This is a genomic window from Sphingobacterium sp. SGG-5, assembly GCF_011043525.1.
Taxonomy (GTDB): Bacteria; Bacteroidota; Bacteroidia; order Sphingobacteriales; family Sphingobacteriaceae; genus Sphingobacterium.
The window spans coordinates 288,357-375,537 of the sequence record NZ_JAAKGO010000006.1 but is presented as its reverse complement, the minus strand read 5'-3'; the positions used below and the strand labels follow the sequence as shown (position 1 = coordinate 375,537).

Sequence of the window (87,181 nt, the reverse complement as noted above, 5' to 3'; positions counted from 1 at the left end):
GCAACGAGGCTTTCCAGTCCTGATACGTACTACCGACCATTCCCATTACTGGACTTGTACAGTGGAGATAAAAACAAGAAAAGCCGGTCAACTAACCAGCTTTTCATTTAGTAGCGGGGACCAGACTCGAACTGATGACCTTCGGGTTATGAGCCCGACGAGCTACCACTGCTCCACCCCGCAATATTTCTTTATAAAAAATGCTGTGCCTTGCGCTCAGCAATTGTTGTTATCCGTTTGATTGGAGTACAAAGATAGCACTTTTCCTCATACCAACCAAATTAAAAAACAAAAAGAACAAATATTATTAGTTCCTTTGTAAAACAAACACATATCAAGAGATGGCGCATAAAGCAGGATTTGTTAGTATTATTGGAAAGCCAAATGTAGGTAAGTCTACCTTAATGAACGCTTTAGTGGGTGAAAAGATGTCGATCATCACCCCCAAAGCACAGACCACACGTCACCGCATTCTGGGTATTGTCAATGATGAAGACCATCAAATTATTTTTTCGGATACCCCCGGTATTATAAAAGCAAAGTATTCCCTGCAGGAATCCATGATGAATTTTGTACAAGGATCCCTGATTGATGCCGATGCCGTTCTCTTCATGACCGACATACACGAGAAGTATGATGAGAACGACGTACTGGAGCAATTGCGCAAGACATCCGCTCCCGTAGCCGTACTCATCAATAAGATCGACAAATCTTCCGAAGAAGAGGTCAAAGAAAAAATCCAATTTTGGCAGGAGAAACTGAATCCCGACAGCATCTTTGCCGTATCGGCCTTGCTGGGACATAATGTAATGCCTTTATTGGATTACATCAAAGAAAAACTCCCGGTTCACCCCCCTTATTACGAAAAAGACGAACTCACTGACAAATCTCTGCGTTTTTTTGTATCTGAGATTATCCGGGAAAAGATCTTCAAGCTCTACGATAAAGAAGTCCCCTACAGTACCGAAGTGGTAGTTACCTCCTATAAAGAAGAACCCCGTATCACACGTATCGCTGCGGAGATCTACGTCGAGCGCGACTCCCAAAAGAACATCATCATCGGCAAGGGCGGCGCTATGCTCAAAAAAGTAGGCACATACGCCCGGCAGGACATTGAAGAGTTTATTGGCCGGAAAGTATTTTTAGAAATGTTTGTTAAAGTCATCCCCGATTGGCGGACCAAGAAGAACCTCTTAAAGCGGTTCGGATACGAAAATTAATGCTCCCTTACATTTAGGGAGCGCTGAAATATTCCCGAAGCGCCTGCACCTGCTTTATATTTAAGACCTGCATCAACTCCTCGTCCGAAGTCTCCCGAATGCGTTTGACCGATTTAAATTGTTTCAGCAGCTTCTGAACAGTGACCTGCCCTATTCCAGGTATATTATCAAGTTGAGAGACAAAAGTCTTGCGGCTCCGCTGATTGCGATGGAAGGTGATACCAAATCGATGGGCTTCATCCCGCAGATGCTGAATGATCTTCAATGTCTCCGATTTCTTATCCAGATACAAGGGATACTGATCCCCCGGGTAGTACAACTCCTCCAGACGTTTGGCAATACCGATCACCGTGACCTGTTTATCAATACCCAACAACTTTAAACTCTTCAAAGCCGCCCCCAACTGACCTTTTCCACCATCGATAACGATCAGTTGTGGCAGAGACTGTCCCTCATCCAACAACCTTCGATAGCGGCGGAATACAGCCTCTTCCATCGTTGCAAAGTCATTGGGCCCTTCTACCGTCTTCACGTTAAAATGCCGATAATCCTTTTTAGAAGGTCTGGCATCTTTAAACACGACGACGGCCGAGACCGGAAAGTTGCCCTGGATATTGGAGTTATCAAAACATTCGATATGCCGAGGAAGGACATTCATACGCAGATCTTTCTGCATCTGCCGAAGTATACGCTCCGTTTTTATCTCCGGATTCAGCTTTTCATACTGTAACAGTCGTTCTTTCTTAAAGTAAGCTACATTTTTCAGCGACAATTCCAGCAGCTTCCGCTTATCTCCAGCTTTGGGAATAGTAAACTTAGCATCGGCCGACAGACCCTCTACCGTAAGCTTGAACGGAACAATAATCTCCCGCGATATACTTTTATAACGGTTTCGGATTTCCGGAATAGCAATCGCCAGCAGCTCCGCGTCCGACTCGTCCAGACGTTTCTTCATTTCCAGCGTTTGCGTCTGAATAACGACACCATTCATCACCTTCAAAAAGTTGACGAAGGCATAGCTCTCATCGGAAGCAATACTGAACACATCCACATTGGAAATGGATGAACTCACAACCGTCGACTTGCTTTGGTAGTTCGCCAGTTTTTCCAATTTTGCCTTGAGCACATAGGCCTCTTCAAACTTTAGATTTGTCACCGCATCTTCCAGTTGCATTTTGAGCCTGTTGGTCACGACGCCGATCTTTCCATTCAGGATATCGCGGATATCTTTGAGATTTTGCTCGTAGTCTTCTTCCGACTGTAGCCCTTCGCAGGGCCCCTTACAATTACCGAGCTGATACTCCAGGCACACCTTGAATTTACCTTTCGCAATATTCTCCGGGGATAAATTGAGGTTGCACGTACGAAGCGGAAATAGTTCCCGTATCGTATCGAGCACGATGTGCATCATGCCTACGGACGCATAAGGCCCAAAATAGGTCGAACCATCTTTTATATACTTTCTCGTCCAGAAGACCCGTGGAAAACGTTCGTTTTTAATAACAATCCAAGGATAGGTTTTATCATCCTTAAGCATCACATTATAGCGAGGCTTATGCTTTTTTATCAGGTTGTTTTCCAACAACCAGGCATCGATCTCCGTATCTACAATGGTAAAAGCGATACGGTTGATCTTCCGCACCAGCACCTTGGTTTTTGCATTGAGCTGCCTGTCGTTCACAAAATACGACCCGACACGGTTTTTCAAATCTTTCGCTTTCCCCACATAAATCAGCACACCATCTTTATCAAAATATTGATAAACACCCGGCTTATGCGGTATCCGCTTTAACTCTTCTTTATAATCAAAACCACTCATCTACAACAACATGAACAGCAAACTTAAAAACCCAGCCTGTCGTCATCCAATTCTACTTCCGGTGAGTAACCATCATACTTGGAGTATTCCGAACAGTCCAATGTTTTTGTCAAGCCCCCCGGCGGCAGAGGAAAATCCCCCTTGGAGTAATTCAGGGACGAATCGCTATATACTTTCTTCATAAAGAACCCAAAAACTGGTAGTGCTGCTGCCGCACCCTGACCATATTGCATATTGCTAAAACTTATACCCCGGTCTTCTGCCCCGGTCCACACACCAGCCACAAGCTCCGGCGTGATACCGATAAACCAGGCATCGGAGTTGTCGTTCGTCGTACCCGTTTTCCCGCCTATCGGATTCGTCAGCCCACCGAACTCCTTACGGCGCAATCGGCTACCCGTACCGCCATCCACAACGCCCTTCAACATATCTACCATAATATAAGCCGATTCACTGTTTAGTGCTTTGACCACCTTCGGTGTCCGCTCATAGATCGGCGTACCATTTTTATCTTCAATACGCAAGATCATTATGGGTTCTGTCCATGTTCCATGATTGACAAATGCTGAATATGCCCCCACCATATCGAAGACGGAAGCTTCATAAGCTCCCAAGGCGATAGACGGATAACTTGGCACATTCGATGTGATACCCATTTTTTTCGTCAGCGCAGCGACATTCGCCGCGCCTACCTCATTAATAACATAGGCCGTAGCGTAGTTTTGCGAATATTTCAATGCATTCTTCAAGGTAATCGGATCACCACCCCACACCGAACCCCGCGGCGTCCAGTCTCCGTACGTTTGCTGATGGTTAGGCAAGGAGTAGCAGGGTGAATAACCGTTGTCTATTGCGACAGCATATGTGAACGGTTTCGCCGTAGAGCCCACCTGCCTAATTCCCATGCGTACCTGATCGTATTTATAATGCTCAAAGCTCACACCACCGACCCAGGCTTTGATATGTCCCGTAAGCGGTTCCATAGCCATCATCGAATTACGAAGCATCAGCTTATTATATTTGATCGAGTCCATTGGTGTCATTACGGTATCCACATTTCCTTCCCAGGTAAATACTGTCATCGGAACCTTCGTATTGAATGCCTTTTTGATGTCTTCTTCCGGTGCGCCATCACTTTTCATCACCCGGTATCTGTCCGACCGCTTCATACCCGATTGGAGCAGTTTCGCATTATCACCCGCAAAAGCATTTTTACGACGCCATTGCTTATCAAACTCCCGCTGTAGTTTTTTCATCCATTCTTTTTGCGCCTCTTCAGCGTATTGCTGCATCTTATAATTAATCGGCGTATATATTTTCAAGCCATCCCGATCCAGATCATACGGTGTACCATCTGCTTTCGTTATGGAGAGCCGCTGAAGCTCCTTCTTGATTTCATCTTTCAACACCGATCTGAAGTAAGGCGCTAATCCTTCCCCATAACTCACCACATTGAGCTTCAATCCTAACGGTTTTGCAGCTGCTTCCTCATATTCCGCTTCGGTAATAAACTTTTCTTTCAGCATATTGCGAAGCACCAAATTCCTACGGCTTAGCGCCCGCTCCGGGAATTTTATAGGTGAATAATAATAGGTTCCTTTCAACATGCCCACCAAAACAGCCGCCTGATCTGCCGTCAGCTTGTCGGGCGTCGTATTAAAGAAAGTCCGTGCGCCCGATTTGATGCCAAATGTATTTTTATACCCGAAATCGACGGTATTGAAATACATCATGATAATCTCCTCTTTGGTATAATTCCGTTCCAACCGCACCGCCGTAATCCATTCCTGAAACTTCTGCATAATCCGCTTCAACGTGTTCTTTTCACGTCTTTCGGAAAATAGATTCAATGCCAACTGCTGTGTAATGGTACTTCCTCCCTGTTTGTTACCTAATAACGTATAGAAGACAACCGTCATGGTTCGGGAATAATCAATACCAGAATGGCTATAAAACCGTTTATCTTCGGTAGAAACCAGCGCCTTAACTAAATAAGGCGATAACTCGCTATATCGAACGTTCGACCTGTTCTCGACATAATACGTACCTAACACCTTATTATCTTCCGTGATAATCTCGGAAGCCAGATTATTGTTCGGGTTTTCCAAATCATTGAAAGTCGGTAAACTTCCAAAAAGCCCCATACGAACACTGAACAAAAATAAAAACACAAATAGGACTAATCCCACCAGAATTTTCCAAAAATTCCGGGTGTATCGTTTGATATCCTCCTGCGTTAATTTACTGTCTTTCGGTTCTCTCCTCATATACGCTACGTGTATGTATAACTAATTATTGTTCAATATATTGCTGATAGTAATCCGTAATCGCTACGCCATCTACCAACGAAGGTATAAACTCTTTTGTAATGATAAAAGTATTATAAATCTCCGATGGAACTTTCATAATTTCTTCCATCATCGGCAAAATCCGTGCCTCATAGGACTTCACTTCGTCGAAATGTTGAAATGGGCCTACAAATACCAACTGATTTTCACTATTTACCACTTTCAATTGATGGTTAATTCCCGCCTTTTGATAGCGTGTCCGGTTGAACTGACCTATTCCATAGCGACTAGGTGCCAGATTCACGGTAGGATTCTTCACATTAACGACAAAATAATACACAGCCGTATCCGGAAACAGCACTTTGTCTCTGTAGTTGCTTGCTTGTGGCTCAATGGTAGCCGCTGCAATCGTATTCCGACCGGCCGTCACATTCCCAGTAGCCGTATTTTGTTGTCCAATGCCGATATTTGTCGTTGTTTCCAGCTGTTCGAATGCTGCGATTTTCTCCACCTTGTCCGGTGCTTTCGTCACCGCAGCCTTTTCTTTCTCCTCGTTCTTCTTTTCCACAGGTTTTTCGGTCACCAAAGCCACACCCGTCCTGTAATCGCCCTGTATGGTCAACAGCGGCCACGGCGTCATGTGCGGTTCATCCACAAAAGCTACTCTACTCTTATCTTTATCCTGAAGCGCATTGACCCGATTGACAAACAATTCCGGATTTTGCCCAATAAAAGCTATATTTTCCTTCGCCAAAGGTGTAACCAGACTATCGGCAGGAAACTTTTGGACAATTGCCGAAAGCGCCTCCGTAAAATCATCCACCCGGCCGACCCGACCTATCGCCAAGGCTTTCAAATATTCGACCTGCGCCACCAGCGCTGAATTATCAAACCGTCCCTGAAGCTCCCGGTCGGCTTCCGCGATTACTGCGGTGTAATCTCCGCTGGCGTAAAGATCAAACAATCTTTCAAACAAGCGATCGAGGATATTTTTATCCCGGCGGTACTTGTCCATATAAGCCGGATCCATTGCGACCTTGGCATGCAGGGAGTTCGGATACAAAGCTATTAAGCGATCTTTATAAAATGCGGCTTTATTCCGGTCGATTTCCTCGTACATACGAAACAGCGAATAATAAATAGCAGGCCCTTCCGCGGTATTTGGATACCGCCGGAGAAATTCCTCATAAACCTTAATGGCTTCCACATTGTCGTGTGTATTGTCCCGGTAGATATTACCGATAGCTATCAAATTATCATGGATATTTTGATGCAGGCTATCACGGGCAGATGCTGTCTCTGGCACCGCTTGAAGATATCTTTCTACCGTAGCGTTGATAAAAGCATCTTCATCAAGCGCCGCCGGCTCTTTCGATTCCGTCGTAGGCTGCACGGTCGGTGCCGCACCGGTATTCAAGGCTACGGCATTGTCTGCTTCATACCGCCAGTTGTCCTTCAATTGCCGATTACCCCAACGCCGTTTGAAGGCCGTCTGTCCCAAAAGCCGCTCATCCGGGTTATTAAAATAAAATGTTTTATCCGAAGCCGGACCCGACGTCATTTCCTGCTGATCCAGCATATTGAACGATGTGGCATTCCCTGTACTATAAGACGAGGCCGATCTCCCTTTCTTTTTCGTCACTTGCTGCTGCCGGGCCAACTGTGCTTTTTTTGCCACCAATTCCCGTTGCGCATAGACACGTACGACACTATCCCGCTCCGCTTCTGTCAATGCTGACATAACCAACAATGTATCTTTCTGAATGACGTCGTGAAACAATCGCGTAATTTCACCCATATAGCTCAACTTACGACGCACCGTATTCACATCGGTGTAATCCGCCGGCAGGACCGTTGCCACCGAATCATAGTACAGCTGCGCGGCATAGTATTGCTTCTGATCAAAGTAATAGTCACCCAGTTTCAAGTACGTTTCGGTCGCCTGATAATTATTTCTGTTCGGTTCAGCCAACGAACGTTTATAGAAAGCTACGGCCTCCTCGGGCTTTTGATGTTGCAGGTACATCTCCCCGATCTGAAACAAAATCTGGTCCTGATAGCCATCGTTCTTCCCTTCCCGGAGCATGCGTAACAACGGTTTCACCTGATCTTCTACCCGATCATATCGGGCTCCCCGGAGCAACGACGCCTGAAGCTGCGCTTCAAACGCCATATCATGCGGAACATTCCCCCGTGATATCTTCGAAAAATAAGTCAGCGCCTTTTGGCCGTTCCCGTTGTCCTTGTACAACTGCGCCAGCAGAAACATCCATCGCCTGCTGTCCAAACGTTTTGCATTTGATTCCAGCGCATATTCCAGATACGGAATAGCTTTTTTATCCTCTCCCTGGCGAACCAGGTAGTTGGCCATCGCTGCGTTGACAAACGTACGCGTTGCCTTGTCATCATCCAGCGTCGCAAAAGCCGAATCAAGCATGATCTTAGCTTCTTCCGTTTTTCCGATCTGCAATAAAGCCCGGGATTTCCAGGCATAGGCCAAAGGTAAGTATTCCCTTTGCTCCGCCGCCGACCGCAACAGGTGATTAAAAAATTCAATGGAGGTATGATACGAACCTTTCAGATAATTCGCCTTCGCTACGATAAAATAAGCTTCATTGACATACTTACTTTCCTGCTTTTTATGAATGATCTTGTATGCTTTTGTAATCAGCGAATCCATAAGGGGATTTTCATTTCCTCCCACAGGCTCATCAAAGACGCTCTGTCTGATCTGATAGTTTTTATTGGCACTGTGAAAGACCTTGTCCCATTCGTCTTCCAACATCAGGTTGGCATTGTACAAGATATTGTATTTGCTCGTAAAATTCTGCATGAAGCTGTACTCCACCTCGGTTTCCACACCATCGCTTTCAGACGTAGTACCACGGTTTTTCAGGCCCTTACAGCCTTGAAAAAGACAAAAAAGGAGCACTACACAAACATATAACAGACGAACCGGAGTGGACAACATACCAACTGTATCAAAGTTGCAAACTTACTTATTTTAACGGAAATTTATTAATAATTACCGCATTTCAGTAGGTTAAAAAACTTTTATACCTTTACGGCTTTCTAATTATATGGCGAATAAAACGAATGCATCGGGATTGTTGTTTATTTTCATCACAGTCGTCATCGATGCGATAGGTTTGGGAATTATCATCCCCGTGATGCCAAAACTGATTACAGAGCTTATCCATGGGGATATCAGTCAGGCTTCCCAATATGGCGGGTGGTTGGTTTTCGCTTATGCCATTACACAGTTTTATTTTGCTTCGGTCTTAGGCAACCTCAGCGATCGATATGGACGCCGTCCGGTCTTGTTACTTTCCGTTTTTGGTTTTTCGATCAACTACTTACTTATGGGATTTGCGCCAACGATCTTATGGCTGTTTGCCGGCAGGCTCATCGCCGGTATTACAGGAGCCAGTTACACCGTCGCTGCCGCTTATATTGCTGACATCAGTACACCACAGAGCAAAGCACAAAACTTTGGCTTATTAGGAGCAGCCTTTGGACTGGGTTTTATCATTGGGCCCGTCATCGGAGGCGTCTTAGGACACTACGGCTCCCGCATTCCCTTCTTTGCCGCAGCCGGTTTATGCGGACTCAATTTTTTGTATGGCTATTTTGTCGTACCCGAATCGTTGGACAAAGCCCTTCGAAGACCATTCCGCTGGAAGGCGGCGAACCCTATCGGCACGTTTTTGCATCTAAAGTCTTATCCCGCTACCACACCGTTGATTGTGTGTATTTTTCTCATCAACATTGCAGCACATGCCGTACAAAGCGTATGGTCGTATTATACCATGGAAAAATTCCTCTGGACCGAACGTCTGGTGGGCTTCTCCTTGGGATTTGTCGGTACACTTTTAATGATTGTTCAAGCAGGACTTATGCGTATTCTGATTCCAAAGATCGGGTTAGTCCGGGCCATCATTATTGGAATTTCCTTAATGACAGTATCCTTCCCTTTATTTGGTTTGGCAACCGAATCCTGGATGATGTATGCGATTAGCATTCCTTATGTACTCGCCGGTATTGCAGGTCCTTCTATTCAAAGCTATATTTCCAATCTCATCCCACAAAACGAGCAGGGTCAGATTCAAGGCGGAATTACTTCCGTCATCAGCCTCACCGCCATTATCGGCCCGCTCCTTATGACCAATCTGTTCTCCCATTTTTCCAGGAGAGACAGCGCGATCTATTTTCCGGGAGCACCTTTTCTATTAGCCGGACTCTTAGCATTCGCCGCACTGATCATTGCCATCCGTTTTTTCAGATCCCGATCCGACACCAGCCAATAAAGCAGACTACTTCTTTTCTAATAGGCAAACAGCATAAGCCACGACCCCTTCCTCTCGTCCGATAAACCCCATGGTCTCATTTGTTGTGGCTTTAATCGAGATATCCTCAACGTCCAAACCCGCCGCCAGCGCTAACTTTTCTTTCATCTGGGGGATATAAGGTTTGATCTTTGGTGCTTCCAGACACAGCATGGAATCAATATTTCCCAACGTCCATCCGCGTGCAGCAATCAGCCGCACGCATTCCTCCAACAACAGTAAACTGCTGATTCCCTTCCATTTTGGGTCTGTATTCGGAAAATGATAGCCAATATCTTCTAAATTCGCTGCCCCTAAAATAGCATCACAAACAGCATGTACCAACACATCAGCATCCGAATGCCCAAACGCACCGGAATGATGCTCCAGCTCGACGCCACCAACCACAAAGGGATGTCCTTCTTTCATCTGGTGAACATCGAAGCCAAAACCTACTTTAATCTTCATAGCACGCTAAAATAGACATATTTAACCGATTTAACATTTTTTAAGTTTTATTCTTCAGGATTTGGAGGATTATTCCGTTCTTAGTTGACAATTTGTATCAAAATATTTTTAACTTTGGTGGTTACAACAATTATTGTATGAATTATTCCAGATTAACATTTTTCTTCTTGTTAACAGTTTTTGGACTGACAACTCTTTTCACCTCGTGTAAAAGCTCGAGGAGTAATGCATCAGACAAAACCGGTGTGAAGTATAATGATCCATATAATGGTGGTCTTCAAATCAACCGTAAAATACAAGAGGCTCCCGGGCCCGGACTAGTAGCGATAGAAGGCGGGACTTTCGTTATGGGCGGTAGTTTGAATGAAGATCTGGGTTATACACATGACAATCTTAAGCGCAGGGTAACCATTGCTTCTTTTTATATCGATGAAACAGAAGTGTCAAACGCTGATTGGTTGGAATATCTTACTTGGATTTCAAATAATTTCCCCCAGGATGCACGCCTCTATTACGAGGCATTGCCAGATTCTCTGGTCTGGAGGAATCCGTTATCATACAATGAACCTTATGTCAACCTCTACTTACGGCACCCTTCTTTTCAGGATTATCCCGTTGTTGGGGTTACTTGGGAGCAGGCCAATGCATATTGTCTCTGGCGAACAGATCGTGTGAACGAACATATCCTGCGTCAACGTGGTATTCTCGCAGACTACAAATCCGTCTATGAACAGGGAAGTGAGACACGTACAGGTCAAGCGTTCAATACTGACATCTATCTCGATGGCCAGTTTCAAGGCGAGGGCATTGATGGAAAGAAAATGCCTAAAGACAATCGTATCGGAGCTGAAAAAGATGCAAAGCGTATCGTGCGGATGGAAGACGGCATCTTAAAACAACCTTACCGCCTACCCACAGAGGCGGAATGGGAATATGCCGCACTCGGCCTTATCGGCAACACGTATGATGGTAATATTGAGACTGCCCGTACATACCCTTGGAATGGTCTAGGTGTTCGCGACGCGAGCCGGGGCAACCAAGGCCGCATGTTGGCCAATTTCAAAATTACAAGTGGAAACAATATGGGTGTAGCAGGTGATTTGAATGATGGTGGTGATATCACTGTGCCTGTAAAAAGCTATCTGCCGAACGATTTTGGATTGTACAATATGGCAGGCAACGTCAACGAATGGGTTGCTGATGTATATCGTGAGTTATCTTATGAAGATTTTGAAGATTTCAACCCTTTTAGAGGTCATGTCTTTACCAATAAACTTCATGAAAGGGGAAAATTGAGTCTAGCGAAAGACAAATATGGGCGTCCTATACAGGTGCCGGCAAAAGCGCCTCGGAAGCAAAGCTGGGAAGAACTTCAGGCGTCTACCGTAGCCGATCCGAATGCGACAACATACGATTATGACGTTCGCGGATTCAAAGATGAAGCCCAAGGCGAACTGTATGGAAAAGCCACGTTAGTCAATGACAAATCCCGGGTGTATAAAGGTGGGTCGTGGAACGATCGGGCGTACTGGTTAAATCCGGCTACGCGTCGCTTTATGCAACAAGATGAGTCGAATGCTATGACCGGCTTCCGCTGTGCCATGACGATGGTCGGAAACAACACCTTTGTAAATCGATAAGGAAAAAAGCGCCTCTCATCTTTACAGGGTATTGATATATTCGTGTATTTATGATTGGCGACGTGAGAAATATACTATACTTTCTTGTCTTTTTTTCTCCTTGCACCTTTGCGCAAGGCATATTTCGATTGCCAGACGATAAGCCCCACTCCTTCAAATTTGAACTTGTCAATAATGCCGTTTTGGTACCCGTTACCATTAACGGTATGGCATTTACCTTTTTATTGGATACCGGTGTGAAAGAAACTATTTTATTTGCGCATACGGAAGATTCTGTGTATCTGCATAACCCGAATAAAATAACATTTCATGGCATTGGAAGTGAAGATAATATTGAAGGAATCCTATCGATGGGCAATTTGATGACCGTTGGAAAAATAGCCGTAGATACCCTGCATTGGATTTATGTCGTCCAGGCTGACGATCTGGATATATCCAGCGACATAGGCGTAGCTATCAATGGCATATTGGGATCCAGGTTTTTCAACAGCTTCCCGATGCGAATCAATTACCAAAAATCAAAAATAACACTTTATCCACCCTCCTATAACTATAATAAAACGCTCAAGGGATACCATAAAACCAAGATCAGTATTGAAAACGACCGGCCGTATATCCAAGCAAAAATCCAGGTTGATGAGGATTGGAAGGATATGAAAATGTTGATCGACATGGGAAACACCGATCCGTTGACGTTATTTCCATCCATGCTTCCACATTTCACGATTAAACGTCCTTTCGTTGAGGAATACCTAGGCAGAGGTATAAATGGAGCTATTCATGGCAAAAGAAATAGAATACGGAAAGTAGGTATTGGAACTTTTGAATTGGCCTATCCCATCGTTTCATATCCCGATTCAAATGCAGTTTTTAAAAACAAGCTGGTAAAAGACAGAGCAGGATCCATAGATAATCAAACATTACAACGCTTTCATCTCCTGATCGACTATGCCAGAGAAGAGATCTACTGGAAGAAGAATAAGATGTTCCACAGGCCTTTTCTGGTTAATATGGCAGGCATAGATATAAAACACGACGGAATGATCTGGACAAAAATATGGGCACCGATTACCGGTCATAAAAAAGAACTAAACTTTCAATACAATTTTGTACTGAAGCCGCGATATAAAATTGCGGGACTCCGTAAGCATTCACCGGCAGCACAAGCAGGCGTGCAGACAGGCGATATACTCCTGAAAATAAATGGCATACAGACCAAACACCTCTCTTTGTCCAAAATTATGAACAAATTGCAATCCCATCCCGGAGATGAAATAAGATTAACGCTGCAGCGAGGAACAGACACAAAGAATATCCGCTTCCATTTGGAAGACCCTATTCCTTATTAGAAATAGTTAAGCCCCATTTTTCAATGGGGCTTACTGCATTATGATGAATAAAACTTTTGCTGACCCTACGCTTCCGGCGCATCCGATGCCGTAGGTGCAGGCGCTTGGTCCCGTTGAGGCCTATCTTCTTTTGGAGGACGAGGCAACAACACCTTACGGGAAAGCTTCATCTTACCTTGCTTATCGACATCCAACAACTTCACCGTCACCGTATCTCCTTCCTTAAATACACCATCCATGGTCTCCAAACGCTTCCAGTCGATCTCCGAGATATGCAATAGACCATCTTTGCCCGGCATAATTTCTATAAATGCACCAAATGGCATGATAGACTTCACTTTCCCCTCATAGATTTCGCCGATTTCAGGTTTAGCAGCGATCGCTTTGATACGGGATACCGCAGCATCTATCGAAGCCTTATTGTCCGCAAATACCTGCACGATACCCTTGTTGTCTACTTCTTCAATGGAAATCGTAGCACCTGTTTCACGTTGCATCTCCTGAATGATTTTTCCACCTGGCCCAATGACAGCTCCAATGAAATCTTTATCAATCGTCAGTTGGATAATACGTGGTGCATGCGGTTTATAGTCTTCACGTGGCGCCGACAAGGTTTTGTTCATTTCGCCTAAAATGTGAAGACGCGCTTCTTTGGCTTGATCCAAAGCTTGTGTTAACACTTCCCATTTCAGACCATTGATCTTCAAATCCATCTGACATCCGACGATACCATTCGCCGTTCCTGTCACCTTAAAGTCCATATCACCCAAGTGGTCTTCATCACCGAGAATATCCGAAAGAATCGCATACTTACCTGTTTTTTCATCGGTAATCAATCCCATCGCGATACCTGATACCGGTGATTTCAACTTCACTCCCGCATCCATCAATGCCAATGCTCCCGCACATACCGTAGCCATAGAAGACGAGCCATTCGATTCAAGAATATCCGATACCACACGAATAGTATACGGGTTTTCTTCAGCTCCTGGCAAAACTTGCTTCAACGAGCGCATAGCCAGATTTCCGTGTCCTACTTCCCGACGGCCGGGACCTCTATTCGGTCTTACCTCTCCCGTAGAGAAGCCTGGAAAATTATAATGTAAGATAAACTTGTTGTACCCATGGATAAAGGCACCATCGATCATCTGTTCATCATCTTTTGCACCTAATGTTACCGATGTTAACGATTGCGTTTCACCCCGTGTAAATACTGCTGATCCGTGTGCTGCAGGCAAATAATCGACTTCAGACCAAATCGGGCGCACTGTACGCACATCACGGCCATCCAAACGTATACCTTCATTTAAAACCAGATTACGAACAGCCTCATACTGTACATCGTGATAATATTTCTTCAATAAGAAAGCGGTATCTTCTTCGATCTCTTCACCCAATGTTGCAAAAAAGGCCTCACCAATCTCGGCAAATTTCTCGCTCCGCTCATGTTTCGCCGAACCCGATTTTGCCACAGCATATACTTTATCGTACGTTGCACTAAACACCTGCTCTCTTAAAGCCAGATCCGAAGGCTCGTGATTAAATTCACGTTTAACTTCCGCTCCGACTAATCGTGCCAGCTCGACCTGTGCTGCAACTTGCTTTTTGATCGCTTCATGCGCAAAAGCAATAGCTTCTACCATTTCAGCTTCTGATATTTCTTTTGCCTCTCCCTCTACCATGACGATATCTTGAGCAGAACCTGCCACGATAAATTCCAAAGACGCATTTTCCAATACAGGAAGTGTCGGGTTAACCACCAACTGACCATCTACTTTCGCTACGCGGACTTCCGATATCGGTCCATTGAAAGGGATGTCCGACACCGCTAAAGCCGCTGACGCCGCCAATCCAGCAAGCGCATCCGGCATAATATCTTTATCTGCCGATATTAATGACACCATAACCTGTGTATCGGCATGATATGTCTCGGGGAAGAGTGGACGTAATGCCCTATCGATCAACCTCGATATAAGGACTTCGTAATCCGACAGTCTGGCCTCACGACGTAAAAATCCGCCCGGTATACGGCCAGCAGCTGCATATTTTTCTTGATAATCTACAGACAATGGAAGAAAATCCACGCCTGCTTTTGGTTCTTTTGATGAAACGACTGTTGCCAGCAACATCGTTGCACCCTGTTTCAATACCACCGAACCATCAGCTTGCTTCGCCAATTTGCCGGTAGACAATTCGATAGGAGCCATACCGCCCCCCATTTCAATTGTAACTTTTTGTTCGTTATAACTCATTGTGTTCTACTTGTGATACATGGGCCTCTTTCAAAAAATTCATGTATCGATTTTATTTGACTTTTTTAGTTGCACAAAATTAGATAAAAAGCTTCGTATTCACCAATCGAATATTAAATGAGTTTATACATACGAAAAAAGCCACCCACTTTTATGTAGATGGCTTTTGTTTTTTAATCGCTAAAGATTACTTGATAATATCACGTAGACCTAATGCCTTGATAATAGCACGGTATCTTTCGATATCTTTTTTGTACAGATAAGCTAACAATGAACGACGCTTACCTACCAATTTTTGTAGTGCAAACTGCGTATTGAAATCTTTTCTGTTTTTTTTCAAATGCTCTGTCAAGTGAGCAATACGCTTTGTGAATAAAGCTACCTGGCCTTCTGCAGAACCTGTGTTGGAAGCTGATCCTGCAAATTCATTGAAGATACCAGCTTTGTATTCTTTACTTAAATACATTCTTGAATAATATTAAAGTGTTATAAAAATTATTAATTGCCCGCAAAGATAGAAATTAAAAAGTGAAAATTAAAAATAAAAAGAGACTAGTGTTACTCCAACTCAAACCTTCACATAGATTCCTTTCTTGTCCAAGATATACCCGACAGCCCACATCAACAGCATATAACAAAACGCATACGCAAGAGAGCCGAGCTCGGGTGGCCCAGGTATCATCGCACAAATATGCTTGTAAAACCAGGCAAATGCTGTTGTATATAACTGCATGCCATCTTCACTAAAACCAGCTGGAATCCGGAACAAGCCTACAAAACGTATCAAAAGTGCACTAAGCACATATATAAACAACGGGTTTTTGCCGAACACATCAAAAAACTTCGTCACCCGATTTCTCACCCCCTGTACTTCGATATACCAGATCATCGTCGCAATCACCAAAACACCCAGCCCGGCCGTATACAGCACATACGAACTCGTCCATATTTTTTTATTAATCGGAAACCCAAAGGACCAAACATAGCCCAATACAATCAAAAGAAACCCGGTCACAAAAAGTCCTGATAGTAATTTGAAATGCGGTTCTTTCGACGGGGGAACTTTCGTCCACAACCAGTCCACCTGCCCCTGATTTCGGATAAACAATCCTGTCAAGTAGCCAAAGACCACCTGAACAACAGCAGGTAGCGTACTTGCTAAGCCCTCCGGGTCAAAAGGCACGCCTTCCCCCTTATACATATGCGCCACGCCTAGTACCTGCTTGTCGATCGCCGTCCCAAACCAGCCTTCCAGACTATAGGGGTCTTCTCCGCCCAAGAAAGCACACAAACCCCAATACAGGAATAATATACCTATTGAAATACCTATAATTGCCTTCGGCTTAAAATAGAAAGCCAAGATTGATGCAAAAAAATAGGCCAGAGCAATACGTTGTAAGACCCCTAAAATCCGTATTCCCTGATCCGGATTATCCGGGTTGACCCACGGTTTAAAAAGCAGTTCTTCCCCCTGCCATTGTACAAACGGCCACCACATAATAAAAAGCCCGATTAAAAAGATGATGACCGTTCTTTTGATCACTTTCTTCCAAAATATAGCCGGGCCGCCCGCCTGAAGGCGCGGCATCACAAATGCCATTGCATTGCCTACGGCAAACAAAAAGAACGGGAATACCAGATCCGTTGGCGTCCAGCCATGCCAATCCGCATGCCGCAATGGTGCAAAAATATGTTTCCATGTCCCCGGATTATTGACCATAATCATCAAGGCTACCGTAGCTCCCCGAAACACATCCAATGCATGATAACGTTGCGTCTTCATCACTTCACCTCTTATATTGCTTTCGTCTTATCCCACAACCAATTTCTTTCCTCTTCGTTCAATCTCGGCGACAACTGATCATAGACCCATTGGTTATATCCGTTCAGCCAATCAATATGTGTCTGATCCAACAAATCCTTTTCCACCAAGTCCGTCGCTATGTAACATATGGTCAACGTCTCAAATGCCATGAAATCACCAAAAACGGAGCTCCCCTGTTTTCGGGACAACACCAGGTTTTCGATACGTATGCCATGTTTACCCTCCCGATAAAGACCCGGCTCTATCGAGGTAATCATCCCTTCTTCGATCGCGATATCGATATTGGAAGCATTAAAGACATGCGGCCCTTCATGCACATTCAGAAAGAAGCCTACCCCATGCCCCGTGCCATGTCCATAATTACGCAAGGTAGCCCATAACGGCCGACGGGTAATCGCATCAATCTGATATCCCCTTGTACCTTTTGGATAAATGGCCTGGCTTCCTTCAATGGTCCCTTTCAATACCAGTGTATAATCCTCCTTTTGCTCCTGCGTGATCTGCCCTAAAGAAATTACGCGCGTGATATCCGTCGTCCCCGTCCGGTATTGCCCCCCCGAATCGACCAATAGCAGTCCTTCCGGTCGGAGGCTATAATTGCTTTCCGGCGTCGCCGAATAATGGGGCAATGCACCATGATCCAAATAACCTGCAATCGTCGTAAAGCTCACGTCCACAAATCCCGGTTGTTCTTCCCGGAATCCCCGCAACTTCGCTGCAATGGACAACTCCGACATCTCCCCTGTACTCAGGTTATCTTCCAGCCATTTGAAGAATTTCGTCATCGCCAGCCCGTCATTAACCATCGTCTCCCGGATATGCGCAATCTCCACCTCATTTTTTATCGCCTTCAAGGAAGTAGAAGGGTTGATGTCTTCCACGATGCTCACCGTATTTGGGATATGATCATACACCGCAAAGCAGGTACGCTTCGGATCAATCAGAATAGAGCCGATGGCCAGATCCATGACAAAATCAAAAGCCTCTTCATAACCTTTTAGCTGCACACCAGCTGCCTGCAAGGTCTGCACCGCGGCCTGATCCAACTTCGACAAGTCAATAAATAAAACAGCCTCTTCTTTGGATACATAAGCGAAACTCAATACCACCGGGTTACAAGGCACATCCTGTCCACGGATATTCAATAGCCAGGCGACATCATCCAAAGTCGATATAAAATGCCCATCGACGCGGTTTTTCTTCAATGCCGCCCGTACCGCTGCTATCTTCGACGCGGTAGACTGCCCGGTAATCGCCTCCTCGAGTAAAAATGCTTTTACTTTCGGTAGCTCCGGGCGGTTTGTCCATATCTGTCCCAATACATCGACGTGCCCATCCACTTCGATACCCAAAGGGTCCAGTGTATCTTTTACAGTCTGCGCGACTGACAGTGAAGCGATATGACCATCAAAGGCCACCTTACTTCCAATATCCAGTTTTTCGCCCAGCCAGTTCGCGTATTCCGCTGCCCCTTGGACTTTCAACGGCACCAACTCAAAACCGGTGGCCGCCAACTGTGCCTTTGCCTGCACGAAGTACCTCGAATCCGTCCACAGCCCTGCAAAGTCCTGCGTGATGACCAAGGTACCTGCCGAGCCGGTAAAACCTGACGCCCAGGCGATACATTTATACCGTTCCGGTAAATATTCACTGATATGTGGATCTGATGAAGGAATGATATACGCGTCGATCGACTGCAACTGCATCGCTTTCCTTATCGCTGATAATCGCTCTCTATGTGACATAATCCATTAATTGAAAAACAATGCAAGTTAGTGAAATATTGGGCTATACAATTTTTTTTCGACAAAAAGGTTCGCATTTTCGCCAATATTCAAGGGGTGTAAAAAGCACGTTTACACATTCAGTGGTATGGTGTCGAACATAAAAGCTACATGATCTGTCGTAAAAGATAGATGTTTACCCAACACATAGCCCATCGAACAAACAAAATCATCAGAAAAATCATTAACTTTAGTCGATTTCTATAAATCCACTGACAATGAAGAAATACATTACTCTTTCTCTTCTTCTATTATCCGCTCAAATCTCTTTAAAAGCGCAAGACATCGCTACCCGGCTCAACGAAGCGTTCCTCACATTGACCAACCAACCTACGCTTCGACACGGCACAGCCGCTTTCCACGTCATCGACGGCCAGTCGGGCGCTGTCGTCTATGCCAAAAACAGCCATCTCGGGTTACCACCGGCTTCTACGTTAAAAACGATAACCTCGATCACCGCGCTGGATCTCCTCGGCCCCGACTATACCTATAAAACTACACTGTATTACACGGGCGACATCGATAGCCTGGGTATTTTACATGGCGATATCGTCGTTCAGGGATCCGGTGATCCAACTTTAGGCAGCAGCAGATTTGAAGGCTGTGATGAAAAAAGCCTATTGGAACAGTGGGCAACAGCTATTCAAACAGCAGGTATCACACAGGTAACAGGGCGGGTGATCGGTGATGATCGTCTCTACGATGGACACGAGGTACCGGGGGGATGGCCTTGGAACGACATAGGAAATTATTACGGTGCGGGTATCTCGGGCCTCAACTGGCGAGAGAATAAAGTAGGCGTTATCTTCCGAACGGGCAGCGTAAACAGTCCGGCACAGATTGCACAAACTTCTACCGATATTGCCTATCTGCAATTGATTAATACGGTCAAAGTAGGCCATACGGGAAGTGGGGACAAGGTATTTGCCTATACGGCTCCTTATCTGGACAAAATATATCTCAAAGGGACATTCGCACAGGGGCTAAAAAAAACAGTCGAAATAGCCCTTCCCGACCCAGCCTTCGATCTGGCATATCACCTTCGGGATTTTCTGACACAGACGGGCATTCCGGTTGTGGATACGGTGACGACAGGCCAGCGCTTGGTAGAAGCAGGTGCGGTCTTCCCGACAAAAAGTAAAGAACTCCATATCCACATATCGCCCAAATTGAGCGATATCATCTATCCCTTCAACCACAAGAGCATCAATCTCTACGGGGAAGCTTTATTGAAAAGTATCGCGCAGATGACAGGACAAAAAACCAACACGGCGGATGGCGTGGAGTACCTTAAAAAATATTGGACGCAGCGATTGGGCCTTGCGGAAGCGGAGATCAATGTGATCGACGGTTCGGGGCTATCGCCTCAAAACTTTGTGACAGCGGAAGCGATGGCCAAGATTATGCAGTATGCACGGTCAAGGCCTTGGTATACATCCTTTCAGCGCAGTCTCCCGACGATCAACCAAATGACCATGAAAAGTGGTACAATCCGGGGCACATTGGGGTATACGGGATACCAGACATCCAAGTCGGGCAAACAATACACTTTTGCCCTGCTCCTCTATAATTATTCCGGGAGCGCGACGGCCATGCGCCAGAAAATGTTTACCGTATTGAATAATCTGAAATAATTAACTTGCCTCTTTATGCAACGCGATTATAATTGCATATAAAAGCAAGTTTATCTAAGTTTGTACCCTTACTTGAAGTCTCAAAATAGCTTAAAATAAAAATGAGTAGTATCAACAGAAAAAAGGACGCTTTGGATTATCACGCGAAAGGGCGCCCGGGAAAAATCGCAGTTGTACCCACAAAACCTTATAATTCACAACGTGATCTCACGTTGGCCTATTCGCCAGGGGTTGCAGAACCCTGTCTGGCTATTGCTGAAAATATTGAAGATGCTTATAAATATACGGCTAAGGGCAACCTTGTCGCGGTCATCAGTAACGGTACGGCTGTACTGGGATTAGGTGATATCGGTGCACAGGCAGGAAAGCCGGTGATGGAGGGTAAAGGGCTGTTGTTTAAGATTTTTGCAGATATCGACGTTTTTGACATCGAGCTGGACACCAAAAATGTCGACGAGTTTATTACGATCGTCAAAGCCATGGAGCCGACGTTTGGTGGAATTAACCTGGAGGATATCAAAGCCCCTGAATGTTTTGAAATTGAGCGCCGTCTTAAGGAAGAGCTGAATATTCCGGTCATGCACGACGACCAGCATGGTACAGCGATTATTTCGGGTGCGGCATTGATCAATGCTTGTGCATTGCAAGACAAGGACATCGCCGATATCCGGATCGTGGTCAATGGCGCCGGCGCTGCAGCTATTTCGTGCACAGCGATGTATGTCTCGGTAGGGGCGAAAAAAGAAAATATCGTCATGCTGGACAGCAAGGGCGTCATCCGTAAAGACCGGGAGGAATTGCCGCCAACGAAAGCGGAATGGGCAACAGAGCTTGATCTGCATACCTTAGCGGATGCGGTCAACGGAGCTGATGTGTTTATTGGACTGTCAACAGCAGATGTCCTAACACCGGAAATGCTGAAAACCATGGCGGATAAGGCGATTGTGCTGGCAATGGCGAACCCGAATCCGGAAATTGATTACGACCTGGCGATGGCGACGCGTCCGGATATCATTATGGGTACAGGCCGCTCGGATTTCCCGAACCAGGTCAACAATGTACTGGGATTCCCTTATATCTTCCGTGGCGCATTGGATGTACGTGCCACAGCGATCAACGAAGAAATGAAAATTGCTGCGGTACATGCGATAGCGGAACTGGCAAAACAAACGGTACCGGAAGAAGTAAACCAAGCCTACAACACCAACAACTTGCGCTTTGGTCCGGAGTACGTGATTCCCAAACCTACCGACCCGCGTCTGATCACCGAGGTGTCTATGGCGGTGGCGAAAGCGGCTATCGAATCGGGCGTGGCCCGTAAAAAGATCGAAGACTGGGAAGGGTATCAAGAGGAGCTACAGAAAAGACTGGGCAAGGACGACCGCATCATCCGTCACCTGACAGCAGTCGCCAAAAATAACCCGAAGCGGGTGGTCTTTGCAGAAGCAGACAATTACAAGACATTGCGGGCGGCACAGATTGTCAAAGAGGAGGGTATCGCGGTTCCTATTCTTTTGGGTAATAAGGAAAAGATTGGGGAGCTGATGAACGAATACGCTTTTGAACTGGACAACGTGACGATCATCGATCCGTTGGAGGAACGAAAGACTGCACGCTTTGAGCAATATGTGGAACATCTCTTTCAAAAACGACAACGTCGAGGGGTATCCCGGCACGATGCCGTGAAGCTGATGACAAATCGCAATTATTTTGCCGCGAGCATGGTGGAGTTTGGAGATGCAGATACGTTGATCTCGGGCCTGACAAGAAACTATACGTCTGCAATAAGACCGGCATTACAGGTCATCGGTGCGAAGGAAGGAACCCGGCTGGCTGGTATGTACATGATGCTGAGCTCCAAAGGGCCTCTTTTCTTGGCTGACACGACGGTAAATACGGATCCGACAGCGGAAGAACTTGTCGATATTGCGGTATCGATCGAGAAGGCGGTCAAACGTTTTAATATCAAACCACGTATTGCGATGTTGTCGTATTCGAACTTTGGTTCAAACGATGGAATCACGTCTATTAAGGTACGGGAGGCGGTGAAAGTATTGCACCGCGAGTATCCGGAAATCGTCGTCGACGGAGAAGTGCAAGCAAACTTTGCGTTAAATAAGGAGCTTTTGGACAGCAACTTTCCGTTTAGCACGTTAAAAGGAGAGGCTGCAAATACCTTGATTTTTCCGAACCTTGAATCGGGTAACATTGCCTATAAACTGTTGCAGGAGGTCGGCAATGCGGAGGCTGTAGGACCTATTTTGATCGGTATGAACAAACCGGTACATGTGCTGCAGCTGGATAGCTCGGTCCGGGAGATCGTGAATATGGTCACCATCGCGGTGGTTGATGCGCAATCGCATGAAACAACGCTGTAAATCTGCTGCTTATGTATGATTATTTCTTCGGAAAATTAGTATCCAAAACCCCCACCCACGTCATATTGGAAGTAGGGGGTATTGGATACCATATCCATATTTCCTTGACCACATTCGCACAGATCAAAGAGATAGAGACCTGTAAACTTTACATATCTTTTCAGGTACGGGAAGATTCGCATACCTTATACGGTTTCTCCACCGAAGGGGAACGTCAGCTGTTTAATCACCTGATTTCTGTATCGGGTATCGGTCCGAACACGGGACGTATGATGCTCTCGTCGAGCTCTCCGGAAGAACTGCAATCGGCTATTATTAATGGGCAGGTGGCGCTGATACAGAAGATTAAGGGTATTGGGCCGAAGACCGCACAGCGGGTTATTCTGGAGTTGCAGGATAAATTGAAAAAGCAAGGAAGTGATTCACTCTTGGCTATACCGGACACCAAACAAACCGTCCCGGAAGAAGCATCGTCAGCGTTGATTATGCTTGGTTTCTCCAAAAATCAGGTGGAGAAGGTCCTATCGGGTATTGTACAGGCAGACAGCACGCTTACAGTCGAAGGGATGATTAAAGCTGCACTAAAAAAATTGTAGCCAACACGCTACTTCCACTTTTGTTTTATTACGGAAAATGACGGATATTTGTCACAAAATCAGCTGGGGAATAATTTTTTGAGCAATCGTTAGTCTAAATATTTTTGAAGAATCTTGGCCCAATATATCTGTGCTTTCTGTTTATCTGCTTTGCGAAATCAGATGCTTTTGGCCAATATCTTCCTAGCGCTCCTACTGCAAAAAAGGATTCGCTGACGCTTCCGTACCATTTTAACGACCAGCCTTTCCTCCAGCTTCCGAAATCATACGATCCTTTTACCCTCCCCTATCCGACAAATATACAACGTGAAATTATTTTTGATCCGGGTACGAATCAATATATCATCCGTGACAAATTAGGTTCTCAACTATACAGACCTCCGGTATACTTGTCGCTCGACGACTATAAAGATTTTGAGTTCAAAAGGCGGCAGAAGAACTATTGGGAGGAGCTGGCGGAAAAAGAATTGGCGGAAGAGCGGCGGCGGCGGCTTTTTCCTTTGATAGAAATTAACAGTCCGACCTTTGAAAAGATTTTTGGCGGAAACACCATCGATATCATCCCCCGCGGATCTGCGGATATTACCCTCATGGGACAATATAACACGAATGCAAATCCGCTGTTCGACGAGCGGCAACGAAAACAATGGGGATTTGATTTTGATCAAAATGTCAACCTCAACATGTTGGGTAAGATCGGAGAAAATGTCAGACTGAACGCCAACTTCAATTCCCAGGCGCAATTCGGGTTTGAAAATCAAATCCGGTTTGACTACGTCGCTAAAGACGATGATATCCTGCGTCGACTGGAGATCGGGAATGTGAATATGGCGTTGAATTCGACATTAATACAAGGGTCGGAATCACTTTTCGGCATCAAAGCACAACTTCAATTTGGCAAGCTGATGTTTACGGGGCTGCTATCACAGCAGCGATCGGATCAAAAGCAGATCACGATTACCAATGGATCCCGGGAAAGTGAGTTCAGCATTGAGCTGGACAATTACGAAGCCAATCAACACTTTTTTCTGGGCCAATATTTCAGGGATACGTACAATCAGGCGCTGGCGATGGCACCGGTCATCAACAGCTCGGTCAACATCACCCAGATCGAGGTGTGGATGAGTAACCGCTCCAATTCGTATGAGGATGCCCGCGATGTGCTGGCACTGATGGATCTGGGTGAATATCAGCCCTATTATAGTACCATCAATAGTGGTTCGTCGCGATTGCCGTCAACAGGTATTCCCGGCGAAATCGGGCCTGCGCTTTCCAACGACTTACTCACACAGCTGGGCGAGCAGGGACGGGAGTCTAATGGTGTGTTTGTGCAGAATTTCTTCTCCGGGGGAAGTGCCAGCCCCAATGACCATTATGCAAAACTGACCTACGCCCGCAAGCTGGTGGAAGGTCGGGACTATGTTGTCAACAGGCGATTGGGTTACATCTCGCTGGTCTATCCGCTTTATCAGGATCAGGTACTGTCAGTGGCCTATAGGTATATTGCTAACGGAAGGGAATATCAGGTGGGGGAATTTAGCACCGATATTCCGGTGACACCATCGGATCCGAAGATGCTGTACACCAAACTTTTAAAAAACGAGACACTCAAGACCAACCTGCCGATATGGGATCTGATGATGAAAAACATCTATTCCTTAAATGCATCCAATATTTCAGACAATAATTTCTTTCTTCAGCTTTACCGCACGGAAGACGAGACGGGAACAGAGCGCCCGATGCTGTATGAAGGAAGTCGTACAGCGGACAAAAGCTGGCTGGAGCTCACCGGACTGGATCGGATTAACCAAAATCAGGCGATAGGGTCCGACGGACTTTTTGATTTTCTTCCGGATATTACGATCGAAACCCAGCGTGGAAAATTGATTTTCCCGGTTGTCGAACCTTTCGGCGAAGATCTGGCGGGTCAATTTGCCAGTGGGGAAACGGCGCTAATCGAGAAATACACTTTTCCGGAGTTGTACACTCATACGCAGGCGGATGCCCAGCAAAAATTCCCCAATAAAAACCGATATCGGCTTCAGGGGCGATATAGTTCCAGCTCAGGAACAGAATTTCAGCTGGGTATTATCAACCCGCGCCCAAACTCCATCAAAGTCATGGCGGGAGGTATGGTGCTGCAGGAAGGAACAGACTATAGTATTGATTATACCATTGGCAACCTCCGTATCTTAAATCCGGCACTCGTGATGTCGGGGCAGCCCATTACGATATCTATCGAAGATGAAACACTCTTCGGCCTACAACAGAAGTCATTGATCGGAGGTCGATTCGACTATATGGCCAATAAAAACCTGTTTGTCGGTGCCACGGTCATGAAGCTGACCGAAAAGCCGCTATCGGAAAAGGTAAGTATCGGGCAGGAACCGATCTCGAATACGATGTTAGGTGCGGATATTACCTACAATGCACCGTCGCGTTGGCTGACCCGCATGGTGGATAAGCTCCCCTTCCTCAGTACAAAAGAAGAGTCCAACATCAGCTTCTACGGTGAATTTGCCCAGCTGATTCCAGGACACCCCAGAGGGTTAAATACAGCCAATAGCAATACGGGCACGACCTACATCGACAATTTTGAATACAGCGTCTCTTACATTGATATTAAAGGTTATCAAAACTGGCAAATTTCGGGTACACCCCGGCTGTTCTCTGAGTCGCAGCTGAGTGACGATCTGCGTTACGGTTACAATCGGGCACATCTTGCTTTCTACAATATTGACCCGGTATTCTACCAGAATACGGACCTCAACCCCCGCGTGGATATGAAGTTCCTGCTGGACCATCGGACACGCAAAGTGACCGAAAAGGAAATATTTCCCTTCCGGGAAATAAAGACAGGTGGGGATGCATTCTTACCGACACTCGATCTGGCTTATTACCCCATGCTTCGCGGCCCCTACAACTATACCACAGATGTCAATGCAGACGGTACGCTGGTCAACCCCAAAGACCGCTGGGGCGGTATCGTACGTAAAATCGATCAGACGGATTTCGAGGCACAGAATATTGAATTCCTGGAAATGTGGATGATGGATCCTACACTGACGAACCCCAACAAGGAAGGGGGCGATATCTATATCAATATCGGTAATATTTCGGAAGACATCCTGAAAGATGGACGTAAGTCGTTGGAAAATGGCTTATCGCCGACAGGGGATAAATCTAATGTCGATCAAACGGCCTGGGGATACGTCATCAAAAACCAACCGGTGGTGCAGGCTTTCGAAAATAGTGACGCTAGCCGCCTCTATCAGGATGTCGGGCTGGATGGGCTGACGAACGAAGAAGAACGCTCTTTTCACACTACTTTTCTGGCACAAATGCAGGGTATTTTAAACCCAGGTGCCTATGGGAAATTGAGTACAGATCCTTCTTCGGATGATTATGTATACTTCCGCGGTAATCATTTCGACCGTAACGTCGGTATATTGGAACGTTACCAACATTATAACGGAACCCAGGGAAATACACGGACAAGCAACCAATCGCGGGAGGATTTCGGTGTCGAAAATTCGGCAAATACACTGAGCCCCGATGGAGAGGACATCAACCGGGACAATTCGATGAATGAGGTGGATGAATATTACGAATATAAGTTGTCTATCCGGCCGGAGGATATGGTTGTCGGGCAGAATTTTATCGTTGATGAGGTGAATACACGGGCGAATGTCAATGGTACGTATCTGGACACGAAGTGGTATAAAATCCGTATCCCACTGAGTGCGTATGACAACCGGGAAGGAAATATACAAGATTTTAAGTCCATCCGCTTTGTCCGCATGTTTATGACCAATTTTGCAGATACGTCGGTTGTCCGTTTCGGACGGCTGCAATTCGTTCGTGGAGACTGGCGCCGGTACAATAGCGAGCAAGTGGCCGACAAGGTGATAGCAGACCCTGATCTGGGTGTGGTGGTGCCGGATGATGGATCGACCTTTAATGTGGCCAATGTGAGCATCGAGGAGAATGGAAAGCGAGACCCTATCCCCTATGTCGTCCCTCCGGGCATCAACAGGCAGATCGATATCGCCAACAACAATATGAATGTACAGCTCAACGAGCAAGCCATGAGTATTGATGTGCAAAAACTAAAGGACGGTTATGGACGGGCAGCATTTAAGACAGCTGCACACGATTTCCGACCGTATGGAAGATTAGAGATGTTCATCCATGCGGAAGGGGAATACCTCAACAACGGGGATGTACGGGCGTTTATCCGTGTGGGTACGGACGACAAGAATAATTATTACGAATACGATATGCCTTTGCGGATCACGCCATACGGCACGTCCTCCCCGGATCTGATCTGGCCGGAGGAAAACCGTATGAATATTCGCATACAGCTGTTCCAGGATGCGAAGTTGGCCCGTGAAAATGCGACCTTATCGGGACAGCCTTGGCCGTTGAACATCCCTTTTGAATATATGGATGGTGACAACCGCATCACGATTGTAGGTACGCCGGATATATCGAAGGTGCGGTATTATATGATCGGTGTGCGAAATCCGCTGCAGGGATCTTCGACAAGCAACAGTACGGACAACGGATCGGATATCAGTGGTGAATTCTGGTTTAACGAACTGCGGCTGACGGACTTTGATGATAAGGGAGGATGGGCGGCAACAGCCCGGCTGGATATGAAGCTGGCGGACTTTGCGAATGTAGCGATCTCGGGCACGAAGTCGACCATAGGTTTCGGCGCACTGTCGCAACGTATAGGGGAACGAGAACGGGCGGACAACATGTTCTTTGATATTACGACCAATGCGGAACTGGGTAAATTTTTTCATCCCCGTCATGGCATTGTGATACCGTTTTACTTCAACTATTCCAATAAAACAGCGACGCCTGAATATAATCCTTACGCACCGGATATTCGTTTGGACGATGCACTGGAGCATATGTCACAGCGCCAACGGGATTCTTTACTGCGGATGGCGCAGGATTACACCACCCGGCGGTCGTTCAGCTTCAACAATGTGCGCAAGATCAAAATGGATAATGAAAGCCCATTGAGACCGTGGAACATCGAAAACTTTAGTCTTTCGTATGCGTTTAATGAATATTATCATCGGGATTTTAACACGGCAACGTCACTGCAAAAAAACTACCGCGGTTTGTTGGATTATACGTTCAGCAATCCATCGAGCAGGTTTTTTGAGCCTTTCAAGAAGATCAAATCCAAGCATCTGGACATTATCAAGGATTTCAACTTCAACCTGATGCCTTCGTTGCTGAATTTCCGCATGGAGGTAAACCGGGTATACAACGAAAATACATTCCGCGACAACTCTACGAATAATGTACTGCCCACGTACTACAACAAGAATTTCAATATGAGCCGTATTTATGGTATCAGTTGGGATCTGACAAAGTCATTACGGTTGGATTTTAATGCAACGAATTATTCGATTATCGATGAGCCGGAGGGTCGGCTGGACGGTATAAAGCGGGATACGCTCTGGAGCAACTTCTGGAAAATGGGACGTACGACGGACTATAGCCACATGATGAATATCACGTACAACCTGCCGATCAAGAAAATCCCGTATCTGGAATGGGTGGATGTCACCGCGCGATATGGCACGCAGTTCAATTGGCAAAGTGAACCTTTACTGTCGTTACAGGACGATAATATTGACTTGGGGAATAGCATTCTCAATAACCGTACTATTCAGATCAATCCGACGCTCAATTTTACTGCCCTCTATAACAAGTTCCGGTTCTTGCGACAGAACTCGGGCCGGGGAGCAAAAGGCACGACAGGTTTTCTGGTGGGTCTGTTGACTTCCGTGCGCCAAATAAATGCGGCCTACACACGATTGGAAGGGACCTTTTTACCGGGATATTCGCCAAAGAGCAATATATTGGGCTACGATTTTAACGCGAATGCACCGGGTTGGGGTTTTCTCTTCGGGAGTCAGGAAGATATATTGATGAAAGCCGCCAACAACGGTTGGCTATCGGGCGATCCGATGCAGACGAATATGTATACGAAGACGTATGCGGAGAACTTATCGGCAACCGCAAATCTGGAACCTATTAAGGGGCTGCGTATTAACCTTTCGTCTACGCGGGTGGACAATTACAACTATTCTTCTACGATGGAATTCAATCCGGTAACCAAGAAGTTGGAAAGTACGACGCCCTACACTACGGGTAACTATACCATCTCACAGATCGCCATCCGTACGTCCTTTAAGAACAGCGACGAACTGTTCCGCAAGTTTGAGGAAAACAGTATGCTGGTGTCTCAGGAATTGGGGCTGCAGACGGGACAGGGTGCGACATCAGCTTATGCGGATGGGTTTGGCAAAGCCCAACAGGATGTGGTGGTAAATGCGTTCTTAGCGACTTATCTGGGGCAGGATATTACGGAGACCAAACTCAACAACCAACCCCGCATACCGTTGCCGAACTGGCGTATAACTTTTAATGGGTTGAGTGCACTACTCGGTCTGGAAGATATCATATCTTCCATTGACCTGAACCATTCGTACCAGTCGCAATATGTTGTCGGCGGATATACGTCGGTATTGCGTTATCAGGAGATGGACGGTATACCGACAGAGAAAGATGTCAATGAAAACTTCCTACCCAAAAACCAATACAGTCAGATTACATTGGTCGATCGCTTTGTACCGTTGATCGGGGTGGATGTGCGGCTACCGAATAATATGTCGTTTAATTCGGAATACCGGAAAACACGGGATATGAACCTGAGCCTTCAAAACAGTCAGATGGCGATGATGGCGGAGGAGTCGATTGTTTTTGGGTTAGGGTACCGCAAGGCAAATGTACGCCTCCCATTTGGGTTGTTTGAAGATCGCAAATGGACCAATGATGTCAACTTTAAAGTGGATTTCTCACTTAACGACCGGAAAACGGTGGTATATCGATCCGATATCAATCAGGCGGAGGTTTCCGGCGGGAACAAAAATATCTCGTTCAGCCCCTCATTGGATTATACCATTAACCAGTATTACAATTTGCGGTTGTTTTATAATTCGAATGCGGTTCGGCCATACACATCGCAGAACTATGCGACTTCCTACACGTATTTTGGGTTCAATCTCCGGATTATGTTTCAGTAACTAAGCCGCCAAACTTTTATCATCTTGTCATCGCCGGCTGTAGCCAATAGACCTAATTGATGATGATAGGCTTGGCTATTGATGGAAAGGAAATGGGAATCGATGCCTTTGTCCCGGGAAACATTCTTTTGCAATTTAAGATCCTGATTCCAGATTTTGATGGTCTTATCACGGCTTACAGTCGAAAAGTAGGAGCTGTTATCCAAATTTAAAATACCATAGACGGTGAACATATGCGGCGTAATACCGGCTTGTACTTCTAAACTTGGATAGGAAAGCTTGTACATCTTGGCATCCCGCGCTCCACTAAACAAGCTTCCGTGCATAAAGCACAGACTGGTGATTGCTTTCTCATGTATCTGTTTCGTAGCCACTGGATGATAGTCCTCCGTATTGCTGATATGCACAAAACCATTCTTATCGCCGAATGCCAAGTATTGTGCATCCTCATCCATAGCGATGACCCGCACCGTCGTATCTGAAATTTTGAAGGTGTACAACAATTCAAAATTCCCCAAGCTCCATATATAAGCCCTGCCTTCCTCCCCTACAGCAATAAGTTCTTGCTTCGCGGGCAATGATTTGACGGAAAAGACAGCACCGGAATCTACTTTCAACTTCGCCTGCAAGGTTTGTTGGACAGTATCTACGATATAGATTTCACCAGAGCGCATACCCACAGCAAGGAGGTTCGTATCCGGAATAACATGAAGTGCGTAAACCGAACTCGGTACGGCACACAGTATCCTTCGAAACTTCAGCGTATTCCAATCCCATTCCACAACGCCCTTATCATTACCGGCAGAATACAGAATCCGGTTTGCCTCGTCACTCGCTAATATGTAAATAGGATTTTGATGTCCTGTTAACGTATCTTGTAATACGATATCCATGATTTCCCCCTTCGTTTGTTAAGGGACTGTGCCTGACAGTCCGGTTAATAAAACTATTGGTGGCGGCTTTCGAGATTTTTGGCTATGCGTTCTAAAGGAACCCCTTTCTCTTTTAAAAGCACCAATAGGTGAAAAAATAAGTCAGACGTCTCGTCTATAAATTCTTGTTCGGACTGTGCTAAAGCTGCGATAACGGTCTCCACAGCCTCTTCGCCTACCTTTTGCGCAATTTTATTCAGTCCTCTATTTCGCAATCTGTTGACATAAGATTCTTCTGTAGGATGAGTATACCGATTGCCGATAATGCGCTCCAATTGCAGCAAAAAGTTTTGATTAAAATCGGTGCGGAAACAACTTCTGGATCCGGTGTGGCAGGTAGGGCCTTCCGGTTGTACTTGTATAAGTAGTGTATCCTGGTCACAATCAATATGATAGCGCACGACATGCAGAAAATTACCGCTCTCTTCACCTTTGGTCCACAACCTATCCTTGCTGCGCGAAAAGAAGGTCACCTTTTTTTCTGCCTGAGTTTTCTGCCAAGCCTCCTCGTTCATATAACCCAACATCAACACTTCCAATGTCTGGGCGTCTTGAATGATTACGGGAACTAAGCCGTCTCCTTTTGCAAAATCTATCATTATTTCAATATTTTATTATATTACCGTACGACAATGCCCTCGGCCTTCAATGTTTCTTTTAATTCCGGTATCAAGATTTCTCCATAATGGAATACTGACGCTGCCAATGCCGCATCAACATTACTTTGTTGAAAGACGTCCACAAAATGCTGTGAATTGCCGGCGCCTCCAGAGGCTATTAACGGAATATGAAGCTGCTCATTAATCTTCTTCAACAAAGCATTATCAAAACCATTCTTGGTGCCGTCATGATCCATAGATGTCAACAGGATTTCGCCTGCTCCTCGGTCTTCAGCTTCTCTAATCCAATGTTCGGTTTCGATCTCCGTCTTGTCCCGTCCGCCTCTCAAGTGTACATAATTCCTTCCGTCAATAAGACGCGTATCCACGGCGACGACGACAAATTGTGTCCCGAAGGCCCGCGCGAGGTCATCAATAAGCTGTGGATTGCGTACTGCTGCCGAATTGATGGATATTTTATCCGCACCACTGTTTAGCAAAATATCGGCGTCCGCCAATTCGTTAATTCCTCCGCCGATCGTGAACGGAATATTGACCTGCCGCGCGACAGCTTTAACCAGCTCTATGGTCGTTTTGCGCTTTTCATGCGTGGCTGTGATATCCAGGAAAACGAGTTCATCTGCCCCTTGCTCGGAATACTGCCACGCCAGTTCTACCGGATCTCCGGCGTCCCGTAAATCAACAAAATTGACCCCCTTGACGGTCCGTCCATCTTTAACATCTAAACAAGGAATAATACGCTTTGCCAACATGTTATAAGCTTAAGCTAAAATTTAATCAAAGACTTGAGATTCCAATCTTTGATTTCTTCGATCGTGATTTTATTCTCATAAATAGCTTTGCCGACTACACAAGACTCCATTCGGCCTAAATCATTCAATGCTTCGATATCCTGCATAGAGCTAATACCTCCCGAACCGATCAATTTGATAATCGGTGAATGATCGAGTAACTTTTGATAGAGCTCAACGCCGGCACCGCCCAACTTGCCATCTTTACTGATATCTGTACATAGAAAGCGATAGAATCCTAAAGAGAGACATTTGTCGATATATTCGATCAGTTTGATCGGTGAGCTTTCTAACCAACCTGAATATTTAATAACCTCATCCAATACATCGATGGCAATGACAATATGGTCCGCATATTTAACCCGACCTTCGTTGAGCTGACTCAATTCTTCCAAAAAAGTAGGATTGGTGATCGCTTGCGTACCTACGATCACGCGATATATACCTGCATCAATCAACTCTTTCACTTTCTCAATACTACGGACACCTCCTCCATACTGGACTTTCATTTCGGTACGACGTACGATATCGAAAAGATAAGATTGATTCGAAAAATCACCTTTGGCACCATTCAAATCGATAACATGAACCAACTCAGTACCATTGGCATGGTATTTTTCAATCTGTTCCTCCAATGAAATAGGGTAAGTCGTCACATCGTCGTAAGAACCTTCCCGAAGACGGACAACCTTTTGGTCTAAAACATCAATTGCTGGAATAATATACATGATACGTGTTTAAAATGTCAAAGTTAAAAAATTAAAATTATCTATAGCTTAAAGTACTATGCTCGAAAAATTCAATAATAATTGTTCTCCATACTTCCCGGACTTTTCGGGGTGAAATTGTACACCGAAAAAATTATCCTTTTGTAAGGACGCTGAAAAAGTAAGACCGTACGTACACTGTGCCAAGGTGTAGGCAGTGTCGAACTCTATAAAATAAGAATGGACGAAGTAAAAGTAAGCATTATCGGCAATATCGCGGAATAAGGGGTGGCTGTTTTCGACATGTATGCTATTCCAACCCATATGCGGCACCTTATTGTCTATACGTTTATCGAAATGTAACGTTTTTAAGGGAACAATGGACAATAGGTCTGCTTCTCCCTCCTCCGAAAAAGCAGTCAGTAGTTGCATACCTACACATATTCCCAATACAGGTTTATCCAGTGCTAATATGGTTTCCACCAAACCGGTGTCCCGGAGTTTGTGCATGGCCGCACCCGCATGGCCTACTCCCGGTATAATAATACGATCATACCGATCAAACTCTTCCTTCCGGTTGATCATGCCGTATTGCACGTGAATACGGTCTAATGCTGCCGTTAGGGAAAATATGTTTCCTGCTCCGTAATTGACTATTCCTATCATTGTTTTTAGTATTGCGTAGTACGTATTGCGTATTGAGATCACTCATCTCATATCGCACATCGCAATATCTGCCTACCGCAGGCAGGCGCATATCGTACTTCTTATAACACTCCCTTCGTACTGGGCAATTGCATATTATCTGCATCTCTTCGCACCGCCTTCTTAATCGATTTTGCAAATGCCTTAAAAATGGCTTCGATTTTATGGTGTTCGTTATCGCCCTCTGCTTTGATATTCAGATTTGATTTAGAGCCATCAGAAAAGGATTTAAAGAAATGAAAAAACATCTCAGTCGGCATATCGCCGATTTTTTCCCGAAGGAATTCAGCTTGCCAAACAATCCAGTTACGACCGCCGAAATCAAGTGCTACCTGTGCCAGACAATCGTCCATCGGTAACGTGTAAGCATACCTTTCTATACCACGTTTATCGCCAAGTACCTTTAAAAATAATTCACCCAACGCGATTCCCGTATCTTCAATAGTATGGTGTTCGTCGATATGAAGGTCTCCCTTTACTTTAACCGTTAGGTCAACGGCACCATGTCGCGCAATCTGATCTAACATATGATCAAAGAATGGCAATCCTGTATCGATATCTGCCTTGCCCGAACCATCCAGATTGATCTTAATATAGATATCCGTTTCATTCGTTTTACGATGATGTTCACCCGTCCGTGTGCCCAACTTCAAGAATTCATAGATGGCCTTCCAGTCTGCAGTTTCCAATGCAACTGATTCCTCCGCAATCTCCACATTCTCGTGTTTCCCGAGATCATCGTTATTGCGAAGCCATATCGCCCGTGCACCAAGGTTTTGTGCTAATTTTACGTCATTCACACGATCACCGATAACAAAAGACTCCTTGAGATTGTAAACTTTCTCATCAAAATATTCGGTCAACAGTCCTACGCCCGGTTTGCGGGTAACGGCATTCTCATGTGGAAAGGTCCGGTCGATATGCTCTTTAACAAAAGTCACACCTTCCCCTTTAAAGGTGTCTACGATAAAATGATGAACAGGCCAAAAGTTGGCTTCGGGATGGGAATCTGTACCTAACCCATCTTGGTTAGACACCAAGACCAGCTCAAAATCCAGCTCCCGAGCAATTTTGGGTAGATACTGTAACGCGCCGGGGTAAAACTTAAGCTTTGCAAATGAATCGATCTGCTCATCTTCAGGCTCGAGAATAAGCGTACCATCACGGTCAATAAATAAAAGTCTTTTCAGCATATCTGTCCTAAACAATAGATTATTTATAAAATTGCCGCACTGCAGCTAATAGTGTTTTATTCTCCGCAGGAGTTCCCACGGTAATCCGCAGACTTCCCTCGCAAAGCTCTATTTTTGAGCGATCCCGTACGATAATTCCTTCGTTCGTTAGAAAAATGTATAATCCACGTGGATCTTCCAATTTAACGAGTATAAAATTAGCATCTGATGGCGTGATATGGGCCACTTGCGCAAGGGTTGACAGCTCCTTATGCAACCTTTCGCGTTCATTTACAGTTTCCTTGATCCAGGTATTGACCGCATCAACATTGTTCAGCGCCTCCAACACCAGGTCCTGCGTGGCCTGATTGATATTATAAGGCGGTTTAATTTTGTTGAGTACGGCTATAATATCGGTACTCGCAAAGGCCATTCCTAAGCGTAGCGCCGCAAGTCCCCAAGCCTTGGATAAAGTCTGTAAAACGACCAGATTGGGAAATTCGGCTAATTCGTACGTAAAAGATTTATATTTCGAAAAATTGATATAGGCCTCATCGATGACGACAATGCCATCAAAATTTGCAAGGATGGTCTCTATATCTTGTCGCCGAATGCTATTCCCGGTCGGGTTATTCGGTGAGCAGATAAATAGTAATTTTGTATGCCCATCAATAGCTCCGGCTATTGCATCCAGATCCAATTGATAATCGGGGGTAAGGTTTACTTTCCGGACTTCGACGTCATTGATATTGGCCGACACTTCATACATTCCATATGTCGGTGGCACCAAAATGACGTTATCTACGCCGGGGTTGCAAAAAGCACGAAACAGGATATCGATCGCTTCATCGCTACCATTCCCCAAGAAGATATTTTCTGCCGGAACGCCTTTTATCTCCGAAAGCTTAACCTTTACTTTCTTTTGCAACGGATCAGGATATCTGTTGTATGCATGATCTAACGGGGAACCAAAGGCGTTTTCATTCGCATCCAGAAATACCGAGCCTTCTCCTTTGAATTCGTCTCTGGCCGAGGAGTAAGGAACCAAGCCGCGGATATTAGCTCGTAATAAACTGTTTAGATCAAAAGATGTGTTCATGAACAAAAAATTTCGAGGTGTAAAGATGCGGAAAAATCTACAAATTCACTAAACAATAAACCATTTTCCCTCGATCGAGAGCTCAGTGGCAGGAAAAACCGGAACGGCTTCATCCCAAAGTGGCAATAAATCTTTATAACGTGCGGAGTAATGTCCCAGTAATAATCTTTTGGCGCCTACCTGCTGTGCCACCTGCGCAGCCTCATATGCTGTCGAGTGAAGGGTTTCCTGTGCCCGTCCAAGCATATCATGGGCAAAAGTGGACTCATGATAGAGCAGATCGACACCCTGAATATGATCGGTATACGTTGCAAAAGCCCTTGTATCTGAACAATAGGCATAGCTTCTTGATGCTGGAGCAGGTGTTGTGAAATCCTCGGCCCGATAGACAGTTCCATCAACATCGGTACAATCCATCCCCCGCTTTAATAAAGGCAAAAAGACCGTGGGAACATTCCATTGTTCGATCTTCTCCCGAATAAGTGGGGCCCGGCGGGGGCCTTCATCAAATCTGAACCCGGTAGTCGGTACCCGATGCTGTAAGGGAAAAGAAGTTACTTTCAACATTGGGGTTTCGAAAATAACCTCGGCTTGCTCGGGATTCGTCGCATGAAAAATAAGATCATACCTTAACGTCGTGTCGGAATGCTTGAACTGCAGGGCAAGGATATCCCACAAAGCGGCGGGACCATATAGATGTAACTCGTTTTTTCGCCCGTGCAGATTCATGGACGACAGCAAGCCAGCCAACCCCAAATAATGATCACCATGCAAATGGCTGATGAAAATAACGGAAATTTTGTTGGACTTGACGCCATAGCGGAAGAGTTGCATTTGCGTCCCTTCACCACAATCAATCAAAAAAAACTGCTCGTTGAAATTGACCAGCTGCGAGGTGGGGTGTCGATCATACATCGGTGTCGCCGAACTGTTTCCCAATACCAGTACCTCGAATTTCATGGACTAAGCGTTTTTCTTGAGCAGCTCGCGTTGAATTTCATTCCCAAAGATGATGTCCTCCGCTTCGGACAGCGACGCTGCGATAATAAAATGAGATTCCAATTTGGCGACTTTCAACATATGTAAAACCTGCTCCTGCAAGCCGGTTAGAATAAAGAGGCCTCCCACAGTTTTACAAAGCCTATGGGCCAATAAGCCCACTCGAGTCCCGTCCGCATCAATCTCATTGACATGCAAAAGATCCAATACGATATTGCGCTGTCCGGAAGTATTGCGTAGCATAAATTCACCTTTTAAAAAGGCTGCTTCTTCTGCGTTGATGCTGTCACAAAGGGGCTCAATGACAACATAACGTTCGTGTTTTTCAATAGTATACCGCATGATTAAATATTTTTATCTGTCTAACAGCGTCGTTAACGCCTGATTTACATTTTTGGCTATCCGTTCGGTCGTCGACCCTTCTTGAGGAAACACAAATTTTTCGCCCGTGATATGCTCAAACAATTCGATATAACGCTCGGAAATCGACTGTACAATGTTATCCGTCATTTCAGGAATTTGCTGTCCGGCTTTACCTTGAAAACCATTCTCTATAAGCCATTGCCTCACAAATTCTTTAGATAGTTGCTTTTGTGGCTCGCCGCGCTGTTGCCGCTCCTCATAGCCATCTACATAGAAGTAACGGGATGAATCTGGGGTATGTATTTCGTCCATCAGATAGATCTGCTCATCCCGCTTGCCAAACTCGTACTTGGTGTCTACAAGGATCAGGCCCTGCTGCTGGGCGATGGCTGTCCCTCGCTGAAAAAGTGCGTGTGCGTAGTTTTCTAATTGTTCGTAATCGGCTTGCCCAACAATTCCGCGGGCGATAATGTCTTCCTTGGAAATATCCTCGTCATGTCCAATGTCGGCTTTGGTCGAGGGGGTAATGATGGGCTGTGGTAGCTTGCCGTTCTCTTTCAGCCCTTCAGGGAGGGTGACGCCGCATAGTTCTCTCTTCCCTTCTTTATACGTACGCCACGCATGTCCGGACAAATATCCGCGGATGACCATTTCTACTTTAAACGGTTCACACCGCATTCCGATGGTCACGTTGGGGTCAGGTACAGAAACAACCCAATTGGGTAAAATATCTGCCGTCGCTTTCAAAAATTTTGATGCAATCTGGTTGAGGACTTGCCCTTTATAGGGAATAGGCCTCGGTAATACTACATCAAAAGCGGATAAGCGATCAGATGCAATCATAACCAAATATTCGTCGGCTATCGTATATACATCCCGCACTTTCCCTCGATAAAAAGCCGTTTGCCTTTCAAATTTAAAATTTGTTTCCTTTATTGTGTTCATGGTCTTTTTACGGCACACACCGCTTTTTGTATTAGTTATTTAAATCTCCGTAAGCCTCCAAAATACGTTTCACCAATTTATGGCGAACCACATCACTTCCTGTGAGATAAATAATATCAATCCCTTTTATTCCCTCGAGAATTTTTACAGCCGTAGCCAGGCCAGACTGCGTTTTTCGGGGCAAATCAATTTGCGTCAAGTCTCCGGTCACGATAAACTTCGCCGTAGGCCCCATGCGGGTCAGAAACATCTTCAGTTGCATATCCGTCGCATTTTGGGCCTCATCTAAAATCACAAAACAATTGTCCAAGGTTCGCCCCCGCATAAACGCTAATGGTGCAACCTCGATCGTTCTATTCTCCAGATAACCCTTTAATTTCTCGGCAGGAATCATATCATCCAAAGCATCATATAAAGGGCGCAGATAGGGGTCTACTTTCTCTTTTAAGTCCCCCGGCAGAAAACCTAAGTTTTCACCCGCTTCTACAGCAGGGCGGGTCAAGATGATTCGTTTGATTTCCTTGTTGCGCAAGGCGCGCACTGCGAGCGCTACAGCCGTATAGGTTTTTCCCGTACCCGCTGGGCCGATAGCGAATAATATATCATTTTTTAATATACTATTGACCATCTTCAGCTGGTTAGGGGTCCGCGCACGCACAATTATTCCATTCGGTCCATATACAATCGGCTCGCCTTTTTGAATGGGATGTGTATCCGCCGAATCCGGCTTCATATCGGGAATAGCACCGTTCGGTTTGATATGGCGCAAGAACTCTTCGAGTTCTAAGCCGGATAACTCATTAAATTTGGAAACATGACTTAAAACCGTAGAAAAAAAAGTTTCAAATAATTGCTGTTCCTTCTCCTCGCCCAAGACCTTCAACTCATTCCCACGAGCCACTAAACGTAATTTGGGGAAACTGTCTTTAATGGTTTCAAAATTTTCATTCTGGGCTCCCCATAGTGACACTAAATTTGCACTATCTAAATTGATAACTAACTCACTCAAATTATTTGTATTTAATGATGATATCCTTCATATAAAGATACAGATGTTTTTCGATTTATCGGTTCGTTTTTTTCTTTGTACCGTAAATTCCACCAAATTTACAAAGTAGCGAATAATCTCATTTAAGTTTTCTAAAAAAAATCACTAATTTATCCGGACATCATATGTATCATCAGTAGTTTTGCTACTTTTGTATTTTGCAAAAAAAATCAATAAGTTTATGGAGGTTCGTGTCCGTGAAAAAGGTAACGGACGAGTACTATGGGAGTAATTACATTAACAACAGACCTGGGCTATCGCGACTTTTACCAAGCCGCACTCAAAGGGAGCATCATCTCGATTCTTCCGAAGGTTCGGTTGGTAGATATTACTCATGAAATCCCTTCTTTCGACATTCAGGACGCCGCATTTGTGCTGCAAAATGCGTATCACTATTTCCCAACAGGAACAGTGCATCTTATCGGCATCGATACGGTTTTCCAGAAAGATTGCCGCTATATCGCTATGCACTATAATCATCACTATTTTGTCGGGGCGGATAACGGAATTTTTAGTATTATTTTAGGTGAGGATAAAGCGGACCAGCTTATCGAAATTGAACTTACACAAGACCTTCGATTTTTACATTTTCCACTGGCGGATGTCCTTGCGAAAGCGGCCTGCCATATCGCGAAGGGCGAAGACATCACTTTACTCGGCCCGCCGATCGACGCTCCGTTGCAGAAGGTAACTTTACAACCTATTATCGAAAATAATATCATTAAAGGACATGTATCCTATATCGATTCTTTTGGTAATGTCATCAGCAACATCAGTAAGGAGTTGTTCAATGGGATTCAAAAGGGTCGGGAATTTGTTTTACATTTTAAGCGGAATGAGACCATCAACAAAATGAGCTGGCATTACAGTGAAGTACCCGAAGGTGAAAAACTTTGTCTCTTTGGTATCAGCAACTACCTCGAAGTCGCTATTAACAAAGGAAATGCCAGCACTTTGCTTGGACTTCATCCAGATGAAACAATCATTGTTGAGTTCCTGGAGAGATAACACTAATTTATAGGACAATGCGAAAATTTACTGCATTCATCTTTTATCTTCTACTAATCGTGACCTCGGCGACGGCCAACATGAGCGCAGAAGCCGATAGCCTACTCTTCGAAAACCAGCGGAAGCGGGTGAACTTTCTATTGGAAGAACGGAGCAGAAAGTTTGGAGAATATGACCATTCACTGGAACAGAAAACCGGCATCTTCGGTCTTTTTAAGACCAAGACGGATATGCAGAAGTCTATTAATATACTGAAGGAGATTGTCATTAACGACAATAAGATTTTTCTGGAGACCCGAAAGCTATTGGACCTTAAGGACACTGAGCGCGAGCATTTTCAAAAGATGGCAACGGAATTTGACAGTCAGGTTACGGCTTATATGAGAACCATATCGAAGTTGCAAGAAGAAAATGAAAAGTTACGTCTCCACATCAAAGATCTCGAAAAGGGAGAACACCAAAATGGCGTTGTTTTTTATCTTCTCGGACTGCTCTTCATAGGTCTGCTATTTGTCATTTATCTGCTCTATCGCAGATTACACGCTTCAAAAAATTGACTTTTCTTTGATAAGAAGCCGTTTTTATATTGATACCTTTGTGGTCATCGTTTTAAAAGATTATCAATTGTAGTACACAATGGCGAGACCAAGATTGAACAGTGGCGATTCGCATGCCGAGGATCTACCAAAACCGAAGGTAAATAAAGCATCGATCCAAAAAGCCTCTCAAATTTTTTCTTATCTTAGACCTTATCGGTTTCGATTCGGGATAGGTATGGTATTCTTAATCCTATCCAGCCTAACCATGTTGACATTGCCGGCTTTATTAGGCGCCATGATTGACGCGGCCCAAGGAAAACAAACCTACACCTGGCTACCTAATAGTCTTTTGTTTATCGGGAGCCTTTCACTGAGCATTTTGTTTGTACTATCTGTTATATCTTTTTTTCGTATCCGGATTTTTGTCGAGATAGCAGAGAAAACACTCTCAAATATCCGTAAGGACTCCTACCTCAAACTAATCACCCTGCCTATCGATTTTTTCTCCAATAGACGAGTCGGTGAACTGAACAGCCGTCTCTCAGCAGATCTTTCCCAGATACAGGATACGATGACCACGACATTTGCGGAGATCATCCGGCAATCCATCAGCCTGTTTTTCAGCGTTGCATTACTTATTTTTGTCTCGCCCAAGCTAGCCTTGATGAACCTGTCTATATTGCCAATCATCGTTGTCGCAGCCTTATTTTTTGGCCGATTCATCCGAAAGCTGTCCAAGCAAACACAGGATCAATTGGCCGATTCGAATAGTATAGTGCAAGAGACCTTGCTGGGGATCAGCAATGTCAAGGCTTTCGTGAATGAATATTTTGAAGCACAACGCTATGGCCAAAAGCTGAATACAGCTGTCAAGTTTGCCGTCCGCGGAGCTACATTCCGAGGTATGTTTGCCTCTTTCATCATCTTTTGCATTTTTGGAGCTGTCATCATCGTGATATGGTACGGTGCCACATTGGTGTCTGCCGGTGAAATCTCCGTAGGAGACTTAACAACTTATATTCTTTATTCCATGTTTGTGGCAGGATCTATGGGCAGTTTTCCCGAACTATATGCAGGCATTCAACGTGCATTAGGTGCCAGCGAACGGGTGATCGAGATATTGAATGAGAGATCGGAAGACATTCAGGTCAGTGAGGATGACAAGACGATCACAAAACGAATAAACGGTAAACTGACATTTGAACATGTCGCTTTTTCTTACCCTAGCCGGAGTGATATCCAAACCTTGCAAGATATCTCTTTTACGGCCGAGGCCGGACAGAAAGTCGCTATCGTAGGTCCCAGCGGAGCTGGTAAGTCGACTATTGCCTCACTCATTTTACAATTTTACAAACCTGATGGCGGCATCATCTACTATGACGACGAACCTTCGTCTTCTTATAGTTTGACCAACATTCGAAACCAGGTTGCTATAGTCCCGCAGGATGTATTGTTATTCGGGGGTACGATCCGGGATAATATTAACTACGGTAAACTTGAAGCGGATGCGGAAAGTGTCATTGAAGCCGCACGAAGGGCCAATGCGCATGATTTTATTATGAGCTTTCCGGATGGATATGACACGATCGTAGGTGAACGAGGTGTTAAACTTTCTGGTGGACAGCGACAGCGTATTGCCATCGCACGAGCGCTCCTCAAAGATCCGGCAATATTGATATTAGACGAAGCTACCTCGTCGTTGGACTCTGAATCAGAACGCTTGGTACAGGAGGCGCTTCAAGAGCTTATGAAAGGACGGACTTCGATTATCATCGCGCACCGGCTTTCTACAATAAGTACTGCAGATAACATTTTAGTCATTGAGGACGGTATCGTGTCGGACAGCGGCACCCATATCGACTTATTGACAAAAGGCAGTGGCTTATATCATCATCTCTATACACTTCAATCTACGCAGCAAATCGAAGGTTAAAATTTAGTTAATTTACATTATATTAGAACTTTTTGGAACGGCAGTTGTTTAGATAAGTAGAAGAGAAAATAGAAAAATTTTATATTATGAAAAATAGAAATGGATTAGTTGCCTTCGCCCTGTTAGGGATGGCAGCAGGTGCAGCAGCGTACTACTTATTATCGACAGAAGATGGCAAGAAACAGCTGGATAAAGCGAATTCAAGCATCAAGAGTCTGACAAAATCGCTGAAAGAAATGTCCAAAAAAGAAGCTCAAAAGGCAGAACGTTTCGCTAAATCAGCGAAGGAGGACCTGGAAGCATTAAAATCCCGGGCCAAGGATGCTGGTAAATCGGCTGTGAATAAGGCGGCAAACAGAACAACCGAATGGGCGCATAAGGCAGCGGATACCGCGAACAAAATTGCCTCTAAAACAGAAGAAATCGCTTCTAAAACAAAATCCGAGATTTCAAATTCTTAATATTTTTAAAATCTCCCTGCATTTGAGCCTGTGAAGGTTTATCTTTGCGTACCCATGAATCTATTACAACAAGTAAAATCATTGGTCGCTAAAGACCTGTCACTGGAATGGCGTTCAAAATATGCTATCAATAGCATATTGTTATATGTAGTATCTACAGTATTTGTTTGCTACCAAGCCTTCAAATCTGTAGATATTTTTGTTTGGAATGCACTATTTTGGATTATTTTACTTTTTGCTTCTATTAACGCCATTAGCCGGTCATTCACACAGGAAAGTCCTTTTAGACAGTTGTATTATTACAGTCTGGCAAGTCCAAAATCCATTATCCTATCCAAAATCATATATAACACGCTTTTAATGGTCTTCCTCTCCGCCATAGCGTATCTGACCTATTCGATTATCTTCAAAAATCCGGTAGGCGACGCGCTATTTTATTTCCTTGCTGTACTTTTAGGTAGCGTGAGTTTTGCTACAGTGTTCACGATGATATCGGGCATTAGTTCCAAAACCAATAACAACAGCACAATTATGGCCATCTTATCGTTTCCGGTTGTCATCCCGTTGTTGATCGTCCTAATTAAACTCTCGCACAACAGTCTTATTGGTGCAGACAGAAGTGGAAGTTACAGCGATATCCTCGTATTGCTGGCAATAAATGTAATAACTGTTACTGTTTCTTTATTGTTATTTCCTTACCTTTGGAGGGATTAAAACTATAATCTCCATGAGAAAAAATTGGTGGAAACTATTGGGTGCAACCTTCATTTGTATCTCTATAATTGCTGGCTTTATCGGCCCGGTTCCTAAGCTTCCGATCTTGCACGAGACCATCCGGAATGTATATTTTCATGTCCCCATGTGGTTCGCCATGATAACGTTATATGCCATTTCCGTGTTTTATAGTGTCAAGTATTTAAACCAAGGAAATCCCAAATTCGATATTATAGCCGTGGAAGCAGTCAATACGGGTATCTTATTTTGCTTCTTAGGTCTTCTTACGGGTATGCAATGGGCAAATATCACTTGGGGAGAGCCGTGGCCCAATGATCCAAAATTAAATGGATCAGCAATTGCGACATTGATGTATCTCGCGTATTTGGTTTTACGAAATGCGCTTGAGGAAGAACAAAAAAGAGCAAAGATATCAGCGGTATATAATATTTTTGCCTTTCCGATCATGATTGTGTTACTCTACATATTACCTAAACTGACAGATTCATTGCATCCGGGAAGTGGGGGGAACTCCACCTTCAGCGATCTGGATATGGACAATTATATGAGACCTGTATTCTATACTGCAGTTGCGGGGTGGATATTGATAGGTATATGGATATGTACGTTGCGTTATCGTGTCCGGTTAATCGAAAACACACGAAATCGAGATGTAAATAATCATTAACACACAGGGGGATGATTATTTACTCGAGCTCTCATCAGCCATTTAAACTTAGCGAAGCGATCTCATTGATGCCTTTTTAAAGACAAACAATGGATCAATAAACAAATAAATAGATGAAATTATTTAAGTTAAACATGAACAAGACATTGTTAATTATCGCCCTTACCTGGTTGACCAACTTCGCTGCTTTCGCACAATCTGGCGATGTGGAAATGGCTACAGGCTTGCGCAGTTCGGGTAAAATATGGGTGGTTGTACTGGTCGTACTGACGCTCTTTATCGGTCTCTTCATATATATGTTCACACTGGATAGAAAGATAAAAAAACTTGAAAAGGATAAATGATTATTACGCAAAACAGACAGTTTTCACCTGTTAATATCTTTTGGGTAATTATTGTCGGAGCGATCTTATGTACCGGTGCTTTTTTTCATTTGCCGGAAGCCCTCACACCGGTCGTTCTTGAGCCAGCGGTTACCAATCTCATCGGGTTGGAAATTGGAAAGGGATTCTCTCCTCAAGCGAATGTTTTCGTCACGCTGGTATTAACGCTTGCGCAAGCTTTTTTGCTCAACAGCGTCGTGAATCATTTCAATTTCATGGGAAAGCCAAATTTTCTTACGGCCTTATTATTTATGACGCTGGTAAGTTTATTTCTACCTTTTTTGATACTCTCCCCGACGTTGATCTGTAATTTCATTACCATATGGATGGTAAGCAAACTTTTCAATATTTATAAGCAGCCCGACGTAAAAGGGTTGATGTTTGATCTCGGGATGATTATTGCCTTAGGCAGCCTAATCTATTTTCCTTTCATTGTCATGCTTCTCCTTCTATGGATAGCATTAATTTTATTCCGACCATTTATCTGGCGCGAATGGATCACCCCTATCTTAGGGTTTGCAGTAGTTTACTTTTTACTTGGAGTCATTTATTATTGGATCGATCGTTTCGACGAATTTATAACTATCTTTTCGCCATTTGCCAATTCCTTTCCAACAGCCCTGCAAGTCGATATACATGACTATTTTGTGGGCATACCTATTGGTATTGCCATGATTTTCTTCTTGTTCATTCTGCAAGATAAATACTTCAGAAGCATAGTACATATACGTAAATCTTTCCAACTCCTATTCTTTATGTTAGTACTGATCGTCGGATCCTTTTATCTGAACGAAAAAATTACGATCAACCACTTCTTATTGTGCGCCCCTCCCCTCTCGATTTATCTCGCGTTCTATTTTAGTCATGCAAAAACCAAATGGCTCTATGAAAGTCTCTACATGATTATATTCTTTACTATCCTCTACTTTCAATTTGCGTAAACAACTAAAATCCAGTAGTTTAACCTTTTTTAACAAAATCAACTCATGGAATCGGCAAAAATTAGATAGTTTTGTATCGAAAAAAAATAAAAAAATCAATACAAAAGGTAATAAATTTTGAAATTAAATAGGCTTACCTTCGTGTAGCCGAATGAAGATTATATGCATAAAATATTTACGCTTGGGCCGCTTACACTATTGCTGGGGATAGGTTTCGTTATGTTGACACAGCACGCGAATGCGCAAAAAACAACATCTCATTCTCCATACTCACAGTTTGGTCTCGGACAGATGCGCGAAGATTTATTACCCCAAAGCAGATCCATGGGTGGTATTTCGACAGGCTTAAGATACCAGTCCGGTTTAGCAACTTTTAACCCAGCAAATCCAGCGAGTTATTCCGCATTTAACAGGACCATTCTGGAAGCCGGTTTGTATGGCAACATCACACAATTAGGCAAAGGTTCAGCGCTCAATAATACTGCTGACTTTGCATTTTCACATCTTGCCATAGGTGTACCGCTTGGCCCAAAAGTGGGAGGAATTGCGTTTGGATTAATGCCTTTTTCGGATGTTGGCTATAATTCATCTCAAAATGTCACGTTAGATGCCATCCAATATAGCAAGACTTCCAACGGGGAAGGTGGGCTTAATAAAGCCTTCTTCGGCTATGGTATAAGTCCGATAAAAGGGCTGAGCATAGGTGCCAATGCGGGTCTGCTTTTTGGAAGCCTCTCCGACATTTCTTCGATAACATTCCCTTATTCATTAGAAGCTTACAACACAAGATATGAAGAGTCCAGATTAATTCGTGGATTAGCCGTCGACTACGGCACACAGTACTCCAGCTCTTTAGGCAATAAACTGCATCTTACTGTTGGATACTCGGGGTCATTAAATAATGTGGTTTCCAATCGCACGACGATAACGGTATCCCGTACCGAAGCCTCATTAGATCCTGACATTCAAAATATTCCTTTGGACACGGCATTCTTTAAGGAATACCCTAGTCGGGATATCAATCTACCTTTAAAACACAATGTAGGCTTCACGCTCTCCAAAGGTTATAATTGGATGGTGGGTGCCGATTTTAAGTACACGGATTGGAGTAATTTCCAGACACGTGAAGGAGAGCCCGCCCTTGGAAAAAACTATGGCTTTGCTGTAGGAGGGCAGTTCAAACCTGATGTCACTTCTTTTCGGTATTGGAATATTGTGGATTACAGATTAGGTTTTAGATATAACCAGACACCTGTCCGTTTCAATAACCATAACATCAATGATATGGCGATAACCGTTGGTCTAGGCCTCCCATTACCTGAAACAAATTTTGGCCGTACATTTTCCAGAATAAATATTTCAGCAGAATTCGGGCAACAGGGTACATTAAATCACAATCTGGTTCGAGAGCGGTATATCAATATCAATCTTGGATTTACCATCAATGATTCATGGTTTATCCGAAGAAGTTTAGATTAGGTATGTTCACCTTAAATCAAGTCGGCCAAATACCATTTTTATTTTCCGCCTTATTGGGAATGATCCTGTTTTGCAGTTGCGAAAATGACCTAAAGGATATCAACGAAATTGAGAACATCCAGAAAGAGGAAGCTGTGGACATCTCAAAAGATGTCAGAGTGATATACAGCGACTCAGCAGTCGTCAAAGCCGAATTGACCGGCCCGGAGCTACGTATTTACCACGATAGCACGGGCAATTATGAATTTCAAAAAGGTCTTCAGATTATATTTTTTGACAAAGATGGTAACGAAACCCAACGTATAAAATCTGACTACGGTGTACAACGAAGTACCTTGGGAATAACGGAATTTCGAAAAAATGTGGTAATCACTATGGCCGACGGATCGGTTATCAAAACAGAAGAACTGTTTTATGATGAAAACAAAAAAGAATATTACAATTCCGTGCCCATCTTTATGGAATTTAAAGACTCAAGAGGAAATATTCAGGCAACCTCTTTTCGATCCGATGTGAATTTTGAAAATATTCGTGGAGAGAGCATGACGGGATTTACAATTCCTGATAGTGGTCAAGTACCTGCATTCGGTCCATAAATAACGTGTTGTCGCTTTTGAAAATAAAGTTTTGCAAAATTACAAATTTTTAGATTTTTTTTTATAAAAGTCGTATCTTGCGCCTTGTTTAAAAACGAGACAATCTAAATAACTAAAAAATAAATAAACACAATTCGAGAATATGGGTATAATGGGTAGTTTGCGTAACCGCGCGGGATTAGTGATTTTCGTCATCGGTTTAGCAATTGTTGCTTTTTTATTGGGTGATATTATTCAGTCCGGTACACCTTTTTGGGCAAAAAAACAAAATCAGGTAGGTAACGTGAACGGAGAGGGTATAGATTACAATTTGTTCAACCAACAGGTCGAACAAATGTCCATGATGTACCAACAGCAAATGGGCGGTGGCGAAACGCCGCAACTTAAAAACTTTGCTATTCAGCAAGTTTGGAATCAATTTATCTCAAAGACGCTGATCGATGAGGAAATTGATAAGATCGGATTAACGGTAGGTAAGCAAGAGTTCAATGACTTAATAACTGGCCCTAACCCCTCGCCGCAAATTCTTCAAAATTTCACAAACCCACAGACAGGTCAATTTGACCGCAACTTTTTGAATCAAATTATCAACGAAGCTAAAAACGGAGGAAGTGAAGTTGCTGGTCAATGGGAAACGCTACTGGAGAGTATCCGCTCGCAAAGACTAACCGAAAAATATTCAAACTTATTGAAAAACGCAGTTTACGTGACTGCATTGGAGGTAGAAGACGAGTATACAGCTAAAAATAAACTTGCAAATTTCAAGTATCTCCTGCTCGACTATTCGTCCGTGAAAGATTCGGAAATTAAATTGACGGATTCAGATTATAAAGAATATTACAATAAGCATAAAAGCTCCTTTAAAAATACGGAAGAAACGCGTGCCGTTGAATATGTCTTATTTGACGCAAGCCCTTCGGCGCGAGATACCGCAGCCACACTCGCTGCTATACAGAATCTAAAAACCGAATTAGCAGCTTCAACCAACGACTCGCTTTTTGCAACTATTAATTCAGACACAAAACATCCAGTTACCTATGTCAGAAAAGGTCAAGTAAGTCCTGCATTAGACTCTGTCATTTTCAATGTTCCTGCTGGCACTACTGTTGGTCCTTTCTATTCCGATGGAGCTTACGAAATTGCGAAAGTAATAGCAACGAAGTTCAGCCCGGATTCCGTAAAGGCAAGTCACATTCTGTTGAATATAGCTGCTGAAGGTGGATTAGAAAAAGCTAAAGCTAAAGCAGACTCGATCAAAGGATTGATTCAAAAGGGAGATAACTTTGCTGCCCTAGCAGTCGAGTTTAGTCAAGATCCGGGTAGTAAAGCTAACGGAGGAGATCTGGGCACTTTCCCACGAGGTCAAATGGTCGGACCGTTTGAGGAGGCGGCCTTCGGCGGAAAACCAGGTGACGTGGTTGTTGTTAATTCTCAATTCGGTATTCATATTATTCGAATAGAAAAGCAAGTAGGAAATTCTAAAATTGTAAAAGCAGCAATTGTCGATAAGGTAATCAATGCGGGTAAAGAAACAACAGATGCGGCTTTTGCTAAAGCAAATGAATTCTTCTCGGAAGTAACTGCAGCAAATTTTGGAGAATTTGCTAGTCAAAAATCTGTTCGTTTAAATAAAGCGGAGCGCGTCCAAGCTATGGATAACACATTAAATGGTGAAGATGCACCACGCGAATTATTCCGTTGGATATTTGAAGCTGATCAGAATCAGATCTCCGATAAAATTTATGAGACGGACCACAATTTCATCGTTGCAAAAGTGGCCAACATCAGCCCGAAGGGTATACAGCCTTTAGAGCACGTGAAAAATGATATCGAGCAGGGTGTACGAAACCTGGTTAAAGCTCGTATGTTGAAAGAGAAAATGAACAATGCATTGAACGGTGCTTCTTCGATCGATCAAGCTGCTCAAAAAATCGGCAAATCAGCCATCGCAGTAGAGAATGTGGTATTGGCCAACCCGGTAATACCAGGTTTGGCTCTGGAAAGTACTGTTGTCGGTACCGTTTTTGGATTACAGCCGAAGCAGCCTTCAAAAGCTATTGAGGGGGCACAAGGGGTATATGCCGTGCAGGTCGATAACTTCGTTAATCCGAAAGAATTAGTTGGTTCAGAACGTCAAGCTCAACAGAAACAAATGTTGACTTCGAAAGAACAACGTGCTTGGGGTGCTATCTTCCAAGCTCTGCAGAACAACGCGGATATTGATGACAATCGCATTAGATTTTATTAAGATTTTATAGCTATTTTTAGGGCTGGGTTTGTATGCAAGCCCAGCTTTTTTGTTTAGCAATATGGATATTCAAGATAATATAGTCAATAAAGTAGCTCAAAGTGGACTGTTAACAATAGACCTGGCAAATTTTGCCCCTACGCAGGATATTATAGCGTATGATATCAAAGATAATCTCTTTCATGGTTTGATATTGAAGGAGAAGGACTTTCGCGAGTTTGTCAAAAACCATGATTGGAGTCAATATCAGGAAAAAGTAGTAGCCATTATGTGTTCCACAGATGCCATCGTACCCACCTGGGCTTATATGATTTTAGCCAATAGGTTAGCCCCCTATGCCTACAAAATTAGTTTTGGAACGAAAGAGGAGGTTTACCGCGATCTGTTTCTGAAAACAATTGACGAAATGGACTATGAACAATACGCCGATCAGCGGGTCGTGGTAAAAGGATGTGGTGACATTCACGTTCCCGAAAGCGCCTTTGTATTATTTACCAGCAAACTGACCCCAATAGTAAAGAGCATCATGTATGGAGAGCCTTGCTCTACGGTCCCTGTATATAAGAGAAAAAGTTAAACTATTAAGCGCGGTATCTGTCCTATTGATATGAAAACATTTTACATTGTATTACTTACGGTATTATTTAGCTGGGGAGGTTATGGCCATACGCAAAATTTACCTTATCTTAAAGAACCGACTTTTAAGGAAGGAGAAAAGCTAACCTATCGGCTCAAGTATGGGAGCATGTCTGCGGCCAACGGCGTACTTTCTGTTAATAAATCCAAGCTCCAATTTAGCCAGCCAACGTATCACCTGAGTGCCTATGGTCAGACTTCCAGTTTTTTCTCCGTGTTTTATACGGTAAAAAATAAATATGATTCATACATCTCTGCCAGTACATATCTACCCTATTTGTATATCGAAGATATTCGGGAAGGAAGTTATACGCGCAGGGAATACGCCACTTTTGATAGCAAAAATAAAAGTGTAAAAGGGCAGGCAGGCACATTCAGCAGCCCTGTGACTCAGACTTTTGATCTGCTTTCCGCATATTATTTCGCCCGCAATTTAGATTTTTCGTCCTTAAAGCCGGGAGATGGCTTTAAATTAACGTACTTTCTAAATGATGAAATTGCGCAGCTAGGTATCGAATACATAGGCGTGGAAAAGATTAAAACGAGCCTGGGCACGATAGAATGTATCAAACTTAGTCCTGAAATCAAACCCGGACGTATCTTTAGAAAAGACAGCCGTTTATACCTTTGGGTGACGAACGATGGGAATCGCATACCTGTCCGGGCTCACGTCGAAATATTAATCGGCTCGGTGACATTAGAGCTTGCAAAAGCTGAGGGGTTAAAATATGAGCTCGGTAAAAAAGTTAGTTATTCCAAATAGCAATAATGATTGAGGTAGGTAATGTTTTGGTGCACGAGGATATCATCAGTAATGATTTTGTCTGTAACTTATCCAAATGTAAGGGAGCATGCTGTATAGAAGGGGATGCAGGGGCTCCTTTGGATATCAGAGAGACGGAAATACTAAAGGATATATATCCCAAAGTAAAACCCTATATGACACAAAAGGGTATTGATACGATCGAAGAATATGGCACGCACGTCATCGATCAGGATGGCGACCTGACAACGCCATGTGTTGAGGGGAACAAAGAATGTGCGTATGTAACCTGGGAAAATGGAATCACAAAATGTGCCATTGAAAAAGCCTATGAACTCGGTGAAATCGATTGGAAAAAACCTATTTCCTGTCACCTCTATCCTATCCGTACCACACATTATCCTGCATTCGATGTACTGCATTATGACAGGTGGCATATATGCCATGACGCTTGCTTATTTGGAAAGGAACTTCAGGTACCTGTTTATAAGTTTTTACGGGATCCTTTGATCCGCGTATATGGGTCAGAATGGTATGGGGATTTAGAAAAAACGGTCGAAGCTATGTAAGCTATTTTTGTTATATTTAGCCAAATATTAATACGGCGCAAAATCGGCGATTAACATCATTCATGCTTACTTTAAAAGAGATACAAAAGCCCATAGCACACGAACTTTCAAGTTTTCAAACGAAGTTTAAGCAGTCTATGCAAAGCTCGGTGCCTTTATTGGACATTATCACACAATATCTATATAAACAAAAAGGCAAACAGATGCGTCCCATGTTTGTCTTTTTTTCTGCCGGACTATGTGGTAGCATCAACGAATCTACATATCGGGGAGCTGCGTTGGTAGAACTGCTTCACACAGCTTCTTTAGTTCACGACGACGTGGTCGACGATGCAAACGAGCGTCGTGGCTTCTTCTCTATCAATGCATTATGGAAAAACAAGGTGGCTGTATTGGTCGGAGACTACCTGCTTGCCAAAGGTCTCTCCATATGTGTGGACGGTAACGAATTAGCCCTATTGAAAGTCGTATCCGAAGCGGTAGAACAAATGAGTGAAGGCGAACTCTTACAGATTGAGAAGGCTCGGAAGCTGGATATTAAAGAAGATGTGTATTTTGAGATTATCCGCAAGAAAACGGCAACTTTGATTTCCTCATGTTGTGCTTCGGGAGCTACTTCTGTAAAAGCGGATCCAAACGTGATTGAAAAAATGCGTCTTTTTGGTGAAAAGGTAGGTGTTGCTTTCCAAATTAAAGACGATCTGTTTGACTTTGGAACGGATGATGTCGGCAAGCCTCTCGGCAACGATATCAAAGAAAAAAAGATGACCTTACCGCTTATATATGCACTTCGGCAATGCTCAAGCCAAGAAAAAAGACACTACATCAATATCGTCAAAAATCATAATGAGGATCCGAAGAAAGTACAGGAAGTTATTGATTTTGTAAAAAGTAGCGGCGGATTGGATTATGCAACAGAACGTATGCACGACTATCAACAAGAGGCGTTTTCAATTCTTGATGAATTCGCCGATAGTACATATAAATTAGGTTTACAGCAACTTGTCAAATTTACTACTGAAAGAAAGAAATAAAATATGAGTCACGAAATAATGTTTTTTGGGGGATTTATTGTTTTTATCATCCTCATGCTTGCCATAGATTTGGGGCTATTTAGCAAAAGTGACAAACCTATATCTCTGAAGGCTGCCGCTATCATGTCTGCTATCTGGGTCGCGTTTGCACTTGCTTTTGGTTTGGTATTGTATTATTGGGGCTATGAGCTTCATAACATACATGATATGGCAAGCCTGCAAGAGATTATCGCCAAGCACCACCACAATATTAAGATTAACACGCTTGATTTAGAAAGCAGTTTACATATATATAGTAAAAACCTAACGCTAGAATACCTTACGGGTTACGTTGTTGAGTATGCTTTATCGGTAGATAATATTTTTGTTATGGTCTTACTCTTTTCCTCCTTTGGTATCCCGGAAAAATATTACCACAAAGTGCTTGTTTGGGGAATATTGGGCGCTATAATCCTACGGTGTATTTTTATCTTCTTAGGTGCTGCGCTGATTGCCAAGTTTGGTTGGATCTTATACGTTTTCGGAGCATTCTTAGTGTACACTGGAATTACGATGTATATCAATCGGAATCAAGAAGAAGAGGTCGACCCACAGAATCATAAAGTGGTAAAATTCGCTTCACGATATTTTAAAGTAACACCAAAATTAGATGGAGGAAAATTTTTTCATGTCGAAAATGGCGTGAAGTATATGACACCTCTTTTTCTTGTCTTACTCGTTATTGAGTTTACGGACTTAATCTTTGCGGTGGATTCTATACCGGCAATATTCTCCGTAACACAAGACCCGTATATCGTATTTTTCTCGAATATTTTTGCAATTTTAGGCTTGCGCTCTATGTTTTTCCTATTGGTAAATATTATCCATAAATTCCATTATCTCAAAGTCGGATTAGCATTTCTACTCGTGTTTATCGGTGCAAAAATGCTCCTTCACAGCTGGCTCAAGGAATGGGGGTTCACCACTTCCCATTCACTGATTATCATTCTCAGTATTTTAGCCATTAGTGTGATAGCTTCTTTGATGTTTCCGAAGAAGGAAGATTATAGCAAAGGTTAATCCGCTGTATAAGTTCCATACATGCACGGGCGTTGTGGTACGGACATTTCCACGGTCCGATTTTATCCTCTCGCATCACAGACCCTTTTTCAGAAATTCCCCAATGCCATTCGCCGTGTTGCCGATCTTTAATATACTGTTGGACAAAACTCCAGTTCCTGAATACAACATCTAAAAAACGCTGCTGTTTACTGAGTTGATAAGCCTGGAAAAAACCAACCAGACACTCCGCCTGAACCCACCAATGACGCTCTGCAACAATATTATCTGTTTCGCAATCGTGCTCGTATAATAACGCTCCAGCAGAATCCACTCCTTGCAGAGATGCATGAGCGAGGCTTAACGCAATGCGCTTGAACTTTGCTATCTCGTATGTATTTCCGGTATTTCTGGCAGCTTCCAATAATAACCACGATGCTTCAATATCGTGTCCGTATGAAATAATGTTCCCTCTGACATGCCAATATTGATCAAAAAACAGATTGAGGTGAGTTTTTTCTTTATTTAGAATCTTATCGTCAAAAAGACTTAATAGATTTTGGATACGTCTCAAGAGGTCTTTGTCCGGCCAAATTGTATATAAAGCAGAATACGCCTCAAGTATATGAAGATGAGTATTCATAGTCTTAGCCTCATTGGCATCTTTATCACTCAATCGAAAGTCCTCCAGCAATTGCCATTGTCTGTCAAAAGCTTCAAAATAGCCATTATCGATCGGATCAAAGGCATGTTGCTCAATCTGTCGATAGACGTCCACGGCCAACTGTAACGCTTCTTTACTTTGGTGACTGCTACTGTACGCAGCAAGTGCGTATATACCAAACGCCAAAGCGTAAACCTGTTTTTTAGTATTTACAGGCTGACCCAAATAATCCACTGTCCAATAGATCCCTCCATATTCGGCATCGATAAAGTGGTTTTTGAGATATTCATAAGCCCTGATTGCTATAGGCCGATCTTCTTCACGTCCATACAGACGATATGCAGTAGCAAATGTCCACAATATCCGAGCCTGAAGTACCGCACCTCTATCAGCAGTTGGGTATTTTACCTGATTATAGTCTATCCGACCGATAAAACCTCCATGTTGCCTATCTAAAGTTTCTTTGCTCCAAAAAGCGAGGATTTCCCATAGCTCTCTGCTGACTTCTTCATAAAAAGCGGGCAACCTATTGTTTATATGCTTCATTTTGTTCGATAAGTGTCAAAATAGCGTTCACAGAAGAAGCCGATGTGAGTTTGTCTTCAGGAGTATTGACCACATAATCGACCAATTTACCCAAAGTTGTCGTGGCGACATGCATACGTGTGTCAGAAGATCCATAGTAGATATACACATCTTCGCCGTCACATATCCACCCATTACAAAACACCACATTGGAAACGTCGCCTATACGCTCATCGTCCTGAGGTGCTAGAAAATAGCCGCCGGGCTTATAAATCACTTTTGTGATATCGCTGAGATCTGTAACGAACATGTATAACACATACCGCAGGCCTGCTGCAGTATGACGGACACCATGTGCCAGATGTATCCATCCGACTGTTGTTTTGAGTGGTGCCGGCCCCTGTCCATTTTTTGCTTCGTATACGGTATGATACACTTTAGGAGAAATGACGAATTCTTGATGGACGACAGGTCTTTCCATGCTTTTTGTATAAGCGACTGCAATCCCACCTCCCTTTCCAGCTTCAATAAAAGAATCTTGGGGGCGTGTATACAGCGCATACATACCATCCACAAACTCGGGATGAAGCACTACGTTCCTTTGCTGTGCCGAATCGGATTTAAGGTCAGGGAGCCTTTCCCAATGCACGAGGTCTTTTGTTCTCACAATACCACATTGGGCTATTGCAGCAGACTGATCTCCTGCAGACGCATGAGGATCTCGGCGTTCTGCACAGAATAAACCGTATATCCAGCCATCTTCATGAACAACCAATCGCATATCATATACATTGGTATCGGGTACATCTCCCTGAGGCAACTGGATAGGTTTATCCCAGAAACGAAACTGATCGATACCACTGGAGCTTTCTGCAATAGCAAAAAAAGACTTCCGATCCACCCCTTCCACACGTGCCACGATAACAAACGAATCGTTCCATTTTATAGCCCCGGCATTAAACACAGCATTGACCCCTATACGTTCCATCAGATAGGGATTATTTTTTGGATTTAGGTCATAACGCCAATGAAGAGGCACATGTGCTGCTGTCAGAATAGGATATTCATATCGGTCGTATATCCCGTTGCCCAAGGTTTGTTTTTTGTTTCGTTGTCCTCGGATAAGGCCCTCATGACCTTTTCTCAATGCGTCTATACGGCTCTGGAAATAATTATTCATATCTATTTTACTTATTATCCTGTAGAAAATCTATTTGATCTCTCTTTTTCCCTGTAGATCCTGATTTATGTTATGCATTTTGTGATCCGACAATTGATAGAAGAGTATAATTCCGAAAGAAACAAAAGCTCCTATGGCCGGAAATATACTCATCATCATTTTGAGACCATTTTCCGCATAGTCATGCTGTATACTATTGGCTTCAAAACCGTAGGCAGACAGTATCCAGCCTGTAAGGGCTCCGCCTATACTCCATCCCAGTTTTTGAGACATAGAAGATGAAGAGAAGATAAGACCCGTAGCTCGCCTGCCTGTTTTCCATTCGGAATAATCGGCGATATCAGCATACATTGCCCATAACAGTGGAAAAATACACCCGGCACAGATGCTTATCACACATTGCAAAATAAACATGAGTAGAATCTGCTCTCTGCCCAGCATATAGAATATCATACTAAACAATGCAGCTAATAACATAGCTATTGCAAAAGTATTCCGCTTTCCAATTCTATCCGAAAGGGGCTTAGCCAGCAACACGCCTATGATATTGGCAGCCTGACCAATCACGAGATAAAGGGAACTGTATTGTAGAGAAACTTCCAGTAGAGGTAACTTCACATCAGCGCTATGTACTACAAAATACTTGAAATAAAAAATGGCTGATCCATCCCGGATAGAGTTAAAGATCAAGGTAGCTACTCCCGCACCTAACAGAATAAACCATTGTTTATTCTGCAAAAGATCGATAAAATCCGTCTTCAATTTATTGTTCTTTTTCTGGGGAGGTTTTATCCTTTCCCGGGTCTTCAAAAACGTCACAAAAAACATCAAAACAGCCAGCAGAGCAAAACAGGCTACCGTGTAAAACCACCCCCGTGACTCGCTAACGGCACCATCTGCCGCTCTTCCAAACCATGCAACTAAGGGTTCGGCAGTCCCCAACACAAGAATACTTCCTGCAAATGCAAAAACAAATCGGTAGGTGGACAAAGTCGTACGTTCTTTGGAGTCTGTACTCATCACCCCCATAAGCGACGCATAAGGCACATTAATCAGAGAATAGATCATCATCATCAGCGTATACGTGATATAGGCATATGTGATTTTCTCCTGATATCCCATTTCGGGAGCGAAAAAAGTCAAAACACCAATTGCACCAAATGGTATGGCAAACCACAATATAAACGGTCGGAACTTTCCCCACCGGGTATGGACCCGATCGGCAATGACCCCCACTAAGGGATCGAAGGCCGTATCCCATATACGGGTCACCAGAAACATCGTTCCCACCGCCGCCGCTGCAATACCGACTACATCTGTATAGAAATAAAGCAGATAGGCCGAGAAAAGCTTCCAAAACATAGAAGATGCAAAATCTCCAAAACCATAAGCAACTTTTTCTCCGAATTGGATTTTCATGCTTTTCATCGACAGCTAGTTTGATAAGTTATAAATATTCAGCGGTCGTAATGTCCCCTGTAACGCCATTTTTGTTCCTTTGAACATGTTTTTGAAGTCCATTGCCGAAATATGACCCGGATAGGGCGCATAATAATGCATCTTGTTCTTTAACAATCCTTGATTTCGCCAAACCAATACATAAGATAAATTATAGGATTTCACCGCATCATACAGAACATCCGTCCACCATGTCGCATCTGGAATAGCTTCAAAGCCCGTTTCAGCCAGTGCCATTAACTTTCCATGGCGATTTGCGTTATATTGCAGTACATCTAAGTTGGACTGTAATTGAGTTTTAAATTTTTGAGAGGACGCGAGCAACCCACTGTTTACATTTTCTCTTCCCAGAAACTGATAGGTATCAAAACTCATCACATCTATATATGTATCTCCCGGGTAACGTTCCATAAACTCAGCGTCATCGCGAAAATTATTCGTATTATACACATAGAGTACATGGTGCAGACCTTTGATATCCTTGAGATAATTGACGGTAAACCGCCACAACTCAATATATTCCTCTTTAGAACAAAAAGGCTTACACCACCAAAACCAATTACCGTTAAGTTCGTGGAAGGGCCTGAACAAAATAGGCACAGGTGTGCCGTCTTCAAAACGCAGGCTATCTAAAAATGAAGCTACGTTATCCAACCAATTCACAAACTGTCCATGCAGCGATCCAGAGGGCAGAATATGTGTAACCGCAACGGTAGTATCCCAGGAACTGCCGCCTGTTGCAGGGTTGCCTAAATGCCAACTGATCGTATTGATGCTTCCCTCCCGAGCCGAAGAAATAATAAAACGTCTCATCAAGTCGAAAGGTACTGCGTCCAAATTGACTTCATGTCTATATTCAATACCCCCGATATCCCATCCCATAACCGCCGGATAATCTCCTGCAACATCTTTAACATCACTTTTGCCTGGTTGATATCTCCAGTGCACCCCATATGCCAGATCATCCTGATGTCCAAACAATATCTTCTCGCCCTGCAATCGATGAAGAAAGGCATGCAGGCTTCGGGTCTCTTGTGTCGCTTTTGCATCTATAGGGAGGGGCCTATCCTGATGGCACCCGAAGATCAAAACAGGTATTCCAAAAAATACAAACATATATAAACCAGATAGTCGTTTATAAATTGGGTTCATAATGATCATTTAATTTTCAATATTACTGATTAATGGCCGATCTGGAATAATACTATTTTATCTAAACCAAAGATTATTTATGCTTTTCCTCTTTTGTTTTTATCAAAAATAATTATCTTGTCTTTATATTATAAACTTTTGAAACAGCCTTTTCCTATACATATAGGATTGTCCAATATTATCTTAACTTAAACTTATTGTGCTTATGGATGCCGAAAGTCTGATGAAAGAAATAACGCCCCTCACTCAGAATGATTGTTTTACTTTTTTTTCAAGAACAAAGAAAGAATTCAACTTTCCCCTACACTATCACGAAGAATATGAGTTAAATCTCATTATAAACGCTCAAGGAGCAAGACGGGTTATAGGCGATCACATGGACAATATAGGTGACATGGAACTTGTGCTAGTGGGTCCAAATCTTCCACACGCCTGGTTTACACACCAATGCGAGTCCGACGCGATAAGAGAAGTAACCGTACAGTGGCATAAAGATCTGTTTGATGACAGGTTTTTAAGTCGTAACCAGTTGCATGCGATCAAAACATTATTACAACAAAGCGTAAATGGATTGAGCTTTTCCGAAGAAACTATCAAAAGTATTGCTCCGAAACTGCTTAGCATCAACCAAAATACAGGCTTCGATTCGGTTATCTCTCTTATGTTGATCTTAAGAGAACTTTCTGTAGCAAACAATACAGTTACGCTTTCCTCACGGGCATACCACGAGGCTACATCTACCTCTTACAACAGTCGGCGAATTGATAAAGCCTTTGACTTTATGCATAAGAACTACCAAACCCCTATCCAGCTCAAGGAGATGGCCAAACTGGTGAATATGACTGAAGTGTCCTTTTCCCGATTTATAAAAAAAAGAACCGGAAATACCTTTATCGATAGCCTAAATAATATTCGACTAGGCCATGCCTGTCGTATGCTCATTGAAACGACACATACCGTAGCTGAAATTTCGTATAAAACCGGATTTAATAATATCTCTAATTTTAACAAAGTATTCAAGAAGAAGAAAGGCTGCACACCCAGCGAATTTCGATTAAACTATCAAGGCACAAGGATATTTATTTAAAGGTTACCCTATAAGAACCCTATATCATCAAAATATACAGTCGCATCTTCCAATACCCGTTTATCTTGCCCGTTGAACTCCTGGAAAAGCAGGGAAGTGATCGTCGTTAAATTACCAAAAGCACTCAATGGTATCTGATACTCCACCCATTCATTGACTTTCTCGATGGTAATGGTATATGATCCTGTTGCCGAAGAGTTATTCAGATAGACACGAACCTTTTTACCCAGATTCGTTTGCTCTGCGTACATGGAGAATTTGACAGCTGTATAATCTCCAAAGAGCAGCTCAGTTCCAGAATGTGCCAAACGAACGGCTCCCCACCCACCATATACTACACTATAAGCATGTGTACCTCGTTTAACCACATCGGTGCTCTGCACGGTAAAAATACCCGTGTAAGAGCTATTTGACCAGCCGGCGCGAAGTCCGTCCGTGTATACGAGATGTTTGAATCCAAAGGTATTAGGTGCCGATGCCGTACCACTGGGGGTAGTGACGTGCACTACACCGAATGCAGATGGAGGAATTTTGACTTTAATCTCCGTTTGTGTATTAGACACGATTTCTGCTTCCTCATCGTTAAACATGACCTTATTAACACCATTGAAGTGCAATCCGATAATAGTAATCACCTCTCCCGGATCGCCGATCGATGGAGTAATCTGTTGGATAACGGGCTCGGGCTGCAAAATCCGAAATGCAAATACGGCCTCCCCAAACGCTGTAGTCAGCGTAATCGGATTGTTTTCCGGATCAGGCAACGTCTTCGGAATCCGTACAGTGACACTGTGGTCCTCTGCATAGAAGTCCGTCGGCGACACCGCCACGCCATTGAAAGATATAGCTTTCGTCGTTTTTAGATATTCTCCGTGAATAATTATCCAACTGCCATACACCGTAGACGATAATGCATCTTCCCGCTCACCAAGATTCGAGATGCGTGAAATTTCGGGCTGCCCATCGACTGGACTTTCTTCCTTTTTATCACAAGAAAGCAACTGCGCGGCCGTACCGACCGCCCATAGGATAATGATAATATGTTGTATTCTTTTCATACCTAAAAATTTATTACCAACCAAAATTGTTTTCTTTTATTGCTTTATTCGAGTTCATTTCATCAACAGGAATAGGAAGCAAAAGATTCCGTCGTGTCCTTACTTTGGATATATTGTTTTGTCCCATACCGATACTATTCATAACGTCCAAATAGATTCCCCATCGCATGAGATCATAATGTCTTATACCTTCTAATACAAACTCACGAGCTCTTTCCGCTATAACAAAACTTCTAAATTGCTCTTTATTCATACCTGCTGGAGCATCTTCCGCCGTCGCACGGTTATACACTTCGTTTAAGTACTCATAGGCTTTGGGAGGAGGTGTACTACTGGCTTCATTTGCCGCCTCGGCATAGATGAGCAGGACTTCTGCATAGCGAAGTAAAGGGAAGTAAGCATCGCTATTAGATACCAAAGGTTCGGCAACGTCAGCATATTTAATGACGTAGGCACGATCATCTGTACCTCCGTTATTGTTGTATGTCAGGCCATTCACTACTTTATACTGAGCCGCTTCCCAAGATGGATAGAAATAACGTGTTCCGGTATTGCTTACATAATTGTGGGCAACTGCATCTAATATGCGTTTGTCATTCGGCGCATAATCCATATAATGGTTGTTAGTGAACCATACTGCCCCACGTCCGAAATAAGACGTAGCTGAAAAATAACTGTGTATTTGATTAACGAATGTTGTCCCCGTCAAGGATTGCAGCATCCACATGTGTTCATCTTTATTTCGATAAGCGGCGCTCCATAGATCTTTCAAATTCGGAACCAACTTATATTCATATTCTTCACTTTCAATGACCTCTAAAGCTTTATCGCGTGCAAGTTCAAAATAAGTTTGGCTATCTACCCCTTCCAATCCTGCCACCACTTTTTTCACATAAGTCTGTTGACTATTTGTTGCACCTCCTCGGACAGTAATGTTTATAGGAGATAAGCTTCCCGAGGCAATGGTCAAATAAGTCTTTGCCAGAAAAGATTGGGCAATCTCCCGATTTGCACGTCCATTTTCTCCCGATTTCTCATGTGATTTTGACAACAACAACTCTTCCGCTTGTTTGAAGTCATTAATAATAGCTTCATAGACTTCCATCACTTTTGATTTGGGAACATTTGCTTCTGGATTAGCCGACAAAGACTGTAAGCGCAAAGGCACCTCTCCATACAGCTGCACCAGCTGAAAATAGGCCCATCCCCGTAAAAAATAAGCTTCTCCTATAATTCTATTCTTGATCTCCGTATCAATATTCTCTTGGATCAGATTGACATTTTCGATCACAGTGCTTGCCCTTGATATTATAGTATAACATCCCACCCAGGGTCCATCTACTCCCCAATAACCTTGTGGATTACCTGCACCGGATGTACCCAGATACCAATCCGCACCCGACACATGATCATCATCCAGCACGGTAAGATTCCATAATGGTTGTAAATACATATCCCAACTGTATAACTCGCTATATACACCATTGATAGCCGTCTTGGCGTCATCTTCATTCTTATAGAAGTTATTAGGCGAAAGAAAAGAATGCGGTTTTTCTTCCAACACCTTTTTACAGCTGTTCAAAAAGGGTAAGGTCGACGAAAGCATAATAAATACAACTATGAAGAGTAATCTTTTCATGGCCTTAAAAATTAAAATTTGCATTGAAGTGTTAAGTTGTAGGTTCTCGCGTTCGGGTAGCCTCCCAAGTCTACACCGAATAAGGCTGGATTGTCACCGTAGCTGTTGATCTCCGGGTCATATCCAGAGTAATTGGTCCAAGTAAATAGGTTATTTACACCTATCGAAATTTTGGCGTTTGAAATACCTTTGACAACATGATTTGGTAATGTATAGCCCAGTGTGATATTCTTTAATCGCACAAAACTACCATCTTCCACAAATCTTCTCGAAAACATAAGAGTACGCCAAAATTGTCTGCTCATTTTTGGGCCGGTAGCGTGTGTATTGTCCCGATCATCTGACCAAGCCCCGTCAAACATAGCCTGTGTAATGTTCTTATGGGTCCCCAGATTAGCAATGAAGCGGGTGTTCATATTTACAATATCATTGCCTTGTACAGCGTGAAGGAAAATGGACAGATCAAAATCCTTGTATTGGACTTGATTTGTAACCCCAAAGCTATATTTGGGGTTGACGTCTCCAATAATCATACGATCCGATGTCGACAGAGAACTTGGGTCGTTATCCAGGTTTTTATATTTTATTTCTCCTACCATACGGTCAATGATAGACTGGTCTTGATTATAATACAACATTGAATTTCTGACCTCGGCTTCATTGTCGAAATAACCATCTTCGACATACCCATATATGGCTCCTATCGGAGCACCCACCGTTTGTATAAAGGGCGCATCGTTAGTCGAAATATTGGCCGCAAACTGTTCAGTAAGTCCATTCCCCAGTGACAAAATTTTATTTCTGTTAAGAGAAAAATTAAAGCCGGCATTCCACTTCCAGTTCCTATTCGTGATTACCTGTCCATCAATACGCAATTCCATACCCCTGTTTTCTATAGAACCAGAGTTGACGAGTTGACGCGTAAAGCCAGTGGAAGCCGGGGTCGTGATAAACTGCAACAGATCATTCGTGCGTTTTAGATAGAAATCCGTTGTTACATTTAACCTACTTTTGAAAAGTGAGACATCCAACCCGACATTATATGCGTCTGTTGTTTCCCATTTGAGACCGGGGTTTGCAGGCCCAGCATAAAAATCATCAGCCAATCCACTTTGAAGACTGCCATCGAACGGGTAGTTATACACCGCTAATTTAGACAGTGACGAATAAGCCCCAATTCCCTGATTACCAGTTTTACCGTAGCTCAGCCTTAGCCCCATATTGTCTATTTTCTCTATATCTTTCAGGAAATCTTCTTGATTGATCTTCCAGGAGATCGCCGCCGAGGGGAAACCTGCCCATTTATTATCGGCACCAAACTTACTGGAACCATCCTGTCGATAAGAAACTGTCAGTAGATATCTTTCCATAAATGAATAGTTCAACCGGGCAATGAATGACACCAAGTTCGAAGTGGTACGAGCCCCTCGTATAGGGACAAGCTGTTCCGCCGCCTGCATATTATCGTTCTGTAACAGATCATTTGGAAAAGTCTTTGCTTCCGCCCGCTTCCATTCCGATTCAGTCCGTTCATACGTCCCGGCTCCCGTTAGGTTAAACAGATGACGGTCTACTCTTCTCTCATAAGTCAATATACTTTCTGATATAATAGAATTGAAACTGTTATCAGCTTTTAGCCCCCACCCTTTCGAACCAAAGCCTTCATATACCGTACGTGGATAATACTGATCCCGATTACTCATATAATAGTTAAATCCAAGGTTATTACGGAATTTCAATCCATCCAAAATATTGATTTCCACATAATTGGAATTGAATATACTTAATGTACCGATCTTATTCAACACATCATTGGTATAGATAACCGGATTCGTGATAAAATACGAATCGCCTACGCTGGTAAACTCTTCAATGGTCGTAATCGTTGGAGGAAAAGAAATAGCCGAGCGGATCACACCGGCACTAGCGGCATCAGACTTATCTGTTCCGGTTTTAACGCCATTGTTCACACTCCTTGACACCGAAGCACTGGTACCTATTTTTAAGTATTTCCTCACATTTCTGTTTAAATTTAAATTCAGCCCGTATTTTTCATAATCTGAATTACTGATAACCCCCTCCTGTTGCAAATAATTAAAACTGATTCGATGATTACCCGCATTGGTAGCGCCTGAAATGCTAAGCGCGTGCTTGTGATAACGCCCTTGCCGGAATAGTTTCTTTTGCCAATTGTTATTGTCATTCTCATATACACTAAGGTCCGGATACCTAACATCGTAGGTGGTTCCTTCGTACTTATTTGCATTTAATAAGGAAATGTTTTGATAGTCGGCATATTCGGCAGCTGTCAATACATCTAATATCCTCGTAACATTGGATACACCAAAATTCGCTGATGCCTCAATATTGTCTCGACCGAGCTGTCCCTTTCGAGTTGTGATCAATACGACACCATTTGCTCCCCGAGACCCGTAGATAGCCGTTGCTGACGCATCTTTCAGAATGTCGATCGACTCGATATCGTTAGGATCAAGAAACGCCAGTGCGCTGACAGATTGATGTTCATCTTCTCCCAGAGATACAGGTGTAGCATTACTATTATTGGCATTGTAGGGAATGTCATCAATAACATAGAGAGGTTCCGTACCACCCAAAAATGAATTGGATCCCCGGATACGGATGCTGATCCCTGCACCGGGTGCTCCATCGTTTTGTGTGACAGACACTCCCGCCAACTTGCCTTGCATGGCCTGTAGGATATTTGCTGAGTTCTCCCGTATTAGATCCTCATGACCGATCCGATCTATTGCTCCCGTCAAATCGGCACGTCGCGTGGTTCCGTAACCTACTACAATAATATCCTCCAATTGTCGGTTGTGTACGAGTAATGTAACGTCATAAACCGTTCGCCCTGACAACAAAACGTGTTGTGTCTCATACCCTAAAAAGGAAACACTCAACGATTGGGCAGCTTCGGGAAGCTTTATCGAAAACCCTCCATCTGCTCGGGATTGTTCTGTCACCAAAGCTTCACCTCCCGAAGACAATACGGTTATCGTAGCCCCCTGTAGTGGTTTGGAATACTCGTTCTTAATCGATCCTTGAATACTTTTCTGCTGTCCGTTGACTATGGTATAGCAAAAAAATAAGATCACGAAAATTTTTACGGTTAGTAGCTTTTGCATCGTGTTCATAACTGATTAAAACAAAGGTAGACACTTGAGCTCCCGGATGATAATACTATTTTATCCTAACCTTTAAAATTTTTATCAGGATAGCAAGTAATTTCTTCGCAACACATCCGTTAGGTATCGACCGCCAACTATTGTTGGATTTTTATTGCTTTGATTGCCTATAATTTACGTTTTCTTAGCTTATTCAAGTATATTTGCCTGTCATTTATTGTAAATAAGGCATTTTTATATCATGGAACTTTTTAACGTTTATCCGATCAATCCCGTCAATATTGTACGGGCACAGGGATCGACCGTATGGGATGACAAGGGTGATGAATACCTGGACCTATACGGTGGGCATGCCGTGATTTCTATTGGGCACACCCATCCTCATTATGTGGCTACCATTACGGATCAGCTCAGCAAAATCGGTTTTTATTCCAACTCGGTAGAAATTCCTATCCAGCGACAATTAGCAAAACAACTGGGTGAACTATCCGGCAAGCCTGACTATGCATTGTTTCTATGTAATTCAGGAGCAGAGGCCAACGAAAATGCGCTAAAATTGGCTTCATTTCATACCGGCCGTAAAAAGATTATTGCTTTTACCAAAGCTTTTCACGGACGCACCTCTTTGGCTGTCGCAGCTACGGACAACCCAAATATAATCGCTCCCGTCAATCAAACGGATAACGTCATTTTTTTACCTTTCAACGACGAACAAGCATTGTCACAAGCCTTCGCTTCCTATGGAGAAGAGATAGCTGCAGTAATTATCGAGGGTATTCAAGGCGTAGGCGGTATACGTGAAGCTTCCATTTCTTTTCTTCAGTTGATACGCTCGTTATGCAGTCAATCTGGAGCCGTCTTTATTGCTGATTCAGTCCAGTGTGGATACGGCCGTACGGGCACCTTTTATTCCCATGATTACGCGGATATTGAGGCGGATATTTATTCTATGGCAAAAGGAATGGGCAATGGTTTTCCCATAGGAGGAATTGCAATATCGCCTAAAATACAAGCTTCTTACGGTTTACTGGGTACGACCTTTGGAGGCAATCATTTGGCATGTGCTGCTGCTGTTGCTGTATTGGACGTTATTAAAAAAGAGAATTTACTCGCCAATGCGAAACAAGTCGGAGATTATTTGATTAAGGAGTTGCAAAAGTTCGAGCAGGTAAAAGAAGTACGGGGTCGTGGCTTAATGATCGGGATTGAGCTCCCGGATGAGCTCGGACATATCCGTAAGGAGCTTCTATCCAAGAACAAAATCTTCACCGGCGAAGCGAAGCCAAATGTCATTCGCTTATTGCCGGCCTTAAATATGACAAGAGAAATAGCAGATAGATTTCTAACTGCTTTTGACGAACGGTTAAAAGCGTAATGCGTATTGCGTCGCGGGTATTGCTCATGGAGATATGTACCCACCAAATATAAATAAGAAAAACTGGTCACTGATTATTGACCACTGATAACTCATAACAACATGAATAAGTTCTTTTCAGTAGCAGACGTAGATAACTTAGATAATATCGTAAAAGAAGCCTTGGAGCTCAAGGCCAACCCTTTTGCTCATGAAACATTGGGAAAACACAAAACATTGGGTCTGGTCTTTTTAAATCCCAGCCTACGTACACGTTTAAGCACGCAGAAAGCTGCAACAAACCTAGGCCTAAGCGTCATGGTGATGAATATGGACAAAGATGGATGGGCCCTGGAGACACGTGATGGAATTGTAATGAACGGCACTACCGTGGAGCATATTCGGGAAGCCGCCGCCGTTATGGGCGAATATTGTGATATTTTAGGCTTGCGTTCCTTTCCATCACTGACGGATAGGGAAGCAGACTATAATGAAGACCTATTCAACAAGTTCATCAAGTATTGTGGCGTCCCGGTAGTATCTCTGGAAAGTGCAACACGCCATCCTTTACAAAGTCTAACAGATCTGATAACAATTACTGAACACAAAAAAACAACAAAACCAAAAGTTGTGTTAGCTTGGGCACCACATGTGAAAGCACTGCCACAAGCAGTTCCAAATTCGTTTGCTGAATGGATGAGCCAGGCTCAAAAGGAAGGATTAATAGATTTTACGATCGCTCACCCAGCGGGGTATGAACTGGCTGAAGAGTTTACGTCGGGAGCACACATCACACACGATTGGAACGCTGCACTAACGTCAGCCGATTTTGTATATGTAAAGAACTGGTCCTCTTATAAGGAATACGGCCAGGTTTATCCCGTATCCGAAAATTGGATGATGGATAATGAAAAATTGAAATTAACGAATGACGCGAAGGTCATGCACTGCTTACCCGTAAGGCGGGATCTGGAATTGTCCTCAGAAATATTGGACGGTCCCAACTCCCTTGTCATCAAAGAAGCTAGCAATCGTGTATGGGCAGCACAGATCGTGCTAAAAAGAATATTGGAACATTTAAGTAAGTAAAAAACATGTCAAACAGTACATTGAATATTATCAAGATAGGTGGTAACGTAATAGACGACGATATTCAATTAGAGAATTTTTTAGAGAAATTTGCAGCTATTCCGGGGAAAAAGATATTGGTTCACGGTGGTGGCAAAATAGCTTCACGAATAGCAGACAAACTAGGCATAACCGTCAACATGGTTGACGGGCGACGCATTACAGATGAAAACATGTTAGATGTCGTCACGATGGTATATGCCGGCCTAACGAATAAGAAAATTGTAACAGCGCTACAAAAGTATGGTTGTGATGCACTAGGGCTCAGTGGTGCCGATGGGAATGCGATTAAAGCTATCAAACGCCCCGTACGTAAGATTGATTACGGTTTTGTCGGCGATATTTTGGCCGATTCGGTCAACAGTCTATCCATAAAAAAGTTTTTGGATGCGGGATTTACACCAGTTTTTTCAGCAATTACCCATAATGGAAGCGGTCAGCTCCTAAATACAAATGCAGATACTATTGCTTCAGCCTTGGCTGTCGCATTATCGGAGCTGTATGAAACTTCACTGATTTATTGCTTTGAAAAAAATGGCGTCCTGTTGAATGCCGAAGATGAAAACTCCGTCATTGCCACCATTAACAGTACTCAGTTTGAAACATTCCAAAAGCAGGGGGTGATTAGTGAGGGGATGATTCCGAAACTTCAGAATGCCTTTGATGCTATCAACAAAGGTGTAAAAGACGTTTTAATTGGAAATGCTTTAAATTTGCATTTGCTACAGCAGCAACAATTTGGAACTTCCTTAGTAAAGAACTAATGATATAAAATAGAGACGCGATGAGCAAACTAACAATTATCGGATCAGGGAATATTGGACTTTCACTGGCTAAAGGACTCGTAAAATCGGGACAATACCAAGCTAACGATATCATCTTAACAAGACGTTCATTGACTTCTTTAGAACAGGAGCGATCTTTGGGCTTTGGTGTCAGCGCGAACAACATCGAAGCGATTATGCAGGCTGACATTGTTGTATTGGCGGTATTACCTCAACAACTCCGAAAGGTTATGGAAGAAATCGCTGACACCATAGCTCCTCATCAAATTGTAGTCTCTGTTGCCTCAGGAGTCTCCTGTCGGGACATCAAAGATATTTTGGGAGAGAACACCATTACAGTACGCGCAATGCCGAATACCGCTATCGCTATCGGACAGTCTATGACCTGTATAGCGACAGATAACGCAACACCGGAACAGGTAGCCGTCGTTGAAAAGATATTTGAAACGGTGGGTGCAGTAGTCGTCATCAATGAAGATTTGATGACTTCTGCGACAGCACTTTGTGCTTGTGGTATAGCCTTCTTCTTACGTACGATTCGCGCCGCATCGCAAGGGGGCGTCGAAATAGGATTCCATGCACACGATGCGTTGAAAATGGCGATACAAACGGCTAAAGGTGCCGCTGATTTATTACTCCAGACTCAGAATCACCCCGAAAGTGAAATCGATAAGGTAACGTCACCTAAGGGATGTACAATTGCTGGGCTAAATGAGATGGAGCATAATGGTTTGAGCTCCGCATTTATCAAAGGTATTAAACTATCCGCCCAAAAGGCCGGAGGTCTATACAATGAATAATCGTATAACGCATCTTACAAACAGCTGCATTGTACTGTTGAAGCAGTTGATAAGCACACCTTCTCTCAGTAGAGAGGAGGAAGGCACCGCATCAATTATCCGTGAATTCTTAGCAAACTCCGGCGTAAAAAGCGAACGGGTGGGCAATAATATTATCGCATATAATAAATATTTCGATAAAGAAAAACCTACTATCCTACTCAACTCCCATCATGATACGGTAAAACCCAATCCCGGATATCACAAAAATCCATTCGAGGCAACCGTCGAGGATGGAAAGCTCTACGGGTTAGGAAGTAACGACGCAGGAGGTTGTCTGGCATCTCTGATAGCTACATTCTTATATTATTACGAACGAACGGACTTGATGTACAACCTTTGCCTTGTAGCTTCTGCTGAAGAAGAAATATCCGGCAAAGGGGGAATAGAGGAGGCTTACAAACATATTACCCCCTGTGCTTTCGCGATTGTAGGAGAACCTACTTTATTGGATCTGGCAATCGCAGAAAAGGGGTTGATGGTCTTAGATTGTGTGTCACATGGTCAGTCAGGGCACGCGGCTCGAGAGGAAGGAATAAATGCTATCTATGAAGCTATCGAAGATATAGCTTGGTTCCGTACTTTTGAATTTCCCAAGCAGTCTGTTTACTTAGGACCCGTCAAAATGACGGTAACCATGATTGAATCAGGGTCACAACATAATGTTGTACCCGCAACATGTAACTATGTAGTAGATGTAAGAACTACAGATGTCTATTCTAATGAAGAGGTGCTGGATATCATTAAAAAGCACACCAAAAGCGAGGTCAAAGCTCGATCTACACGGCTAAACTCTTCGTCGATCGCTCCCAACCATCCTATTGTCCAAGCCGGGCTCAAACTGGGAAAGACAACGTATGGTAGCCCAACCATGAGTGATCAGGCCTTGTTACCCATTCCTTCGATAAAAGTAGGACCAGGTGACTCTGCACGTTCTCACATGGCTGACGAGTACATCCATATACAGGAGATAGCGGAAGGTGTGCAATTTTATATTGATTTATTGCATGAGGTATTGCAATAAAAAAGCTCAAGTAGAAAATCCACTTGAGCTCTTATATAAAGACTAAGACTTAACTTTTAGTCTTTCTTCTCTTCTTCCTCTGTAGCTGAAGAATCCTTTGCTTCAGGCGCTTCCTCAATAGTAGCTTCTTCAGCATTCACCGTCTCTTCTTCCACCGCAACAACGTCCTCGACTACAGCTGCTGCAACCTCTTCTTCTTCAGCCTTCACTTCTTCAGTTTTAGCTTCGACTTCTGCAGTAGCCTTTTTCTTACCACCACGGCGACGAGTAGTTTTCTTCTCCGTTTGAGCAGTTTTACCGTAAACTTCGTTATAATCTACCAATTCGATAAATGCCATCTCCGCGTTGTCACCAAGTCGATTCTCTAATTTGATGATACGCGTATACCCACCCGGACGAGTGGCTACTTTTTCGGATACTTCACGGAACAGAATAGTTATCGCTTCTTTATCCTTTAAGTAGGAAAATACGGTACGACGAGAGTGCGTGGTATCACTTTTAGATTTTGTGATCAAAGGCTCAACATACTTACGCAATGCTTTCGCCTTCGCTAATGTAGTTGTAATACGTTTGTGTTTAATCAATGAAGTCGCCATGTTGGCTAACATCGCCTTACGGTGACTGTCAGTGCGGCCTAAGTGATTTACTTTTTTTCCGTGTCTCATTTTCTTAGTTGTTTTTGTGCGTACCGTCCATTTCGGAATAAGGATTAATCTTTACTCCCATTAAGGGGAATTACGCAACAGGTCGCTTGTTATTAAATTATTACTTATTTTACTTATTCTTCGTCCAATTTGAACTTGGATAAATTCATGCCGAATGACAAACCTTTCGATTTAACCAATTCCTGAATCTCGCTTAAAGACTTCTTACCAAAGTTTCTAAACTTCAACATGTCCGCTACATCATATGTAACCAATTCAGCCAACGTACGAATATCCGCAGCTTTCAGACAATTTAAAGCACGAACGGAAAGATCTAAATCGACTAACTCTGTCTTTAAAATCTTACGCATATGTAAGATTTCCTCATCGACAACTTTAGTCTCCTCTTTCGTCTGAGACTCCAACAACATGTTTTCATCCGAAAACAACATGAAGTGCTGTATCAAAATACGTGCGGCTTCCTTTAAGGCGTCTTCCGGGTGAATAGATCCATCCGTAGAAATATCCAACAACAATTTCTCGTAGTCTGTTTTCTGCTCTACACGATAATTTTCAATGGAATATTTTACATTCTTGATCGGCGTATAGATAGAGTCAATAGCGATCAACCCCACCGGTCCATCAATAGCCTTATTTTCTTCCGCATTAACGTACCCACGTCCCTTAGCAATTGTAAGCTCCACTTCGATAGTATTTGAGCTTTCTGTATTACAAATCACCAAGTCCGGATTCAAAACTGTAAAATTGTTTGAGAACTTAGTAATATCACCAGCGGTAAACTGGTCTTGACCATTGATAACCACAAAGATTTTCTCGCTATCACCTTGCTCACCTGTTTTCTGAAAACGTACTTGTTTTAAGTTCAAAATGATCTCTGTTACATCTTCCACCACTCCTTTAATAGTAGAAAATTCATGTGACACGCCTGAAAATCTTACCGACGTAATTGCATATCCTTCCAATGAGGACAATAAAATACGGCGTAAAGCATTACCAATAGTAACACCAAAACCTGGCTCTAATGGACGAAATTCGAAAGTACCATCAAAATCAGTCGATTTTTGCATGATTACTTTATCCGGTCTTTGAAATGCTAAAATTGCCATTTACTATATTTTAATTTTTTGTAACAATTAAATATATATGAATAAGGTATACAAAACTTGAAATCTAGCTCGTATACCGTTATCAATTACTATTTAGAGTATAACTCTACAATTAAGTTCTCCTTAATATTCTCAGGGATATCTGCACGTTCAGGGTAGTTAATAAACTTACCTGTCAAATTCTTCGCGTCCCATTCCAACCATCCAAATTTATTAACTGTTCTTCCAGCCACTGAATTTGAAATAGCTTCCAATGATTGCGAACGCTCACGTACACTGATAACATCGCCTGCCCGAAGACTGTATGATGGAATATTAACGACATCGCCGTTAACTGTAATATGTTTATGAGATACTAGCTGACGTGCTGCTGCACGTGTAGGCGCAATACCCAAACGGTATACGACGTTATCTAAACGGGCCTCTAATAATTTCAGGAAGATCTCTCCTGTAATACCTTGCTTTGAAGCAGCTTTTTGGAACAAGTTAGAGAACTGACGCTCCAATACGCCATAAGTATATTTTGCCTTCTGCTTTTCCAACAACTGAACAGCGTATTCAGATTGCTTTCCTCTTCTCCTTGAAGGACCGTGTTGTCCTGGAGGATAATTCTTTTTTTCTAACGCCTTATCAGGACCGAAAATAGGTTCTCTGAATTTACGTGCAATTTTGGACTTTGGTCCGGTGTATCTTGCCATTTCTTTTTCTGTTTGAAGTATCTATCAGCCTTTAACTGACGAATCTTAATCTTAAAACAATAACTTAATTAAACTCTTCTGCGTTTTGGAGGACGACAACCATTGTGAGGAAGCGGTGTAATGTCTTTTATCGTCGTCACATCAATTCCTACCGTTTGTAATGTACGAATTGCAGACTCTCTACCCGCTCCTGGGCCTTTAACAAAAACCTCTACTTTACGTAATCCTAGATCATAAGCGACCTTTCCACAGTCACCGGCTGCCTGAGAAGCTGCGTAAGGCGTATTTTTCTTTGAGCCTCTAAAGCCCATCTTCCCTGCACTTGACCAAGAAATAGCTTGACCTTGATTATTGGTTAACGTAATGATAATGTTGTTAAAGGTAGCGTTGATATGAGCTTGGCCAACAGGCTCAATAACGACGAGACGCTTTTTAGTAGCTTTTTTAGTTTTAGCCATTTTCTATTTTAGTATTGAGTATTGAGTATTGTGTATTGAGATATCCCATCTCTACTTCTACTCTTACCGATTTTTATTTAATCCTTTTGTGTTACTTGAGCATCGCAATCCTACCTACGGCAGGCAGGCACACATCTCAAATCGCACTACTACTTAGTAGCTTTCTTCTTGTTTGCAACTGTTTTACGTTTACCTTTACGTGTACGTGAGTTGTTTTTGGTACGTTGACCACGAACAGGTAAATGTTTACGATGACGTAGTCCGCGGTAACAACCAATGTCCATCAATCGCTTGATGTTCAATTGCACCTCTGAACGCAAAGCCCCTTCGACTTTAATTTCATCATTGATGATCGTCCGAATAGCCGTCAGCTGATCATCATTCCATTCAGAGACTTTCACGTCCTCACTAATACCTGCTTTATCCAAGATATAAGCAGCAGTGGTCCGGCCGATACCAAAGATATAGGTAAGGCCAATAACACCTCTTTTGTTTTTAGGTAAATCTATACCTGCTATTCTTGCCATATAATATTCTAAGCGATTACTTGTTAAAAAAATTACCCTTGACGTTGTTTAAATTTGGGATTCTTTTTGTTGATTACAAAAACCTTCCCCTTACGACGGATGATCTTGCAATCCGCACTACGTTTTTTTACTGATGCTCTTACTTTCATTTTGTTTTTATCCGTTAAAAAAGCTCTTGACGAGCAATATCTTATTTATATCGATATGTGATTCTACCTTTTGTCAAATCGTAAGGAGACATTTCGAGTTTTACCTTATCTCCTGGCAATATTTTGATGTAATGCATCCGCATTTTGCCCGAAATATGAGCTATAATCTCATGCCCGTTCTCCAGCTCTACCCTAAACATCGCATTCGATAATGCTTCCTTAATAACGCCATCTTGCTCTATAGAGGCTTGCTTAGCCATATACTCTTCTAATTTATATTGTCAATAGCCTGCACAAACAGGAGTGCAAAGATAAACAAAAATGTTGGAAACCAATTACTTTTTGTCCAAAACTTTTTCTACATGTTCAAAGGTCAACAGTACATCCGGCTTTCCTTTTTGGATAGCAACCATCTGCTCAAAATGCGCTGATAGCTTCCCATCTACTGTACTGACCGTCCATCCGTCGTCCCAGAATTTGACACCCCCACGTCCGGCATTAATCATCGGCTCAATACAAATAACCATACCCTGCTCCAATTTAACCCCCGAACCGCGTTTACCGTAATTGGGAACCTCCGGTTTCTCATGCAGCTCTATCCCAACACCATGGCCAACCAGTTCGCGGACTATTCCGAAATTATAAGCGGTAACATACTCCTGTATAGCGGAAGAGATATCGCCGACGCGCTTTCCGGCTACGGCCTGTTCGACCCCCTTATACAAGGACGCTTTAGTCACATCCAGCAACAACTGGGCTTCCTCCGAAATATCCCCTACTCCAAAAGTATACGCTGAATCGCTGATATACCCGTTCAAATTCACTCCACCATCCACTGACACAAGATCACCGTCCTCGATAACATACTCACTTGGAAAACCGTGCACGACCTGATCGTTCACAGAAATACATAAAGAATAAGGGAAACCGTGGTAATTTAAAAAAGCCGGCGTACCACCATGGTCCTTAATATATTCATAGGCCAACTTGTCCAGTGATAGCGTCGTAATCCCGGGTTTGATAACCTTTGCAATTTCAGCAAGCAAGTGCGATAAGACATCTGCTGATGCCCGCACTTGCTCGATCTGTTCGGCTGTTTTATATATGACCTTAGACATCTAAGCTTAAGCCTCTCTTAAATTGCTGACTGTCCGTACCCCTCTACACTTGCTGTTGACCGTCCTTTAACCCGTCCGGTCTTCATCAACCCATCATAATGACGCATCAACAAATGGCTTTCAATCTGTTGCAAAGTATCTAATACCACACCCACCATAATCAAAAGAGATGTACCGCCATAAAAGTGTGCGAATTGATTATTAACTCCGACCACACTGGCAATAGCAGGTAAGATAGCTACAATAGCCACAAATATCGCACCTGGAAATGTAATACGCGAGATGACATTGTCAATGAACAAATTCGTATCATGCCCAGGCTTGATGCCTGGAATGAACCCTCCGTTTTTCTTCATATCTTCAGACATCTGTTGCGGGTTTACCATGATCGCCGTATAGAAAAACGTAAATGCAATAATCAGAATTGCAAATGTTATATTATACGGCACCGATGTAAAGTTTGATAAGGAAGCTAAAAAATCGGATTGAAGTCCTGGGAAAAATTGCGATAGCGACATCGGCAAAAACATAATTGCCTGCGCAAAGATAATAGGCATTACACCTGCCGCATTCACTTTCAAAGGAATGTACTGACGCACACCGCCTACCTGCTTATTGCCCACAATCTTCTTCGCATATTGCACAGGCACCTTACGTACCCCCTGAACAATTAAAATGGTAAAGATCACAACAAAGAACAAGGCAATAAATTCCAATAATAATGGAATAATACCACCTCCTCCCGGACTCATGCGCGACGCCCATTCTGATGATATACCCGCTGGAAGCTGCGCAATGATACCTACCATAATAATCAAAGAAATACCGTTACCGATACCTTTGTCGGTGATTTTTTCACCCAACCACATCACAAACAACGTACCTGCCGTCAACACAATAGAAGAAAGAATTGTAAACATTGGATCTGCAATAATCCGAGCTGAAGGCTCAATTTGAGTCTTCACATAGGCCACAGCTTGCACCAATGTAATAGCCAACGTCAAATAACGGGTAATCTGGTTCATCTTTGTACGACCGGATTCTCCTTCTTTCTGCATCTTTTGAAAAGCAGGAACAGCAATACCCAACAATTGTATAACGATAGATGCCGAGATATAAGGCATTACCCCCAGCGCAAAAATCGCTGACCGGGAGAATGAACCTCCGGAAAACATATTAATAATACCTAATAGCCCTTCTTTCTGACCAGCAGTAACTAACGCTTCAGGATTAACACCTGGCAAAACCACGTGACATCCAATACGATAAATAAGGAGAAATAGCAACGTATTGATAATACGATTACGAAGATCCTCTATCTTCCATATATTGGTTAAAGTTGTGATTAGTTTCTTCATGAATTAAAGTTTAATGATAGAACCTCCTGCTGCCTCAATAGCTTTCTGTGCAGTTGCTGAAAAAGCATGAGCCTTAACTTCAACTTTTGAAGTAAGCTCACCACGGCCTAAAATTTTCACCAAATCATTCTTAGATACTAATCCATGAGCTTTCAACACATCGAAATCTACTTGTGTCAGGTTATGCTTGGTAATCAAATCTTGCAAAACATCGAGGTTAATACCATTATATTCAACTCGATTTATGTTCTTAAAGCCAAACTTGGGAACACGACGTTGCAAGGGCATCTGACCACCTTCAAAACCGATTTTCGTGGAGTTACCTGAACGGGATCCGGCACCTTTGTGCCCTCTTGTTGATGTTCCTCCCCGACCAGAACCTTGACCACGACCAATACGTTTTCTAACTTTTGTTGAACCAGCTGCTGGTTTTAAATTACTTAAGTTCATTGTGTAAACTAAGATTATGTTGTGCCTTCGCTTTCACTAAACAGGTCACAACGATTAACAAATAATGAATAAACAACTAACGGAAAGAACCGAAATTCTTTCCGTAGCTATATTTTTAGATAGCTTCTATTGCAACCAAATGGTTTACCTTACGGACCATTCCGATAATAGCTGCGGTAGCTTCTACTTCCACTGAGTGATTGATTCGTTTCAATCCCAATGCCTCAATAGTTTTCTTTTGGCGCTCGCTTCTGTCGATAACGCTCTTTATCTGGGTGATTTTGATTTTTGCCATGATAATTAACCGTTAAATACTTTATTTAGATCGACACCACGGTGTTGAGCTACAGTATATGCATCACGCATGCTTGTCAATGCATCAACTGTCGCCTTCACAACATTATGTGGGTTCGAAGAACCTAATGATTTCGCCAATACGTCTTTAATACCTGCCGATTCAAGCACGGCACGCATCGCGCCACCCGCAAGTACTCCCGTACCATCTACCGCAGGTTTAATCAAAACACGTCCTCCGGAGAATTTACCGTACTGCTCATGTGGAACTGTACCCTTGATAATCGGAACTTTAACTAAGTTCTTCTTTGCATCATCGATACCTTTAGTGATAGCTTCCGTTACCTCTTTCGCCTTACCCAAGCCATAACCGACAATACCATTCTCGTCACCAACAACGACAATAGCAGAAAAACTGAAGGTACGACCACCCTTAGTTACCTTTGCAACGCGCTGGATACTTACTAAGCGATCCTTTAATTCGATTTCGCTTGATTTTACTCTTTTTATATTGCTTAATGCCATTTGTTCCTCTAATTAAAAGTCTAAACCACCTTCGCGAGCACCTTCTGCCAACGATTTTACACGGCCGTGGTATAAGTACCCATTACGGTCAAAAACTACTTTATTGATACCTGCTGCAATTGCTTTTTCAGCCACCAGTTTACCCACAACTTTCGATTGATCAATTTTATTTCCAGATGCTACAAAATCTTTTGCAAGGCTTGACGCCGCTGCTAAAGTTGTACCTGTTGTATCGTCGATGATCTGAGCATAGATACCCTTATTGCTGCGAAAAACTGACAAACGTGGACGCTCAGCTGTTCCGGTCAGGTGTTTTCTTATTCCTTTCTTAATTCGCTCTCTGCGAGATGTTTTATTTCCTGCCATGGTTATTATTTTTTAGCTGATTTACCTGCTTTTCTTCTTAATACTTCTCCTTGGAACTTAACACCTTTACCTTTATACGGCTCTGGCTTACGTAAGCTGCGAATCTTTGCCGCCACTTGTCCAATTAATTGCTTATCAATAGACTCCAATGTAATAGTAGGATTCTTACCCTTCTCCGCTGTTGTGGTGACTTTAACCTCTTCCGGCAGAACGATAACGACCGGGTGTGAGAAGCCTAATGCCAGCTCCAAGGTGTTACCGGTATTAGAAGCACGGTAACCTACACCGACAAGCTCCTGTACAGTTTTATACCCTTCCGTTACACCTACTACCATATTATTAATCAAAGCACGGTACAGTCCGTGTAATGCTTTGTGTCGCTTTTGCTCAGTAGGACGGCTTACTATAATATTGCCTTCCTCCTGTTTTACAGTGATATCACTATCGACCTGTTGTGTTAATTCTCCTTTAGGGCCTTTCACCGTGACCAAATTCTTATCGGACACAGTTATCGATACTCCTGACGGAACAGCGATAGGCGCTTTACCAATTCTTGACATCTTCTTTGTGTGTTTTCCTTAGATTAATAAACGTAACATAAAACCTCACCACCCACATTTTGTAAGCGAGCTTCTTTATCTGTCATAACACCTTTCGATGTAGACAAGATAGCGATACCCAAACCATTCAAAACGCGAGGCAAGTCGTCAACACCTGCATACTTTCTTAACCCAGGTTTACTCACACGTGTCAAGGTGCGAATAGCCGGAATTTTGCTAATGGGATTGTACTTCAATGCAATCTTGATAGACCCTTGAGGGCCCTCTTCAACAAATTTGTAATTAGCAATGTAACCCTTATCGAAAAGAACTTTAGTAATTTCTTTCTTCAGGTTCGATGCAGGAATTTCAACAACCCTGTGGTTGGCCTTAATGGCATTCCTTACTCGTGTAAGGTAATCCGCTATTGGATCTGTATTCATTATGTATTTAAATTGTGATAACGGTTTCTCAGACTGACCAAAGCCTTGGACCTATTATCGGTTCATAAAATTTTGCGTATACTTACTTCAACGAAAAAACCCGATAAACCTGATATAGGTTTATCCGGGCAAAAGTAAATATTTTTTTTAAATTACCAAGAAGCTTTTCTCACTCCCGGAATTTTTCCCTCTAATGCCATCTCACGGAATGTCACACGAGAGATACCGAATTGACGCATATATCCTTTCGGACGACCTGTAAGTTTACAACGGTTGTGCAACCGTACAGGCGAAGCATTTTTTGGTAATTTGTCTAATGCTACATAATCGCCAGCTTCTTTCAACGCTGCACGTTTTGCTGCATATTTAGCTACCAACCGTTGGCGCTTTAATTCGCGTGCTTTTAATCCTTCTTTAGCCATTGTTGCTCGTATTTTGATTTTTAAATGGTAAACCGAATTGCTTTAACAATTCTAACGCTTCGATATCGTTTTTAGCCGAGGTCACAAACGTAATATCCATACCTTGTATCTTATTGATCTTGTCAATATTGATTTCAGGGAAGATGATCTGTTCCGTGATACCCAAATTGTAGTTACCTCTTCCGTCAAAACCTTTATCATTGATACCACGGAAGTCACGTATACGAGGCAAAGATACGGCAATCAAACGATCTAAAAACTCATACATGTTATTATCACGTAGTGTTACCCGAGCGCCGATCGGCATTCCTTTACGAAGTTTAAAGTTTGAAATATCCTTCTTTGACTTCGTAGGAACAGCCTGTTGACCAGTGATCAACGTCAATTCACCGATAGCATTATCAATCAATTTTTTATCTGCAGTAGCCGCTCCTATACCTTGAGATACAACGATCTTCTCCAGCTTCGGAACCTGCATAATGCTTTTATACTGAAATTTTTCTTTAAGCGCTGTACGGATCTCCTCCGCATATTTCGCTTTCAATCTTGGTGCGTAAGCCATTATTTAATTTCCTCCCCTGATTTTTTAGCGTAACGAACTATTTTCCCGTCTGCATTCACTCTGCGACCCACACGTGTAGGTTTTCCAGTTTTAGGATCAACTAACGCTATATTTGAAATATGGATAGCCGCTTCCTTCTCGATGATACCACCGTTTGGATTTGCCGCACTGGGTTTCGTGTGTTTCTTTACTTTGTTAGCGCCTTCAACAACCGCTCTGTTAGCATCCACTAAGACTTCTAATACTTTTCCTTGAACACCTTTAGCGTTACCAGCGATAACTTTCACTAAATCACCTTTCTTGATTTTGATTTTGTGAGTTGTTTTTGTTTTCTGTGCCATAATTATAAAACCTCCGGTGCTAATGATACAATCTTCATGAACTGCTTCTCACGTAATTCACGCGCAACCGGCCCGAAAATCCGTGTGCCCCGCGGCTCATCGTTGTTATTTAATAATACTGCAGCATTGTCGTCAAAACGAATATAAGACCCATCTTTACGACGAATTTCTTTCTTCGTACGAACGACGACTGCTTTAGAAACGGATCCTTTCTTCACGTTTCCTGAAGGCAAGGCACTCTTCACGGTAACAACAACTTTATCACCGATAGATGCATAACGCTTGCGCGTACCGCCCAATACACGGATAACTAAAACCTCTTTAGCTCCCGAATTGTCGGCCACATTTAATCTAGATTCCTGTTGTACCATGTTATTTAGCCCTTTCTAAAATTTCAACTAATCTCCAATTCTTTGTCTTACTCAGCGGACGCGTTTCCATGATTAATACCGTATCGCCGATACCGCAGGTATTTTCTTCGTCATGAGCCTTAAATTTAGTAGTTTTTTTAACGAACTTACCATAGATAGGGTGCTTCACTTTACGCTCTACAGCCACCACAATGGACTTGTTCATTTTGTTGCTAACTACTAAGCCGATTCTTGTTTTTCTTAAATTTCTTTCCATTTCGACTTAAATTTTATGCCTCAGCGGCTGTTTCGGATTGACCGGCATTTTTCCGCTTCGACAACTCCGTGGAGATACGAGCGATAGCCTGACGCGCTGCGCGAAGAACATTAGGGTTCTCAATAGCGGAAACAGCATGTGCAAATTTTAACTTGTTTAGCGCAGCTTTCTCTTCTGCTAGCTTAACTGCTAAATCTTCTGTTGTTAATTCTACGATTTCTGAATATTTCATCTTATTTCAGTATTGGGTCGGGTTATCAATATAACTTATCGAAGCCTTGCGGGTAACGGCCACAAGGCTCGGTATACTGACATTACCAACATTTTTATGCTTCTACGTAATCTCTACGTATAACAAACTTAGTCTGAACCGGCAATTTTTGTGCTGCAAGGCGCAAGGCTTCTTTAGCTACTTCTAAAGGTACCCCTTCCGCTTCAAATAACATACGGCCAGGGCGTACCACAGCAACCCAATATTCTGGGGCTCCTTTACCCTTACCCATACGTACTTCAGCAGGCTTTTTCGTCACCGGTTTGTCCGGGAAGATGCGGATCCATACCTGTCCTTCACGTTTCATAAAACGTGTTACGGCGATACGAGCAGCCTCGATCTGGCGGCTAGTGATCCATGCTTCTTCCATTGATTTGATACCGAAAGAACCAAAGGCCAACTCTGCACCACGTGTAGCGTTACCTTTCATACGGCCTTTCTGCATCTTTCTGAACTTTGTTCTTTTTGGCTGTAACATGTTCGTATTTTGTTTTTAATCCCGATATGATCGGGAACAATTCTCAAATCTTGTTATTAATTAATCTTTCTTTGCACCACGATGACCACCACCACGGTTGGCATTGTCACGACGACCACCACGGCCGCCACGATTGTCACGACGATCGCCGCCGCCTTCGTGTCCGCCACGTGACTTCGTATTGGAAGTCTGTCCGATATTTGGAGACAAATCACGTTTACCGTAAACTTCGCCTTTACATATCCAAACTTTAACACCTATCTTACCATATGTGGTTAACGCTTCCGCCAATGCATAATCGATGTCGGCACGGAAAGTATGCAAAGGAATTCTTCCTTCTTTGTACTGCTCCGTACGTGCCATTTCCGCACCACCTAAACGGCCTGCGCACATGATTTTGATACCTTCAGCACCCATACGCATGGTCGACGCGATAGACGTTTTCATCGCTCGACGGAAAGAAATACGTGCTTCCAATTGCTTAGCGACACCTTCTGCAACCAGCTTAGCATCCAGTTCAGGACGTTTGATCTCGAAGATATTGATTTGAACGTCTTTCTTCGTCAACTTCTTCAACTCTTCCTTGATCTTGTCCACTTCCTGTCCACCTTTACCGATCACAATACCCGGACGGGCTGTATGGATGGTTACCGTGATACGTTTCAAGGTCCGCTCAATAACAACTTTCGCTACACCACCTTTAGCAATACGTACAGAAAGATATTTTCTAATTTTTTCGTCCTCAACTAATTTATCGGAATAGTTCTTTCCGCCGAACCAGTTAGAATCCCATCCTTTGATGATTCCTAACCTGCTACCTATTGGATTTGCTTTTTGTCCCATTCTTACTTATAAATTAGTTGTTAACGTTATTTAAACTATCTACTACCAACGTCACGTGGTTCGAACGCTTGCGGATACGGTATCCACGTCCTTGTGGGGCAGGGCGCAATCTTTTCAATTGACGACCACCACCTACTTGTACTTCTTTAACAAACAAAGCACTATCTTCCAGTGAAGCTCCTTCATTATGAGCCTCCCAGTTTTTGATCGCTGATAATAATAATTTTTCTACGCGAGCTGCAGCCTCTTTACCTGAATGCTTCAGAATATATAAAGCTGTTTCTACCTTTTCGCCACGGATAAGATCCACTACCAAACGCATCTTGCGAGGCGAAGTAGGACAGTTCAATAATTTGGCAGTAGAAGCTCCTCCTACCTGAGCTTTTTCCTGCTCTTTACGCTGCCTGATTAAGACAGACTTTTTGAGTTTTTTTGTTGCTTCCATTACCTATTATTTTTTCTTTTCTGCGTGGCCTCTGAATGTACGCGTAGGCGCAAACTCACCAAGCTTGTGACCAACCATATTCTCTGTTACATAAACGGGGATAAATTTATTCCCATTGTGCACTGCGAAGGTATGGCCAACAAAATCAGGTGAAATCATTGATCTGCGAGACCATGTCTTAATAACCGACTTTTTATTGGTTTCATTCTGAGAAAGAACTTTTCTTTCTAAGTTGTGATCGATATAAGGACCTTTTTTAATTGAACGAGCCATTATTTTTTCCTTCTTTCAATGATGTAACGATTCGATATTTTTTTCTTTTCACGTGTTTTAAAGCCTTTAGCTAACACACCTGTACGTGAACGCGGGTGACCTCCCGAAGTACGGCCTTCCCCACCACCCATAGGGTGATCGACCGGGTTCATCGCTACACCACGTACACGTGGTCGACGACCCAAGTGGCGTTTACGACCTGCTTTACCTAATACCTGGTTCGCTTTCTCTGCATTCGATACCGAACCGATAGTCGCTACACAAGTCAACAGGATCATCCGTGTTTCACCGGAAGGTAGCTTAATAATAGCATACTTACCATCACGTGCAGATAACTGCGCATAGGTACCGGCTGAACGAGCGATAGAACCGCCTTGACCAGGATTGAGCTCAATATTGTGAATAATAGAACCCAATGGAATATTTGCCAAAGGCAACGTATTACCTACTTCAGGAGCAACGTGATCACCAGCTACCACCGTCTGACCTACTGTCAAGCCGGCAGGCGCGATGATATAACGTTTCTCACCGTCAGCATAATGCAATAATGCAATACGTGCAGTACGGTTTGGATCATATTCAATCGTTGCTACTTTTGCGGGGACATCTTTTTTATCGCGTTTGAAATCTATTAATCGGTATACTTTCTTATGTCCTCCACCGATATAACGCATAGTCATTTTACCGGACTTATTACGACCACCTGATTTCTTGTTAATGCCTACGACTAATGATTTCTCAGGAACGTTAGTTGTAACGTCTGAATAGTCAGCACCTACTCTAAAACGAGTACCAGGGGTTACCGGTTTGAATCTTTTAACTGCCATTTTTATTATATAACACTGTAAAAGTCAATAGTTTCACCGTCTTTAATCGTGATGACGGCTTTCTTATACTTAGGAGCCCGGCCAGATACAAAACCAGCTTTTGTATAACGGCTTTTCGCTTTACCGGCTACTACCGCAGTATTCACTGCAAGTACCGTTACACCGAACATCTCTTCTACAGCTTGTTTGATCTGAATCTTGTTTGCTCTATGATCTACTTTGAAAGCGTAACGGTTCAATTTTTCCGTCAACAATGAAGCTTTCTCAGTCAGGATAGGTTTTTTGATAATTTCCATATTACTTAGCGAATGCTTCCTCCAAAGTTTTAACAGAATCTGCGGTCAACAAAAGCTTCGTTGCATTCAACACATCGTATGTGTTCAAATCTGAAGCTGCGATAACTTTTGCTTTCTTTAAATTTCTGCTTGATAAATAAACATTGTTATTGTAAGCTGGTAAAACCAATAGGGTTTTTTCATCAGCTACATTTAAGGCGTTTACAAAAGCGACATAGTTCTTAGTTTTGACCGTATCGAAGTTGACTTCGTCCAATACCAAAACATTATTTTCCTGTGCTTTGTAGCTCAATGCCGATTTACGGGCTAATTGCTTCAATTTCTTATTCAATTTGAAGCTGTAGTCACGCGGCTGAGGACCAAATACACGACCACCACCGTTGAACAATGGAGATTTGATAGAGCCCGCACGAGCACCACCAGTACCTTTTTGTTTGTGCAATTTACGTGTAGATCCGGCGATCTCATTACGTTGTTTTGATTTGTGTGTACCTTGGCGTTGGTTCGCTAAGTATTGTTTCACATCCAAATAAATCGCATGGTCGTTAGGCTTCACACCAAATACCGCTTCAGGCAGCTGCACCTTGGCACCTGTTTCTTTTCCTGACAAATTTAATACGTTAACTTCCATCTCTACTATTTGTCTACGATTACAAATGAACCTTTAGCTCCGGGAATGGAACCACTCACAACGATAAGGTTTTGCTCAGGGTAGATCTTCAAAACCTGTAGGTTCTGAACTTTTACTCTGTCACCACCTGTACGACCTGCCATGCGCTTTCCTTTGAATACGCGTGACGGCCAAGAAGCAGCACCCAATGAACCGGGAGCACGTAGCCTGTTGTGCTGACCGTGAGTCGCACCACCTACACCACCAAATCCATGACGCTTCATAACACCTTGAAAACCTTTTCCTTTGGAAGTACCGACCACGTCTACATACTCGCCTTCCTCAAA

The 87,181-nt window shown here is 43.2% G+C and carries 85 protein-coding genes and 1 tRNA gene (1 of these 86 running past the window's edge); 30 read left to right on the top strand and 56 right to left on the bottom strand.

All coding sequences use genetic code 11. The features are described from left to right. Positions 1-111: 111 nt before the first annotated feature. Positions 112-183, bottom strand: a tRNA-Met gene (locus G5B30_RS11895). Positions 184-341: 158 nt separating this feature from the next. On the opposite strand from G5B30_RS11895, the gene era reads away from it, so the two are divergent. Then, the gene (gene era, locus G5B30_RS11890) at positions 342-1,220 is read left to right on the top strand and encodes a GTPase Era (RefSeq protein WP_165320209.1); all 879 of its coding nucleotides are present in this window, start codon (positions 342-344) and stop codon (positions 1,218-1,220) included. A 13-nt stretch (positions 1,221-1,233) separates the two neighbouring features. On the opposite strand, the gene uvrC is transcribed toward era, so the two are convergent. Genes uvrC through G5B30_RS11875 form a run of 3 tightly spaced genes read right to left on the bottom strand, consistent with a single transcriptional unit; the run spans position 1,234 to position 8,298 of the window. Next, on the bottom strand, positions 1,234-3,039 hold the full coding sequence (uvrC, locus tag G5B30_RS11885) for an excinuclease ABC subunit UvrC (RefSeq protein WP_165320208.1): 1,806 nt from the start codon (positions 3,037-3,039) through the stop codon (positions 1,234-1,236). Between the two features lie 23 nt (positions 3,040-3,062). Continuing rightward, complete coding sequence (locus G5B30_RS11880; RefSeq protein WP_165320207.1) at positions 3,063-5,306, bottom strand: transglycosylase domain-containing protein; 2,244 nt, start codon at positions 5,304-5,306, stop codon at positions 3,063-3,065. Between the two features lie 25 nt (positions 5,307-5,331). Continuing rightward, positions 5,332-8,298: a tetratricopeptide repeat protein gene (locus G5B30_RS11875; protein WP_165320206.1), complete on the bottom strand. Its 2,967-nt coding sequence runs from the start codon at positions 8,296-8,298 to the stop codon at positions 5,332-5,334. Positions 8,299-8,407: 109 nt separating this feature from the next. Here G5B30_RS11875 and G5B30_RS11870 point away from each other — a divergent pair, with 109 nt between their 5' ends. Further along, positions 8,408-9,634, top strand: coding sequence for a TCR/Tet family MFS transporter (locus G5B30_RS11870; RefSeq protein WP_165320205.1), 1,227 nt, complete (start codon positions 8,408-8,410; stop codon positions 9,632-9,634). Positions 9,635-9,640: 6 nt separating this feature from the next. On the opposite strand, the gene ispF is transcribed toward G5B30_RS11870, so the two are convergent. After that, a complete protein-coding gene (gene ispF / locus G5B30_RS11865) occupies positions 9,641-10,120 on the bottom strand; it encodes a 2-C-methyl-D-erythritol 2,4-cyclodiphosphate synthase (RefSeq protein WP_165320204.1) in 480 nt (159 codons plus the stop codon). 245 nt (positions 10,121-10,365) lie between these two features. On the opposite strand from ispF, the gene G5B30_RS11860 reads away from it, so the two are divergent. Continuing rightward, positions 10,366-11,760 (top strand): SUMF1/EgtB/PvdO family nonheme iron enzyme, encoded by a 1,395-nt coding sequence (locus G5B30_RS11860; protein WP_317164337.1) that lies wholly within the window; start codon positions 10,366-10,368, stop codon positions 11,758-11,760. A 62-nt stretch (positions 11,761-11,822) separates the two neighbouring features. After that, entirely contained in the window at positions 11,823-13,109 is a 1,287-nt protein-coding gene (locus tag G5B30_RS11855; RefSeq protein ID WP_165320202.1) for a PDZ domain-containing protein, read from the top strand. A 65-nt stretch (positions 13,110-13,174) separates the two neighbouring features. Here G5B30_RS11855 and pnp read toward each other — a convergent pair whose 3' ends face one another. The 4 genes from pnp to G5B30_RS11835 all read right to left on the bottom strand — a co-directional run bounded on the left by pnp (position 13,175) and on the right by G5B30_RS11835 (position 18,931). After that, positions 13,175-15,361: a polyribonucleotide nucleotidyltransferase gene (pnp, locus tag G5B30_RS11850; protein ID WP_165320201.1), complete on the bottom strand. Its 2,187-nt coding sequence runs from the start codon at positions 15,359-15,361 to the stop codon at positions 13,175-13,177. A 187-nt stretch (positions 15,362-15,548) separates the two neighbouring features. Continuing rightward, a complete protein-coding gene (gene rpsO / locus G5B30_RS11845; protein ID WP_165320200.1) occupies positions 15,549-15,827 on the bottom strand; it encodes a 30S ribosomal protein S15 in 279 nt (92 codons plus the stop codon). Positions 15,828-15,929: 102 nt separating this feature from the next. Continuing rightward, complete coding sequence (locus G5B30_RS11840; protein ID WP_165320199.1) at positions 15,930-17,144, bottom strand: acyltransferase family protein; 1,215 nt, start codon at positions 17,142-17,144, stop codon at positions 15,930-15,932. Positions 17,145-17,155: 11 nt separating this feature from the next. Further along, positions 17,156-18,931, bottom strand: coding sequence for an aminopeptidase P family protein (locus tag G5B30_RS11835; RefSeq protein WP_165320198.1), 1,776 nt, complete (start codon positions 18,929-18,931; stop codon positions 17,156-17,158). 257 nt (positions 18,932-19,188) lie between these two features. On the opposite strand from G5B30_RS11835, the gene dacB reads away from it, so the two are divergent. The 4 genes from dacB (at position 19,189) to sprA (ending at position 30,693) form a co-directional block, all read left to right on the top strand. Further along, positions 19,189-20,604: a D-alanyl-D-alanine carboxypeptidase/D-alanyl-D-alanine-endopeptidase gene (gene dacB / locus G5B30_RS11830; RefSeq protein ID WP_165320197.1), complete on the top strand. Its 1,416-nt coding sequence runs from the start codon at positions 19,189-19,191 to the stop codon at positions 20,602-20,604. A 101-nt stretch (positions 20,605-20,705) separates the two neighbouring features. Further along, positions 20,706-22,982 carry an NADP-dependent malic enzyme gene (locus G5B30_RS11825; protein WP_165320196.1) on the top strand — a complete coding sequence of 759 codons (2,277 nt, stop codon included), beginning with the start codon at positions 20,706-20,708 and terminating at the stop codon, positions 22,980-22,982. 11 nt (positions 22,983-22,993) lie between these two features. Beyond that, positions 22,994-23,578 (top strand): Holliday junction branch migration protein RuvA, encoded by a 585-nt coding sequence (gene ruvA / locus G5B30_RS11820; protein WP_165320195.1) that lies wholly within the window; start codon positions 22,994-22,996, stop codon positions 23,576-23,578. Between the two features lie 104 nt (positions 23,579-23,682). Beyond that, entirely contained in the window at positions 23,683-30,693 is a 7,011-nt protein-coding gene (sprA, locus tag G5B30_RS11815) for a cell surface protein SprA (protein ID WP_240903190.1), read from the top strand. Here the strand turns inward: sprA and G5B30_RS11810 are convergent. The 11 genes from G5B30_RS11810 to G5B30_RS11760 all read right to left on the bottom strand — a co-directional run bounded on the left by G5B30_RS11810 (position 30,687) and on the right by G5B30_RS11760 (position 40,035). Beyond that, positions 30,687-31,586: a WD40 repeat domain-containing protein gene (locus G5B30_RS11810; protein ID WP_165320194.1), complete on the bottom strand. Its 900-nt coding sequence runs from the start codon at positions 31,584-31,586 to the stop codon at positions 30,687-30,689. The genes sprA and G5B30_RS11810 overlap by 7 nt on opposite strands. Positions 31,587-31,639: 53 nt before the next feature. Continuing rightward, entirely contained in the window at positions 31,640-32,224 is a 585-nt protein-coding gene (gene hisIE, locus G5B30_RS11805) for a bifunctional phosphoribosyl-AMP cyclohydrolase/phosphoribosyl-ATP diphosphatase HisIE (RefSeq protein ID WP_165320193.1), read from the bottom strand. 20 nt (positions 32,225-32,244) lie between these two features. Continuing rightward, positions 32,245-32,997 (bottom strand): imidazole glycerol phosphate synthase subunit HisF, encoded by a 753-nt coding sequence (hisF, locus tag G5B30_RS11800; protein ID WP_165320192.1) that lies wholly within the window; start codon positions 32,995-32,997, stop codon positions 32,245-32,247. A 14-nt stretch (positions 32,998-33,011) separates the two neighbouring features. Continuing rightward, the gene (locus G5B30_RS11795) at positions 33,012-33,764 is read right to left on the bottom strand and encodes a HisA/HisF-related TIM barrel protein (RefSeq protein ID WP_165320191.1); all 753 of its coding nucleotides are present in this window, start codon (positions 33,762-33,764) and stop codon (positions 33,012-33,014) included. Between the two features lie 48 nt (positions 33,765-33,812). Then, positions 33,813-34,409 (bottom strand): imidazole glycerol phosphate synthase subunit HisH, encoded by a 597-nt coding sequence (hisH, locus tag G5B30_RS11790; RefSeq protein WP_165320190.1) that lies wholly within the window; start codon positions 34,407-34,409, stop codon positions 33,813-33,815. Positions 34,410-34,510: 101 nt separating this feature from the next. Further along, positions 34,511-35,641: a bifunctional histidinol-phosphatase/imidazoleglycerol-phosphate dehydratase HisB gene (gene hisB / locus G5B30_RS11785; RefSeq protein ID WP_165320189.1), complete on the bottom strand. Its 1,131-nt coding sequence runs from the start codon at positions 35,639-35,641 to the stop codon at positions 34,511-34,513. 19 nt (positions 35,642-35,660) lie between these two features. Beyond that, positions 35,661-36,719, bottom strand: a complete 1,059-nt coding sequence (hisC, locus tag G5B30_RS11780; RefSeq protein WP_165320188.1) for a histidinol-phosphate transaminase — start codon at positions 36,717-36,719, stop codon at positions 35,661-35,663. Between the two features lie 48 nt (positions 36,720-36,767). Beyond that, the gene (locus G5B30_RS11775) at positions 36,768-37,679 is read right to left on the bottom strand and encodes a ribonuclease Z (RefSeq protein ID WP_165320187.1); all 912 of its coding nucleotides are present in this window, start codon (positions 37,677-37,679) and stop codon (positions 36,768-36,770) included. 3 nt (positions 37,680-37,682) lie between these two features. Next, on the bottom strand, positions 37,683-38,060 hold the full coding sequence (locus tag G5B30_RS11770; protein ID WP_165320186.1) for an STAS domain-containing protein: 378 nt from the start codon (positions 38,058-38,060) through the stop codon (positions 37,683-37,685). A gap of 12 nt (positions 38,061-38,072) precedes the next feature. Beyond that, the gene (locus G5B30_RS11765; protein ID WP_165320185.1) at positions 38,073-39,026 is read right to left on the bottom strand and encodes a phosphoribosylaminoimidazolesuccinocarboxamide synthase; all 954 of its coding nucleotides are present in this window, start codon (positions 39,024-39,026) and stop codon (positions 38,073-38,075) included. A 31-nt stretch (positions 39,027-39,057) separates the two neighbouring features. Then, the gene (locus G5B30_RS11760) at positions 39,058-40,035 is read right to left on the bottom strand and encodes a PhoH family protein (protein WP_165320184.1); all 978 of its coding nucleotides are present in this window, start codon (positions 40,033-40,035) and stop codon (positions 39,058-39,060) included. 261 nt (positions 40,036-40,296) lie between these two features. On the opposite strand from G5B30_RS11760, the gene G5B30_RS11755 reads away from it, so the two are divergent. From G5B30_RS11755 to G5B30_RS11680, 16 genes are all read left to right on the top strand, one after another. Continuing rightward, on the top strand, positions 40,297-41,082 hold the full coding sequence (locus G5B30_RS11755; protein ID WP_165320183.1) for an S-adenosyl-l-methionine hydroxide adenosyltransferase family protein: 786 nt from the start codon (positions 40,297-40,299) through the stop codon (positions 41,080-41,082). Between the two features lie 17 nt (positions 41,083-41,099). Beyond that, positions 41,100-41,639: a hypothetical protein gene (locus G5B30_RS11750; RefSeq protein ID WP_165320182.1), complete on the top strand. Its 540-nt coding sequence runs from the start codon at positions 41,100-41,102 to the stop codon at positions 41,637-41,639. Between the two features lie 79 nt (positions 41,640-41,718). Then, positions 41,719-43,554, top strand: a complete 1,836-nt coding sequence (locus G5B30_RS11745) for an ABC transporter ATP-binding protein (RefSeq protein ID WP_165320181.1) — start codon at positions 41,719-41,721, stop codon at positions 43,552-43,554. An 86-nt stretch (positions 43,555-43,640) separates the two neighbouring features. Then, positions 43,641-44,015: a hypothetical protein gene (locus G5B30_RS11740; protein WP_165320180.1), complete on the top strand. Its 375-nt coding sequence runs from the start codon at positions 43,641-43,643 to the stop codon at positions 44,013-44,015. A gap of 54 nt (positions 44,016-44,069) precedes the next feature. Continuing rightward, entirely contained in the window at positions 44,070-44,729 is a 660-nt protein-coding gene (locus G5B30_RS11735; RefSeq protein WP_165320179.1) for a heme exporter protein CcmB, read from the top strand. 13 nt (positions 44,730-44,742) lie between these two features. Further along, positions 44,743-45,417, top strand: a complete 675-nt coding sequence (gene ccsA, locus G5B30_RS11730; RefSeq protein ID WP_165320178.1) for a cytochrome c biogenesis protein CcsA — start codon at positions 44,743-44,745, stop codon at positions 45,415-45,417. Positions 45,418-45,551: 134 nt separating this feature from the next. Continuing rightward, positions 45,552-45,761: a CcmD family protein gene (locus G5B30_RS11725; protein WP_165320177.1), complete on the top strand. Its 210-nt coding sequence runs from the start codon at positions 45,552-45,554 to the stop codon at positions 45,759-45,761. Next, complete coding sequence (locus G5B30_RS11720; RefSeq protein WP_165320176.1) at positions 45,758-46,741, top strand: DUF6427 family protein; 984 nt, start codon at positions 45,758-45,760, stop codon at positions 46,739-46,741. Before G5B30_RS11725 ends, G5B30_RS11720 begins: the two co-directional genes overlap by 4 nt. Positions 46,742-46,903: 162 nt before the next feature. Then, positions 46,904-48,220, top strand: a complete 1,317-nt coding sequence (locus G5B30_RS11715) for a hypothetical protein (protein ID WP_165320175.1) — start codon at positions 46,904-46,906, stop codon at positions 48,218-48,220. Between the two features lie 2 nt (positions 48,221-48,222). Further along, positions 48,223-48,816 (top strand): LPS export ABC transporter periplasmic protein LptC, encoded by a 594-nt coding sequence (lptC, locus tag G5B30_RS11710; RefSeq protein WP_165320174.1) that lies wholly within the window; start codon positions 48,223-48,225, stop codon positions 48,814-48,816. 142 nt (positions 48,817-48,958) lie between these two features. After that, positions 48,959-51,064, top strand: a complete 2,106-nt coding sequence (locus tag G5B30_RS11705; RefSeq protein WP_165320173.1) for a peptidylprolyl isomerase — start codon at positions 48,959-48,961, stop codon at positions 51,062-51,064. A gap of 61 nt (positions 51,065-51,125) precedes the next feature. Further along, complete coding sequence (locus G5B30_RS11700; protein ID WP_165320172.1) at positions 51,126-51,641, top strand: DUF2480 family protein; 516 nt, start codon at positions 51,126-51,128, stop codon at positions 51,639-51,641. A 30-nt stretch (positions 51,642-51,671) separates the two neighbouring features. Next, complete coding sequence (locus G5B30_RS11695) at positions 51,672-52,463, top strand: DUF3108 domain-containing protein (protein WP_165320171.1); 792 nt, start codon at positions 51,672-51,674, stop codon at positions 52,461-52,463. 5 nt (positions 52,464-52,468) lie between these two features. Beyond that, a complete protein-coding gene (locus tag G5B30_RS11690; RefSeq protein ID WP_165320170.1) occupies positions 52,469-53,032 on the top strand; it encodes a DUF3109 family protein in 564 nt (187 codons plus the stop codon). Positions 53,033-53,094: 62 nt separating this feature from the next. Continuing rightward, a complete protein-coding gene (locus G5B30_RS11685) occupies positions 53,095-54,066 on the top strand; it encodes a polyprenyl synthetase family protein (RefSeq protein ID WP_165320169.1) in 972 nt (323 codons plus the stop codon). 3 nt (positions 54,067-54,069) lie between these two features. Beyond that, entirely contained in the window at positions 54,070-55,125 is a 1,056-nt protein-coding gene (locus G5B30_RS11680; RefSeq protein ID WP_165320168.1) for a TerC family protein, read from the top strand. Here G5B30_RS11680 and G5B30_RS11675 read toward each other — a convergent pair. Genes G5B30_RS11675 through G5B30_RS11660 form a run of 4 tightly spaced genes read right to left on the bottom strand, consistent with a single transcriptional unit; the run spans position 55,070 to position 60,083 of the window. Continuing rightward, positions 55,070-56,314, bottom strand: coding sequence for an AGE family epimerase/isomerase (locus G5B30_RS11675; protein WP_165320167.1), 1,245 nt, complete (start codon positions 56,312-56,314; stop codon positions 55,070-55,072). The genes G5B30_RS11680 and G5B30_RS11675 overlap by 56 nt on opposite strands. Next, on the bottom strand, positions 56,295-57,473 hold the full coding sequence (locus G5B30_RS11670; protein WP_206367095.1) for a glycosidase: 1,179 nt from the start codon (positions 57,471-57,473) through the stop codon (positions 56,295-56,297). Before G5B30_RS11670 ends, G5B30_RS11675 begins: the two co-directional genes overlap by 20 nt. A 30-nt stretch (positions 57,474-57,503) precedes the next feature. Further along, positions 57,504-58,901, bottom strand: a complete 1,398-nt coding sequence (locus tag G5B30_RS11665; protein WP_165320166.1) for an MFS transporter — start codon at positions 58,899-58,901, stop codon at positions 57,504-57,506. A 6-nt stretch (positions 58,902-58,907) separates the two neighbouring features. After that, on the bottom strand, positions 58,908-60,083 hold the full coding sequence (locus G5B30_RS11660; protein ID WP_206367094.1) for a glycoside hydrolase family 26 protein: 1,176 nt from the start codon (positions 60,081-60,083) through the stop codon (positions 58,908-58,910). Positions 60,084-60,288: 205 nt separating this feature from the next. Here G5B30_RS11660 and G5B30_RS11655 point away from each other — a divergent pair, with 205 nt between their 5' ends. Beyond that, positions 60,289-61,170: a helix-turn-helix domain-containing protein gene (locus G5B30_RS11655; RefSeq protein ID WP_165320165.1), complete on the top strand. Its 882-nt coding sequence runs from the start codon at positions 60,289-60,291 to the stop codon at positions 61,168-61,170. A gap of 8 nt (positions 61,171-61,178) precedes the next feature. Here the strand turns inward: G5B30_RS11655 and G5B30_RS11650 are convergent, their stop codons facing one another. The 3 genes from G5B30_RS11650 to G5B30_RS11640 are packed head-to-tail and all read right to left on the bottom strand — an operon-like array spanning position 61,179 to position 67,013. After that, positions 61,179-62,228, bottom strand: a complete 1,050-nt coding sequence (locus G5B30_RS11650; RefSeq protein WP_165320164.1) for an IPT/TIG domain-containing protein — start codon at positions 62,226-62,228, stop codon at positions 61,179-61,181. Positions 62,229-62,241: 13 nt separating this feature from the next. After that, positions 62,242-63,867, bottom strand: coding sequence for a RagB/SusD family nutrient uptake outer membrane protein (locus tag G5B30_RS11645; protein WP_165320163.1), 1,626 nt, complete (start codon positions 63,865-63,867; stop codon positions 62,242-62,244). Between the two features lie 11 nt (positions 63,868-63,878). Beyond that, a complete protein-coding gene (locus G5B30_RS11640; RefSeq protein ID WP_165320162.1) occupies positions 63,879-67,013 on the bottom strand; it encodes a SusC/RagA family TonB-linked outer membrane protein in 3,135 nt (1,044 codons plus the stop codon). A 241-nt stretch (positions 67,014-67,254) separates the two neighbouring features. Between G5B30_RS11640 and G5B30_RS11635 the strand changes: the two genes are divergently transcribed. From G5B30_RS11635 to G5B30_RS11615, 5 genes are all read left to right on the top strand, one after another. Continuing rightward, positions 67,255-68,388: an aspartate aminotransferase family protein gene (locus G5B30_RS11635; protein ID WP_165320161.1), complete on the top strand. Its 1,134-nt coding sequence runs from the start codon at positions 67,255-67,257 to the stop codon at positions 68,386-68,388. A gap of 102 nt (positions 68,389-68,490) precedes the next feature. Further along, the gene (locus G5B30_RS11630; RefSeq protein ID WP_165320160.1) at positions 68,491-69,456 is read left to right on the top strand and encodes an acetylornithine carbamoyltransferase; all 966 of its coding nucleotides are present in this window, start codon (positions 68,491-68,493) and stop codon (positions 69,454-69,456) included. Between the two features lie 5 nt (positions 69,457-69,461). Beyond that, on the top strand, positions 69,462-70,259 hold the full coding sequence (gene argB, locus G5B30_RS11625) for an acetylglutamate kinase (protein WP_165320159.1): 798 nt from the start codon (positions 69,462-69,464) through the stop codon (positions 70,257-70,259). Positions 70,260-70,279: 20 nt separating this feature from the next. Next, a complete protein-coding gene (gene proC, locus G5B30_RS11620) occupies positions 70,280-71,080 on the top strand; it encodes a pyrroline-5-carboxylate reductase (RefSeq protein ID WP_165320158.1) in 801 nt (266 codons plus the stop codon). Then, positions 71,073-72,143: a M20 family metallo-hydrolase gene (locus G5B30_RS11615; RefSeq protein WP_165320157.1), complete on the top strand. Its 1,071-nt coding sequence runs from the start codon at positions 71,073-71,075 to the stop codon at positions 72,141-72,143. Before proC ends, G5B30_RS11615 begins: the two co-directional genes overlap by 8 nt. A gap of 56 nt (positions 72,144-72,199) precedes the next feature. On the opposite strand, the gene rplQ is transcribed toward G5B30_RS11615, so the two are convergent. The 29 genes from rplQ to rplC all read right to left on the bottom strand — a co-directional run. Then, positions 72,200-72,808, bottom strand: a complete 609-nt coding sequence (gene rplQ / locus G5B30_RS11610; protein ID WP_165320156.1) for a 50S ribosomal protein L17 — start codon at positions 72,806-72,808, stop codon at positions 72,200-72,202. A 113-nt stretch (positions 72,809-72,921) separates the two neighbouring features. Continuing rightward, positions 72,922-73,914 (bottom strand): DNA-directed RNA polymerase subunit alpha, encoded by a 993-nt coding sequence (locus G5B30_RS11605; RefSeq protein ID WP_165320155.1) that lies wholly within the window; start codon positions 73,912-73,914, stop codon positions 72,922-72,924. A gap of 89 nt (positions 73,915-74,003) precedes the next feature. Further along, positions 74,004-74,612 carry a 30S ribosomal protein S4 gene (rpsD, locus tag G5B30_RS11600; protein WP_165320154.1) on the bottom strand — a complete coding sequence of 203 codons (609 nt, stop codon included), beginning with the start codon at positions 74,610-74,612 and terminating at the stop codon, positions 74,004-74,006. Positions 74,613-74,680: 68 nt separating this feature from the next. Beyond that, the gene (gene rpsK, locus G5B30_RS11595) at positions 74,681-75,070 is read right to left on the bottom strand and encodes a 30S ribosomal protein S11 (RefSeq protein ID WP_165320153.1); all 390 of its coding nucleotides are present in this window, start codon (positions 75,068-75,070) and stop codon (positions 74,681-74,683) included. 149 nt (positions 75,071-75,219) lie between these two features. Beyond that, on the bottom strand, positions 75,220-75,597 hold the full coding sequence (rpsM, locus tag G5B30_RS11590) for a 30S ribosomal protein S13 (protein ID WP_165320152.1): 378 nt from the start codon (positions 75,595-75,597) through the stop codon (positions 75,220-75,222). 32 nt (positions 75,598-75,629) lie between these two features. Then, positions 75,630-75,746 carry a type B 50S ribosomal protein L36 gene (gene ykgO, locus G5B30_RS11585; RefSeq protein ID WP_165320151.1) on the bottom strand — a complete coding sequence of 39 codons (117 nt, stop codon included), beginning with the start codon at positions 75,744-75,746 and terminating at the stop codon, positions 75,630-75,632. Positions 75,747-75,787: 41 nt separating this feature from the next. Beyond that, a complete protein-coding gene (infA, locus tag G5B30_RS11580) occupies positions 75,788-76,006 on the bottom strand; it encodes a translation initiation factor IF-1 (RefSeq protein WP_079643278.1) in 219 nt (72 codons plus the stop codon). A 75-nt stretch (positions 76,007-76,081) separates the two neighbouring features. Beyond that, positions 76,082-76,864: a type I methionyl aminopeptidase gene (gene map, locus G5B30_RS11575; RefSeq protein WP_165320150.1), complete on the bottom strand. Its 783-nt coding sequence runs from the start codon at positions 76,862-76,864 to the stop codon at positions 76,082-76,084. A gap of 17 nt (positions 76,865-76,881) precedes the next feature. After that, complete coding sequence (secY, locus tag G5B30_RS11570) at positions 76,882-78,222, bottom strand: preprotein translocase subunit SecY (RefSeq protein ID WP_165320149.1); 1,341 nt, start codon at positions 78,220-78,222, stop codon at positions 76,882-76,884. A 3-nt stretch (positions 78,223-78,225) separates the two neighbouring features. After that, positions 78,226-78,672 carry a 50S ribosomal protein L15 gene (gene rplO / locus G5B30_RS11565; RefSeq protein WP_165320148.1) on the bottom strand — a complete coding sequence of 149 codons (447 nt, stop codon included), beginning with the start codon at positions 78,670-78,672 and terminating at the stop codon, positions 78,226-78,228. 115 nt (positions 78,673-78,787) lie between these two features. After that, positions 78,788-78,967 carry a 50S ribosomal protein L30 gene (gene rpmD / locus G5B30_RS11560; RefSeq protein ID WP_165320147.1) on the bottom strand — a complete coding sequence of 60 codons (180 nt, stop codon included), beginning with the start codon at positions 78,965-78,967 and terminating at the stop codon, positions 78,788-78,790. Positions 78,968-78,972: 5 nt separating this feature from the next. Further along, entirely contained in the window at positions 78,973-79,491 is a 519-nt protein-coding gene (gene rpsE, locus G5B30_RS11555) for a 30S ribosomal protein S5 (RefSeq protein WP_165320146.1), read from the bottom strand. Between the two features lie 12 nt (positions 79,492-79,503). Next, positions 79,504-79,866, bottom strand: coding sequence for a 50S ribosomal protein L18 (rplR, locus tag G5B30_RS11550; RefSeq protein WP_410528444.1), 363 nt, complete (start codon positions 79,864-79,866; stop codon positions 79,504-79,506). Beyond that, positions 79,863-80,417 (bottom strand): 50S ribosomal protein L6, encoded by a 555-nt coding sequence (gene rplF, locus G5B30_RS11545; RefSeq protein WP_165320144.1) that lies wholly within the window; start codon positions 80,415-80,417, stop codon positions 79,863-79,865. The genes rplR and rplF overlap by 4 nt, the downstream gene beginning before the upstream one ends. 23 nt (positions 80,418-80,440) lie before the next feature. Continuing rightward, positions 80,441-80,842 carry a 30S ribosomal protein S8 gene (gene rpsH / locus G5B30_RS11540; RefSeq protein ID WP_317164340.1) on the bottom strand — a complete coding sequence of 134 codons (402 nt, stop codon included), beginning with the start codon at positions 80,840-80,842 and terminating at the stop codon, positions 80,441-80,443. Positions 80,843-80,991: 149 nt separating this feature from the next. Next, complete coding sequence (rpsN, locus tag G5B30_RS11535) at positions 80,992-81,261, bottom strand: 30S ribosomal protein S14 (protein ID WP_165320142.1); 270 nt, start codon at positions 81,259-81,261, stop codon at positions 80,992-80,994. Then, complete coding sequence (gene rplE / locus G5B30_RS11530) at positions 81,254-81,823, bottom strand: 50S ribosomal protein L5 (RefSeq protein ID WP_165320141.1); 570 nt, start codon at positions 81,821-81,823, stop codon at positions 81,254-81,256. Before rplE ends, rpsN begins: the two co-directional genes overlap by 8 nt. Further along, positions 81,823-82,164, bottom strand: a complete 342-nt coding sequence (gene rplX, locus G5B30_RS11525) for a 50S ribosomal protein L24 (RefSeq protein WP_165320140.1) — start codon at positions 82,162-82,164, stop codon at positions 81,823-81,825. The genes rplE and rplX overlap by 1 nt, the downstream gene beginning before the upstream one ends. A gap of 2 nt (positions 82,165-82,166) precedes the next feature. Further along, positions 82,167-82,535, bottom strand: coding sequence for a 50S ribosomal protein L14 (gene rplN / locus G5B30_RS11520; protein ID WP_165320139.1), 369 nt, complete (start codon positions 82,533-82,535; stop codon positions 82,167-82,169). Position 82,536: 1 nt separating this feature from the next. Beyond that, positions 82,537-82,791 carry a 30S ribosomal protein S17 gene (gene rpsQ, locus G5B30_RS11515; RefSeq protein ID WP_134091323.1) on the bottom strand — a complete coding sequence of 85 codons (255 nt, stop codon included), beginning with the start codon at positions 82,789-82,791 and terminating at the stop codon, positions 82,537-82,539. Positions 82,792-82,804: 13 nt separating this feature from the next. Beyond that, complete coding sequence (rpmC, locus tag G5B30_RS11510) at positions 82,805-83,023, bottom strand: 50S ribosomal protein L29 (protein ID WP_165320138.1); 219 nt, start codon at positions 83,021-83,023, stop codon at positions 82,805-82,807. 94 nt (positions 83,024-83,117) lie between these two features. Continuing rightward, entirely contained in the window at positions 83,118-83,540 is a 423-nt protein-coding gene (gene rplP / locus G5B30_RS11505) for a 50S ribosomal protein L16 (RefSeq protein ID WP_165320137.1), read from the bottom strand. A 60-nt stretch (positions 83,541-83,600) separates the two neighbouring features. Further along, positions 83,601-84,383, bottom strand: coding sequence for a 30S ribosomal protein S3 (gene rpsC, locus G5B30_RS11500; RefSeq protein WP_165320136.1), 783 nt, complete (start codon positions 84,381-84,383; stop codon positions 83,601-83,603). Between the two features lie 13 nt (positions 84,384-84,396). After that, positions 84,397-84,828 (bottom strand): 50S ribosomal protein L22, encoded by a 432-nt coding sequence (rplV, locus tag G5B30_RS11495; protein WP_206367093.1) that lies wholly within the window; start codon positions 84,826-84,828, stop codon positions 84,397-84,399. Between the two features lie 6 nt (positions 84,829-84,834). Next, entirely contained in the window at positions 84,835-85,101 is a 267-nt protein-coding gene (gene rpsS, locus G5B30_RS11490; RefSeq protein WP_163872563.1) for a 30S ribosomal protein S19, read from the bottom strand. Then, positions 85,101-85,928, bottom strand: coding sequence for a 50S ribosomal protein L2 (gene rplB, locus G5B30_RS11485; RefSeq protein WP_165320135.1), 828 nt, complete (start codon positions 85,926-85,928; stop codon positions 85,101-85,103). Before rplB ends, rpsS begins: the two co-directional genes overlap by 1 nt. A gap of 5 nt (positions 85,929-85,933) precedes the next feature. Then, positions 85,934-86,224, bottom strand: coding sequence for a 50S ribosomal protein L23 (gene rplW / locus G5B30_RS11480; protein ID WP_165320134.1), 291 nt, complete (start codon positions 86,222-86,224; stop codon positions 85,934-85,936). Position 86,225: 1 nt separating this feature from the next. Next, entirely contained in the window at positions 86,226-86,855 is a 630-nt protein-coding gene (gene rplD / locus G5B30_RS11475; protein ID WP_165320133.1) for a 50S ribosomal protein L4, read from the bottom strand. Between the two features lie 5 nt (positions 86,856-86,860). Beyond that, positions 86,861-87,181, bottom strand: partial view of a 50S ribosomal protein L3 gene (gene rplC / locus G5B30_RS11470; RefSeq protein ID WP_165320132.1) — the 3' portion only. 297 nt of this gene lie beyond the right edge of the window; the window shows 321 of its 618 coding nt (coding positions 298-618); its start codon lies beyond the right edge, outside the window — the gene reads right to left on this strand; it ends in the stop codon at positions 86,861-86,863.

Bases quoted from the DNA above. Each gene is read 5' to 3' on its own strand.
- era (WP_165320209.1), top strand. From the start codon at position 342: ATGGCGCATAAAGCAGGATTTGTTAGTATTATTGGAAAGCCAAATGTA.
- uvrC (WP_165320208.1), bottom strand. From the start codon at position 3,039: ATGAGTGGTTTTGATTATAAAGAAGAGTTAAAGCGGATACCGCATAAG.
- G5B30_RS11880 (WP_165320207.1), bottom strand. From the start codon at position 5,306: ATGAGGAGAGAACCGAAAGACAGTAAATTAACGCAGGAGGATATCAAA.
- G5B30_RS11875 (WP_165320206.1), bottom strand. From the start codon at position 8,298: ATGTTGTCCACTCCGGTTCGTCTGTTATATGTTTGTGTAGTGCTCCTT.
- G5B30_RS11870 (WP_165320205.1), top strand. From the start codon at position 8,408: ATGGCGAATAAAACGAATGCATCGGGATTGTTGTTTATTTTCATCACA.
- ispF (WP_165320204.1), bottom strand. From the start codon at position 10,120: ATGAAGATTAAAGTAGGTTTTGGCTTCGATGTTCACCAGATGAAAGAA.
- pnp (WP_165320201.1), bottom strand. From the start codon at position 15,361: ATGAGTTATAACGAACAAAAAGTTACAATTGAAATGGGGGGCGGTATG.
- rpsO (WP_165320200.1), bottom strand. From the start codon at position 15,827: ATGTATTTAAGTAAAGAATACAAAGCTGGTATCTTCAATGAATTTGCA.
- G5B30_RS11840 (WP_165320199.1), bottom strand. From the start codon at position 17,144: ATGAAGACGCAACGTTATCATGCATTGGATGTGTTTCGGGGAGCTACG.
- G5B30_RS11835 (WP_165320198.1), bottom strand. From the start codon at position 18,931: ATGTCACATAGAGAGCGATTATCAGCGATAAGGAAAGCGATGCAGTTG.
- dacB (WP_165320197.1), top strand. From the start codon at position 19,189: ATGAAGAAATACATTACTCTTTCTCTTCTTCTATTATCCGCTCAAATC.
- G5B30_RS11825 (WP_165320196.1), top strand. From the start codon at position 20,706: ATGAGTAGTATCAACAGAAAAAAGGACGCTTTGGATTATCACGCGAAA.
- ruvA (WP_165320195.1), top strand. From the start codon at position 22,994: ATGTATGATTATTTCTTCGGAAAATTAGTATCCAAAACCCCCACCCAC.
- G5B30_RS11810 (WP_165320194.1), bottom strand. From the start codon at position 31,586: ATGGATATCGTATTACAAGATACGTTAACAGGACATCAAAATCCTATT.
- hisIE (WP_165320193.1), bottom strand. From the start codon at position 32,224: ATGATAGATTTTGCAAAAGGAGACGGCTTAGTTCCCGTAATCATTCAA.
- hisF (WP_165320192.1), bottom strand. From the start codon at position 32,997: ATGTTGGCAAAGCGTATTATTCCTTGTTTAGATGTTAAAGATGGACGG.
- G5B30_RS11795 (WP_165320191.1), bottom strand. From the start codon at position 33,764: ATGTATATTATTCCAGCAATTGATGTTTTAGACCAAAAGGTTGTCCGT.
- hisH (WP_165320190.1), bottom strand. From the start codon at position 34,409: ATGATAGGAATAGTCAATTACGGAGCAGGAAACATATTTTCCCTAACG.
- hisB (WP_165320189.1), bottom strand. From the start codon at position 35,641: ATGCTGAAAAGACTTTTATTTATTGACCGTGATGGTACGCTTATTCTC.
- hisC (WP_165320188.1), bottom strand. From the start codon at position 36,719: ATGAACACATCTTTTGATCTAAACAGTTTATTACGAGCTAATATCCGC.
- G5B30_RS11775 (WP_165320187.1), bottom strand. From the start codon at position 37,679: ATGAAATTCGAGGTACTGGTATTGGGAAACAGTTCGGCGACACCGATG.
- G5B30_RS11770 (WP_165320186.1), bottom strand. From the start codon at position 38,060: ATGCGGTATACTATTGAAAAACACGAACGTTATGTTGTCATTGAGCCC.
- G5B30_RS11765 (WP_165320185.1), bottom strand. From the start codon at position 39,026: ATGAACACAATAAAGGAAACAAATTTTAAATTTGAAAGGCAAACGGCT.
- G5B30_RS11755 (WP_165320183.1), top strand. From the start codon at position 40,297: ATGGGAGTAATTACATTAACAACAGACCTGGGCTATCGCGACTTTTAC.
- G5B30_RS11750 (WP_165320182.1), top strand. From the start codon at position 41,100: ATGCGAAAATTTACTGCATTCATCTTTTATCTTCTACTAATCGTGACC.
- G5B30_RS11745 (WP_165320181.1), top strand. From the start codon at position 41,719: ATGGCGAGACCAAGATTGAACAGTGGCGATTCGCATGCCGAGGATCTA.
- G5B30_RS11740 (WP_165320180.1), top strand. From the start codon at position 43,641: ATGAAAAATAGAAATGGATTAGTTGCCTTCGCCCTGTTAGGGATGGCA.
- G5B30_RS11735 (WP_165320179.1), top strand. From the start codon at position 44,070: ATGAATCTATTACAACAAGTAAAATCATTGGTCGCTAAAGACCTGTCA.
- ccsA (WP_165320178.1), top strand. From the start codon at position 44,743: ATGAGAAAAAATTGGTGGAAACTATTGGGTGCAACCTTCATTTGTATC.
- G5B30_RS11725 (WP_165320177.1), top strand. From the start codon at position 45,552: ATGAACAAGACATTGTTAATTATCGCCCTTACCTGGTTGACCAACTTC.
- G5B30_RS11720 (WP_165320176.1), top strand. From the start codon at position 45,758: ATGATTATTACGCAAAACAGACAGTTTTCACCTGTTAATATCTTTTGG.
- G5B30_RS11715 (WP_165320175.1), top strand. From the start codon at position 46,904: ATGCATAAAATATTTACGCTTGGGCCGCTTACACTATTGCTGGGGATA.
- lptC (WP_165320174.1), top strand. From the start codon at position 48,223: ATGTTCACCTTAAATCAAGTCGGCCAAATACCATTTTTATTTTCCGCC.
- G5B30_RS11705 (WP_165320173.1), top strand. From the start codon at position 48,959: ATGGGTATAATGGGTAGTTTGCGTAACCGCGCGGGATTAGTGATTTTC.
- G5B30_RS11700 (WP_165320172.1), top strand. From the start codon at position 51,126: ATGGATATTCAAGATAATATAGTCAATAAAGTAGCTCAAAGTGGACTG.
- G5B30_RS11695 (WP_165320171.1), top strand. From the start codon at position 51,672: ATGAAAACATTTTACATTGTATTACTTACGGTATTATTTAGCTGGGGA.
- G5B30_RS11690 (WP_165320170.1), top strand. From the start codon at position 52,469: ATGATTGAGGTAGGTAATGTTTTGGTGCACGAGGATATCATCAGTAAT.
- G5B30_RS11685 (WP_165320169.1), top strand. From the start codon at position 53,095: ATGCTTACTTTAAAAGAGATACAAAAGCCCATAGCACACGAACTTTCA.
- G5B30_RS11680 (WP_165320168.1), top strand. From the start codon at position 54,070: ATGAGTCACGAAATAATGTTTTTTGGGGGATTTATTGTTTTTATCATC.
- G5B30_RS11675 (WP_165320167.1), bottom strand. From the start codon at position 56,314: ATGAAGCATATAAACAATAGGTTGCCCGCTTTTTATGAAGAAGTCAGC.
- G5B30_RS11670 (WP_206367095.1), bottom strand. From the start codon at position 57,473: ATGAATAATTATTTCCAGAGCCGTATAGACGCATTGAGAAAAGGTCAT.
- G5B30_RS11665 (WP_165320166.1), bottom strand. From the start codon at position 58,901: ATGAAAAGCATGAAAATCCAATTCGGAGAAAAAGTTGCTTATGGTTTT.
- G5B30_RS11660 (WP_206367094.1), bottom strand. From the start codon at position 60,083: ATGAACCCAATTTATAAACGACTATCTGGTTTATATATGTTTGTATTT.
- G5B30_RS11655 (WP_165320165.1), top strand. From the start codon at position 60,289: ATGGATGCCGAAAGTCTGATGAAAGAAATAACGCCCCTCACTCAGAAT.
- G5B30_RS11650 (WP_165320164.1), bottom strand. From the start codon at position 62,228: ATGAAAAGAATACAACATATTATCATTATCCTATGGGCGGTCGGTACG.
- G5B30_RS11645 (WP_165320163.1), bottom strand. From the start codon at position 63,867: ATGAAAAGATTACTCTTCATAGTTGTATTTATTATGCTTTCGTCGACC.
- G5B30_RS11640 (WP_165320162.1), bottom strand. From the start codon at position 67,013: ATGCAAAAGCTACTAACCGTAAAAATTTTCGTGATCTTATTTTTTTGC.
- G5B30_RS11635 (WP_165320161.1), top strand. From the start codon at position 67,255: ATGGAACTTTTTAACGTTTATCCGATCAATCCCGTCAATATTGTACGG.
- G5B30_RS11630 (WP_165320160.1), top strand. From the start codon at position 68,491: ATGAATAAGTTCTTTTCAGTAGCAGACGTAGATAACTTAGATAATATC.
- argB (WP_165320159.1), top strand. From the start codon at position 69,462: ATGTCAAACAGTACATTGAATATTATCAAGATAGGTGGTAACGTAATA.
- proC (WP_165320158.1), top strand. From the start codon at position 70,280: ATGAGCAAACTAACAATTATCGGATCAGGGAATATTGGACTTTCACTG.
- G5B30_RS11615 (WP_165320157.1), top strand. From the start codon at position 71,073: ATGAATAATCGTATAACGCATCTTACAAACAGCTGCATTGTACTGTTG.
- rplQ (WP_165320156.1), bottom strand. From the start codon at position 72,808: ATGAGACACGGAAAAAAAGTAAATCACTTAGGCCGCACTGACAGTCAC.
- G5B30_RS11605 (WP_165320155.1), bottom strand. From the start codon at position 73,914: ATGGCAATTTTAGCATTTCAAAGACCGGATAAAGTAATCATGCAAAAA.
- rpsD (WP_165320154.1), bottom strand. From the start codon at position 74,612: ATGGCAAGATACACCGGACCAAAGTCCAAAATTGCACGTAAATTCAGA.
- rpsK (WP_165320153.1), bottom strand. From the start codon at position 75,070: ATGGCTAAAACTAAAAAAGCTACTAAAAAGCGTCTCGTCGTTATTGAG.
- rpsM (WP_165320152.1), bottom strand. From the start codon at position 75,597: ATGGCAAGAATAGCAGGTATAGATTTACCTAAAAACAAAAGAGGTGTT.
- ykgO (WP_165320151.1), bottom strand. From the start codon at position 75,746: ATGAAAGTAAGAGCATCAGTAAAAAAACGTAGTGCGGATTGCAAGATC.
- infA (WP_079643278.1), bottom strand. From the start codon at position 76,006: ATGGCTAAGCAAGCCTCTATAGAGCAAGATGGCGTTATTAAGGAAGCA.
- map (WP_165320150.1), bottom strand. From the start codon at position 76,864: ATGTCTAAGGTCATATATAAAACAGCCGAACAGATCGAGCAAGTGCGG.
- secY (WP_165320149.1), bottom strand. From the start codon at position 78,222: ATGAAGAAACTAATCACAACTTTAACCAATATATGGAAGATAGAGGAT.
- rplO (WP_165320148.1), bottom strand. From the start codon at position 78,672: ATGAACTTAAGTAATTTAAAACCAGCAGCTGGTTCAACAAAAGTTAGA.
- rpmD (WP_165320147.1), bottom strand. From the start codon at position 78,967: ATGGCAAAAATCAAAATCACCCAGATAAAGAGCGTTATCGACAGAAGC.
- rpsE (WP_165320146.1), bottom strand. From the start codon at position 79,491: ATGGCATTAAGCAATATAAAAAGAGTAAAATCAAGCGAAATCGAATTA.
- rplF (WP_165320144.1), bottom strand. From the start codon at position 80,417: ATGTCAAGAATTGGTAAAGCGCCTATCGCTGTTCCGTCAGGAGTATCG.
- rpsN (WP_165320142.1), bottom strand. From the start codon at position 81,261: ATGGCTAAAGAAGGATTAAAAGCACGCGAATTAAAGCGCCAACGGTTG.
- rplE (WP_165320141.1), bottom strand. From the start codon at position 81,823: ATGGCTTACGCACCAAGATTGAAAGCGAAATATGCGGAGGAGATCCGT.
- rplX (WP_165320140.1), bottom strand. From the start codon at position 82,164: ATGGCACAGAAAACAAAAACAACTCACAAAATCAAAATCAAGAAAGGT.
- rplN (WP_165320139.1), bottom strand. From the start codon at position 82,535: ATGGTACAACAGGAATCTAGATTAAATGTGGCCGACAATTCGGGAGCT.
- rpsQ (WP_134091323.1), bottom strand. From the start codon at position 82,791: ATGGAAAGAAATTTAAGAAAAACAAGAATCGGCTTAGTAGTTAGCAAC.
- rpmC (WP_165320138.1), bottom strand. From the start codon at position 83,023: ATGAAATATTCAGAAATCGTAGAATTAACAACAGAAGATTTAGCAGTT.
- rplP (WP_165320137.1), bottom strand. From the start codon at position 83,540: ATGTTACAGCCAAAAAGAACAAAGTTCAGAAAGATGCAGAAAGGCCGT.
- rpsC (WP_165320136.1), bottom strand. From the start codon at position 84,383: ATGGGACAAAAAGCAAATCCAATAGGTAGCAGGTTAGGAATCATCAAA.
- rplV (WP_206367093.1), bottom strand. From the start codon at position 84,828: ATGGAAGCAACAAAAAAACTCAAAAAGTCTGTCTTAATCAGGCAGCGT.
- rpsS (WP_163872563.1), bottom strand. From the start codon at position 85,101: ATGGCTCGTTCAATTAAAAAAGGTCCTTATATCGATCACAACTTAGAA.
- rplB (WP_165320135.1), bottom strand. From the start codon at position 85,928: ATGGCAGTTAAAAGATTCAAACCGGTAACCCCTGGTACTCGTTTTAGA.
- rplW (WP_165320134.1), bottom strand. From the start codon at position 86,224: ATGGAAATTATCAAAAAACCTATCCTGACTGAGAAAGCTTCATTGTTG.
- rplD (WP_165320133.1), bottom strand. From the start codon at position 86,855: ATGGAAGTTAACGTATTAAATTTGTCAGGAAAAGAAACAGGTGCCAAG.